General features: G+C 60.3%; 96 protein-coding genes and 4 pseudogenes (1 of these 100 running past the window's edge). 32 read left to right on the top strand and 68 right to left on the bottom strand.

Annotated features, from left to right (window positions below; all coding sequences use genetic code 11):
• From H4P12_RS13335 to uxaC, 9 genes and pseudogenes are all read right to left on the bottom strand, one after another.
• Positions 1-569: the start of a UxaA family hydrolase gene (locus tag H4P12_RS13335; protein ID WP_187794166.1), read on the bottom strand. Its footprint begins 910 nt before the window's first position; only the first 569 of its 1479 coding nucleotides appear in the window; the start codon lies at positions 567-569; its stop codon lies off the left edge, out of view.
• The gene (locus H4P12_RS13330; RefSeq protein WP_187794165.1) at positions 541-2001 is read right to left on the bottom strand and encodes a mannitol dehydrogenase family protein; all 1461 of its coding nucleotides are present in this window, start codon (positions 1999-2001) and stop codon (positions 541-543) included. Before H4P12_RS13330 ends, H4P12_RS13335 begins: the two co-directional genes overlap by 29 nt.
• A complete protein-coding gene (kduD, locus tag H4P12_RS13325; protein WP_187794164.1) occupies positions 1979-2704 on the bottom strand; it encodes a 2-dehydro-3-deoxy-D-gluconate 5-dehydrogenase KduD in 726 nt (241 codons plus the stop codon). Before kduD ends, H4P12_RS13330 begins: the two co-directional genes overlap by 23 nt.
• Positions 2701-3525: a 5-dehydro-4-deoxy-D-glucuronate isomerase gene (gene kduI / locus H4P12_RS13320; RefSeq protein WP_187794163.1), complete on the bottom strand. Its 825-nt coding sequence runs from the start codon at positions 3523-3525 to the stop codon at positions 2701-2703. The genes kduD and kduI overlap by 4 nt, the downstream gene beginning before the upstream one ends.
• 10 nt (positions 3526-3535) lie before the next feature.
• A complete protein-coding gene (locus H4P12_RS13315) occupies positions 3536-3817 on the bottom strand; it encodes a cupin domain-containing protein (protein ID WP_187794162.1) in 282 nt (93 codons plus the stop codon).
• Positions 3814-5094 carry a TRAP transporter large permease gene (locus tag H4P12_RS13310; RefSeq protein ID WP_187794161.1) on the bottom strand — a complete coding sequence of 427 codons (1281 nt, stop codon included), beginning with the start codon at positions 5092-5094 and terminating at the stop codon, positions 3814-3816. The genes H4P12_RS13315 and H4P12_RS13310 overlap by 4 nt, the downstream gene beginning before the upstream one ends.
• 4 nt (positions 5095-5098) lie before the next feature.
• Complete coding sequence (locus H4P12_RS13305) at positions 5099-5692, bottom strand: TRAP transporter small permease (protein ID WP_187794160.1); 594 nt, start codon at positions 5690-5692, stop codon at positions 5099-5101.
• Between the two features lie 64 nt (positions 5693-5756).
• Positions 5757-6742 (bottom strand): annotated as a pseudogene (locus H4P12_RS13300) (TRAP transporter substrate-binding protein).
• Positions 6743-6764: 22 nt separating this feature from the next.
• Positions 6765-8171: a glucuronate isomerase gene (uxaC, locus tag H4P12_RS13295; protein ID WP_187794159.1), complete on the bottom strand. Its 1407-nt coding sequence runs from the start codon at positions 8169-8171 to the stop codon at positions 6765-6767.
• Between the two features lie 126 nt (positions 8172-8297).
• Here uxaC and H4P12_RS13290 point away from each other — a divergent pair, with 126 nt between their 5' ends.
• The gene (locus H4P12_RS13290) at positions 8298-8954 is read left to right on the top strand and encodes a GntR family transcriptional regulator (protein ID WP_246449290.1); all 657 of its coding nucleotides are present in this window, start codon (positions 8298-8300) and stop codon (positions 8952-8954) included.
• A 10-nt stretch (positions 8955-8964) separates the two neighbouring features.
• Here the strand turns inward: H4P12_RS13290 and H4P12_RS13285 are convergent, their stop codons facing one another.
• The 5 genes from H4P12_RS13285 to H4P12_RS13265 all read right to left on the bottom strand — a co-directional run bounded on the left by H4P12_RS13285 (position 8965) and on the right by H4P12_RS13265 (position 14976).
• On the bottom strand, positions 8965-10020 hold the full coding sequence (locus tag H4P12_RS13285) for an Ldh family oxidoreductase (protein ID WP_187794157.1): 1056 nt from the start codon (positions 10018-10020) through the stop codon (positions 8965-8967).
• A gap of 55 nt (positions 10021-10075) precedes the next feature.
• Positions 10076-11596: an ABC transporter substrate-binding protein gene (locus H4P12_RS13280; RefSeq protein WP_187794156.1), complete on the bottom strand. Its 1521-nt coding sequence runs from the start codon at positions 11594-11596 to the stop codon at positions 10076-10078.
• 161 nt (positions 11597-11757) lie between these two features.
• On the bottom strand, positions 11758-12660 hold the full coding sequence (locus H4P12_RS13275) for a 5-dehydro-4-deoxyglucarate dehydratase (RefSeq protein WP_343069842.1): 903 nt from the start codon (positions 12658-12660) through the stop codon (positions 11758-11760).
• Positions 12661-12682: 22 nt separating this feature from the next.
• Positions 12683-14200, bottom strand: a complete 1518-nt coding sequence (locus tag H4P12_RS13270) for an aldehyde dehydrogenase (NADP(+)) (RefSeq protein ID WP_187794154.1) — start codon at positions 14198-14200, stop codon at positions 12683-12685.
• Positions 14201-14250: 50 nt separating this feature from the next.
• Positions 14251-14976 (bottom strand): ribonuclease activity regulator RraA, encoded by a 726-nt coding sequence (locus H4P12_RS13265; RefSeq protein ID WP_187794153.1) that lies wholly within the window; start codon positions 14974-14976, stop codon positions 14251-14253.
• A gap of 257 nt (positions 14977-15233) precedes the next feature.
• On the opposite strand from H4P12_RS13265, the gene H4P12_RS13260 reads away from it, so the two are divergent.
• Positions 15234-15947: a GntR family transcriptional regulator gene (locus H4P12_RS13260; RefSeq protein ID WP_187794152.1), complete on the top strand. Its 714-nt coding sequence runs from the start codon at positions 15234-15236 to the stop codon at positions 15945-15947.
• A 51-nt stretch (positions 15948-15998) separates the two neighbouring features.
• Here the strand turns inward: H4P12_RS13260 and H4P12_RS13255 are convergent, their stop codons facing one another.
• The 7 genes from H4P12_RS13255 to H4P12_RS13225 all read right to left on the bottom strand — a co-directional run bounded on the left by H4P12_RS13255 (position 15999) and on the right by H4P12_RS13225 (position 23943).
• The gene (locus H4P12_RS13255) at positions 15999-16946 is read right to left on the bottom strand and encodes a 2-hydroxyacid dehydrogenase (RefSeq protein ID WP_187794151.1); all 948 of its coding nucleotides are present in this window, start codon (positions 16944-16946) and stop codon (positions 15999-16001) included.
• On the bottom strand, positions 16943-18577 hold the full coding sequence (locus H4P12_RS13250; RefSeq protein WP_187794150.1) for an ABC transporter ATP-binding protein: 1635 nt from the start codon (positions 18575-18577) through the stop codon (positions 16943-16945). Before H4P12_RS13250 ends, H4P12_RS13255 begins: the two co-directional genes overlap by 4 nt.
• Positions 18570-19493 (bottom strand): ABC transporter permease, encoded by a 924-nt coding sequence (locus tag H4P12_RS13245; protein ID WP_187794149.1) that lies wholly within the window; start codon positions 19491-19493, stop codon positions 18570-18572. The genes H4P12_RS13250 and H4P12_RS13245 overlap by 8 nt, the downstream gene beginning before the upstream one ends.
• Positions 19494-19510: 17 nt before the next feature.
• Positions 19511-20425 (bottom strand): ABC transporter permease, encoded by a 915-nt coding sequence (locus tag H4P12_RS13240; protein ID WP_187794148.1) that lies wholly within the window; start codon positions 20423-20425, stop codon positions 19511-19513.
• Positions 20426-20684: 259 nt separating this feature from the next.
• Positions 20685-21686 carry a Gfo/Idh/MocA family oxidoreductase gene (locus H4P12_RS13235; protein WP_187794147.1) on the bottom strand — a complete coding sequence of 334 codons (1002 nt, stop codon included), beginning with the start codon at positions 21684-21686 and terminating at the stop codon, positions 20685-20687.
• Entirely contained in the window at positions 21683-22903 is a 1221-nt protein-coding gene (locus tag H4P12_RS13230) for an AGE family epimerase/isomerase (RefSeq protein ID WP_187794146.1), read from the bottom strand. Before H4P12_RS13230 ends, H4P12_RS13235 begins: the two co-directional genes overlap by 4 nt.
• 95 nt (positions 22904-22998) lie before the next feature.
• Entirely contained in the window at positions 22999-23943 is a 945-nt protein-coding gene (locus tag H4P12_RS13225; RefSeq protein ID WP_187794145.1) for a LysR family transcriptional regulator, read from the bottom strand.
• Between the two features lie 159 nt (positions 23944-24102).
• On the opposite strand from H4P12_RS13225, the gene H4P12_RS13220 reads away from it, so the two are divergent.
• The 5 genes from H4P12_RS13220 to H4P12_RS13200 all read left to right on the top strand — a co-directional run bounded on the left by H4P12_RS13220 (position 24103) and on the right by H4P12_RS13200 (position 29092).
• Complete coding sequence (locus H4P12_RS13220; protein WP_187794144.1) at positions 24103-25512, top strand: hypothetical protein; 1410 nt, start codon at positions 24103-24105, stop codon at positions 25510-25512.
• Between the two features lie 7 nt (positions 25513-25519).
• A complete protein-coding gene (locus tag H4P12_RS13215; RefSeq protein WP_187794143.1) occupies positions 25520-25906 on the top strand; it encodes a VOC family protein in 387 nt (128 codons plus the stop codon).
• An 89-nt stretch (positions 25907-25995) separates the two neighbouring features.
• On the top strand, positions 25996-27159 hold the full coding sequence (locus H4P12_RS13210) for an acyl-CoA dehydrogenase family protein (protein ID WP_187794142.1): 1164 nt from the start codon (positions 25996-25998) through the stop codon (positions 27157-27159).
• A complete protein-coding gene (locus H4P12_RS13205; RefSeq protein WP_187794141.1) occupies positions 27159-28262 on the top strand; it encodes a CaiB/BaiF CoA transferase family protein in 1104 nt (367 codons plus the stop codon). The genes H4P12_RS13210 and H4P12_RS13205 overlap by 1 nt, the downstream gene beginning before the upstream one ends.
• Positions 28259-29092, top strand: coding sequence for an HTD2 family dehydratase (locus tag H4P12_RS13200; RefSeq protein WP_187794140.1), 834 nt, complete (start codon positions 28259-28261; stop codon positions 29090-29092). The genes H4P12_RS13205 and H4P12_RS13200 overlap by 4 nt, the downstream gene beginning before the upstream one ends.
• Positions 29093-29099: 7 nt before the next feature.
• Here the strand turns inward: H4P12_RS13200 and H4P12_RS13195 are convergent, their stop codons facing one another.
• The 4 genes from H4P12_RS13195 to tpa all read right to left on the bottom strand — a co-directional run bounded on the left by H4P12_RS13195 (position 29100) and on the right by tpa (position 36290).
• Entirely contained in the window at positions 29100-29507 is a 408-nt protein-coding gene (locus H4P12_RS13195) for a hypothetical protein (protein WP_187794139.1), read from the bottom strand.
• A gap of 90 nt (positions 29508-29597) precedes the next feature.
• On the bottom strand, positions 29598-32939 hold the full coding sequence (locus H4P12_RS13190) for a M10 family metallopeptidase C-terminal domain-containing protein (RefSeq protein ID WP_187794138.1): 3342 nt from the start codon (positions 32937-32939) through the stop codon (positions 29598-29600).
• A gap of 395 nt (positions 32940-33334) precedes the next feature.
• On the bottom strand, positions 33335-34804 hold the full coding sequence (gene pdxR / locus H4P12_RS13185) for a MocR-like pyridoxine biosynthesis transcription factor PdxR (protein ID WP_187794136.1): 1470 nt from the start codon (positions 34802-34804) through the stop codon (positions 33335-33337).
• Positions 34805-34910: 106 nt separating this feature from the next.
• On the bottom strand, positions 34911-36290 hold the full coding sequence (gene tpa, locus H4P12_RS13180; RefSeq protein ID WP_187794134.1) for a hypotaurine--pyruvate aminotransferase Tpa: 1380 nt from the start codon (positions 36288-36290) through the stop codon (positions 34911-34913).
• Between the two features lie 200 nt (positions 36291-36490).
• Here tpa and H4P12_RS13175 point away from each other — a divergent pair, with 200 nt between their 5' ends.
• Positions 36491-37492, top strand: coding sequence for a TAXI family TRAP transporter solute-binding subunit (locus tag H4P12_RS13175; RefSeq protein ID WP_187794132.1), 1002 nt, complete (start codon positions 36491-36493; stop codon positions 37490-37492).
• Positions 37493-37575: 83 nt separating this feature from the next.
• Positions 37576-39635 (top strand): annotated as a pseudogene (locus tag H4P12_RS13170) (TRAP transporter permease).
• A gap of 55 nt (positions 39636-39690) precedes the next feature.
• Here H4P12_RS13170 and H4P12_RS13165 read toward each other — a convergent pair.
• Positions 39691-39984: a putative quinol monooxygenase gene (locus H4P12_RS13165; RefSeq protein ID WP_187794130.1), complete on the bottom strand. Its 294-nt coding sequence runs from the start codon at positions 39982-39984 to the stop codon at positions 39691-39693.
• On the bottom strand, positions 39981-40754 hold the full coding sequence (locus H4P12_RS13160; RefSeq protein WP_187794129.1) for an SDR family oxidoreductase: 774 nt from the start codon (positions 40752-40754) through the stop codon (positions 39981-39983). The genes H4P12_RS13165 and H4P12_RS13160 overlap by 4 nt, the downstream gene beginning before the upstream one ends.
• Before the next feature lie 201 nt (positions 40755-40955).
• Here H4P12_RS13160 and hchA point away from each other — a divergent pair, with 201 nt between their 5' ends.
• Complete coding sequence (gene hchA, locus H4P12_RS13155; protein WP_187794127.1) at positions 40956-41825, top strand: glyoxalase III HchA; 870 nt, start codon at positions 40956-40958, stop codon at positions 41823-41825.
• 3 nt (positions 41826-41828) lie between these two features.
• Here the strand turns inward: hchA and H4P12_RS13150 are convergent, their stop codons facing one another.
• From H4P12_RS13150 to H4P12_RS13135, 4 genes are all read right to left on the bottom strand, one after another.
• Positions 41829-43427 (bottom strand): gamma-glutamyltransferase family protein, encoded by a 1599-nt coding sequence (locus tag H4P12_RS13150; RefSeq protein WP_187794126.1) that lies wholly within the window; start codon positions 43425-43427, stop codon positions 41829-41831.
• A gap of 207 nt (positions 43428-43634) precedes the next feature.
• The gene (locus H4P12_RS13145; protein WP_187794125.1) at positions 43635-44651 is read right to left on the bottom strand and encodes a zinc-dependent alcohol dehydrogenase family protein; all 1017 of its coding nucleotides are present in this window, start codon (positions 44649-44651) and stop codon (positions 43635-43637) included.
• 36 nt (positions 44652-44687) lie between these two features.
• Positions 44688-45086 (bottom strand): (R)-mandelonitrile lyase, encoded by a 399-nt coding sequence (locus H4P12_RS13140; RefSeq protein WP_187794124.1) that lies wholly within the window; start codon positions 45084-45086, stop codon positions 44688-44690.
• Between the two features lie 145 nt (positions 45087-45231).
• Entirely contained in the window at positions 45232-45645 is a 414-nt protein-coding gene (locus tag H4P12_RS13135) for a MarR family winged helix-turn-helix transcriptional regulator (protein ID WP_187794123.1), read from the bottom strand.
• A 125-nt stretch (positions 45646-45770) separates the two neighbouring features.
• Between H4P12_RS13135 and H4P12_RS13130 the strand changes: the two genes are divergently transcribed.
• Complete coding sequence (locus H4P12_RS13130; protein ID WP_187794122.1) at positions 45771-47630, top strand: FAD-dependent monooxygenase; 1860 nt, start codon at positions 45771-45773, stop codon at positions 47628-47630.
• A 33-nt stretch (positions 47631-47663) separates the two neighbouring features.
• On the opposite strand, the gene H4P12_RS13125 is transcribed toward H4P12_RS13130, so the two are convergent.
• Positions 47664-48686 carry a histone deacetylase family protein gene (locus H4P12_RS13125; protein WP_187794121.1) on the bottom strand — a complete coding sequence of 341 codons (1023 nt, stop codon included), beginning with the start codon at positions 48684-48686 and terminating at the stop codon, positions 47664-47666.
• A 401-nt stretch (positions 48687-49087) separates the two neighbouring features.
• On the opposite strand from H4P12_RS13125, the gene H4P12_RS13120 reads away from it, so the two are divergent.
• Both H4P12_RS13120 and dld read left to right on the top strand, forming a co-directional pair.
• Positions 49088-49696 carry a DUF1269 domain-containing protein gene (locus tag H4P12_RS13120; protein WP_187794119.1) on the top strand — a complete coding sequence of 203 codons (609 nt, stop codon included), beginning with the start codon at positions 49088-49090 and terminating at the stop codon, positions 49694-49696.
• Positions 49697-49824: 128 nt separating this feature from the next.
• The gene (gene dld / locus H4P12_RS13115; RefSeq protein ID WP_187794118.1) at positions 49825-51507 is read left to right on the top strand and encodes a D-lactate dehydrogenase; all 1683 of its coding nucleotides are present in this window, start codon (positions 49825-49827) and stop codon (positions 51505-51507) included.
• Positions 51508-51510: 3 nt separating this feature from the next.
• Here the strand turns inward: dld and H4P12_RS13110 are convergent, their stop codons facing one another.
• The 7 genes from H4P12_RS13110 to H4P12_RS13080 all read right to left on the bottom strand — a co-directional run bounded on the left by H4P12_RS13110 (position 51511) and on the right by H4P12_RS13080 (position 59124).
• Positions 51511-52275, bottom strand: a complete 765-nt coding sequence (locus H4P12_RS13110) for an SDR family oxidoreductase (protein WP_223115811.1) — start codon at positions 52273-52275, stop codon at positions 51511-51513.
• A 12-nt stretch (positions 52276-52287) separates the two neighbouring features.
• The gene (locus H4P12_RS13105; RefSeq protein ID WP_187794115.1) at positions 52288-54069 is read right to left on the bottom strand and encodes a dihydroxy-acid dehydratase; all 1782 of its coding nucleotides are present in this window, start codon (positions 54067-54069) and stop codon (positions 52288-52290) included.
• Positions 54066-54968 (bottom strand): DMT family transporter, encoded by a 903-nt coding sequence (locus H4P12_RS13100; protein WP_187794114.1) that lies wholly within the window; start codon positions 54966-54968, stop codon positions 54066-54068. The genes H4P12_RS13105 and H4P12_RS13100 overlap by 4 nt, the downstream gene beginning before the upstream one ends.
• Positions 54968-56179, bottom strand: a complete 1212-nt coding sequence (locus tag H4P12_RS13095; RefSeq protein ID WP_187794113.1) for a mandelate racemase/muconate lactonizing enzyme family protein — start codon at positions 56177-56179, stop codon at positions 54968-54970. Before H4P12_RS13095 ends, H4P12_RS13100 begins: the two co-directional genes overlap by 1 nt.
• Before the next feature lie 64 nt (positions 56180-56243).
• The gene (locus tag H4P12_RS13090; protein ID WP_223115810.1) at positions 56244-57257 is read right to left on the bottom strand and encodes a TRAP transporter substrate-binding protein; all 1014 of its coding nucleotides are present in this window, start codon (positions 57255-57257) and stop codon (positions 56244-56246) included.
• A gap of 53 nt (positions 57258-57310) precedes the next feature.
• A complete protein-coding gene (locus H4P12_RS13085) occupies positions 57311-58591 on the bottom strand; it encodes a TRAP transporter large permease (RefSeq protein WP_187794112.1) in 1281 nt (426 codons plus the stop codon).
• A complete protein-coding gene (locus tag H4P12_RS13080; RefSeq protein ID WP_187794111.1) occupies positions 58588-59124 on the bottom strand; it encodes a TRAP transporter small permease in 537 nt (178 codons plus the stop codon). The genes H4P12_RS13085 and H4P12_RS13080 overlap by 4 nt, the downstream gene beginning before the upstream one ends.
• A gap of 232 nt (positions 59125-59356) precedes the next feature.
• Here H4P12_RS13080 and gntR point away from each other — a divergent pair, with 232 nt between their 5' ends.
• From gntR to H4P12_RS13060, 4 genes are read left to right on the top strand one after another with little or no spacing between them, the layout of a single operon-like run.
• Positions 59357-60409, top strand: a complete 1053-nt coding sequence (gntR, locus tag H4P12_RS13075; protein WP_187794109.1) for an HTH-type transcriptional regulator GntR — start codon at positions 59357-59359, stop codon at positions 60407-60409.
• Positions 60409-61398 (top strand): D-erythronate dehydrogenase, encoded by a 990-nt coding sequence (denD, locus tag H4P12_RS13070; protein WP_187794108.1) that lies wholly within the window; start codon positions 60409-60411, stop codon positions 61396-61398. The genes gntR and denD overlap by 1 nt, the downstream gene beginning before the upstream one ends.
• Positions 61395-62147 (top strand): SDR family oxidoreductase, encoded by a 753-nt coding sequence (locus H4P12_RS13065; protein WP_187794107.1) that lies wholly within the window; start codon positions 61395-61397, stop codon positions 62145-62147. Before denD ends, H4P12_RS13065 begins: the two co-directional genes overlap by 4 nt.
• A 5-nt stretch (positions 62148-62152) precedes the next feature.
• A complete protein-coding gene (locus H4P12_RS13060; protein WP_187794106.1) occupies positions 62153-63280 on the top strand; it encodes a fumarylacetoacetate hydrolase family protein in 1128 nt (375 codons plus the stop codon).
• Between the two features lie 15 nt (positions 63281-63295).
• Here H4P12_RS13060 and H4P12_RS13055 read toward each other — a convergent pair whose 3' ends face one another.
• The 12 genes and pseudogenes from H4P12_RS13055 to H4P12_RS13000 all read right to left on the bottom strand — a co-directional run bounded on the left by H4P12_RS13055 (position 63296) and on the right by H4P12_RS13000 (position 79039).
• Entirely contained in the window at positions 63296-63853 is a 558-nt protein-coding gene (locus tag H4P12_RS13055) for a nucleotidyltransferase family protein (protein WP_187794105.1), read from the bottom strand.
• The gene (locus tag H4P12_RS13050; RefSeq protein ID WP_187794104.1) at positions 63850-64749 is read right to left on the bottom strand and encodes an XdhC family protein; all 900 of its coding nucleotides are present in this window, start codon (positions 64747-64749) and stop codon (positions 63850-63852) included. The genes H4P12_RS13055 and H4P12_RS13050 overlap by 4 nt, the downstream gene beginning before the upstream one ends.
• A 3-nt stretch (positions 64750-64752) precedes the next feature.
• Positions 64753-65349 carry an Isoquinoline 1-oxidoreductase subunit gene (locus tag H4P12_RS13045; RefSeq protein WP_187794103.1) on the bottom strand — a complete coding sequence of 199 codons (597 nt, stop codon included), beginning with the start codon at positions 65347-65349 and terminating at the stop codon, positions 64753-64755.
• Positions 65346-67508, bottom strand: coding sequence for a xanthine dehydrogenase family protein molybdopterin-binding subunit (locus H4P12_RS13040; protein ID WP_187794102.1), 2163 nt, complete (start codon positions 67506-67508; stop codon positions 65346-65348). The genes H4P12_RS13045 and H4P12_RS13040 overlap by 4 nt, the downstream gene beginning before the upstream one ends.
• A 3-nt stretch (positions 67509-67511) precedes the next feature.
• Entirely contained in the window at positions 67512-67970 is a 459-nt protein-coding gene (locus H4P12_RS13035; protein ID WP_187794101.1) for a (2Fe-2S)-binding protein, read from the bottom strand.
• A 205-nt stretch (positions 67971-68175) separates the two neighbouring features.
• A complete protein-coding gene (locus H4P12_RS13030) occupies positions 68176-69807 on the bottom strand; it encodes an alpha-D-glucose phosphate-specific phosphoglucomutase (RefSeq protein ID WP_187794100.1) in 1632 nt (543 codons plus the stop codon).
• A complete protein-coding gene (gene glgX / locus H4P12_RS13025; protein WP_187794099.1) occupies positions 69804-71942 on the bottom strand; it encodes a glycogen debranching protein GlgX in 2139 nt (712 codons plus the stop codon). Before glgX ends, H4P12_RS13030 begins: the two co-directional genes overlap by 4 nt.
• Positions 71942-73362: pseudogene (gene glgA / locus H4P12_RS13020) on the bottom strand (glycogen synthase GlgA). The gene glgX and the pseudogene glgA overlap by 1 nt, the downstream one beginning before the upstream one ends.
• A complete protein-coding gene (gene glgC, locus H4P12_RS13015; RefSeq protein WP_187794098.1) occupies positions 73362-74621 on the bottom strand; it encodes a glucose-1-phosphate adenylyltransferase in 1260 nt (419 codons plus the stop codon). Before glgC ends, glgA begins: the two are co-directional and overlap by 1 nt.
• 39 nt (positions 74622-74660) lie before the next feature.
• Positions 74661-76844 carry a 1,4-alpha-glucan branching protein GlgB gene (gene glgB, locus H4P12_RS13010; protein WP_187794097.1) on the bottom strand — a complete coding sequence of 728 codons (2184 nt, stop codon included), beginning with the start codon at positions 76842-76844 and terminating at the stop codon, positions 74661-74663.
• Between the two features lie 86 nt (positions 76845-76930).
• Positions 76931-78526 (bottom strand): alpha-glucosidase, encoded by a 1596-nt coding sequence (locus H4P12_RS13005; RefSeq protein WP_223115822.1) that lies wholly within the window; start codon positions 78524-78526, stop codon positions 76931-76933.
• A gap of 123 nt (positions 78527-78649) precedes the next feature.
• Positions 78650-79039, bottom strand: coding sequence for a hypothetical protein (locus tag H4P12_RS13000; RefSeq protein ID WP_187794095.1), 390 nt, complete (start codon positions 79037-79039; stop codon positions 78650-78652).
• A gap of 110 nt (positions 79040-79149) precedes the next feature.
• Here H4P12_RS13000 and H4P12_RS12995 point away from each other — a divergent pair, with 110 nt between their 5' ends.
• The 7 genes from H4P12_RS12995 (at position 79150) to H4P12_RS12965 (ending at position 85830) form a co-directional block, all read left to right on the top strand.
• A complete protein-coding gene (locus tag H4P12_RS12995) occupies positions 79150-80247 on the top strand; it encodes an ABC transporter ATP-binding protein (protein WP_187794094.1) in 1098 nt (365 codons plus the stop codon).
• Complete coding sequence (locus H4P12_RS12990; RefSeq protein WP_187794093.1) at positions 80244-81335, top strand: ABC transporter ATP-binding protein; 1092 nt, start codon at positions 80244-80246, stop codon at positions 81333-81335. The genes H4P12_RS12995 and H4P12_RS12990 overlap by 4 nt, the downstream gene beginning before the upstream one ends.
• The gene (locus H4P12_RS12985; protein WP_187794092.1) at positions 81335-82201 is read left to right on the top strand and encodes a carbohydrate ABC transporter permease; all 867 of its coding nucleotides are present in this window, start codon (positions 81335-81337) and stop codon (positions 82199-82201) included. Before H4P12_RS12990 ends, H4P12_RS12985 begins: the two co-directional genes overlap by 1 nt.
• Complete coding sequence (locus tag H4P12_RS12980; protein ID WP_187794091.1) at positions 82201-83022, top strand: carbohydrate ABC transporter permease; 822 nt, start codon at positions 82201-82203, stop codon at positions 83020-83022. The genes H4P12_RS12985 and H4P12_RS12980 overlap by 1 nt, the downstream gene beginning before the upstream one ends.
• A gap of 178 nt (positions 83023-83200) precedes the next feature.
• A complete protein-coding gene (locus tag H4P12_RS12975; protein ID WP_343069841.1) occupies positions 83201-83515 on the top strand; it encodes a DUF2160 domain-containing protein in 315 nt (104 codons plus the stop codon).
• A 37-nt stretch (positions 83516-83552) separates the two neighbouring features.
• Positions 83553-85268: an ABC transporter substrate-binding protein gene (locus H4P12_RS12970; protein ID WP_187794089.1), complete on the top strand. Its 1716-nt coding sequence runs from the start codon at positions 83553-83555 to the stop codon at positions 85266-85268.
• Positions 85269-85374: 106 nt separating this feature from the next.
• Positions 85375-85830 (top strand): HAD family hydrolase, encoded by a 456-nt coding sequence (locus H4P12_RS12965; protein WP_187794088.1) that lies wholly within the window; start codon positions 85375-85377, stop codon positions 85828-85830.
• Between the two features lie 110 nt (positions 85831-85940).
• On the opposite strand, the gene eutC is transcribed toward H4P12_RS12965, so the two are convergent.
• From eutC to H4P12_RS12940, 6 genes are all read right to left on the bottom strand, one after another.
• Positions 85941-86702, bottom strand: coding sequence for an ethanolamine ammonia-lyase subunit EutC (eutC, locus tag H4P12_RS12960; RefSeq protein WP_246449312.1), 762 nt, complete (start codon positions 86700-86702; stop codon positions 85941-85943).
• Positions 86599-86829 carry an ethanolamine ammonia-lyase subunit EutB gene (gene eutB, locus H4P12_RS18840; protein ID WP_246449311.1) on the bottom strand — a complete coding sequence of 77 codons (231 nt, stop codon included), beginning with the start codon at positions 86827-86829 and terminating at the stop codon, positions 86599-86601. The genes eutC and eutB overlap by 104 nt, the downstream gene beginning before the upstream one ends.
• A 221-nt stretch (positions 86830-87050) precedes the next feature.
• A complete protein-coding gene (locus H4P12_RS12955; protein ID WP_187794086.1) occupies positions 87051-88007 on the bottom strand; it encodes an ABC transporter substrate-binding protein in 957 nt (318 codons plus the stop codon).
• Positions 88004-88774 (bottom strand): ABC transporter ATP-binding protein, encoded by a 771-nt coding sequence (locus H4P12_RS12950; protein WP_343069827.1) that lies wholly within the window; start codon positions 88772-88774, stop codon positions 88004-88006. The genes H4P12_RS12955 and H4P12_RS12950 overlap by 4 nt, the downstream gene beginning before the upstream one ends.
• Positions 88771-89739, bottom strand: a complete 969-nt coding sequence (locus tag H4P12_RS12945) for a FecCD family ABC transporter permease (protein ID WP_187794085.1) — start codon at positions 89737-89739, stop codon at positions 88771-88773. Before H4P12_RS12945 ends, H4P12_RS12950 begins: the two co-directional genes overlap by 4 nt.
• Entirely contained in the window at positions 89739-90704 is a 966-nt protein-coding gene (locus H4P12_RS12940) for a FecCD family ABC transporter permease (RefSeq protein WP_187794084.1), read from the bottom strand. Before H4P12_RS12940 ends, H4P12_RS12945 begins: the two co-directional genes overlap by 1 nt.
• A 350-nt stretch (positions 90705-91054) precedes the next feature.
• Here H4P12_RS12940 and H4P12_RS12935 point away from each other — a divergent pair, with 350 nt between their 5' ends.
• Entirely contained in the window at positions 91055-93205 is a 2151-nt protein-coding gene (locus H4P12_RS12935) for a TonB-dependent siderophore receptor (protein ID WP_187794083.1), read from the top strand.
• 66 nt (positions 93206-93271) lie between these two features.
• Here the strand turns inward: H4P12_RS12935 and H4P12_RS12930 are convergent, their stop codons facing one another.
• Together H4P12_RS12930 and H4P12_RS12925 are read right to left on the bottom strand one after the other, a co-directional pair.
• Positions 93272-97153 (bottom strand): non-ribosomal peptide synthetase, encoded by a 3882-nt coding sequence (locus H4P12_RS12930; RefSeq protein ID WP_187794082.1) that lies wholly within the window; start codon positions 97151-97153, stop codon positions 93272-93274.
• Positions 97150-97353 carry an MbtH family protein gene (locus H4P12_RS12925; protein ID WP_187794081.1) on the bottom strand — a complete coding sequence of 68 codons (204 nt, stop codon included), beginning with the start codon at positions 97351-97353 and terminating at the stop codon, positions 97150-97152. The genes H4P12_RS12930 and H4P12_RS12925 overlap by 4 nt, the downstream gene beginning before the upstream one ends.
• A gap of 167 nt (positions 97354-97520) precedes the next feature.
• On the opposite strand from H4P12_RS12925, the gene H4P12_RS12920 reads away from it, so the two are divergent.
• The 5 genes from H4P12_RS12920 (at position 97521) to H4P12_RS12900 (ending at position 102653) form a co-directional block, all read left to right on the top strand.
• Positions 97521-98687 carry a PLP-dependent transferase gene (locus tag H4P12_RS12920; RefSeq protein ID WP_187794080.1) on the top strand — a complete coding sequence of 389 codons (1167 nt, stop codon included), beginning with the start codon at positions 97521-97523 and terminating at the stop codon, positions 98685-98687.
• Positions 98684-99592 carry an alpha/beta hydrolase gene (locus H4P12_RS12915; protein WP_187794079.1) on the top strand — a complete coding sequence of 303 codons (909 nt, stop codon included), beginning with the start codon at positions 98684-98686 and terminating at the stop codon, positions 99590-99592. Before H4P12_RS12920 ends, H4P12_RS12915 begins: the two co-directional genes overlap by 4 nt.
• On the top strand, positions 99582-100643 hold the full coding sequence (locus tag H4P12_RS12910) for a GNAT family N-acetyltransferase (protein ID WP_187794078.1): 1062 nt from the start codon (positions 99582-99584) through the stop codon (positions 100641-100643). The genes H4P12_RS12915 and H4P12_RS12910 overlap by 11 nt, the downstream gene beginning before the upstream one ends.
• Positions 100640-101917 (top strand): lysine N(6)-hydroxylase/L-ornithine N(5)-oxygenase family protein, encoded by a 1278-nt coding sequence (locus H4P12_RS12905; RefSeq protein WP_187794077.1) that lies wholly within the window; start codon positions 100640-100642, stop codon positions 101915-101917. The genes H4P12_RS12910 and H4P12_RS12905 overlap by 4 nt, the downstream gene beginning before the upstream one ends.
• Before the next feature lie 172 nt (positions 101918-102089).
• Positions 102090-102653, top strand: a complete 564-nt coding sequence (locus H4P12_RS12900) for an RNA polymerase sigma factor (protein ID WP_187794076.1) — start codon at positions 102090-102092, stop codon at positions 102651-102653.
• Between the two features lie 18 nt (positions 102654-102671).
• Here H4P12_RS12900 and H4P12_RS12895 read toward each other — a convergent pair whose 3' ends face one another.
• The 8 genes and pseudogenes from H4P12_RS12895 to H4P12_RS12860 form a co-directional block, all read right to left on the bottom strand.
• Positions 102672-103349, bottom strand: coding sequence for a 4'-phosphopantetheinyl transferase family protein (locus H4P12_RS12895; RefSeq protein WP_187794075.1), 678 nt, complete (start codon positions 103347-103349; stop codon positions 102672-102674).
• A gap of 139 nt (positions 103350-103488) precedes the next feature.
• Positions 103489-104709 carry a phenylacetate--CoA ligase family protein gene (locus H4P12_RS12890; RefSeq protein ID WP_187794074.1) on the bottom strand — a complete coding sequence of 407 codons (1221 nt, stop codon included), beginning with the start codon at positions 104707-104709 and terminating at the stop codon, positions 103489-103491.
• 44 nt (positions 104710-104753) lie between these two features.
• Positions 104754-105577: pseudogene (locus H4P12_RS12885) on the bottom strand (ABC transporter ATP-binding protein).
• A 60-nt stretch (positions 105578-105637) separates the two neighbouring features.
• A complete protein-coding gene (locus H4P12_RS12880; RefSeq protein WP_187794073.1) occupies positions 105638-106921 on the bottom strand; it encodes an ABC transporter substrate-binding protein in 1284 nt (427 codons plus the stop codon).
• A 50-nt stretch (positions 106922-106971) separates the two neighbouring features.
• Complete coding sequence (locus H4P12_RS12875; protein ID WP_187794072.1) at positions 106972-108048, bottom strand: branched-chain amino acid ABC transporter permease; 1077 nt, start codon at positions 108046-108048, stop codon at positions 106972-106974.
• An 84-nt stretch (positions 108049-108132) separates the two neighbouring features.
• On the bottom strand, positions 108133-109119 hold the full coding sequence (locus tag H4P12_RS12870) for a branched-chain amino acid ABC transporter permease (RefSeq protein WP_187794529.1): 987 nt from the start codon (positions 109117-109119) through the stop codon (positions 108133-108135).
• A gap of 21 nt (positions 109120-109140) precedes the next feature.
• The gene (locus tag H4P12_RS12865; protein WP_187794071.1) at positions 109141-109965 is read right to left on the bottom strand and encodes an ABC transporter ATP-binding protein; all 825 of its coding nucleotides are present in this window, start codon (positions 109963-109965) and stop codon (positions 109141-109143) included.
• Positions 109962-111941: an AMP-binding protein gene (locus H4P12_RS12860; RefSeq protein ID WP_187794070.1), complete on the bottom strand. Its 1980-nt coding sequence runs from the start codon at positions 111939-111941 to the stop codon at positions 109962-109964. The genes H4P12_RS12865 and H4P12_RS12860 overlap by 4 nt, the downstream gene beginning before the upstream one ends.
• 184 nt (positions 111942-112125) lie before the next feature.
• Here H4P12_RS12860 and H4P12_RS12855 point away from each other — a divergent pair, with 184 nt between their 5' ends.
• A complete protein-coding gene (locus H4P12_RS12855; RefSeq protein ID WP_187794069.1) occupies positions 112126-114003 on the top strand; it encodes a hybrid sensor histidine kinase/response regulator in 1878 nt (625 codons plus the stop codon).
• Entirely contained in the window at positions 113996-114706 is a 711-nt protein-coding gene (locus H4P12_RS12850; protein ID WP_187794068.1) for a response regulator transcription factor, read from the top strand. The genes H4P12_RS12855 and H4P12_RS12850 overlap by 8 nt, the downstream gene beginning before the upstream one ends.
• A gap of 21 nt (positions 114707-114727) precedes the next feature.
• On the opposite strand, the gene H4P12_RS12845 is transcribed toward H4P12_RS12850, so the two are convergent.
• Positions 114728-115093 carry a DUF983 domain-containing protein gene (locus H4P12_RS12845; protein WP_187794067.1) on the bottom strand — a complete coding sequence of 122 codons (366 nt, stop codon included), beginning with the start codon at positions 115091-115093 and terminating at the stop codon, positions 114728-114730.
• Between the last annotated feature and the right edge of the window lie 250 nt (positions 115094-115343).

The raw sequence follows: 115343 nt of genomic DNA, 5'->3' as shown, positions 1-115343 counted from the left end.
CCAAGGCCCACGAACAGCGCGGCGCCGACATTGGGATGCCCCGCATGTCCGGTCAGCACCCGCTGCAACGCCTGCCAGCCCGGCCCGCTATCGGCCATGCCGCAGCCGGAACCATGGGCAAAGGCCACGACGCCATCGACATTGGGATAGGGGTCCAGCGCCCCTTCGATGCGAATTTCCTCGGCCGCGCGACGAATAACCGTGGCCGAGCAGTTCACCGTCGCAACCAGCGCCAGATAGTTGCGCGTCCCGACCGAACCATCGCTGCGCCGATAGCCCTGAAAGGTCAGCAGCGGGCCTTGCCGCGCCCGCAACGCTTTGTGGGCGGCATCCAAGGCAGCACCCGGATGATAGTCGCGGCCATGTTCGCCAAAGACGCAGTTATGGCTGTGGACATGGGCACCTGCTGCGATGTCATCGGTCGCGTAGCCGATGGTTTGGCCGTATTTGACAACCTCTGCCCCCTTGGGAATCGCGCGTCGGGCGATCTTGTGACCGGCGGGGGCGATACCCTTTTCGGTCAGGATCGCCACGTTGTCATCAGGATGCAGGATCAGGGGATCGGGCATCGACCACTCCTTCCACGCTGGCCTGCGCACCGCTTTGGACCAGCTTTTGCAGCGCTGCGATCAGATCGTCGGCGAATTGTGCATCATCGCGCAAGGTGGGGGGGAACACCTCGGTCAAAGCCAGAAAGCCAGCGACGGTTTGCGCGGGATCGTCCTGCCATAGCGCCGCCAGTCGAGGGGCTAACGGATCTTTGACCTCGATCAAGCCTCCCCTCTCGTCGCGCCCCGAAGCGTAGCGCATCCATGCCGCGGCGGCCAATGTCAGCCCCGGCACATCGCGCCCTGCCGCGCGATGTTCGGCGATGGTGCCAAGGATACGCTGCGGCAGCTTCTGGCTGCCATCCATGGCAATCTGCCAGGTCCGGTGACGGATCGCGGGATTGGAATACCGGGCGTGCAGGGCATCGGCATAGGCAGCCAGATCGACATCGGGCGGCGGGATCAGGGCGGGGATGATTTCACCCCGCCACAGCACCTTCACGAAGGCCGAAAAGGCGGGATCTGCCACCGTATCGGCGATGGTTTCATACCCTGCCAGATACCCCAGATAGGCCAGCGCGCTATGCGTCCCGTTCAACATTCGCAGCTTCATATGTTCAAAGGGGGTGACATCACCCACCAACTGCGCACCGACCGAGGCCAGATCGGGACGGGCGGCTCCGACGAAATCATCCTCGATCACCCATTGCCGAAACGGCTCGTGCATCACGGGGGCTTCGTCACGATCGCCGGTCAGCGCCTGAAGCCGGTCCAGATCAGCGGCGGTCGTGGCAGGCACGATGCGGTCCACCATGGTCGATGGGAAGGCACCCTGCGTCGCAATCCAATCCGCCAGATCGGCGTCGATCAGTCCGGCCAGTTCCAGAACGACACCCCGCACAACGCGCCCGTTTTCGGGCAGGTTGTCACAGCACAGCACGGTAAACGGAGGCAGTCCCGCAGCCTTGCGCGCAGCCAGGGCGCGGACCAGAAAGCCCGGCGCGGACTTCGGAAGGGGGCTTGCCAGATCGTGAATGATATCAGGATGCCCCCGGTTCAGCCGACCGGTGGATGGTTCGTGGCAATACCCCTTTTCCGTCACCGTCAGGCTGACGATTTTCACATCCGGCAAGGCCATGGCATCCAGCACGGCTTGCGGATTTTCCGGGGCGACCAGCACATCGCGCAGCACCGTCACCACCTGCGGCTTTTCGCCATCGGGGGCCAGTTCCAGCGCGGTGTAGGCCCAGCCCTGCGGGCGCAACTTGTCCCGCGTGCCCGAGGATTGCAGCGAGACGCCGACCACGCCCCAATTGCCGCCTGACACCTTCATCGCCTCGGCAATGTAGATCGCACCATGGGCGCGGAAAAACGCACCAAGACCCAGATGGACGATGCCTGCGGGCGCGGTTGACGGTTCGCGATACAGCCTATCTTGCAAGCCAGCCTCCATCGACGTTCAGCACCGCACCGTTGATGTAATCCGACGCGGGCGCAGCAAGGAAGACGGCGGTCTGGCCGATATCTTCCGCCCTGCCCCAACGGCCGGCCGGGATGCGCTCAAGGATCGCCTGCGAGCGGTCGGGATCGGCGCGCAGCGCCTTGGTATTGTTGGTTTCGATATAGCCCGGCGCAATGGCGTTGACGTTCAGCCCACGCGACGCCCATTCATTCGCCATTAGCTTGGTCAGGCCCGCCACGCCATGCTTGCTGGCGGTATAGGAGGGCACACGGATACCGCCCTGAAAGGATAGAAGCGAGGCGATGTTGACGATCTTGCCCCGGCCACGCGGCAACGCGGCACGGGCAAATGCCTGACAGGTAAAGAACAGCGCCTTGGCGTTCACGTCCATCACGTCGTCCCAATCGGCTTCGGTGAAATCGACAGCGTCGTTGCGGCGGATGATCCCCGCGTTATTCACCAGAATGTCGATCTGTTGATCCGCAAACACGTCACGCGCAGCCATCGGATCGGAGAAATCCAGACGCATCCCCTGCCCCGATCCCATAAGCGCCAGCGTTTCATCGCAATCGCGACGGCCTGCGGCGATGACATCGGCCCCCGCCTGCGCCATGGCGACGGCAATCGCCTGCCCGATGCCGGTATTCGCGCCGGTGACCAAGGCCGTCTGGCCGTCCAGCGAAAACGGGTTCACCGCAAATCCTCCGGCTGAACAAAGTCCATATCGGTGTAATCGACATTGTCACCGGCCATCGCCCAGATGAACGTATAGCCGCCGATACCCGCCCCCGCATGGATGGACCATGTGGGCGAGATGACGGCCTGTTCATTGGCGACAAAGATATGCCGGGTTTCCTGCGGCTCGCCCATCAGATGCAGCACCCGCGATTCAGGGGCCATGCCGTGATACAGATACGCCTCCATCCGGCGGTCGTGGACATGGGCGGGCATCGTGTTCCAGACCGAGCCGTCCTCCAACGTGGTATAGCCCAGCACCAGTTGGCAACTTTCCATGACCAGCGGGTGAATGAACTGGCGGATGGTCCGCTTGTTCGATGTCTCGACCGCGCCGGTCTTCATTTCCTTGGCGTCCGCAACGGTGATCAGACGGCTGGGATAGGCGTGATGGGCGGGGCAGGACGTGATGTAAAACCGCCCCTGTCCGGAAAACGTCACCGCCCCGGACCTCATGCCCAGATACAGCACATCGCCGTAATTCATGTCCCAGCTTTGACCACCGGCCTGAACTGTGCCCGGACCGCCGATATTCACAACGCCCATTTCGCGCCGCTCAAGAAAGCTGTCGGTCTTGGTCTCCTCGACCTTGTCCAACGTCAGCGAACCACCCGCAGGCACGGCCGCACCAACGGTAAAGCGGTCGTAATGGGTATAGACCAGACGGATTTCCCCATCGGCAAACATGCCCTCGGTCAGGAAATGCCGCCGCAGGGCATCGGTATCCATCCCCTTGGCATGTTCGGGATGAATGGCGTGGCGGGTGTCAACGGTCAGCATAACGGTCCTTTCACAGAAAATCGTCGCGGCGGGGGGTAAAGCTGTCGATCAACTCGCCCGCTTCAAGGCACAGGCAGCCATGTTCGGCCCCCGAGGAAATGACAAAGGCATCGCCCGGTCCAATCTCGAACTCCTTGTCCGCCATCGTGAATTGGTAGCGCCCGGACTGGACATAGGTTGATTGGACATGCGGGTGGCTGTGCAGCGCGCCCCGGTCGCCCGCCGCAAAGGCAAAGCGGACGACCATCAATTCGGGGGAATGGGCCAGAACGGTTCTGACAGGGTCGCTCATTTGAACACCGATGGCAGCCACAGGGACAGGGCGGGGATATAAGTGACCAGCATCAGCGCCGCGAAGGCCGCGCCGTAGAAGGGCCAGATCGTGCGCATGGCCTGCCAGATGCTGATGCGACCCACGGCACAACCGACAAACAGCACCGCGCCAACCGGCGGCGTGCACAGCCCGATGCCAAGGTTCAGGATCAGGATCACCCCGAAATGGATCGGGTCCACCCCGAACGCCATCGCCACCGGCAGGAAGATCGGCGTCGTAATGACGATCAGCGGCGACATGTCCATGAAGGTGCCAAGGATCAGCAGGATCACGTTCATCAGCAACAGAATCACCAGCGGATTGTCCGACACGTTCTGCAACATCTGAACCAGTTGCGCGGGCACTTTCAGATAGGCCAGAAGCCATCCGAAACAGGCTGCACAGCCGATGACCAGCAGCACCATTGCGGTGGTGCGGACAGCGCCTATGGTTGCCTCGACAAACTCGCTCCAGGGCAGGCTGCGATAGACCAACGCGGTCACCAGCAGAGCATAGACGACCGCGATGTTCGAGGATTCCGACGCCGTAAACACCCCCGAACGCACGCCGCCAAAGATGATCGCGATCAAGATCAGCCCCGGCAGGGCCGACACGAAAAGCTGCCCCATCACGGCGAAACCGGGGAACGGATCGGTCGGATAACCCTTTTTCTTGGCGACCCACCAGGCCGCCATCATCAGCAGCACGGCCAAAAGCAGGCCAGGGATGATGCCCGCGGTAAACAGATCGGCAATCGACAATCTTCCGCCCGCGGCGATCGAGTAGATGATCATGTTATGGCTGGGCGGGATCATCAGCGCGATGATCGAGCTGACGACGGTGATATTGACCGCATAGTCGACATCATAGCCACGTTTTTTCATCTGCGGCACCATCAGCCCACCAACCGCCGACGCATCCGCAGCAGCAGAGCCGGACACACCGCCGAACATCAACGAGGCCATGATATTGACCTGGCCCAGCCCGCCTTTCAGGTGCCCGACCAGCGCCCCCGCAAGCGCGACCAGCCTGCGGGCGATGTCGCCGCGCACCATCAGATCGCCGGAATAGATGAAAAAGGGAATGGCCATCAGCGCCATGACCGAGATGCCGGAATTCAACCGCTGAAACACCACGACTGGCGGCAGGCCCAAATACATCACGGTAAAGAAACTGGCCGCGCCAAGACAGAAAGCCACCGGCGTGCCGATCAGCAGCAGACCTGCGAAACTGCCGAATAATATCCAATATTCCATGTACTTACCTTCTGCCTTGATGATCGCGCAGGGCTTGTTCGGCAACTGGTCCACGGACATGGCCGTCAAGCTCCCCATCGGCGGCGTCGTCCATATCGCCGAAGCGCAGCGTGCGCAGGCCCACTGCCCGGCGCAGGATGCGTTCGGCCGAAAACAGAATCAGCAGCAGACCACCCGCGATCAGCGGCGCAAAATCCCAGATCCGGGAAATTCCAAGCCCCGGAATGGCACCACCGGCCGCCTTGGCCGCCAATTGCTGGCCATACCACGCCATGCCAAAGCCAAAGGCCGTCACCACCAGATCGGACAGCGTATGAAACCAGGGCCGCCAGCTCTCGGGCACGACCATCAGGCCGACATCGAAAGACAGGTGATAGCCCTCCTTCACACCGACCGCCGCGCCCAGAAAGATGAACCAGCCCATCAGCATGACGGCTGCCGGTTCCGACCAGAACAAGCTGTGGCCGACGACATATCGATAGAACACCTGGGCAAAGACAAAGACCGTCATCAGGACCAGCCCGATGCCCGCAAGCCACAATGCGCCACGGGCGATCAGCCCGGTCACATCGGCCAGTTTTATCAATCCGTTCCGCATCGGTCCCTTCCTCTTGGCTGAAACGCAGCCGCCCGCGCGTGTGGGATGCGCGGGCGGCAAGCGGTTACTGCGTATCCTGAATCCGCTTGACCAGATCCTGGGCTTCGGGCGTGGTCACGTATTTTTCGTAAACCGGGCCCATCGCGTCGATGAAGGGTTGCTTGTCGATGTCGCGAACAATCTCGGCCCCGGCCGCGACGACCTTGTCTTCGGATGCCTTTTCCTGATCTGCCCAAAGCTGGCGCTGAACGGTTGCCGAATTGCGCGCGGCGTCACGCAGGATCGTCTGGTCCTCGGGCGACAGCTTGTCCCAGCTGGATTTGGACATGGCCACCAGCTCCGGCACCATCAGATGCTGGTCCAGCGTGAAATATTTGGCGACCTCGGCGTGACCAGAGCTGTCATAGCTGGGGAAATTGTTTTCCGCACCGTCGATCACGCCGGTCTGGATGGATGAATAAACCTCGCCATAGGGCATTGGCGTGGCATTCGCGCCAAGCGCCGACATCATGTCCACGAAGACATCGTTCTGCATCACGCGGAACTTCATATCCTTCAGATCCTCAATCGACTGAATCGGCTTTTGCGAGTTATAGAAACTGCGGGCACCGCCGTCGTAATAGGCCAGTGCGACCAGATCCTTGTCCTCGAACGCCCGCCCCAATTCCTCGCCGATCGGGCCGTCCATGACATTGTGCATGTGGTCTTCCGAGCGGAACAGATAGGGCAGCGAGAAAAGCTGCGTTTCCGGCACGATGTCGTTGAACGTGCCAAAGGATGCGCGAACCATGTCGATCACACCGAACTGGGTCTGTTCGATGGTATCCTTTTCTTCGCCCAACTGAGAGGAAGGGAACACTTCGATGCGATGCGGCCCTGGGATTTTTCCTTGACCTCGACCGCCATCGCCTTGACGCCCTCGACCGTGGGATAGCCGTCGGGATGCGTGTCGGACGACCGCAGTGTGATTTCGCAATCCGCCGCGGCGGCCGCACTGGTCAGCGCGGCAGATGCAAGCAGCGCGGCAAGTGTCACTTTCAGATGTTTCATGTTTTCCTCCCGTTACATTTTTTCAAAGTTTATAGGCGCGTTTCGCCAGCCCGTAGCTCAGCTGATGCGCAAGTCCGGGCGCCTCGTCCTCGGCAAGGCGCCCGGTGGCGACAAGCGTCGCCAGATAGGTGCAGTCCACCCGCCGGGCGACGTCATGCCGGGCCGGGATCGAGCAGAATGCACGCGTGTCGTCGTTGAAACCGACGGTGTTATAGAAGCCCGCCGTTTCGGTCGTCATTTCGCGAAACCGCCGCATGCCTTCGGCGCTGTCGTGAAACCACCACGCAGGACCAAGCCGCAGGCAGGGATAGACACCCGCCAGCGGGGCCAGTTCGCGGGCATAAGACGTCTCGTCCAGCGTGAACAGAACGACCGTCAGATCGCGGTTCATGCCGACCGCGTTCAGCAACGGGCGCAACGCAGTGACATAGTCGGTGCGACCCGGTATATCGAACCCCTTGTCACGCCCAAAGGTTCGCAGGATCTCATCAGAATGGTTGCGCCGAGATCCGGGGTGGATCTGCAGGACCAGACCATCCTCGATGCTCATCCGCGCCATTTCCGTCAGCATATGCCCACGGAAGATGTCGGCCTCCTCGGGGCTGCATTGCCCTGCCAGCGCCTTCTGAAACAGGGCGGCGGCGTCGTTCTGCGGCAAATCCTCGGTCCGGGCGCTGGCGTGGCCGTGATCCGAAGAGGTCGCACCAAATTCCTTGAAATAGGCGCGCCGCGCGCGATGCGCGTCCAGATAGCCTGCCCATGTCGCGGTATCAAAGCCGGTCTGCTGACCCATAAGCGCGACATTATCGGCAAAGCCCGCCATGTCGGGGTCGATCACACCATCCGGGCGATAAGCGGTGATCACCCGCCCATTCCAACCGGAATCGCGGATCATCCGATGCCAGCGCAGATCGTCGGTGGCGGGTTCGGTCGTGGCGATCGCTTCGATGTTGAACCGCTTGAACAGCGCGCGCGGACGAAATTCCGGTTGCGCCAGACAATCCGCAATATGGTCGTAATACCAATCGGCGGTTTCCGCATTTAGGCGGCGGTCGATCCCAAACACATGCTGAAAGCTGTGATCCAGCCACATCCGCGATGGCGTCCCGGCCAGCAGATAGTAATTTTCCGCAAATAACCCCCAGATCTTGCGCCCATCGGTTTCCGTCGGACCGCCATCCACGCGCGGCACGCCCAGATCGGCCAGGGCCACGCCCTGGGAACACAGCATCCGAAAGACGTAGTGATCGGGCGTCACGAAAAGCTGGGCGGGATCGGCGAATGGCTGATCTTCGGCAAACCAGCGCGGATCGGTATGACCATGCGGGCTGATCAGCGGCAGATCCTTGATGTCGGCATAAAGCGCACGGGCCAGATCGCGGGTTTTCCCATCCACCGGAAACAGGCGATCTTCGTCCAGCAATGCCATTCACCGCCTCCTCAAACGACTCAAAGCTTGTGTTCCTGTCGTGAACTAATATGCTAGTTTTCTAGTTGGGTCAATTCTGGAGATGTAACGATGTCAGAACAGCGAACCGCACCCCCACTTGACGTGATGCGCGCGCGAACCGTTACCGATCAGATCTTCGATTTGCTGTATGAGCGCGTGGTGAATCTGACGCTGGCTCCGGGTGCCAAACTGTCGGAAATCGAAGTTGCCCAGCAAATGGGCGTGTCCCGCCAGCCGGTGCGCGATGCGTTCTATCGGCTGTCGCAACTGGGTTTCATCCAGATCCGGCCGCAGCGTGCAACAACCGTCACCCCGATTTCCGAAGATGCGGTGCTACAAGCCTATTTCATCCGATCAGCTTTGGAAGAAGCCTGCATGCGAACTGCGGCGCAGGTGCTGACAGAAAAGCAACTGGATGCGCTGGATACGCTGGTTCAGCGGCAGGCGGCAGCGGTCGAGGCGGGGGAAAGATCCCGGTTTCACGCTTTGGACGACCAGTTCCACCACGACATCTGCAATTATGCAGGGTTGGAATTCGTCTGGGCGCTGATCAAGGAAAACAAGGGGCATATGGACCGTGCGCGTTACCTTAGCCTGTCCTATGGCGCGGATGTCGCGCTGCAGGAACATCGCCAGATACTAACGGCGCTACGTGACCGTGACGGGCAGGCCGCCGCGGGGGCGGTGAAACAACACCTGAGCCGGATTGAAACGATCATCGCACGACTGCACATCGACCGCCCGGATGTGTTCGACGGCTGACCCGGTCGCGTCAGGCCGCGGCGGGCATCGCAACCCCCAGACGTTCCGCATGTTTCGCGATCCGCGCCCAGTCGCCATCAGCCACCGGCACACCATCGGTCAGCGCCCTGCGGCGTTTTCGGGATGCGCTGTCGCCCGGCACACGAACCGGGCCGTTGTTCCACGGCGCGGGCGAGTTGGTGCGGGCGGCGTTGGCGGTCCAGTCGGATTGTTCGGTGAACGCGTCCAGCCCGGCAAAGAAATTCGGGTCGATCACCTGAATATAGGCGCTTTGGGCCAGCGGACCGGGGGCGGTGGTATTCGCCCGCCCCTTGCCAGACAACCCTTGCCCCAGCAGATCGACCATCAGCGCCAGCCCATAGCCCTTGTGCCCCTTCAACGCACCGCCTAGCGGCATCATCGTGCCACCGTTTTCGGTGATCTCACGCGGGTCGTCGGTGGGTTGGCCGCCGGCGGTCAGGCCCCATGGTTCGGGATAACGCTCGCCCTTTTTCGCCAAAAGCTGCGTCATCGTGGTGGTGGTGATCGAGGCGGAGACGTCGACAAGGATCGGATCGCCCGTGGTGGGAAAGCCCATGGCAATCGGATTCGGGGTCAATAGCGGCTTGGTTCCACCATAGGGCGCCACCCGCGCCGCTGCTGGATTGGAGACGGAAATCTGCACGATCAGCCCCTGATCCGTGACCTTGCGCATATAGGCCGACAGCGCACAGGTATGGTGCGAATTGCGGATCGCGGCGCCGACGATGCCATATTCACGGGCGCGTAGGACCGCCTGATCCAGCGCCGTGGTCAGCAGCCATGCGCCGGGCAGCAACCTGCCATCCCAGACAAAGCCCGCCCCCTTATCGGCCACCACCTGATAACTGCCTTTGCCGTTCAGCGACCCCTCCTGCAGCGATTCCAGATACCAATGCATCAATTGCAGACCGTGGGTGTCATGGCCGATCATGTCACCTTCGACCAGCACTTCTGCGGTGACGATGGCCTTGTCAGCTTCCATCCCTTGCCGCGCCAGCAGGGTGCAGGCGAAGTCGATCAGGTCGGCACGGTCGATGCGGGGCATGGCATGTCCAATCAGTCTTGAAAGACGGGCCGGGATCATCCGGCCCGCAGGGCGATCACTTGAAGCCGATCTGTTGCAGTTGCAGTTCGGAATTGGCGGCGATCGTCGGCTTGAAATCCAGACGTGGCGACACGCGGGTAAAGCCGACCATGTGGAACATCGGAATGTCGGCGATGACATCCGCGTTCACCTTGGCGAACAGATCCTGCCACAGCTTCGTGCGTTCATCGCCCGTCGCGGCAGTGGCCTTGGCGATCATCTCATCGACCTGCGGGTCATCCACCATCGAATGCGCCCCGGTCGAGGCGTATTTGACAAAGGCCGTAAAGACCGGATCGCCGGTGGCATTGTCATGCTGCGACTGCGTCAGCGTCGGACCACTATCCGCCACAAAGGGCGAGACGAAGTAATTATTCCAGACCGACACGTCATACATGTTCAGCGAGACGTTCAGCCCGACGTCCTGAAGCATCCCCATCACCGCTTCCATCGTTTCGGTGCCATTCGCATAGATCCCGTTGCGACCGATGATGCGGATTTCCGTATCGACAGGGACGCCGTCCGCCCGGGCTTCCTCGATCAATTCGCGCGCGCGGCCGGGATCATAGGGCCAGATCGGAACATCCGGATTATAGCCAATGGTCGTGGGCACAACCAGATGCGTGGCGATCTGTGCATCTTCGGGGAACAAGGTTCCGATGAATGCCTCGCGGTCGATGGCAAGGTTCATCGCCTCGCGGATGCGGCGGTCATTGGTGGGCGGAACCCGCGTGTCAATCCGCAGCGACGTGGTTTCCGAGTTTGGGTAGGAAAAGTCGGTCTCTGGGTTGGTCGCATCCTGCAATGCGATCGAGGGCACGATATCAGCCTCGCCCGCGTCGACCATGGCGGCGGCCACGGCGCTGTCAGAGCGGAACAGATAGGTCGCCTTTTCCACCTGCGGCTGTTCCCCCCAATAATCGGGATTGCGCGTCACCGTGATCGACTGACCCATCTGCCAATCGTCAAAGACATAGGGGCCGGTGCCATTTGGCTTGCGGTCAAATTCATCCGCCGGGGTCGTCCTGGACGACTGCACCGGCATAACCGACATCAGCAGCGGCAGGATCGGCTGCGGCGGGTTGGTGGTGATGCGGATGGTATGCGGATCGGGGCTTTCAAAGGTGAAGTCCATACCGCCGAAATATTTGCCCCCGGTTTCGCAGCTGAATTCCGGGTTCTTGTTCCGCTGGATGGTGAACTGCACATCATCGGCAACGAAATCGCTGCCATCATGCCACTTCACGTCCGGGCGCAGTTTGAATTCCCAGGTATCCTCGTCCAGCTGTGACCATTCGGTTGCCAGACGGGGCTTCAGCCCGCCATTGACATAGTCAAACTCGATCAGCATTTCGTTGACGTTTTCCGACATGACGCGGCCCACGTCCTGACGGGCGGCCATGCAGGGTTCGACGACATCGACAATTTCCGCCAAAACGATGGTGACATCGCGGTTGGCATCCTGAGCGAATGCGGGGGCAAGACCCGCCGCAAGGATCGTCCCGGACAGGTAGAGTGCTGCATTGCGCAGTGTCATTCCGATATTCCTCCCTTTTGCGACCGGGTCGGTCGCTGTTGCTGCCCTGGGCGGCCCCTCATTTCCGCAGCAGGCGGCGTCACGACCGCCCGCATCCACAGCAGATTCGTTACCTTATCTTATACTCATGTGTGCTAATATTTCAATTTTGTTAAAAAGCATCACCGGGCACTGTCGATCAGGGTCTGCATCATCGCCATTTCCTCTTCGGTCAGGTCGGTCAGCGGCGCACGCACGGGACCGGCATCAAAGCCGAGCAGACGCACACCTGCCTTGACGGCGGACACGGCATAGCCAGTTTTGCGATCGCGGATCCTGGCAAAGGGATAATAGAAATCGCGCAGCATCGCCTCGCAGGTCGCATTGTCGCCGGCCATGAAAGCCGCGTGGAATTTCAGCGCGGTTTCCGGCACGAAATTGAACACCGCCGACGAATAGGTCGGCATCCCTGCCCCTTTATAGGCTTGGGCGAACAGCTCATGCGTGGGCATCCCCCCGATATAGGACAGCCGGTCGCCAAGGGTTACGGTTACCCGACGCACGGTGTCGATATCGCCGGTGCCGTCCTTGAAGCCGATCAGGTTCGGGCATTCATCGGTCAGGCTGGCCAGTTGATCGGCCGAGACCCGCGCCTGCCCCCGGTTATAGACGATCACACCCATATTGGTGGCGTTGCAGACCGCGCGGATACGGTCGGCCACGCCATCTGCCGGGGCTTCGGTCAGGTAATGGGGCAGCAGCAGGATACCGTCACCGCCCGCAGCCTCGATGTCGCGCGCCATGTCGCAGGCGATCCGCGTGCCATAGCCGCAGCCCGCGATCACCGGCGCATCGCCAGAGACGGCGCGGGCGGCACGAACGACATCGACCACCTCACCGGGGGTCAGGGAAAACATCTCTCCGGTCCCTCCGGCGACGATCAGGCCAGCGACAGGATAGGATGCCAGCCATTCCAGATGGTCCTGAAACGGCTTGGCGTTGAAGCGGTCCTGATCGTCAAAGGGGGTGACGGGAAAGGACAGCAATCCGTGGCGAATAATCTCGCGCAACTCGTTCGGGGCGATCATCTGGGGCTCCTCCCTCGGATCAGTTCTGAAGGTCTGCTGGCAGCAGCTCTGTGGGGAAATTCTGATAGCTGACGGGGCGCAGGAAACGGCGGATCGACATGGTGCCCACGCTGGTCGCACCAAAATTCGTGCTGGCCGGAAAGGGGCCGCCATGGACCATGGAATCGACCACCTCGACCCCAGTCGGGAAACCGTTGACCAGCACCCGGCCCGCCTTGCGTTCAAGGATCGGGCGCAGCTTCCGCGCGTCCTCCAGATCCGCAGCGTCCATGTGGATGGTGGCGGTCAACTGCCCCTCGAACCCTTTGGCAAGCTGCGCCATTTCATCGACTGATGAGACGCGGACGATCAGGCCCAGCGGGCCAAAGACTTCCTCGCCCAGGGCATGATCCTGCAAATAGGCCTGGGCGGTGGTCTCATACAGGTTGGGGCTGGCTTCGCGTCCCGCGGATTCGGTCGTATAGACCGGCGTGACCGAATTGCGGCTTTCAAAGCGGTCCTTGCCGTCGCGATAGGCCCTGGCGATGCCTTCGGTCAGCATGATCTGCCCGCCGATCTTTTCCAGCGCGGCTTTCGTTGCCGCGATAAAGCGGTCCGTGTCGGGGCCGTCGATGGCCACCGCAATCCCCGGATTGGTGCAGAACTGCCCCGCGCCCAGAACCAAAGATCCGGCCCAGCCCGCGCCCAGTTCATCGGCCCTCGCCCTGACCGCTTTGGGCAGCATGAACATCGGATTGACCGAGCCCAATTCGCCAAAAAACGGGATCGGTTCATCCCGCCGTGCGCACAGGTCGAACAGGGCGCGGCCACCGGCCAAACTGCCGGTAAAGCCAACGGCCTTGATGCGCGGATGTTGCACCAGCGCCGTGCCCACGTCACGTTTGCCGCCCTGCACCAGACTGAAAACACCCATGGGCATGCCGGTCTTTTCAATCGCCGCCTTGATCGCCTCGGCCACGATTTCGCCGGTGCCGGGATGGGCGGAATGGCCCTTGACCACGACCGGACAACCAGCGGCCAGCGCGGCGGCGGTGTCGCCACCCGCGGTTGAAAACGCCAGCGGGAAATTCGACGCGCCAAAGACGGCGACCGGCCCAATCGGGCGCTCCATCAATCGGATATCGGGGCGTGGTGCGGGTTGCCGGTCGGGCAAGGCCGCATCATGGCGACGGTCCAGATAATCGCCCTTGCGGATATGATCAGCGAACAGGCGCAACTGGCCGGTTGTCCGGCCACGTTCACCGTTCAGCCGCGCGGCGGGCAGGCCGGTTTCCTGTGTGCCGATTTCGGTGATCGCTTCCGCCCGTGCCTCGATCTCGTCCGCGATGGCATCCAGAAAGGCCGCGCGTTCGGCCCGCGTGGTATAACCATAGGTCCAGAAGGCATCTTCGGCCGCTTCACAGGCGTGATCCACCAGATCGACCGTGCCGATGCTGAACTGATGCGCCGGGCCCTGCGCGGGCTCAGAGGTGAACGTCGCATCACCCGCAACCCATTCACCAGCGATCAAATGCTTCCCATGCGGCGTAAAGCCCATCTTGTCGTCCTTTCATGTCATTCGTGCGGGTGCGGCCACCGCAGGCGGGATCAGCGGCCCGTTTTGGCGCGCCACTCCTGATATTTTGTCAGGTTTTCTTCTTTGGTCGCGGGATACAGTCCGATGATCTGCGCCCCGGCCTGAACCTGTTCCAGCACGAAATCCTCGAAACTCTCCATACCGGTGCATTCGTCCGCAATCTCATCGGCCAGATGGGCAGGTATGACCATCACGCCATCCTTGTCGCCAACCAGCACATCGCCCGGAAACACCGCCGCATCGCCGCAATTGATCGGCAGGTTGATGTCCAACGCCTCATGCAGTGTCAGGTTCGTGGGAGCCGAGGGCTTGGCGTAATAGGCAGGCATGTCCAGCTTGCCGATCCCTTCGGCGTCACGAAACCCGCCATCGGACACCACACCCGCCGCGCCACGCAGCGCCAGCCGGGTGATCAGGATAGACCCGGCAGTCGCCGCCCGCGCATCCTTGCGCGCATCCATGACCAGCACATGGCCTTCAGGGCAGGTTTCCACCGCGACGCGCTGCGGATGATCCATGTTGCGGAATACGGTGATCGGGTTCCGATCTTCGCGGGCCACGATATAGCGCAGCGTAAAGGCGGGGCCGACCATGTTTTCATCCTTGGGTGTGACGGGAACGACACCCTGAATGAACTGATTGCGCAGCCCGCGTTTATACAGCGCCGTCGCAATCGAGGCGGTGGAAACTTTTTTCAGTTTGGCGCGCGCGTCATCGGAAAGCGGGTGGTCAGTCATATGTTTCCCTCAGAAAGTATCAGGTTCTTTTGGCTTTTCGCCTCCGGTTCTGCTTCAGGCGGTTGCGACTGTTGCCTCGTCAGCTGGGCGACAAACGGAAGAGCAAGGTCGTTGGAAGACCTCCGCAGGGGAAAAGAGATCGAATCCCTTAACAGCAATACTAATATTTTAGTTGGTTAAGTATATCAACTGCTATATTTGTATGATTGTGCGCAATCCCACTGAACGATAGGGTTTTAGCAGCCAAGGAAATCACCATGAACACATCGCTTGCATCGACATTCGGACTGACCGATCCGCTGACGCCCGCCATGACGGGCGCAACTGTGCAACGTGTGTATGACGACCTGCGCAGGCGGATCATCACCCTGCAACTGCCGCCCGACACCACCCTGTCGCGCACCGAGTTGACCGAGACCTATGAGGTCAGCCAGACGCCCATTCGCGAAGCGATGCAATTGCTGAAGCAGGAAGGGCTGGTCCGCATCTATCCACAGTCTAAAACCGTGGTGACACGCATCGATGTGCCACAGATTTACGAGGCGCATTTCCTGCGGGTCGCGCTGGAAACCGAAGTGGCGCGCCGTCTGGCAGCCGAAGGCAATCCGCAAACCGTGACCCGCGCCCGGTCCATCATCCGCATGCAGGAAGCCGTGGCGGATGACCCTGAACAACTGGCCATCTTTCAAGAGCTGGATGAGGTTTTCCACCAGACGCTGTTCGCCGGGCTTGAACGCGGTGGCCTGCATCAATTGGTCCGTGAACGATCCGGCCATCTGGAGCGCATCCGCCGCCTGCACTTGCCCGAACAGGGCAAGATCAAAAGCATCCTGGACGGGCACTATGCCATTGTCGAAGCGATTGCCCAGAAATCAGAGGAACGCGCCGTTGCCGCCATGCGCGACCATCTCAGCAAGACCGTGTCAAAAGTCGAAGAAATGCGGCTGGAATTTCCCAATTACTTCGCCTGACGGCGCAGAGTCGCAGCAGCGTTGCAAGCAATCGCTGCCAATGATCCAGCCCTAATTCACCGGCGTCAGCAGCGGCCTGCCCGCAAAGAATGCCGCCAGATTGTCCAGCGTCAGTTGCGCCATATGATCGCGCGTCTCGACCGTGCCGCTGGCGTGGTGCGGGTAAAGCGTGACGTTTGGCAGGGCGGTCAGCGCAGGATCGGGTGTGGGCTCATTCAGGAACACATCCAGACCCGCCGAACCAAGCTGCCCGCTTTGCAGCGCGGCTGTCAGCGCGGCCTCATCGACGACCGTCCCGCGAGAGATGTTGATGAACGTTCCCGTCGGACCAAGCGCGTGCAAAACCTCGCCCGAGATCAGCCCTTCGGTATCCGGCCCACCCGGAGTCGCGACGAACAGAATGTCGGCCCAATCCGCCAGCGCCACCAGATCGTCAAAGAACGCATACTCAATGCCCGGTTTTTGGCTGCGGCCAAAATATCCGATCGTCAGCCCCATCGGTTCGCACCTGCGTGCGATCGCCTTGCCGATATTGCCCAGCCCGACGATGGCCGCCTTTTTGCCTGCCGTCGCTGTGGTCAAGGGGAACATCCCCTTTTCGCCCCATGCCCCGGACCGCACATAGGCGTCGCATTCGATCAACCGCCTGCGTGCGGCCAGCATCAGCATCAGCCCGGTATCGGCGACATCGTCCAGAAGCGCATCTGACGTATTGGTCAAGGTGATCCCGCGCCGCGTCATTTCGGCCAGATCCATCTGGTCAAACCCGGCCGAGGAACAGGCGGCCAGTTTCAAAGCAGGCAGCTTGTCCAACAGCGTCTTGTCCACGGTGACATGGCCGTTCACGACCATTGCCGTGCAGACCGGACCGGCCTTGGCCAGAACCTCATCGCGGTCGTCAGGCTGGGCCAGATCAAGGCGGTGCAGGGTATAGTTATCTTCCAGCATCTGCATTTGCGCGGGTTGAAGGGGATAAGCGACCAGAACGTCAGGTTTCATGCGGGTATCCGTTGCTCAAGTTCTTCACGCGCGTGGCGTCGGGCGGCCTGAACCTGTGGATCGGGGTCAAGGCTGGCGGCCAGCAAAGCACGCGTATAGGGCTGAACCGGATCTTCGAATATCTGGCGAACGGTGCCTTCTTCGACGATCCGGCCCGATTTCATCACGATAACCCGATCCGCGAAATCGCGCACCACCGGCAGGTCATGCGCGATGAACAGGTAGGACAATCCAAACTCGCGACGCAACCCATCCAGCAGCTGAATCACCTGCGCCTGAATGGACACGTCCAGCGCCGAAACAGCTTCGTCACAGACGATCAGCTTCGGTTCCATCGCCAATGCGCGGGCAATCGCGATCCGCTGCCGCTGCCCGCCCGAGAATTGATGCGGATAGCGTTTCGCCATTTCAGGCGTCAATCCGACCTTGACCAGCAATTCCGCGACCCGGTCTTTCCACTGTGCTTTGGGCAGGATGTCAGGATGAATTTCCCACGCTTCCGAGATCAGCTTGAACACCGTCATGCGCGGGTTCAGGCTTTGCGTCGGGTCCTGAAACACCATTTGCAGATCGCGGCGCAGGCGGAACAGATCGCGCGGCGGCATCGCCATCAAGTCGCTGCCCTTATACAGAATCCGCCCGCCATCGGGATCATCCAGCCGCAGGATCGCCCGTGCCAGCGTGGATTTTCCCGATCCGCTTTCACCGACGACCGCCACCGTTTCGCCCGGCATGATGGTCAGGTCGACGCCTTTCAGGGCATGAAACGCGCCGTAATGCTTTTGCAGCTTCTGCGCCTGCAACAAGGGTTGGCCGCTGCGGTCACGTTCCTTTGGCATCTGGCCCTTGCCCGGCGCGGCGTCGATCAATTTGCGCGTATAGGGATGCTGCGGATTGTGATAAACTTCGGCCGCGTTTCCTGTCTCGACAATTTCGCCCGCGTTCATCACCACGACGCGGTCGGCAATTTCGGCCACCACGCCCAGGTCATGGGTGATCAGCAACAGGCCCATGCCGGTTTCCTGCTGCAACTCCTCTAACAGCGCCAGCACCTGTGCCTGAACGGTGACATCCAGCGCGGTCGTGGGTTCGTCCGCGATCAGAATGTCGGGCTTGCAGGCAAGCGCCATCGCGATCATCAGGCGCTGCCGCTGCCCGCCCGAAAATTCGTGCGGATATTTCTTCATCGCGGCGTCGGGGTCCGGGATGCCGACACGGCCCAGCAATTCCAACGCCCGCGCCCGCGCCCTGTCGCCGGGCTGGCCATGGGTCGTCATCATCTCGGCAATCTGCCAACCGACGGTATAGACGGGGTTCAAATGGGCCAGCGGATCTTGAAAGATCATCGCGATTGTGGCGCCGTTGATCTGGCGGCGTTCCTCGGGCGTCATGGTCAGCATGTCGCGACCATTCAGCAGAATGGTGCCGCTGGTAATCCTGCCCGGCGGCATGTCGATGAGGTTCATCACCGCCAAGGCCGATACCGACTTTCCCGACCCGCTTTCCCCAAGGATCGCCAGCGTTTCGCCCCGGTCCAGATGCCAGCTGACATTCTGCACCGCCCTGACCGTGCCCGCCGCCGTATGAAATTCAACCGACAGATCACGGACTTCCAGCAGATGATCAGTCATTCTTGCGTCCCTTCATTTCCAGGCGCCAGCGTTGGGCCGGGTCCAGCGCGATCCGCATCCAGTTGGACAGCAGGTTCAGCGACAGCGTGGTCAGAATGATGGCCAACCCCGGCCAGAAGGACAGCCACCACGCGGTTGTCAGATACTGCCGGCCCTGCGCGACCATCAGGCCCCATGAAATCTCGGGCGGTTGTATCCCGATCCCAAGGAATGACAGCGACGATTCCGCCAGCATGACAAAGGCGAAATCCAGCGTCGCGATGGTGACAAGCGTGGGCAGCACCACGGGCAGGATATGGCGGAAGATGATCCGGCTGTCAGATGCACCCATGACCTTGGCGGCGGAAACAAACATCCGCTCGCGCACCTCCAGCACCTCGGCGCGGGTCGTGCGCAGATAGACGGGAATGCGCGTGATCGCCAGGACCAGCACGATATTCGCGACCGATGGCTCCAGCATATACAGCACGATCACCGCCAGCAGCAGCGATGGAAAGGACATGATCACATCACCCAACCGCATGATCCATTGCGCAGCGCGTTTGCGGCTGTAGCCCGCGATCAGGCCCAATACGCAGCCGACAATGGCCGAAGCCGCAACGGCTGATGCCGCAACCAGAAGCGTCACCCGCGCCGCGACCACGATCCGCGCCAGAAGCGGACGGCCAAGCGCATCTGCGCCCAGCACATAGGCCCAGCCCCGCGACAGATCAAAAGGCGGCGCGTTGCGCCCGCGCAGGTTCTGCTTCGTCGCGATATCGCCCATTAGCCACGGCCCCAATATTGCGCATAGCAAAGCGATCAGCAGGAACAGCGCCGCAAGGAACGCCAGCTTGTCGGCCCACAGCATCGACAGCCATGTGCCAATGCGCCCCTTTTCAGCAACAACCGGCACCTGGATCCGCGTGTCTGACATCGCCGCCCCTCCCCCCTTTAATACCGAATGCGCGGATCAAGCATCGCATAAGCAAGGTCGATCAGCAGATTCATAAGAAAGATGGCCAGCGCCGATACCATGATTGCCGCCAAAACCACGGGAAAGTCACGCAGCAGGATGGAGTCAATCATCAGTTTGCCGATGCCGGGAAAGCCGAAGATCGTTTCCACCACGACCGCGCCATTTAGAATGGCGGCGGCCTGATCGCCGATCACGGTGATGACCGGCAGCATCGCATTGCGCAGGGCGTGGACAAAGATGATCGGGCGCGTCCGCACGCCCTTGGCCCGCGCGGTCTTGATATAGGCTGATGACAGCACGGTGATCATCGACCCGCGCACCACCTGGAGGATCAGACCGAAGGGCCGGATGAACAGCACTGCCACCGGCAAGACCCAGTGCCAGACCGTTCCGGTCCCCGATGTCGGCAGAACGTGCCAATGCACCGCAAACAGCACGATCCCCACAATCGCGATCCAGAAATCGGGCGCGGATGCCCCGACCAGCGAAAAGAAGGTCGCGATCCGGTCAAAGACACCCCCTACATTGAACGCCGCCAGCGATCCGACGATGATCGCCGCCACCGTGACCAGCGACATGGTGATGACGGCCAGTTGCAGCGTCCAGCCAAAGGCTTGCAGGACAACCTCCATCGCGGGGCGGGCCTGCCGGATCGATTCACCAAAATTGCCCTGTGCCAGATCACTGACATAGCGGCCAAACTGGACGATCAGCGGATCATTGAAGCCATGCATTTCGCGAAACTGCTCTCGCGCCTCGACCGAGGCATCCAGCGGCAGATATAGGTCCGTCGGATCGCCCGTCAGGCGCGACAGAAAGAAGACAAGGATCACAAGCCCGACCAAGGATATCCCGCTGGCCAGTGCTCGTTTCCCGATGAATTTGCCCATGGGCGCAGCCCCCTCCGCGTGGATGTCGGCGGTCAGCGGCCCTTTTGACGACTGACACAGGGCCGAATCGAGGCCCTTTGAATTGATATATTAGTGCATCTAAGATTTTTGTGAACCGGATTTTTTACACATCCGGCACGGGGCGTTTGTTTTATGTAAGCGACGACGCCATAAGAAAACTTTATCAGGCAGATCACCCGCATCAGATCACGGCCGGTTCTCGCTCATCGAATGCATGGCAAGAAATCCTGCGCAGCGGTCAGATGCCGCCGTAATCAACCGTCATGCGCTGACCGGTTTGTCCTGCCGCAAGAATGGCATTTGCAACTGCCAGCGATCGGATGCCATCTTCGCCATCCGCCGCCGGGCGTCCCCGCCCCGCAACCGCTTCGCGGAACATGCCCACGCCATGCGCATAGAGATTGCGCGGATCAAATTCGACCACCTCGACCCCATCCTTGGTGCGCAATTCAACCTGGCCCGTTGGGCGTTGCGTCATCACATTCCGCGCAATGATCGACCCATCAGAGCCGTGGATCTCTAGCCCCGATCCGGCATGGGGATGGGTAAAGCTGACATGGCAAAAGACCTGCACACCAGACGGCATTCGCCAGATCGACATCGCATTATCCTCGACCCCTTTGCCCAAACCGGTGGCGGCGGTCATGGCGACGACATCGACCGGGCTTTCATCCAGATGGAACCGCACAGTGTCCGCGTCGTGGACCGCGATATCCGCGACAACGCCACCACCCGCCATCGGATTGTCGATCCGCCAGCCCTGCAACTGCGGGCGTAGATAGATGGCGTGAAACACCCGCAGGCTTTGCACCTGCCCGATGCGGCCCGCCCGGACCAGATCACGGATCACCTGATGGCTGCCCGCGTTGCGCAGATGGTGATTGGTGGCAAAGACCAGCCCGGCCTCTCGCGCCGCATGCACCATTGCCACGGCATCCGCGACATTCATCGCCAGCGGCTTTTCGCACAGCACATGCTTGCCCGCCCGGATCGCGGCCATCGCCTGCGGAAAGTGCTTCTCATTCGTGGTCGAGATATAGACCGCGTCCAGCGCCGGATCGGCCAGCATCCGATCCAGATCGGCATAGGCGTCCGCGATACCATGTTCCGTTGCATAGGCGCGACCCCGTTCGGCATTGCTGCTGAGGACGGAAACCACCTGATCGCTGCCAAAGCTGCGGAATGCGCCGATCATGCTGGACGCGGCGATATTGCTGGCGCCGATCAATCCCCATTTCACTGCGCATTCCCTCGTGCGACATCCCGCGCCAACGCATCCGACAGACGCGATATGGCGGGCGTCAGCGGATACAACACCGCCTGGATCGAATGATAGATGTCAGGCTTGCCCGTGAATTGCTGGCCAACCCGGTCAGCGTCGGGATACCAGCCGCCGACGCGCTGATCCATGAAATGCGCCTCGGCACATGTCAGATAACGCGCATAATCGGATGCACGATCATCGCCCAGTTTCAGCAGGGTCGCGGCGGTGGCAATCGCCTCGGCCACGGGCCACCAATAGCGGTTTTCACGCAAGGGTTGACCGGTCTCATCGACGGTATAGATGATGCCGCCGCCATCAGCCTGCCGCCAGCCATCGCGATCCGCTTGAACGTAAAGATTGCGCGCCCAATCCAGCAGGGAAACATCGCGCCGGCCATCCAGATCCCAGGCGTGCAAGCACAGTCGCGCCCATTCAAAGGAATGCCCCGGCGTGGTCCCGGCAGGCCGGAACATCGGATCGCCTTCATAGGCCGGATCAGTGTCCCATTCGGCATCGAAATGTTCGGGCAGACGCCAATCATGTGCCGCGCCCTGCTGACCGACAAAAAAGCGGATGATACCAAGTGCGCGATCCAGAAACTGCCGATCCTGGGTCGCCTCATGGGCGGCCAGAAACGCCTCGACGCCGTGCATATTGGCGTTCATCCCGCGATAGTCCGAGATTTCCGACCAGTCGCGGGCAAATTCCTCTTTCAGCCGGGCATTGGCCGCATCCCAATAGCGGCGCTCGATCACGTCGCGAATATCGTCCAGAAGAAGATCAGCATCGGGATGACCGATCAGCTTGGCGCTGGAGGCTGCCAGCAGCACAAAGACGTGGCCATAGGCCAGCTTATTGCCTTGAGCAACCCGGCCTTCCTCGTCAAAGGACCAGACATAGCCGCCATGATCGTTGTCACGGTGCTGCTGCCACAGCGTTTTCATGCCGTGATCGACGATCTTGCCATCCGTCACCAGCCCCGCAGCATGACCAAGGGCAAAGGAATGGACCATACGCGCCGTGGCATGCAATTCACGCGGCTGGCCCGGGATCGGCTGACCCGCATCGTCCAGATAGTCGAACCCACCCGAGGGATTCAGCGAAGGGGCGAAAAATGCGAACTGCCGACGGGCGTCGTCAAGCAGCCAATCGCGATTTGCGGCCGTATTCCATTGAAAACGATCCTCTGACATCTCTGCCTCCCATGCTTGATGGAGAAGTTATTCAGGCTGCATGTGTAGCGGTCAAGCAATGTCCGGCATATCCGCGGGCCTTTGCCGATCGCGCCTCAGCCATGCGAAACCAGCTGTGCGCCGATCCAGCGCCCGTCCTTGACCAGATCAACCAGCGTTTCCTGTGTCAGCGTCAGCACGGCCTTGGCCGCATTTGACAATGGCCGCTGCGTCGGTTGGGCCAGATAGGCGATCCGCTGCATTGATGGGCCGCTGATTGGCCAGGTCTTCAGGCTGCCCGACGACACTTCGGCCCAGATCGCATTCAACGGCAGAATCGAGCAACCGAAACCATCGCGAACCAAGGTTTTGATATTGCCATAGGAATCCACATCGATGGCGGTATTCAGGGAAACCTCATGCGCTTGTGCCGTGCGCTCCAACAGATCGCGCAAGCCGTGGCCAAGGCCGGGAAGGATCAGGGGAAGCTGTGCCAATTGCGCGAACGGAATGGCACCATGCGCGGGTGCCGCTATCGGTTTCGTCGCTGAGGCCACGAAGTGCAGATCCTCTTGCAGGACCGCCCGGGTTGAAATGTCGCCATCTGCTGCCTTGCCATAAAGGACGGCCAAATCAATCCGATCATCGCGCAGCCAGTCATGAATGAAACCGCTCATCGCCTCTGCGATGCGCAGCTTGATCCGGGGGAAACGCGCATGAACCGCGGTGATTAATGGCACGGCCATAATCTGGCCAATCGTGCCGGGCAGGCCAAGCCTGACCTCACCCTCAGGATCGGCCTGCTGCCCGCGAATTTCCTCGCCCGCCACGGCAATCTGGTCAAGGATCGCGCGGGCGTGACGTAACAGGATAGCGCCCGCATCTGTCGGCACGACACCGCGCGCACTGCGAAACAGCAACTCTGCGCCAAGCGAGTCTTCCATATTGCGGACATGCAGCGACAAGGCGGGCTGGGCCACATGCAGCACCTTGGCCGCGCGAGAGAATGAACCCTGTTCGACAATCGCCACGAAATAGCGAAGCTGCCTGATATCCATCATCTGCGCTGCACCCGTTGATATTTATAGCGTTCGATCGCTCCATATCGGAAAATTATGGCCGGCCTGTCAAAGCCATATTGGACATTCCCCGTCTTGACGGGGCATGCTGCACGGATCTGTGGCCGCCCAAGGCCACAGCCAAGACCCCGGGGGACAGCGATGATCAAAGGACATGAGCGTCTGAACGCCATGGCCGGGCTGCTGCTTGCAGTGGTCATGCTGGGCATGATCATCTTTGAATACAGCGGCAGCCATGCCATCGCCGCCATCGCGGGCGGCGTTGCGGTTCTGGTCGTGCTGGCCTTTTGCTTCAGCGTGTCGCTCAAGGAACTCATCTTTGTGATCATCGGTGGCGTGCTGATCATCTGGGCGATGCTGACGCATGCCGACTGGCCCTTAGGTCTGTTGAAGGCGACCGAAACGGCCACCTTCGTCATCGCCTTGTATAGTGCGCTGTCCGCATTGCGCAGCGCGGCCATCGGATCCCCCGCGATCATCGAGTGCGGGCGTTTTCTGGCCCGACAACCACCCGGCCGGCGCTATCTGGCATTGACGCTGGGCGGTCATCTGTTCGGCCTGATCCTGATGTATGGATCCATCGCCCTGCTTGGATCGCTGGCCGTCGAAAGCACTGCCAACGAAACCAACCCCGAAATCAAACGCCACCGCCTGCGGCGCATGCTGGTCGCGATCCAGCGCGGATTTGCGGCCACGTTGTGCTGGTCGCCGCTGACCTTTTCGATGGTCATAACGCTGGCACTGGTGCCCGGTGCAAGCTGGGGCGGTGTTGTTCTGCCCTGTCTGGTCACGACGTTTCTGATGATCGGCGTCGGCTGGGCGACGGACACGATCTTCAAGCCGAAACTGTCCGGTCCACGGCCTTCGCGTATCCCTGAAACGGGCAGTTGGTTCAGATACCTGCGCCCGCTGATCCTGCTGCTGGCCGTGGTGGTGTCCGGCACGCTGATTTTGCGTGTTGCCACGGGGGTCGAGGTGATCGGTGCGGTCATGACGCTTGTCCCGGCGATCGCATTGATCTGGACCTATGTTCAAAGCAACCCCACACTTGGCCCCCGCAGTCAGCAAACCGTCCGAAGGGCGGCTGAGTTTCTGACCGAGGAATTGCCGAAATACCGGGGGCAGATCGTTTTGCTGTTCATGGCTGGCTTCATCGGCAGCCTGGGCGCTTTCGTGCTGGTGCCCGCTGTGCAAGGCACTGGCCTTGATCTGACGGTCCTGCCCCCGCAACTGATCGTCGTCGCGATGGTCTGGCTGGTGCCATTTACGGGTCAGATCGGGATGAACCCCATTCTGGCCGTATCGCTGCTGGTGCCGCTGCTTCCCTCGCCCGAGGTGCTTGGCATTTCGCCCGCCGCGATGGTGATGGCCATTACCGGCGGCTGGGCACTCAGCGGAACGACATCACCCTTTACCGCTTCGGTTCTTCTGGTGGCGTCGTTTGGCAAAATACCGGCGCGCGATGTGGGGATGAAATGGAACCTTGCCTATGTCTTGGTCATGGGCGTGCTGATGTCGCTTTGGGCACTGTTGCTGACCATTATTCTATGAGGGTATGATGATCGACCATCTTGACCATCTGGTGCTGACAACCACCGATGAAGATGCCTGCGTCGCCTTTTACGTCGGGCAGTTGGGCATGGCGCTGGACCGTTTTGGCGACGGGCGCAAGGCGCTGCGGTTTGGCCGGCAAAAGATCAACATCCACGTCAAGGGCCGTGAGTTCGAACCGAAAGCACACCTGCCCGTGCCGGGCGCACTGGATTTGTGCTTTATCGCGGATCGGCCATTGGATCAGGTCATCGCCGCCCTGACAGACGCGGGCATCACCATCACCGAAGGTCCGGTGGAACGCAGCGGCGCGACGGGGCCGATCCGGTCCATCTACCTGCGCGACCCCGACCTGAACCTGATCGAGATTTCGGAATATCTGCCTCGATCATAACGTAAAACTATAGTCGATAGCATTATCATATATTTGATCTATCCCCCTTCGTGCGACAGACTGGGCGCGACGAATAAGAGGGGCACAGGATGAAGCTGCATCAATCCGCAGAATATCAGGATATCCGCGATGCGGTGCGTGCGCTTTGCGCCGAATTTCCCGACGAATATCACCGCAAGATTGATGAAGCACGCGCCTATCCCGAAGCATTCGTCGATGCCCTGACCAAGGCTGGCTGGATGGCCGCCCTGATCCCGGAAGAATATGGCGGGTCCGGCCTTGGGCTGACCGAAGCCAGTGTCATCATGGAAGAAATCAACCGCGCCGGTGGCAATTCCGGAGCCTGCCACGGTCAGATGTATAATATGAACACCCTGATCCGTCACGGGTCCGAGGAGCAGCGCCAGAAATACCTGCCCCGGATCGCCAGCGGTGAATTGCGGTTGCAAAGTATGGGCGTGACCGAACCCACGACCGGCACTGACACGACCAGGATCAAGACCACAGCAGTCAGGCAAGGCGATAAATACGTCATCAACGGCCAAAAGGTCTGGATCAGCCGGGTGCAACATTCCGACCTGATGATCCTGCTGGCCCGCACCACGCCGCTGTCGGACGTTGCAAAAAAGACCGAGGGGCTGTCCATTTTCCTGGTCGATGTGAAAGGGGCCATGGCATCGGGAATGCAGGTTCGCCCGATCCTGAACATGGTCAATCACGAAACCAACGAACTTTTCTTCGACAATCTTGAAATTCCCGCGGAAAATCTGATCGGCGAAGAGGGTCAGGGTTTCAGATACATTCTGACCGGGCTGAATGCCGAACGCACGCTGATCGCGGCGGAATGTATCGGGGACGGTTATTGGTTCATCGACCGGGTGACGAAATACACCAATGAACGCGTCGTGTTCGGGCGTCCCATTGGACAAAATCAGGGCGTGCAATTCCCCATTGCCGAAGCCTTTATCGAGGTCGAAGCGGCCAATCTGATGCGTCACGAGGCCTGTCGTCTTTATGACGCGCATCAGCCATGTGGCGCGCAGGCCAATATGGCGAAATATCTGGCGGCCAAGGCCAGCTGGGAGGCCGCGAATACCTGCCTGCAATTCCACGGCGGGTTCGGTTTTGCCTGCGAATACGATATCGAACGCAAATTCCGCGAAACCCGACTGTATCAGGTTGCCCCGATATCGACCAATCTGATCCTGTCCTATGTGGCCGAACATGTCCTTGGTCTGCCGAGGTCGTTTTGATGACCCCGCTGGAAGGTCTGACCGTCATTGCCATCGAACAGGCCGTTGCAGCCCCCTTTGCCACCAGCCGTCTGGCCGACGCCGGTGCGCGCGTCATCAAGATCGAGCGGCCCGAGGGTGACTTTGCCCGCGGCTATGACGATGTGGCGAATGGCCAATCCAGCTATTTCGTCTGGCTGAACCGGGGCAAGGAAAGCGTCACGCTGGACCTTGCCACCGACGAAGGCAAAGCCGCATTGGCCGATCTGATGGCCGGCGCAGATGTGCTGGTCCAAAACCTGAAGCGTGGCGCACTGGCACGTCTGGGCTTTGATTTTGACCGGCTGATGCGCGACTACCCGCGCCTGATCACCTGTTCAATCTCGGGCTATGGCGAGGATGGGCCGATGGCTGATCGCAAAGCCTACGATCTGTTGATTCAGGCGGAATCAGGCCTGTGTTCGATCACCGGCGGCCCGGATGAACCGGCGCGTGTGGGCATTTCCATCGTCGACATCGCCACCGGCGCCACCGCCCATGCCGCGATTCTGGAAGCGCTGATTCAGCGCGGCATGACCGGCAAGGGCACAAATATCTTCATCTCGATGTTTGATGTGATGGCAGATTGGCTGACGGTGCCGCTGCTGAACCACGAGGGCGGGAAAAGCCCGAAACGGTTGGGTATGCGGCACCCTTCCATTGCGCCCTACGGCGTCTTTGACACCAAGGACGGGCAACAGATCCTGATCTCGGTCCAAAGTGATCGTGAATGGCGCAAGCTGGCCCGGATATTTCTGGCGCGGTCCGAACTGGGCGAAGACCCGATATTCGCCACCAATGTGGCACGCGTCGCGAACCGGGCGCAGACGGACGCGGTGCTGGCCGATGCCTTTGCGTCGCTCAATGCCGATGATGCCATCGCGACACTGTCCCGCGCAGATATCGCATTTGCCAATGTCAATGATATGGCGGGCCTGGCACAGCATCCGCATTTGCGTCGCATCACGGTGGAAACGCCGCATGGTCCTGTCACCTATCCGGCCCCTGCCCCACGTTTTCAGGATCAGCCGCGCGTTTATGGCCCCGTCCCGGCATTGTCAGCACGCGCAAGAGAAACGACATGATCGACATTGACCATCTGCGTGGCTGGATCGGGCGCACCGAAACCAAATCGGAACTGCTGACCCCGGCCATCGTGGACCGGTTCAAGGCGACCTTCGATCAGGCTGATCAGGCGCAGAATGGTGACCTCGCGCCCGTGATGATCCATCTGTGCCTTGCACCGGCTGCCGCACCGACATCGGGCCTTGGGCCGGACGGGCATCCGGCGCGGGGCGGCTTTTTGCCCCCAGTGCCGCTGCCCCGTCGCATGTGGGCTGGTGGTGCATTCACCTTTCATGACGATATTCGCGTTGGCGAAACCGTCACCCGTCGGTCAACGATTCAGGATGTCGTGGTCAAGGAAGGTCGCACGGGAACGCTGTGCTTTGTCACAGTCGAACATCAGATCACCAGCGATGACCGAAACGTCCTGACCGAGCGGCAGGATATCGTCTATCGGGGTGAAGATGCCGCCGGTCCAAAAACGGCACCAGCGCCCGCCCCGCACGGTCAGCACCGCATCCAGATCACGCCATCGGCCGCGCTGTTGTTTCGCTATTCCGCGCTGACCTTTAACGGCCACCGCATTCATTATGACGCCCCCTATGTCCGCGATCACGAGGGCTATCCCGGCCTGATCGTTCATGGCCCGATGCAGGCAACCCTGCTGGTGCAATTCGCGGAAAAGCTGCATGGGATGCGGCCAAGCCAGTTCGATTTCCGCAGCCTGTCGCCCCTGTTCGACAACGCAGATTTCACACTGAATGCGGTCGAAGCAGACGACGGGTTGACGCTGTGGACCGCTTACGTCGACGGACCAATCGCGATGGAAGCCAAGGCCGTCTGGTTGTAGGATCGCCTTAATACATCACGGTATAAAGCGTGATCTTGGCAGGCGCACCCGCCTTTACCTCGGCGCTTCCTCTGGCCAGAAGCCAGCCATCCTCACGCAGAAGCTGGGCGACGATCTGTTGTGACGATTGACCTGCCGGATCCACTGGCAGCGAAAATTCCACCGCCTTCATGCCGCCATCGCTGGCAAGCTGGGCTTTCGATGCCTGACCGCGCGCCGTGTCACCTGTGGCCGGCCCTGTGGCGGGATCGTCAAGATAAACTTCGATCTTGCCTTCGGGGATTGCCGTGCCGCCCTCGAACTCGACAACGCCTCGAATATCGGCGGCTTGCGCGGCAACGGTTCCCGTCGTGGCGACCAATGCGGCTGTGCCGGCAGCAAGCAGGATAGCACGGCGATCTGTCAAGCGGCTCATCATTTCCGTCCTTCTTTTATTGCGCTGCTGCTGGCACGGACGGCCAGCGTGGCAATAGCAGGGGGCCGGAAAGCCCCCTGCAAGATCATCTTAGATGATAAAGATGTCATTGGCCGACAAATTCAGGCTGCTGCCCAAACGTGCGAACACAATTGCGTCACCATCGCCCGTGCCATCGGCGTCATAGGACAAAGTGCCGTCGTCGGTATCATAGACGATGCGGTCTTTTGCATCGCGGGCGACACCGGCCTTGTTTTTGGTGAATGCATCAAAGGCCAGAACCCCAAGATCGCCGATCTCTTCGAACACGTCCTGCGCCAGCAGGATCAGGTCGTCGGCAACATTGAAGTCCTGAATACGGTCGATATTGCGGCCACCAAGTTCGGTCGAGAAGCGGAACGAATCTTCTCCGGCACCGCCGATCAGCGTATCGGCACCAAGCCCGCCATCCAACAGATCGCTGCCCTTGCCACCATTTAGCCTGTCGGCAGCGGCGACACCCGGTTCAACCGGCTCTGGCGGGAAATCGACCGAGACGTTCAACTTGTAGGTCGATCCTACCGGCACGGCTTCTGACCAGCCATCGCCCGGAACATCAGGCGACCACGCCCCCTCGACGATGTAATAGGTGCCGGTTTCTTCGACCACAAAGACGGTGCTTGAATCGCGGTTCGTTGCCGAGCCGGGATCGCCGCCGCCATCATCGTTCTCGGCAACGATATTGCCGTCGCTGTCCAGCAACCGCACCCAGCTGTCATGCACATCAGGATCGGCAATTCCATCAATATCGATGGAAATCGTCGTGCCTGCCGCCAGATCGACCTTGTAGAAGCCGCCCTGACCATTGCCCGTCGCGTTGACCGTGGTATGCAGAACCGTCGTTGAATCGAAGATATCGGGATCCTCGGTCAGCGAGAAGTTGTTCGAGATATCGAACGCCGTTTCAACAGAGTTGTTGGTCGCATCCGCGCCCAGTGTGGCATAGCCGCTGCCCAGACCGGGACGTGGCACAGGATCACCCGCAGGTGCATAATCGCCCAGCAATGTGTCGTCACCGGCGGCGCCAAGCAGCGTGTCCCTGCCCCCCTGACCGATCAGCACATTCGCGGCATTATCCCCCTTCAGGCGGTCGGCAAAACCGGACCCCGCAAGGTTTTCGATCGAGATATAGGTATCGCCAGCATTCGTGCCGCGCGACATATCAAGCCGAACCCCGCTGGTTGCGGTCGAATAATCGGCCGTGTCCCTGCCAGCGCCACCGCGCAGCGTATCGGCACCTTCGCCACCGGTCAGGGTATCGGCACCCGATCCGCCCGAAAGCTCGTTGGCCTGATCGTTGCCGATCAACTGGTCGTCATAGAATGAACCGACGACGTTTTCGACATTGGCAATGATGTCATGCCGCACAACCGTGCCGCGTCCGACGATCTGCACCGGACCATCGGCATCGCCACCGCGTGCCGTGCCATTTGCCAGATCGACCATGACGGCATCCGAACTGCCGGAGTAATCCACCATGTCGATGCCGGCGCCGCCGTCCAGATAGTCCTGACCAGCACCACCGATGAGCGTATCGTTGCCGCCTTCGCCATACAGGATGTCGCCGTCATTGCCGCCATCCAGAATGTCGTCCCCGCCACGACCGTTGAAATAGTCACCGCCGCCTTGACCAATGAAGTGGTTTGCCGCCGCAGTGCCGACAAAGCGGTCGATCCGGTCGTCCGAGCCGATCAGATTCTCGATGCTGTAAAACGTATCGCCCGACGCCGTGCCGCCGCTGGCAATGTTTTTTTCCAGATTGACCAACAACTGGAAGGGGCTTTCCTGACTGAAATCAACCGTGTCGACACCTGCGCCACCCCGGAAGACGTCGACGCCATCCTGACCACGCAGCACGTCATCGCCCGCGCCGCCATCCAGCGTATCGTCACCGGCGCCGCCGTTGATCGTGTCGTCACCGGCACCGCCATACAGCGCATCATTGCCATCATCACTTTCGGTCTGATCTTCCAGATCGGCAATCGCGATGGTGTTGTTGATGTCGCGGCTTGCCAGCGAATCACGGCCACCGATGATCAGATCGTCACCACCCAGACCGAAGATGGTATTTCCGCCTGCACCGCCGTCCAGCGTCTCGTCCGCAGCGGTGCCGACAAGGATGCTGCCAAGCGCGCCACCGGCACTGGGGGTCGTATCTTCACCGTCATTGTCGCCGGGCTGGACCACCGATCCGTCCGCATAGATGATATTTTCGACATTCTCGACATCGCCAAGGTCCAGACCGCTGGTCAGAACGATGATGGTGTCATTGCCGCCATCCGCTTCCTCGCGCACGATATCATCTGCGGAATCGACGAAATAGGTATCGTCGCCGCCATTGCCGGCCATGCTGTCATTGCCCGCGCGGCCGTCCAGAACGTTGTTGCCATCATTGCCGATCAGCACGTCGTCATAGCGGCTGCCGATACCGTTTTCGACATAATATTCGGTCTGATCCGCATTATGCCCCGCAAAGATCGACACGTTATTGTTGTGCCCGTTCACGCTGGAAAACTGACCGGCGCGCAGGTCAAGGATGGTGCCCGCAGTCGAACCTGAAAAGTCGACCGTATCCGTGCCGCCGGTATCGTGAATCACGAAACCGATATCGTGCTGCATCCCGGATGAGGTCAGCTCGAATCCATAGACGTTGCTGTTGAAGCCGTAGGTGTTGTCACCCGTATTCAGGTTGATCGTCTGATAGGTGCGGACACCGTTTTCATCGACGGTCGAGAAGAAGCGGCGGATCACCGCCTCGATATCTGCCATCAACGGGGTCGAGGCCGACCAGCGTGTATCTTCGCCCACATCAATGCCGTCGAAATACGACATGACGCTGTATTGCTGGCGGTCATAGATCCAGGTGGCGTTGTTCAGATAGTTGATCTGCACGCCACCGGGACCGCTGTAATTGTAAAGGCCGGGGTGGTTCAGGCCGAATTCATGGCCGAATTCGTGGATGAAACTGTCAAAAACATAGCCACCAATATCGGTCTTGTTGGGCTCTGTATCGTGGAAGCGTTGGCCGATACTGACATATCGGTTGCTGGAAAAGGCGCTGCCGTCGCTGGCTTCGCCGATTTCGGGGCTGACGACTTCCATCCAGTCGGTTTCGCGGTTGAATGGCGCGTCATCAACGATTTCAAATTGCAGCGGCGTGACTGTCGCCCAGATGTTCAGCGCGCCAATGGCTGCGGCCTTGTAATCGGGGTGGTCGTTCAACTCGGTCACGTTGATGCGCAGCGGCTCTTGCGCGATTTCTGGCGTCAGGCTGCGGTTCAGCGCGCCAAGATAATCAAGGAAGGCTTCATAGTCTTCGCTTTTGCCATAGGGGTTATCCGGTGTCTGATCATTGACCCACCATTCTTCGGTCGTCTGGTTCGGGGACGGCATGTTCTGGAACTCCCTGTTTAGCAACCATAGGCGGCCAAGATTGCACAATTTTTCGGTCGGTGATCACGCACCGACTGCACTTTCTCTGGTTTGGAAAATTGCCACCTAGGTTGATAATGGTGCGATGATTTTTATGTGTCCATGGGTTTGATAGTCATAATTTTTCAATTTTAATCTAACAAAATCATACCACTATAAAGTATTCAAAATTCATAAGCGAAAACTGGCCGATAAGTGCGATCAAATAAACCGCTCTGTTTTCCTGCCTGCATATCCATGTCTGACGCTAACAGTCCGTCGCACGATCAAGCCCGCCATCCCGATTCTCAATTCAACCAAAAGCTGCATTCCCATCGGGAAAAGCACTGCGGCAGCCCAATGCACGCGACCGGGCTCTAGGACCGCACGATCTCATCAATCGCCCGCGCAATTCGGCCGATCCCTTCCACAATCCGATCCGCCGGGATCGAGGAATAGGCCAGCCGATAGAACCCGCCCCCCTTCGCACGATCCGAAAAAAAGGGCGGGCCCGGTTCGATCAGCACCTGCCGGTCACGCAGCACCTGCCCCAAACGCGCACTGTCCACGCCATAAGGTGTTGCAAGCCAGAAGCAGGATCCCCCGGCCTGCCCGCCTTCGGTCCGGCACAATCCATGGCTGTCAATGGCGGCTGACATGATCGTCCGCCTGTCGGCATAGGCCCCTCGCATCCGGTTCAACTGTGCGTCGTAATGGCCCAGCGACATGAAATTCGCCAAGGTCCGCTGCAACACACCCGGCGGATGCCGCAGGACCAGACCGCGCAAAGCCCGCGCCTCTTGAACGACACGTGCGTCGGCGACGACATAGCCCAGCCGCAGCCCCGGAAACACCGATTTCGAGAATGAGCCGATATAGATGACCGCCCCCGCACGATCCATCGCCTTTAACGCGGGCGAGGCAGAACCCGAGAACGACATCTCGAATTCATAATCATCCTCGATCACGGCAAAGCCCCGTTCCTGCGCAATTCGCAGCAGCTGCCGACGGCGCTGGACCGGCATGGTCGAATTGGTCGGGCATTGATGGCTGGCGGTGGTAAAGACCGCTTTCAGTCCCGCGGGCAGATGCTGTGGCGGCAAGCCATAGGGATCGACCGAAACCGGGCGCACGGTGGCACGCGTATGCGACAGAATTTCGCGCAGGCCCGGATAGCAGGGGTCTTCGATGGCGCATTCACCACCCTGCCCCAACAGGATTTCCGCGATCAGCCAAAGCGCATTCTGTGCACCAAGGGTCAGCAGGATTTCGTCCGGGCGGGCGCGGATACCTCGGCGCGGCAGGATATGGCGGGCGATGTAATCAATCAGTTCGGGATCATCCTCGCCATACAGATCGCCGGTCATGGGCGCGAACTCTCGGCGTCCAAGGGCGCGCACGGCGCAATCCCGCCACGCCGCCAGATCGACAAGCTGCGGATCGGCCTGACCATAGACGAAGGGGAAATCATAGCGCCGCCAATCGGCCACCCTGTCACTGCGCTGCGCCCGAGCATAGCGGCCGTCAAGATGTTCGCCCCAACTGAACGCCGCGGCCTTTGGCGCGGGATCGCCCACATCCAGCGCAAGGTCGATGGAATCCGAGATGAAATACCCCGCCCGATCCTTCGCGCACACATAATCCGTCGCCACCAGTTCGGCGAAGGCCTGCGTGACCGTGACCCTTGCCACGCCCAGTTGCTGCGCCAGACTGCGCGTCGAGGGCAGCTTTTCTCCTGGCCGGAAACGCCCCTCCAGCACGCCGCCGATGATCTGCCGACGCAGTTGCAGTTGCAGTGGCAACGGTGAGCTGCGGTCAAGAAGGAAGGATTCGGGGGGGATGGGCATGGCGGGCTTTCGGCTGATGCCCTTGATCAAGACAAAATGGGCGCGACGAATTCAAGCCCGTCGCGCCAGTTGATCAGGCGGCAATGTCAAAACCACCCGACAGGGATCAGGCAAAAACCTTGCTCAGCGCATTGTCGATGGCTGTGGTCAGCGCGTCGATATCGTCCGGCCCCGCGATCAGCGCGGGCGACAGGCACAGCGTGTTGTTGAAGCCGGGAATGGACCGGTTGGTCGCACCGATGATGACGCCCTGCGCCAGACAGTCGGCCACGACGGCCTGCACGCGTTTTTCGTCCATAGGCTCTTTGGTGGCACGATCCTGCACCAGTTCGGCGCCGCAGAACAGGCCCTTGCCGCGCACGTCGCCAATAACGGCATGCTTGTCCATCAGCGTGGTCAGGTTGTCCATCAGCCGGTTGCCCATGGCGATGGTGTTTTCCAGCAGGCCCTCATCCTCGATGATCCGCATGTTTTCCAGCGCCGCAACCGGTCCCGCCGTGCAGCCGCCAAAGGTCGAGATGTCGCGGAAATAGCTCAGCGTGTCGTCGGGGCTGTCCTTGAACATGTCGAACACGCGTTCCGTCGTGACCGTGCAGGAAATCGCCGCATAGCCCGAAGCGACCCCCTTGGCCATGGTCACGAAATCCGGCTCGATCCCGTATTGCTGATAGCCGAACCACGTGCCGGTGCGGCCCAGCCCGCAGACCACTTCGTCGATATGCAGCAGAATGTCGTATCTGCGGCAGATTTCCTGAACACGCTGCCAATAGCCTTCGGGGGGCGTGATCACGCCGCCACCAGCCGTCACCGGCTCAAGCACGATGGCGCCAACGGTGTCGGGGCCTTCGCGCAGGATCACCTCTTCGATCGCGTCGGCCGCGCGTTCACCGTAGTTTTCGACATCCCACTGTTTGTGATATTCCAGACAGTGCGGCACCCGCACGAAACCATCGGGATAGGGGCCGTATTGCATCGCCCGCTGATCCTGCCCACTGGTGGCCAGCGTGCCCAGCGTTGTGCCGTGGTAATCACGGTCGCGATACAGGATCTTCCACTTCTTGCCGCCATATTTGTGGTGCGAAATCTGACGCACCATCTTGTAGGCCTTCTCGTTCGCCTCGGACCCCGAGTTTGAATAGTAGACGCGGCTTAGCCCCGGCATCTTTTCGATCAGACGCTGGGCGAACAGCGCCCCCGGCACCGTGCCCGCCGCACCGGCATAATAGTTCAGCTTGATCAACTGATCACGCACTGCATTGGCAATGCTTTCGCGGCCATAACCCACATTGACCGTCCAGACGCCGCCCGACACGCCGTCCAGGAATTCTTTGCCCGTGGCGTCCCACAGGCGCATCCCCTTGCCTTCCACAAAAACGCGCGGATCGATGCTTTCATAGGCCTTGTGCTGGCTCAGGTGGTGCCAGACATGGGCGCGGTCAGCCTCGATCACCTGGGAGAGGTCGTTGGTTTGCAGATCCAGAGTCATGATGATGGGTCCATCGGATATGAGTTTTCCCTAGGTTGCGCCGGTTGGTTTCGATTGTATAGGGCCAAACGCGACCGACCCATGAGTCCAGACCGTACAACCCGTGACAGGTCAAAGATACAGGCCAAAGATTCGGCACTGACTTCCCGCGAGTGATATTTCCGTGATAACCAAAGGGAAGAACCAACAGGAGAGTTACAATGAACAAACGCTTCATCCTTGGAATAGCGGCAGCTATCGGCATTTTCGCCCAAGGCGCGGCCGCACAAGAAATGGCGTTCTTTCGCATCGGAACCGGCGGCACGGCCGGCACCTATTACCCGATCGGCGGCCTGATCGCGAACGCGATCTCGAACCCGCCGGGATCGCGCGCCTGTGATGATGGCGGTTCGTGCGGCGTTCCGGGTCTGGTGGCGACGGCTGTCGCCTCGAACGGGTCGGTCGGCAATATCAATGCGATCAATGGCGGCCAGATGGAAGCGGGCTTTACCCAGTCCGACGTGGCCTACTGGGCGCAAACCGGCACCGGCCTATGGGAAGAACAACCCGCTGTTGAAAAGCTGCGCCTGATCTCGAACCTTTATCCCGAAAGCATCCATCTGGTTGCCCGCGCGGATGCGGGCATCGAGTCGGTTGCCGATCTGAAGGGCAAAAGGGTTTCTCTGGACGAACCGGGTTCGGGCACCTTGGTCGACGCCAAGCTGATCCTGGACGCGTATGGCCTGTCGGAAGGCGATATCTCGGCCGAATATCTGAAACCCGATCAGGCAGCTGACCGGATGCGCGACGGCGCCATGGACGCCTTTTTCTTCGTGGGTGGCTATCCGGCCGGCGCGATTGCAGAACTGGCCAGCCAGCATGACGTCAAGCTGATCCCGATTACGGGGGATGAAGCCAACAAACTGCTGGAGGAATACAGCTTCTTTGCCGCCGACAGCTTCCCGGCCGCCACGTATGAAGGTCAGGAAGGGGAAGTTCCGACGATCTCGGTGGGCGCGCAGTTCGTCACCAGCAGCGACCAGCCGGAAGAACTGGTCTATGAGATCACCAAGGCGCTGTATAACGAAAACACTCAGAAACTGTTCGCCGCAGGCCACGCCAAGGGCAAGCTGATCACGCTGGACAGCGCGACCCAGGGTGCGGGCATCCCCTTCCATCCGGGTGCCGAGAAATATTACCGCGAAGTCGGCGCCATCAAGTAACGACAGCACCCAATGAATGCGGCCCCACACCGGGGCCGCGTTTCAATAACAACGAATAAAAACTACTCAGCAAGGGACCCGGCATGACCGAAGACTCCACGCGCCAACTTTCCGAGGCCGAACTGCGTGCGATTGAAGAAGAATATGATCCCGAAGCACGATATCGCACGCTGACGCGCCCCGTGACCATTCTGACAGCGGTCATTCTGTTCCTGCTGTCGGCCTATCATTTCTATACGGCCGGCTTCGGCATCCCGCGCGCCACGACGCATCGCGGGATTCACCTTGGCGTGTCGCTGTTCGTGCTGTTCCTCACCTTCTCGGCCTTTTCCAATCGCGGCGTGGTCAGGGGGCCGCTGACATTTCTGGGCGTGCCCATCGCAGATTGGATCATGGCTTTCGCCGCCGCCATCGCATCCATGTATGTGCCGTGGATCTATGACCAGCTGGCGTTCCGCGTCGGCAATCCGACCGTTACCGATGTCACGATGGGAACGATCCTGCTGGTCGTGCTTCTGGAAGCCGTTCGCCGCTCAATGGGGTGGCCGCTGCCGCTTATCGCAATCCTGTTCATGGCCTATGCCTATTTCGGGCAGCAGATGCCGGGGATTTTCGTCCATCCGGGCGCGGATTGGTCAAACATCGTCAACCATCTGTATCTGACCTCGCAGGGTATCTATGGCGTCGCATTGGGCGTTATCGCGACCTATGTGTTCCACTTCGTGCTGTTTGGTGTAATGGCACAGCGCATCGGCCTTGGGCCGCTGTTCATCGACCTGGCGACCGCGTTGACCGGGCGCTATTCTGGCGGTCCTGCCAAGGTGTCAGTGCTGTCTTCGGCGTTGATGGGGTCAATCTCTGGTTCGTCCATCGCCAATACGGTGACGACGGGCGCGCTGACCATTCCCGCGATGATCAAGATCGGCTTCCGCCGACACTTCGCCGCCGCGGTCGAGGCTGCGGCATCGACTGGGGGGCAGATCACCCCACCCGTCATGGGCGCCGTTGCATTCCTGATGGTGGAATCGCTGGGCATCCCGCTGCGCACCATTCTGATCGCCGCCATCGTCCCGGCCTTCATGCACTTCTTCGGCGTGTTGGTTCAGGTTCACCTCGAGGCGAAACGCCTTGGCATCCGTGGCCTGCGGAAAGAGGAACTGCCAAACGCCATTGCCGTTCTGAAAAAGGGCTGGCTGTCGGTTCTGCCGCTGCTGCTGCTGGTCTATATGCTGATGTCGGGCCGCACCCCGTTTCTGTCGGCCTTCTGCGGCATCCTTGCCTGCATGGTCGTCTACCTGATCCAATGCGTTACCGCCAAAGGCGTGGTCGACGGGATCAAGGAAACCGCCGCTGGCATCTTTGAAAGCTTTGTCGCGGGTGCGCGCCAATCCCTGTCGATCACCGCAGCCGCGGCGCTGGTGGGTGTCATCATCGGGGTGGTGACCCTGACCGGCGTTGGCTTCAAGATCGCCTTCATGGTGACGTCACTGGCGCAGAACATGGCCGAAGGCACCTTTGCCTTCCTGTCGTTCCTGCCGTTCGAGGTGATGACCACCGCAACTCTGACCTTGCTGTTCACGCTGATCATTACCGCCGTCGTCTGCATCCTGATGGGGTGCGGCATCCCGACCACGGCGAACTACCTGATCATGGCCGCAGTTGCCGCGCCGGTTCTGGCGATGATGAATGTGGAGCCGCTGGTCGCGCATTTCTTCGTCTTCTATTACGGCGTGATTGCGGATGTGACACCACCCGTGGCGATGGCCGCCTATGCGGCGGCGGGGATCGCGGGGGCCAACGGCTTCAAGGCGGGCAATACCGCGTTCGGTTGTCGATGGGCAAGGCGCTGGTGCCCTTTGTCTTCGTCTTCTCGCCCTCGCTTCTGCTGGTGACCGAGGGCTTTACCTGGACATCCTTCGCGCTTGCCTTCTCAGGCGCGATCCTGGGCATCCTGTCGCTGTCGGCGGCGCTGACCAACTGGCTGCTGGCCCCGTTGAACGTGTTCGAGCGGATCATCCTGGCCATCGCGGCCTTCCTGCTGATCGCGCCGGAACCCATCTCGACCGCCATCGGTCTGATAATCCTTGTGGGGGTCGCGGCAAAGCAGCATTTCCTGGATAGAAAGTCAGTGCCTGCGAATTGATACCAACGGGCGCGGCTGGTTTCCCGGCCGCGCCCTGAATTGACCCTGCTTTCAGTCACGCAATCTGATGATAGCGTGTCACCTGCGGCCTGCCGTCCAGAAATGGCATTAACCGCCGCACCGCATCCGACAGAAATGGCGTATTGTTATGGGTCGTTTCATCCTTCGCACTTGCCCAAACCTCGATCGAGGTGAAGGCATGCGGATCATCGGCCTGACGGAAATAGCCATAGTCGATACAACCGGCCTCTTTCTGCGAATGGGCGACCAGTTCGGCAAGGATCGGCATCGCCTGATCCGTCATGCCCGATCTGATCCGAAAGCGTGACGTGACATGCAGCCGGGTCATACCTTGCGCTCCCATTCTTCCTGCTGTTCGCGCCGGGCCATGTCTTCGGCCACGGCGGGGCGGATCGTGCGATAAGGGTGTTCGTCCGCTTCGATCACGTCAATCATGGCGTCGATCATCTCTTGCGGATCATGTTGACGGTTCAGTTCACGCACCGGCCAATGTTCCATGACCCGTTCGCCCTGCCCCCACCACTGATCCTGCGCTTCCATGCCGGTGTCGTTGAACCCGGTGCGGAAGGCCCCCGGATTGACGGTAGCAACCTTGACGCCATAGGGCGCCAGCTCTTCGCGCAGGGCCGAACAAAACGCCTCGACCGCGTGCTTGGACGCGGCATAGGCGGAATCCCATGGCACCTTGACCAGCCCCGCGACGGATGAGGTCCAGACGATCTTGCCACTGCCGCGCCGCACCATCTGTTTGCCGAACCCTTGTGCCATCGCCAGCGCGGCAAAGACGTTCGTTTCAAAAACATCCCGCACGATCTGCATGGGCAGTTCCAGCGCCGGGCCGCTTTCCATGATGCCCGCATTGTTGAACAGCACGTCGATTTCGTTTTCGAAAGCATGGTTTCGGTCAATCTCATTGCGCACGTCCAGCTTGATCACGCGCAGATCGACGCCTGCATCCTTTGCCACCTGTCGCAACTCTGTCACCTGTGGCCAAATTTCGCAGGCCGCGATGACATGATGGCCCTTTTGCGCCAGCCCAAGTGCGACGCCCCTGCCAAAGCCGGAACCTGCGCCGGTAATCAGAATACGTTTTGCCATCATCAACTCCTCCACGCTTATATCCAAATCGACCAGCGACGAACCGCATGTGCAATCATGGAACCATTTGCAGTCGTCGCGCGTCTGTAATTTGCGCACACATTTTCGTGGCATTCCACGAATGCATTCGATCCACAAGCTTCCGTTGATGCCGGCCCTGGGTCAACGGTCGCCACATAAAAGGGATGAAAGCTGGACAATATGACACAAGATCTTAGCCGCGAACCCACAACAGACCCCGCAGAAGAGAACGCCTTCTTCCCGTCCCCCTATTCGCTTGGTCAATATACCTCATCCAAGACGGATTTCGCAGGTCTGGATTTCGACAAGCCCTATACCGGCGGCAAGTGGAAGATTCTGGTGATCGCCTCGGACGAACGCTATGTGCTGATGACCAATGGAAAGTTCTTCTCATCGGGGAACCACCCGGTCGAAATGCTGCTGCCGATGCATCATATCGACGCGGCAGGCTTCGAAATCGAGGTTGCCACCCGTTCCGGCAATCCGGTCAAATTCGAAAACTGGGCATTGCCAAAAGAAGATCAGGCGGTGATGGGCACTTACGAAAAATATCTGGATCAGATCAAGCAGCCCAACAAGCTGTCGGATGTCCTGCCCGAACTGCTGGCCGAGGATTCGCCCTATCTTGGCGTGTTCATTCCCGGCGGGCATGGCGCGCTGGTGGGCATTCCTGAAAGTGACGGCGTCAAGACGGCCCTGAACTGGGCCTTGGACAATGATCGTTTCATCATCACGCTTTGCCACGGCCCCGCTTGCCTGCTGGCGGCGGCCAAGGATGTCGATCCCGCGGATTATCCGTTCAAGGGGTATGAGGTTTGCGTCTTTCCAGATGCGTTGGATAAGGGGGCGAATATCGACATCGGCTATATGCCCGGTGCCTTGCCCTGGCTGGTCGGTGAACGGCTGCGCGCTCTGGGCGTCAATGTCCTGAACAAGGACATGACCGGCGCGGTTCATCGCGACCGCAAGCTGTTGACCGGGGACAGCCCGCTGGCGTCGAACAACCTTGGCAAACTTGCCGCGAAAACCCTGTTAGAGGCGGTCGCCTGACAGTCAGCCTTGGGCCACCGCGTCGGCCCAAGGCATCATCACCTCGCACGCGCCTGTATTCATCCCTGCCCGGCGGCTGACTGCAATCGGGCAGGCATAGGCCAGCGGGGAGAAAGATCGTGGCACGACGACCGTGTCGAACCGTTCGCCAAGCGCCTGCAACACCTCATAGGGCAGCAGCGCATCTGCCATGATCGACGGGCCACCGGACACGTCGATGCGGGGTGTATGGATGGCCTGGTTCAGTGACAGCGCGTGGTCTGTCACCATCAGCGCGATCTGCGCCACGGCGGGCAGGATCTTGCGCCCACCGGATGCCCCGATCGCCGCCCGCGTGCCGTCCTTGTCCGCGATAATCGGACAGATATTCATCAGACAGCGCTTTCCCGGCCCGATGGAATTGGGCCGCCCCGGTTCCGGGTCAAACCACATGATGCCGTTATTCATCATCAGCCCGGTCGAGGGCGACACAACTGCGGCGCCAAAGGCCGACAGCAGGGTCTGCGTCATCGACAGCATATTGCCCGCCCGATCCACAATGGCGAAATGCGTGGTGCATGACGGGGCTTGCGGATGCTCATTTCCCGGTTCGGGATCGCCGTCGTTCGCCAGACGATCCAGATAGGCCGACTGCAACGCCTGCGCCCAGCCGATATAGTCCGATCCGCGCGGCGCACCCGCTTCTGGCGGCATGTCATGCGCCGACAAATGCGCCAGCATCCTTGCCAGCGTCGGACCGGCCGTCAGAAAAGGCGTGGCAAAGATCGTGGCCCCGCGATGGCCAATCGCAAGCGGATCTTGCCACTGAGCCTGATAGCTTTCCAGATCGTCCAGCGCGATCCGGCTGCCCTTGGCTTGCAAGTCACTGACCAGCATCCGCGCCAGATCACCGCGATAGAAATCATCGCCGCCCGCCACCGCCAGATGCCCAAGCGTATCGGCCATCCGCTGCATGTTCAGCCGGGTTTCGGCCAGCGCCGTCCAGCCCGCCATCGGTGCCCATTTCCCGTCCAGCAGAAACATGGTCGAGGCATCGGGATCACGCGACAGAACCTCGGCCCGCGACGCGATCATCAGGCCCGCATACCAATCGACCAACAGCCCTTCCCGCGCAGCCGCAATGGCCGGTTGCAGCAATTCGGCCCATGGCATCGTGCCATGCCGCGCGTGCAGCGCCGTGATGCCCGCCGCGGTTCCGGGCACGGCAACCGCCAGCGCACCATGGACATTGCGGTCCCCTTCAACCGCTTTCCAGGGAAACAGGTCCGAGGCATGACCATCCGCCGCCAGGGGGTAATCCGTGATCTGCAATCGCTTGGGCGCGCGCATCCCGTAATACAGCGCCTGCACCGGCCCCCCGGCGGGCGCGACCATCATCGCGCCGCCGCCGAACGGCCCCGACATCCACGGCTCTAACACGCCAAGCGCAAAGGAAACGGCAACAGCCGCGTCATAGGCATTGCCGCCCGCGTTCAGGACCTCGACCCCGATTTCCGAGGCACGGCGATGCTGGCTGGCGACGATGCCGCCCTGACTTTCAACCGCCGGCTTTTGCAGCACGGCCTGACGAGAAACATTCGATTGCGTGTAAGTCAAAGCCATTCGAATGATCCCCCGCTGGTGTCTGCGGGGTCAGCATAACTATCAGAACCCGAATGCCCACCCCGCGTCGCCAAAAGAGTGGCAGCCCGGCTGATTCACAGATGTCGACAGGAGTGGGAGAATGCACCCCGCCCACATTCCGACGGTGAGGAGCCGATGATCTGCAAGCGAATGCCGCTTGCAGATTTCACGTTGCAAAGCGACGGCCTAAACCGTCAGCATCGTCTTGATCGCGCGGCGTTCGTCCATCGCCCTGTAACCCTCGGCGACCTGATCAAGCGGCAGGACAAGATCAAAGACCTTGCCGGGTTGGATCCTGCCTTGCAGCACGCGGTCCATCAGATCGGGCAGGAAGCGCCGCACCGGCGCGGGGCCGCCCAGCATCCGCTGTTGTTTGAAGAAAAGTTGCTGCCCGTCAAAACTGACACCATGCGGCACGCCGACATAGCCGATGGTGCCGCCGGGGCGGCAGGCGCCCATGGCCTGTTGCATGGATTGTTCCATCCCGACCGCTTCGACAACGGATTCGACGCCAATACCATCGGTCAGATCCATGATCCGGGCGATCCCGTCTTCGCCGCGTTCCTGAACAATGTCGGTTGCGCCGAATTCACGGGCCAGCTTTTGACGGCTTTCGTGGCGGCTCATCGCGATGATCCGCTCTGCGCCCAATTGCTGCGCGGCCATCACGGCCATCAGCCCCACGGCCCCATCCCCGACGACAACAACCGTTCCGCCTTCGCGGACACCGGCGGCCACCGCGCCATACCAGCCGGTCCCCAGCACATCCGACACCGCCAACATATGCTGAACCATTATGGTATCGGGCATTTCAGTGGTGGCAACCAGCGTGCCATCGGCCAGCGGAACACGGGCATAGGGGGCCTGGGCGCCAGTCATGAACTCGCGCTGCATGCACGAGGATTGAAAGCCAAACTGGCAATGCGGACAGGTATTGTCGGACAGACAGAAGCTGCCGACGACAAACTGACCCGGTTTGATATTGCGAACTTCACGGCCCACCTCGATCACGACACCGCAATATTCGTGCCCCATATGCATGGGTTGATCATTGGTCGCGATACCGCGATAGGGCCACAGGTCCGATCCGCAGATGCAGGTCGCAGACAACTGGATGATGGCATCGGTCGGCGCCAGGATTGTCGGGTCGGCGACCTGTTCATAGCGAATATCTTCGGGGCCGTGCAAAACGGTTGCATACATGGATGAATTCCTTTTTCGGCTTTCTTTTTGACCGCTTCAGGCGCGGTAATCTGCGTCGCTGACCTGCTCCAACCACTGCACGACCTTGCCGTGCTCATCGGCCTCGGCGATGGCGATATGGGTCATTGCGGTATCCGGCGCGGCACCGTGCCAGTGCTTTTCACCCGGTGGAAACCAGACGATATCGCCGGGGCCGATGCTTTCGACAGGGCCACCGTCACGCTGGACCCGCCCCTTGCCAGCCGTCACCAACAGCGTCTGGCCCAGCGGATGCGTGTGCCATGCGGTCCGCGCACCCGGTTCAAAAGTCACGGTCGCACCGCTTGCACGGGCGGGAGCCTCGGTCGCGAAAGGCGCGTCGATGCGGACAACACCAGTGAAATAATCAGCCGATCCCTTCGCGGATGCCGTGCTGCCGTTGCGGGTAATTTTCATGACATCTCTCCTGAGGCCGGAGAGCGCTATCCTTGAGAGGGCCTCTACCGGTCTGGGTGAAGATACAGCAGCACCGCTGCAAGATTAGTGTAAGAATTTCGATTGAGCTTATCGCAAATCCTCATAAATCAGAATGAATGAGGCTTTAATCATCATCAAGCGCAACGGCCTTGCGTGCAAGGGTCGTGAATTGCGCACGTTCCTCGTCTGTCAGATTACCCAGGATATCGGCTTGCAGATGATGCACAACGGGGCGCAACCGGCCAATGACGTCCTGCCCGTTCATCGTCAGGTGCAACGCGCGGGCACGACGATCCTGTTCGTTGACCGTCCGTTCAACCAACCCCTTTTGTTCCAGCCGCTTGACGACCTCGCCAATCGTGGCGCGGTCATAGGCGATGGCGCTGGCCAGGCCGGCCTGATCGATGCCGGGATTGCGTCTTAACAGATCAAGCGCGGCAAACTGAACCGACGTCAGGTCGTAACCTGTTGATTTCATACGATCCTGAAACACTGCGGTAGACCGCTGGTTCAGCCGCCGGATCAAATGACCCGGCATCTCTGAAAGATCATCTTCGTTTGCCACGTCGCCCCCGAATAGTAAGTAAACATATTATATTGACAGACGCCCCGCACATCCACCATATAAAGATATGTATACATATCATCTGGGAGGGAAGTGTCATGCAATATCATCTGGACGGATTCCGCAGCGGCGATCCCGCCATTGCCCAGCCTGCCACACTGCCCGATCACAAGCCGGAAAAGGTCGATGTTCTGATTGTCGGATGTGGCCCTGCCGGTCTGACGCTGGCGGCGCAACTGTCGGCGTTCCCTGACATCACCACCCGGATCACCGAACGCAAGCCCGGCCCGCTGCTGGTGGGTCAGGCCGATGGAATCGCCTGCCGCTCGGTCGAGATGTTCGCGGCGTTCGGTTTCGCCGATCAGGTGATGAAAGAAGGCTATTGGGTCAATGAGGTCGCGTTCTGGCGGCCCGGCACCGATGCCTCCCTCATACGCGCGGATCGCATTCAGGATGTCGAAGATGATCTGTCCGAAATGCCGCATATCATCCTGAATCAGGCGCGTATCCATGATTTCTATCTGGATATCATGCGCAACTCTGCCCGCCGCCTGACGCCCGATTATAACCGAGAGCTGGTTTCGTTGCAGACGACCGACGATACGGATCATCCGGTCATTGCGACATTCAGATGCCTTGATGATGGCGGGACCGAAACCATTCGCGCCCGACATGTCGTCGGGTGTGATGGTGCCCGCAGCACCGTGCGCAAGTCGATGGGCCATGACCTGAAAGGCGAAGCCGCGCGTCAGTTATGGGGCGTCATGGACGTGCTGGCGGTAACGGACTTTCCCGATATTCGCCTGAAAGCGGCGATCCAGTCTGCGGATCAAGGCAGCATCCTGATCATTCCGCGCGAAGGCGGCTATATGGTTCGCATGTATATCGAACTGGCGGAACTGCAGGGCGATGAACGCGCCGCCGACCGCAATGTGACCGCCGATATGCTGATCGAGAAGGCGCGGGCAATTCTTGATCCTTACAGCCTTGACGTGAAAGAGGTTGCCTGGTGGTCGGCCTACGAAATCGGCCAGCGTGTCTGCGACGGGTTCGACGACGTCCCTGAAAACGAACGTGGGTTGCGAATACCCCGTATCTTCATCGCGGGCGATGCCTGCCATACGCATAGCCCGAAGGCGGGTCAGGGCATGAATGTGTCGATGGCCGATACCTTCAATCTTGGCTGGAAACTGGCAGCCGTGTTGCGGGGGCAGGCTGTGCCCAGTTTGCTGGACACCTATTCCGCCGAACGCCGCGCCAAGGCCAAGGAACTGATCGACTTTGACCGCGACATGGCGCGACTGTTCAGCGCCAAACCAAAGAACCATGCGCAAGCTGCACAGTTTCAAAGCTATTTCAAAAAGCATGGCCGTTATACGGCGGGGGTTGAAACGCGCTATGACCCTTCGTTGATTACCGGGGATGATAGATTTCAGCATCTGGCGACGGGGCTGATCGTTGGCAAGCGCTTCCACTCTGCCCCGGTCATACGGCTGGGCGACGCGCGGCCCATGGAGTTGGCCCATAACTTCAAAGCCGATGGCCGCTGGCGGGCGATCGCCTTTGCGCCAGCAGGCGATACAGGGCAACCCAACGGTCCTATCGCGACGTTATGTCAGCATTTGGAGGCAGCGATTCACCGATATACGCCCGCAAAGGCAGACCCTGACAGTGTGATAGACCTGCGCGCCGTATTTCAGCCCAGCCATCGCGCAATGAATGTCAACGATCTGCCCAAGGCATTGTTGCCACGAAAAGGCCGCTATGGGCTGATTGACTACGAAAAGGCATTCTGCCCCGCGCTCAACGGTCCCGATATCTTTGATCTGCGTGGGATTGACCGCAACCAAGGCGCATTGCTGATCCTGCGTCCCGATCAATATATCGCGCAGGTTCTGCCATTGGACGCCGCTGCCGAACTGGAAAGTTTTCTTGCCGGTTTCATGCAGCCAGCCTGACCGGCTGTCAAATGTGCGGACAGACGGATCGGGTCACCCCTGGGGCATGGCTGACAGATAGCTGGCCAGATTATCGCCCAAAGAGGGTTGCATATAGCCGCCCTCTTGCACGTTCAGCACGGGCAATCCCATTGCGGCGATTGCCCCCGCGATCCGCGCAAAGCCGGGCGTCGTCACCTGCAAGCCCTTGAACGGGTCGTTTTCATGCGCATCCAGCCCAAGCGCCACGACGATCACGGATGCGCCAAATGCGGTAATATGCTGCAACGCATCGTCCAGCCCCGACAGATAAACGTCATCCGCCGATCCGCGCGGCAATGGCAGGTTCAGGTTATAGCCCAGACCGCGCCCTTCGCCGCATTCCTGCGCACCGCCAGCGTAAAAAGGGTAAAAATGCGCCGGATCGACATGTATTGAAACGGTCAGGACATCGTCACGGTCGTAAAAGATCGCCTGCGTGCCGTTGCCGTGATGCACATCTATATCAATGATTGCGGGGCGATGCCCCTTGCTGCGCAGATATTCGGCGGCAATGCCCGAGTTGTTCAGAAAACAAAAGCCGCCCGACATTTCGCGATAGGCATGGTGCCCCGATGGCCGCGACAGGGCATAGGCGCTGTGCTGCCCTGACAAGATCAGATCAGCCGCCGTCAGCGCGGTCTGCGCCGACCAATAGATCGAGGCCCAGCTATTCTCTCCGATAGGGGCAGATGTGTCCGTATTGTGATAGCCGATCTGCGCCTCGCTTTCATAAGAATAGTGAACGTCGCGCACGGGCGCGATCCGCCCCGGCACGACCTCGGCCAGATCAGGAACCACGGCTTTGCGGCGGGCATGAATCGTGCGCAGATAGGTCAGATAGCGCGGCGTGTGCAGCGCGGCCAAAGGCGCCATGCCGTGATCGGTCGCCGCAACGACTGGTAGCCCCGCTTGCCCGACGCCGCGCAGCAATTCATCCACGCGGGCGGGGCGATCAGGGTTTTGCACGACCTTGCCATCGGCCAGACGAAACTGGGGATCGTGCAACCGCTGTCGTTCATCGAAAACCGCCTTCATCCGGGATCCTTTCCTGGGATTGCCGATCACAATCAGCATATCGGGGAGACAAGTCGCCATTCCTGTCAAGGGAACAGGCGCCGATGATCACATCCCGCCTGCGAATGGGATATCTCCCCGAACGATTAAAAAGCAGGCAGTCAGCGACGCGCATTCAGGCGAAGATTTGCCTGATATACCGACGAAGGCTGCCGGAAGTTATCCACAGCCTCGCCTAACAGATAGGCTTATCAAGCAAAAAGTGGCGCAGGCGGGGTGAAGGACGGCAAGATCGCTCTGCCAAATGATGCGATTGACCTAAGGTTAACGGGTCAGAATCAGCCAGCAGATTAGCGACGCTTTGCCTGACATCCGAATGACACAACTGCACCCGAAGATTTTTTTATTCAGGAGGTTCTATAATGTCTAGGAATATCATCGTTGTAACCTGGCCCGAGGAGAGCAAAGCCTATCAGGTGCTTTCCGAACTTCGTTCGCAATATCCCGATAGCATCTATCAGGCTGGCGTGGCCGAGCGTGCGCCGGACGGTTCCGTTTCACTCAAGGACGGCGATAGCAATACCGTCGATGCAGGCACATTGACCGGCAGCGCGCTTGGCGGTCTGATCGGCATTCTCGGTGGCCCGCTGGGCGTGCTTCTGGGCTTTTCGGCAGGCGCATTGATGGGATCGCTGGTCGATCTGAACAGTGCCGTCGATGATGATGCGGTTCTGTCTAAGATCAGCGCACAATTGCTGCCCGGCTCTACCGCACTGTTCGTTGACCTGGACGAGAACGATCCTTCGATCATCGACACTCTGGTCGCGGCATCGGGCGGTGTGCTGGCCCGCTATGACTACAACGACGTCCTGACCGAGATTATCAGCGCCGAAGATGCCGCCCGTGCCGCGGCGGATGAAGCTGCCCGCGTCCTGCGCGAGGAAAAGCATGCAGAGCGCAAGGCCGATCTGGAAAAGAAATGGGAAGAGACAAAATCCCGCTTCACATCCTTCTTCAAATCTGACGCCTGATTATCGTCGTCACTTTCTGCCGCGCTTCAAGCTGCGGCAGAAAGCCGACGCTGGCCCGCTGACAAGCCCGGCCTTCACCCCCAGGACTGCATGCTATATCAATCCTGGGGTGATCAGGGGGCATGGCCATGCAAAAACTTCTGCAGACATTTTCGGATATCGTCGGATCGAAACATGTCTATCACGGCGAACGCGCGACGCGACGGTTCCGCAAAGGTTACCGTTATGGCGATGGCGAAATTCTGGCAGCGGTCCGCCCGGGCACGCTGCTGGAGCAATGGAAGGTTCTGCAAGCCTGTGTCGCCGCAGATGTCATCGTCATCTTTCAGGCGGCGAACACCGGATTGACCGGCGGATCGACCCCTTTTGGCGACGGCTATGACCGGCCCATCGTCATCATCAACACCATGCGTATCGACCGGATCGACCTGATCGACGGCGGCAAACAGGTGATTGCCCTGCCCGGCGCGACGCTGGACAAGCTGGAAAAGGCACTGCGGCCGGTGGGCCGCGAACCGCACTCGGTCATCGGGTCAAGTTGTATCGGCGCATCGGTCGCGGGCGGTGTCTGCAACAATTCCGGCGGCTCGTTGATCCGGCGGGGGCCGGCCTATACGCAATTCGCCATCTTTGCCCAGATTGATGCCCATGGGCATCTTCATCTGGTCAATCATCTGGGTGTGTCGTTGGGCGAGACCCCTGAAACCATCCTGTCGCGGCTGGACGGCAAGGATTACACGCCGGAAGATATTTCCCACAGCACGAACCAATGGGCTTCGGACAAGGAATATTGCGACCATGTCCGCGACGTGACAGCAAATTCTCCGGCGCGTTTCAACGCCGATCCCCGGCGGCATTACGAGGCATCAGGCTCGGCCGGTCGTCTGGGCGTCTTTGCCGTGCGGCTGGACACGTTCGAAGCCGACAAGGACGTGACCGTCTTTTACATCGGCGCGAACGACCCCGATGAGCTGGGCCAGATCCGGCGCGACATTCTGACCAACTTCAGGAACCTGCCCATCGCTGGCGAATATATTCACCGCGAGGCGTATAGGACCGCGCAGATTTACGGCAAGGATCTGTTCCTGTTCATCCGCAAATTCGGCACCGACAACGTGCCCCGCGCCTATGCGGCGAAAAGCTGGTTCGACGGAATTACCGAAAAACTGGGACTGGGCGCAGGTGTCAGCGACCATCTGCTGACTGCTTTGTCCCGGTTGCTGCCCGAACATCTGCCCAAGCGGATGAACGACTATCGCGACCGCTATGCCCACCACCTGCTGCTTAAAATGGGCGGTGATGGCGCAGCCGAAGCCCGGGATTATCTGAAAGCCCGTTTTCCCCGCCCAGATGCCGATTTCTTCGAATGCACCAAGGACGAGGGAGAGGCTGCGTTCCTGCAACGCTTTGCCGTGGGCGGCGCCGTGGTGCGTTATCGTGCCACGCATCGCAAGACGGTCGAGGATATCGTGGCGCTGGACGTCGCCCTGCCCCGCAACATGGTAGATTGGTTTGAAACCCTGCCAAAATCAATCACCGACCGGATCGAAAAGACCGTCTATTGCGGGCATTTCTTCTGCCACGTCATGCATCAGGAATATCTGGCCAGGAAGGGCGAGGATTGTCACGCTTTGGAACAAGAAATGCTGGCCATCCTTGACCAGCGCGGGGCACAGTATCCGGCCGAACACAATGTCGGCCATCTGTATCACGCCCAACCCGCACTAGAGGAATTTTACCGAGAGCTTGACCCGACCAACAGCTTCAACCCCGGCATCGGCAAGACATCCCGCAAGAAGATGTGGGCGTGACCGTTACAGCGACACCGTCAGCCCGCCATCGACGTAAAGCGTATGACCATTGACGAAACTGGCCGCATCTGATGCCAGAAAGATCGCCGCGCCCTTCAATTCGTCCAGATCCCCCCAACGACCCGCCGGGGTGCGGGCTTCCAGCCAGGCGGTAAACTCTTTGCTTTCGGTCAGCGCGGTATTCAGCGGCGTGCGAAAATAACCCGGCGCGATGGCGTTGACCTGTAGCCCGCGCCCTGCCCAATCCGTCGCCATGCCGCGCGTCAGGTTTTTCACCGCCCCCTTGCTGGCGGTATAGGGCGCGACGCTGATCCGCGCCAATTCCGACGTGGCCGAGGCGATGTTGATGATCCGGCCCCGCCCCCGCCGCAACATGTGCCGTGCCACCGCCTGTGCGACATAGAAGACCGAGGAGACGTTGGTCCGCATCATGTCTTCCCACTTGTCCAGCGGAAATTCCTCTAACGAGGCGCGATATTGCATCCCGGCATTGTTGATCAGGATGTCGATGGGGCCGATACCCGCCTCGATCTTGTCGATGGCGGTTGCCACAGCCCTGGGGTTGGTCACGTCGAACGGGGCGGTGTGCACATCATAGCCCTGCATCCGCAACTGTTCTGCCGCTGCCTCCAGCTTGTCGGCATTGCGGCCGTTCAGAACGATGCGCGCACCGTGGCTTGCCAGCCCTTCGGCCAGCGCAAAGCCGATCCCCTGGGATGAGCCGGTGACAAGTGCGGTTTTGCCGGTCAGGTCGAAAAGATTGCTCATCACGATATCCGTTCAATGGTTGTCGCGCGGCAGACCTTTGGTCTGGGCGATGCGCTGGTATTTCACGGCGGGCTTCAGCACCGCGCCATCGCCAAGCTGATCGACCAACCCGCGTTGAATTTCCTGCCAAGGCGTCTGATGATCGGGATAGGGATAGCCGCCCTTTGCATCCAGTTCCGCGCGGCGACGGGCGATTTCCTGATCCGAAATCATCGCATTCACTGTCCCCGCCCGCAGGTCCATCCGCACGCGATCACCGGTTTGCAGGATCGCCAGATTGCCACCCGCCGCCGCCTCGGGCGAGGCATTCAGGATCGAGGGCGATCCAGAAGTTCCCGACTGCCGCCCATCTCCGATACAGGGCAGCGCATGGATGCCGCGTTTGATCAGATAGGCGGGCGGGCGCATGTTCACGACCTCTGCCGCGCCCGGATAGCCGATGGGGCCGGTGCCGCGCATGAACAGCATCGTATATTCGTCAATCTCCAGCGCGGGATCGTCGATGCGGTGGTGGTAATCCTCGGGGCCGTCAAACACGACCGCCTTGCCCTCGAACGCATCGGGATCGTCAGGGTTGCTAAGATAGCGGTCCTTGAACTCGGCCGAAATGACCGAGGTTTTCATCACCGCATTGTCGAACAGATTGCCCCGCAGCACCAGAAAACCGGCATCCGATTTCAACGGCGTGCCAAAAGGGCGGATCACGTCATCATCAAGGATCGGCGTATCGCGATAGTTTTCGCCGATGGTCTTGCCGTTGACGGTGGGCGCGTCCTCGTGGATCAGGCCCTTCTTCATCAGCTCATTCACGACCGCCGGAACGCCGCCCGCGCGATGATAATCCTCGCCCAGATATTCGCCTGCGGGCTGCAGGTTCACCAGCAGCGGGATATGATGGCCCAGTTTCTGCCAGTCTGTGATGTCCAGATCGACCCCGATATGGCGGGCCAGCGCGTTGATATGGATGGGCGCGTTGGTGGACCCGCCGATGGCCGAATTGACGACGATGGCATTGTGAAACGCCTGTTTCGTCAGAATGTCCGAAGGTTTCAGATCCTCATGCACCATGTCGACGATCCGCTTGCCGGTCCGCCATGCCATTGCGCCGCGGTCCTTGTGCGGGGCGGGAATGGCGGCAGATCCGGGCAATTGCATCCCGATCGCTTCGGTCAGCGAATTCATCGTCGAGGCCGTGCCCATCGTGTTGCAATATCCGACCGAGGGCGCGGATGAGGCCACCAGTTCGATGAATTCTTCATAGCCGATTTCGCCCGCCGCCATCATTTCGCGGGCTTTCCAGATGATCGTGCCCGATCCGGTGCGCTTGCCCTTGAACCAGCCATTCAGCATCGGTCCCACGGAAAAGGCGATGGCGGGAATGTTCACGGTCGCGGCCGCCATCAGCATGGCGGGCGTGGTCTTGTCGCAACCGATGGTCAGCACGACACCGTCCAGGGGATAGCCATATAGCACCTCGACAAGCGACAGATAGGCAAGGTTGCGATCCAGACCCGCCGTCGGGCGTTTCGAGTTTTCGTGGATCGGATGGACCGGAAATTCGAACGCGATGCCGCCCGCTTCGCGGATACCTTCGCGGATACGCTGGGCCAGAATGATGTGGTGGCGGTTGCAGGGGTTCAGGTCGGACCCTGATTGCGCGATGCCGATGATCGGCTTGCCAGACTGCAACTCCTCGCGCGTCAGGCCGTGATTCAGGTGCCGCTCCAGATACAGCGCCGTCATGTCGATATTCTCGGGATTGTCGAACCAGGCGCGGGACCGCAGTTTTTTCACGATAATTCTCCTCCGCGCCGTGTCCTGGCGCGGTTCTCTCGCAGATAGATGACAAAGCTGGATGTGATGATGATCGCCGCGCCGATCAGCGTGACGGGGCGCGGCAGGTCGCCAAAAAACAGATAGCCAAGGATGATCGCCCAAGGCAGCAGCGTATATTGCATTGGCGCGACCGTGGCGGCATCCGCCAGCTTCACGGCGCGGTTGACAAAAATATGGGCCAGCATGGCAATGATGCCCAAAGCGGCCAACAGTTGCAGATCCAGGCCCGTCGGAGCGACCCAGCCAGATGGCGCCAGCACGACCCCGGCGGTCAGCGCGCCCATGATCTGGAAAAAGACCAGCGTGGTATCAGGGGTGCCGCGCAGCGCCCGGCCCGTCATCACCATCAGCGCGAAGGCCAGCGTTCCGACAATTGCAACAAGGATCGCCAGCGGGTTCACCTGCCCCGATGGCACCAGCGCGATCACGACACCGACAAAGCCCAATCCGATGGCAGCCCAACGGACCGGCCCGACCTTTTCCTTCAGCAACAGCGGCGACAGCGCTGCGACATAGATCGGCGCGGCCAGCCAATAGGTCATCACATCGGCCAGCGGCAGGTAAGAGACGGCCACGTAAAAACTGAATACCTCGACCGTGGAAAAGACCACGCGAGCGAATTGCAGTGCCGGGCGTTCGGCCGACAGGATCGGCGTCAGGCCGGATTTCCACAGGAATGGCAGCAGGATGATCAACGCGGCGGCGGATCGCAGCAACAGCACCTGTCCCACCGAATAGGTCGCGACCAGCCATTTGCCCATCGCATCGTTCAGCGAAAACATGAACATCGCCAGCAGCATGAACAATATGCCCAGACGCGCGGGCGACATGCCGTTGCTGACAGAGGCCATGCTCATCAGATTTCACCGTCAGCGGTCTGACGGCGATGAATCGCATCGGGGCGATGGAACAGGTCTGGCAGCAGGTCGATCCCCAGACCGGGCGCGTCGGATACCGTGATTTCGCCCTGCGAAACCGTCGGCAATTCGGTCACAAGTTCCGTATACCAGCCGGTATAGAAGGCGCGGACGGATTCCTGAATCAATGTATTCCGCGCATGCATTGAAAAATGACACGATGCCATGAACACGACCGGCCCGGTGCAATCATGCGGCGCAACGGGGATCTGCGCGGCTTCGGCCAGTGCTGCGATCTTGCGCGCCTCGGACAGGCCACCGCACCATGACAGATCCAGCATCGCCACCCCGGCCACACCCGTTGCCAGATAGTCGCGGAAGGCGTGCGGGTAAGCCAGCGTTTCCGATGCGCAGACCATCGCCCTGCTATGCGGAGCATAGGCGCGCAGCGTTTCCAGACTGTCCATCCGCACCGCATCTTCGTGCCAGAACGTGTCATAGGGCTGCAACGCACGGGCGATCCGCTGCGCAGCGGGCAGACGCCACAGCGAATGGAATTCGACCATGATGTCCATCCTGTCGCCGACCGCCTTGCGGATCTTCTCGAACGGTTCCAGCGCGCGGTTCAACTCGGCTGCGGAAATATCCAGGCCATGCGTGCGTTCGGCCGCGATGTCGAAGGGCCAGATCTTCATGCCCGTGATGCCCTGTTCCAGCAGCGACAGGGCCAGATCATCGGCATTGTTCAGAAACGCGTCCAGATCCTCGTAAGGGCCATCGCTTTTGCGATCCAGACCCCAGTTTGCCACCGCCTGCGCACGGGCGTCGCGAACATATTGATAGCCTGCACAGGTGTTATAGGTGCGCACCTTTTCGCGCGATTTGCCGCCCAATGCCACGGATACCGGAACGCCCAGGGCTTTGCCGAAAATATCCCACAGGGCGATATCGACGGCGGAATTGCCGCGGGTTTCAACCCCGGCTCCGCGCCAGCCCAGATAGCCGATCAGATCGCGATTGATCGCCTCGATCTGCAGGGGATCGCGGCCGATCAGTTTTGGCGCAACGGTTTCGTGGAGATAGGCTTCGACAGCACCGGCCCCCATGAAGGTTTCCCCCAATCCGGTGATGCCGTCATCGGTGCGGATCAGCACCCAGATGATATTGGAAAACTCGCCCAGTCGAAGCGTTTCGACGGCTGTAATTTTCATGGCGATCCCCTGTCACCGGTGGCGGAACGGGCCCGGCGAACCGGTCCCGTAAACAGCATCGCGATTACTGGCCGCGCACTTCGGCCAAGGCGGCCTGCATGCGGTCCACGACCTCGGCACCGATTTCGTCCTTGTGACGCTCGTAGACACCCTGAACGGCGTCACGGATCTGCGTCATCGAGGCTTCGTCGATGTCATTCACCTCCAACCCGGCTTCCTTGATGCGGGCCAGCGATTCTTCGGACAGTTTGCGGCTTGCCGCACGCTGAACATCGCGGCCAACAACGGCGCAATCGCGCAGGATCTGCTGCTCATCCTCGGCATAGGTGTCCCAGATCGGTTTCGAGAACAGCACCATGAACGGCGTATAGGCGTGGCGGGTGTTGGACAGGTATTCCTGCACCTCGTAGAATTTCGAGGTGTCGATCGTCACATAGGGATTTTCCTGCGCATCGATCGTGCCGGTTTCCAGTGCCGAGAACACCTCGCCAAAGGCCATCGGCGTGGCATTGGTGCCAAGCGTCTGGAATGTATCCAGAAAGATGTTGTTCTGCATCACGCGGACGCGCATCCCGTCAAAATCGTCCAGTTTGGTCACGGGACGTTTCGAGTTGGTCAGGTTGCGGAACCCGTTTTCCCAATAGGCCAGATTGACCAGACCCACCTGGGGCATCATGTCCGAAACATATTGGCCAAATTCGCCATCCAGAACCGCGTCAGCCTCTTGTTCATTCGCGAACAGGAAGGGCAGATCAAAGACGCCAAGCGCGGGCAGAACCCCCACGATGGGCGAGGATGAGGTGATGACCATTTCCTGCGTGCCCGACCGCAGCGCCTGCGTGGCTTGCAGATCGTCACCCAGGGCCGAACTCCAGAACGCGTTCAGCGTCCATTTGCCGCCGGTCTTTTCGTCAAAGCAGGCTTTCATCGCGCGGACGCCTTCACCCACCGGGTGATCTTCGGCGACGCCATTCGACACGCGGATGGTGCGTTCGCTGATTTCGGCGCTGGCCGGGGCGATCACCCCTGCGATCACCGCAAGTGCCAGACCAGCAGTCATTGTTTTCTTGATTGTCATTATCGTCCTCCTCCTCGATTGGACTTTAACCTTGGTTCGATTGTCGCCGGGCGTCAGCCGCCCAGCCAATGCAGTGGAACCAGCACGATGCTGGGGAACAGCACCAGCAGCAGCAGCACCGCCAGATGCGCGATCAGGAACGGCGTGACGCCGACGATGACCTTGCCCATCGGCACCCGCGCAACTCCGCTGACGACGTTCAGCACGACCCCGACAGGCGGCGTGATCAGGCCGATGCAGTTGTTCATCACGAAGACGACCCCGAAATAGACCGGGTCGATGCCCGCCTGTTTCACAATCGGCATCAGGACCGGCGTCAGGATCAGGATCGTGGGCGTCAGATCCAGCGCGGTTCCGACGACAAACACCAGCAGCATGATCAGCAGCATCAGCAGGATCGGGCGATCCATGACAGGCTCCAGCAGGCCGGTAATTTCACCGGGGATGTTGGCACTGGTGATCAGCCATGCCGTGACCAGCGCGCCCGACACCAGAAACAGAATGACCGATGTCGTCTTGGCCGCCTGCAACAGCACGCCATACAGGTCTTTCAGCTTCAGTTCGCGATAGACGAACAGACCAACGAACAGGGCATAGGTCGCGGCGATCACGCCCGCCTCGGTCGGGGTGAAAATCCCGAACCGGATTCCGCCCAGAATGATCACCGGCATCATCAGTGCCCAACCCGCACGGCGTGTCGCCTGCCAGCGGACGGACCACGGCTGCTTGGGCAGCACCTCGACCTTGTCGCGGCGTGCAACGATCTGCCATGCGATGACCAGTCCAATGGCCATCAGCAGGCCCGGCACGACCCCGGCCAGAAACAGCTTGGTGATCGACACGTTCGCGGCCACACCAAAGACGATGAACGCGATCGAGGGCGGCAAAACCGGCGCGATGATCCCGCCCGCCGCGATCAGACCGGCCGAACGCGGCACGTCATATCCGGCCTTGGCCATCATCGGCACCAGAATGGCGGCCAACGCGGCGGTATCGGCGGCGGCCGAGCCGGACAGCGATGCCATGATCAGCGCCGCGATGATCGCGACGACGCCAAGCCCGCCCCGCAGATGGCCGACAAAGGCGATGGCAAAGTCGATGATACGCTTCGAAAGACCGCCCGCATTCATCAATTCACCCGCAAGAATGAAGAACGGAATCGCCAGCAGGATGAAGCTGTTGGCGCCGTCGATCATGTTCTGGGCGACAATCTGCGGGTTGAAGATGCCCATATAGGTCATCAGCGCGATGCCGCAGAACATCAGGGCAAAGGCCACCGGCACGCCAATCGCCATCGCGCCCAGCATCGAGGCAAGGAAAACTACAATGGTCATTCGCCGCGCCCCACCAATTCCTCGACCGATTCATATTCGCCCACGAAATGCGCGATTTCGGCGTCTGTCACCCGACCGGTCAGGATCACGATCAACCGATAGAATGCGATGATCCCCATGCCGGCGGCGGTAAAGAATGCGACGCCGTAGACAAGGATCATCGGCATGCCTGCGACGGGCGATTTCATGCTGGCATTGATCGGTGCCTGCAACCAGGTGCCCCAGAACAGCACGCCGACACAGAGCAGGATCAGCAGGTTGGTCAGCGCCATGCAGATCACCCTGCCACGTCTGCCAAACAGACGCACCAGACTTTCGACCCCCATATGGGCGTTTTCCTTCAGCGCCAGAACCGCACCGATGAAGGTCAGCCAGATAAAGAAAAAGCGGCTCATCTCCTCGGACATCATCAGCCCGGAATTGAAGCCATAGCGCAGGATCACGTTCAGCAGCACCATCAGCGCCATTCCGGCCATCAGAAAGACCAGAACGACTTCAACGAATTTGACGAAAGCGTTTACAAGCGTGTTCATGCCCGGCAGCTCCTCGGCCGGGCCAATCGCGTCGTGCTGGGCACGTTATGTCCTCCCCCTACGGCGCGCCTCCGGCTTTCACCCGCGCCATTTCAGTTCTGGCCCATGACTCTGGCCCATGACGGCGACAGATTCGTTCTCGTTTCGGACCAGACTGGACATTAAGTTAAATGATAGCGTATATCATTGTCAATGACATGATCTATCATGACGCATAGCTCCGGGGGGAGGAGTGAGGAAAAATTCGAATATTTACAAGACAGTAACCCTGAAGGACGTTGCCGAGGCAGCAAATGTAAGCGCAATCACAGTATCCCGTGCCTTGCGCACACCGGATGTTGTGTCGCCCAAGGTCCGCGCACGTGTGTCCGAGGCCGTTGAAAGGCTTGGTTATTCGCCGAATCAGGCGGCGCGGGCACTGGCATCGGCCAGCACCTCGATTATCGGCGTGATTATTCCATCTGTCACGAACCAGGTTTTCGCCGATGTCCTGCGCGGCATTTATGAGGCGATCGAGGATACAGGCTTTCAGGTTCAGCTTGGCAATTCGCGCTATACCGCCCGCAAGGAAGAGGAGCTGATCAAGGTCTTTGCGGCGCAGCGCCCGGTAGGGCTGATTGTCGCGGGCATGGATCAGTCGGAAAACAGCCGCGCCATCCTGTCCAGCCTTGGCTGCCCGGTGGTGCAGGTCATGGATGTCGGCCCCAATCCCATCGACATGATGATCGGCTTTGACAATCGCGCGGGCGGGCGCACCGCGACCCAGCATCTGTTGGACAAGGGTTACCACCGCATCGGCTTTATCGGCGCACGCATGGACCCACGGGCGCAACGCCGCTTGCAGGGCTATGCCGACGCCTTGCAGGCCGCCGGGCTTTATGAGGGCAATCTGATCTATACCTCGCCGCAGCCATCATCCGTCACGCGCGGGGCCGAGATGTTTTCGGACTTTCTGGCCATGGCGCCGGATATCGACGCGGTGTTCTGCAACAATGACGACATGGCGCTTGGCGCGCTGTTCGAATGCCAGCGCCGCCATATCCGCGTTCCCGATCAGATCGGCATCATCGGCTATAACGACCTTGGCTATTCGGCGGAAAGCAATCCCAGCCTCTCATCCATTCGCACCAAGCGTTACGAAATGGGGCTGCGCGCGGTGGAGATGATCATTTCCGCCAATCGGGGGGAACACCCAAACCCGACGGTTATCGACGTCGGCTACGAACTGATGGCCCGTCAAAGCACGGACCGAAATTCAACCGGCGGCAGAGGAGGCCACCACTGATGAAAATTCTGATTATCGGAGCTGCGGGGATGGTGGGGCGCAAGCTGACCAGCGCCCTGATTGCGAGCGGCTCATTGGCAGGGAAGGATATTGAGCGCATCGAACTGGTCGACGCGTTCGAACCGGAAGCCGTCACCGCAGATGGGATCGAAATTGCCCGAAAAGTCGTGGATATCGCCGATCCTTCTGTCGCGCCCGATCTGATTTCGCGCCGCCCGGATGTCATCTTCCATCTGGCCGCCATCGTCTCGGGCGAGGCAGAGCTGGATTTCGACAAAGGCTATGCCATCAACCTTGACGGCACCCGCTATCTGTATGACGCCATCCGGGCCGAAGGTCAGAAGGCTGACTATTGCCCGCGATTTGTCTTTACCTCATCCATCGCGGTCTTTGGCGCCCCCTTCCCCGACAAGATCGGCGATGAATTCTTCCAGACGCCGCGCACCAGCTATGGCACGCAGAAAGCGATCGGAGAGTTGTTGCTGTCCGACTATTCGCGGCGCGGTATTCTGGACGGCGTGGGCATTCGCCTGCCAACCATCTGCATCCGTCCGGGCAAGCCGAACAAGGCTGCGTCGGGCTTTTTTTCCAATATCCTGCGCGAACCGCTGATCGGTCAGGAAGCCGTTCTGCCGGTCGATGAAACTGCCCGCCACTGGCATGCCAGCCCACGTGCCGCCGTGGGTTTTCTGCTGCACGCCGCCGAAATGGACACCGCGTCGCTGGGCACACGCCGCAACCTGAACATGCCCGGCCTGTCTGCCACCGTCGGCGAACAGATCGAGGCATTGCGCCGCGTTGCAGGCGACAAGGCTGTCGCCCTGATCCGCAAGGAACCCGATGCGATGATTACCGAAATGGTCGAAGGCTGGGCCAAGGATTTCGACGCCTCTCGCGCGATGTCGTTGGGCTTCAAGGCGGAATCCTCATTTGACGAAATCATCCGCATCCATATCGACGACGAACTGGGCGGAGAGCTTCCCAAATGAGCAAGCGCATCGCAATCGTCACCGGCGGCGGCACCGGTATCGGCAAGGCTATCGCCAAACGTCTGCACGCCGACGGCTTTGCCGTGGCCCTGTTCGGCCGCCGCAGGGACGTTCTGGACGCAGCCGGGGCAGAGATTGATCCATCCGGCGAAGGCATCCAATCCGTCGCCGTCAATATCAGTGACCGCGCGGCGGTCGAGGCGGCCTTTGCCGAGGTGATCGGCAAATGGGGGCGGCTTGACCTGTTGGTGAACAATGCGGGCATGAACAACCAAAGCGTTCCGCTGGAAGATATCACCGCCGAGGACTGGGACCGCGTCATTGGCGTGAACCTGTCGGGCGCGTTCTTCTGCACGCAATTCGCCTTTCGGCAGTTCAAGGCACAAGATCCGCAAGGGGGCCGGATCATCAATAACGGCTCGATCTCGGTCACGATGCCGCGCCCGCAAGCATCCCCCTATGCTGCGACCAAGGCGGGCATCGCCGGGCTGACCCGCGCATCCGCGCTGGACGGTCGCCGTTACAACATCGCGGTCGGGCAAATCGACATTGGCAATGCAGGCACTGACATGACCGAACGCATGGCCTCGGGCGTATTGCAACCCGACGGGTCCATGGCAGTCGAACCGACGATCAACGTCACCCATATCTCGGACGCGGTCAGCTATATGGCGGGGCTGCCGCTGGATGCCAACACGCTGACCATGACCGTCATGGCCACGCAGATGCCCTTTGTGGGCCGGGGGTAAAGGCAATGAGTATCTACGACGAAGGCATCTTTCTGGGCCGCGTGCGACTGTCCGAAGGCGGCCATCCCCGGATCGTCACCCTGCGGGGCGGCAAGGCCATCGACATCACGTCGAAAACCGCACCAACCGTCCGCGACATTTGCGAAATGGACGACCCGACGGGCTATGTCAGGTCGGCCACAGGCACGCCGATCGCCGATCTGGACGCCTTGCTCAGCGGCACAGCGAAGGGCGCAACCTTGCTGTCTCCGATTGATCTGCAAGCCGTCAAAGCCTCTGGCGTGACCTTTGTGGTCAGCCTGCTTGAGCGTGTGATCGAGGAGCAGGCCAAGGGCGACGCGTCGCGGGCCGATGCGCTGCGGCAGGATATCCTTGGCCTGATCGGGGACGATCTGTCCGATCTGGAACCCGGTTCCGACGCGGCGATGGCCGTGAAGGCCAAGCTGATCGAACGCGGCGTCTGGAGCCAGTATCTGGAGGTCGGCATCGGGCCTGACGCCGAGATATTCACCAAATGTCAGCCCATGGCCAGCGTTGGGCATGGCGCGGATATAGGTCTGCATCCGGTGTCGTCATGGAACAACCCCGAACCAGAGGTCGCGATGGTCGTCACCTCGCACGGTCGCATTATCGGTGCGACGCTGGGCAATGACGTGAACCTGCGCGATGTCGAGGGACGCTCGGCCCTGCTGCTGGGCAAGGCCAAGGACAACAACGCCTCGGCCGCGCTTGGCCCGTTCATCCGGCTGTTCGATGATGGCTTCACGCTGGATATGGTCAAGGCAATGGATATTGCGTTAGAGGTGAAGGGGCAGGACGGCTTTGTCCTGAACGGCGCATCCTCCATGAGCCAGATTTCCCGCAGCCCTGAATCGCTGGTCGCAGCCGCCATCGGCGACCACCACCAATATCCCGACGGGTTGGTGCTGTATCTGGGCACGATGTTCGCCCCGGTTCAGGATCGTGGCGGTGAAGGCAAGGGCTTTACCCACAAGCTGGGCGATACCGTGACCATTTCCACCCCCTCCCTGGGGGCGCTGGTCAACACGGTCAGGCTTTCGACCGAATGCCCGGCATGGACCTATGGCACCCGATCATTGATGGCGGACCTGGCAAAGGCGGGGTTGCTGTAAACCCCTTTGACGCAGTCAGCCCGTGGGTAAATCCTCGGGCCGATCAATATCGCGCAATCGTTCGGCGGGCAGCGTCAGGCGCGCGTCCGCCGGCAAATCCTTCAACAGCGCGCCCGCCCCGCGATCCCCGGTCAACGCGGCAAGTCGGGGGAACCAGCTTTTGGGAAAGATCGCAGGTGGCATCGGGGCATTGGCGGCCCAAGCACTGGCAGGCTGATCGGCGGGGAAAACCAGCAGGCGGGCAATGTCCTCGGTCTGGATGAACGGCATGTCTCCCAGCATGACAATTGCGCGCGCCACGCCAAGCCGTTCCATTTCGGCGATTCCAGCCGACAGGCTGGTCGATTGCGGCCGGCCCTGCGGCTGCATCACGATCGCAAAGCCCAACGGTCGCAATATCGCGGCAACATCGCCCGAGGCGACGACCGCGACGCGATGCGGAATCATTGGCAATGACAGCGCCCGCGCCGCATGGCTGACCAAAGGCGCGCCGTTCAGCTCGGCCAGCAATTTGTCCGACGCGCCAAAGCGGCGGGATTGTCCTGCCGCCAGCAGCAGCGCGCCGGTGATCATTGCAGCCGCGCCCGTTCCAGAACCTGCGCCAGAACGGATGCGGCCAGCGTGCGCGGGTCGCGGGCGGAGGGGATCAGGCCGAAAGGCGACGCCAGCCGCCCGATATCCGGCGGCGCGACGCCAAGGGTCGCCAATGCGTCGCACCGCGCATTATGCGCCCGCAAACTGCCTTGTGCGCCGATAAAGAACGCCGGGGATTCCAACGCAGCCTTTAGCAACGGCGGTTCCCAATCATGGTCGTGGAAAAACAGTGCGACCGCCGTGCGTGGGTCAACCTGCACATCGCCCGGCCATTTCGGCCCCATTAGACCGGTCGCGTTTTCAAACCCTTGCAGGGTTTTCGGGTCAGGCGAAAACATGTGAACCGGATAACCAGCAGCCGCGGTCAGCGCGGCAAAGCAACGCGCCTCGGGGCCTTTGCCGAAGACCAGAAAGCGTGGCTGCGGCTGGATGTTCAGCGTCAGCGGACCAAGTTTCAGCACAGCTGCATGCCGCTGGTCCAATCGCTGACGGGTCAGGGTCAGTGCGTCCATATCGGGATTGGTGACGATCTGAATATCCAGCCCACCGCCACATGGCAGCGCCAAATCGCGAAACGGTGACCCGCTGCCATAGCGCAGGTTGCGGTTCTGCCCATCGGCCAGTGCCTGCCCTGCATGCCGGATAACGTCCCGCTCGATACAACCCGACGACAGGCTGCCCCAGCTTTGGCCCTGTTCATCAACCACCATCACAGCGCCGACCGGACGATAGGATGCCCCTTCGACGCCGGTGATCACGGCCAATGCAACGCGTCCGCCCGCCAAGGCACAGGCCAAGGGCACCTCGCTTTCGCAGATGCTGACCACGCGCGAATTTCCGCCCGCGCGTGCAATATCAGGTTCCAGGCGTGCCATGGATCAGCTTGGGCAGGCAGCGCCGGTATCGATCCATGCGCGGGTCAACTGACCAAGCGTTTCCTGCGTGCCGGGGGCCGGCGTGCGCCCTTTGCCCGGATCCCAGGCCCAGCCAACCAGCCCGTCTTCGGCCAGGTGTTCATGAATCGCTTCCAGATCACGACCGCCATTGCGTTCGGGGTCTTTGATCTGGGTGCAGATATCGGCCAAAGGCACATCGACCCAACCCATCTCGACCGGGGCCAGCATCCACGGATCATGGCCGGGAATGCTGCCTTGGTCAGATGTAAACTCGACATTCTGGCCACTGTGACAGGTCGAGCAATTCATGCCGGCAGCGCCGAAATCAGCGTCGCCGCGCACCACGGGCGGCGAATGCGGGCGCATATCATCGCCTTGAGTCGGGCCGCCTGTCACCGGATGACAGTTCAGACAGCGCGGATGTGTCAGCACCTTGCCCATTTCTTCGAATATCGCGGCCGAGCGTTCCGTTTCATCCGCAATATCCGCAAATGCCTCGGGGCCAGACAGGGAATCCTGCGCGAAGACCGGCGACGCGCAAAGCAGCGCGGCGGTAAAGATAGCTGATAGATGCTTCATGAAATGGCCCCGCTGAAGGGTAGCTGATACTGCTTGGTTCCGGTCAGCGCGCGCCAGGCATTCGCCATGGCGGGGGCCAACGGCGGCACGCCCGGTTCGCCAACGCCGGTCGGGTCGGCATCGCTTTGGATGATGGCCACCTCGACCTCTGGCATCTCGGAAATGCGGAGCATCGGATAGTCGTGGAAGTTCGACTGCTCGACCTCACCGCCGGGGGCAAGGGTGATGCGGTCGTGCAGCGCGGTGCCAAGGGCAAAGCCGACGCCGCCTTCCATCTGGGCGCGGATCACGTTGGGGTTGACGGGAATGCCGCAATCGACGGCACACCAAACCTTGGTGATATGAGGGACGCCATCGCGGTTCTCGATCTCTACCACTTCGGCGACATAGGTGCCGAAGCTTTTGACATAGGCGATGCCATAGCCCTTGCCATCGCGGGTCGACCCGGTCCAGCCAGAGATTTCGGCGACCTTTTCGATCACACCGCGTTCGCGCACCGCATCCGCAGGCAGCAGGTCCAGACGCCCCTGCACTGGGTCTTTACCCGCCGCGACCAGAACCTCATCCAGGAAGGTTTCGACGGCATAACCGGTATGGGTATGCCCGACCGAGCGCCACCACAGCACGCTGACCGGGCTTTCCATTTTCGCCCAGCCAATGCGCTTTGCACCCAGATTGTAAGGCAGGCCCGACGAGCCTTCGAACGATGTCGCATCGGGACCGCCTTGCAGCATCGCCTCCATCGGCGTTCCCGTCATGATGGACTGGTTCGCGACGACATTTTCCCAGCCGATGATATTGCCATCGACATCTAGACCGGCGCGCAGCTTGTGCACAGTCATCGGGCGATAATAGCCGCCTTTCAGATCATCTTCACGCGTCCAGACCAGTTTGAAGGCACCGTCACGACCGGACGCCTTGGCGATTTCAGCGGCTTCGGCGGCCAGATGGGCAGACCCTTGCGCGCGACGCCCGAACGATCCACCCGCCAGAATGACATTGATGGTCACGTCTTCCAGCGGCAAGCCCAGAACCTGAGCCACCGTTCCGCGATCAACGGTCGGGAACTGGCAGCCATACCACATGTCGGCCTTGCCTTCCTTGACCTCGATCACCGCATCCAGTGGCTCCAGGGGGGCATGGGCAAGGTAGGGGAATTGGTATTCGGCTTCCAGAATTTGCGCAGCATCTTCCAGCACAGCGATGTCGTCGTTTTCCTCGACGGTCACGCCGCCCGCTGCCACGGCCTTGGAATATTCCTCAAACAGTTCGGCGGTGCCACGGGTTTCGGCGTTTACGTCGTCCCATTCAACGGTCAGCGCATCACGGCCCTTCATTGCGGCATAGGTATTGGTCGCATAGACCGCGATGCCCGATGGGATCTGACGCACCATTTCGACGCCAGAAACCTCTAACGCGGCCTTGTCGTCAAAGCTGGCAACGGTCGCGCCGAATTTCGGCGGATGGGCGACCACGACGGTTAGCATCCCGTCACGAAACACATCCAGCGTGAACACCGCCTTGCCGGTGGTTTTGGCGACCGTGTCCAGTTTTGGCACATCCGTGCCGATCAGCACGAAATCCTTGGCATCCTTGACGGGGGGATCTTCGGGAACCGGCTGCCCGGCTGCGGCCTGGCTTAGCGCACCAAAACCGGACGACTTGCCCGAAGCCTCATGGGCGACCACACCCGCCTTGACGGTGATTTCTTCGGCCGGAACGCCCCATTCCTCGGCCGCTGCTGCAACCAGCATCGCGCGCGCCGCCGCACCAGCCTTGCGCATCTGCATATAGCTGTTGGCAATCGCGGTGGAACCGCCAGTGCCTTGTATCAACAGCGCCGTTCCGAAGGCGCTGTTGTAATATTCCGCCGCATTTGCTGGTGCACCTTCGGCCCGCATCTGCGCCCAATCGGCATCCAGTTCTTCGGCGACCAGTGTCGACAGCCCGGTATAGGGCCCCTGCCCCATCTCAAGATGCTTGATCATCACGGTGACAGTGTCATCCGGCGCAATGCGGATGAACGCATTCGGGGCAAAAGGCTCCGCTGCGGCCGCGGCTGCTTGTGCGCGGGCCTTGCCCAATGGCAGCGTCATGGCCAGCATCAGCCCCGCCCCGCCTGCAAGGAACCCACGGCGAGTCGTCTGCATGGCAGTCATGGCTTAACCCTCCAGCGTTTTGGCGGCGTCGTGGATCGCCTGACGGATGCGCACATAGGTGGCGCAGCGGCAGACATTCCCGGCCATCGCATTGTTGATATCTTCATCCGTCGGGCTTGGGATTTGCTGCAACAGTGCGGTCGCCGACATGACCTGCCCGGACTGACACCACCCGCATTGCGGCACGTCAATCGCTTCCCACGCGGTTTGCACCGCCGTGATTTCCGGGCCTTCCATGCCTTCGATGGTGGTCACTTCGCTACCTTCGACCATCGAGATCGGTGTCACACAGGATCGTCGCGGCATGCCGTCCAGCATCACGGTGCAAGCGCCGCATTGGGCAACGCCGCAGCCGAACTTGGTGCCCGTCAGGCGCAATTCATCGCGCAGAACCCAAAGAAGTGGAGTGTCGGGATCAATGTCGAGATCGACGTCTCGACCGTTCACAGTAAAACTGGTCATACCTGGCCTCGTTAGCTGGGCGTATTCTTATGATGGCGCAGGAACCACTCGCGTCAAGATGGATTTGATAAGCCGGCCTGAACGAGTCCAGTAAGTTATTGATATGAAATACATTTGAAAGGAATAGTCGAACATCCGATACAATTCGGATGTTGACGGGCCAACCTGCTGGCCCGCCCTTCATGGTGCCGCGTCACCGGCAAAATCAGGTGATGACATCGGGCGCGTCACGGCCCGTCTTTTGGCGGATGCCTGCAATCTGATCAGCGGCGGAAATCACCTCGGCCAGTGCCATTTGTGCATCCTTTTCAACCGCTTGAGGGTCAGTTTCCAGCTGTTCCAGATACACCCGCAGCGTCGCCCCTTCGGTTCCGGTGCCCGACAGGCGATACATCACCCGCCCGCCCGAGGTGAAGCCGACCATGATCCCCTGCCCGGTCGACCGCGATCCGTCAACCGGATCGTCATAGGCAAATTCCTCGGCCGACTCGACCGTCAGCGGGCCAAAGCTTTGCCCCGGCAAGGTGGCAAAGGCCGCGCGCATGTCATCCATCACCTGATTGGCGGCTGCGGTATCCACCGCCTCGTAGTCATGCCGCGAATAATAGTTGCGGCCATAACGCGCCCAGTGATCGCGCATCAGTTCCGCAACCGATTTGCCTGTCGCCGCCAGAATGTTCAGCCACAGCAGCACCGCCCAAAGGCCGTCTTTTTCGCGCACGTGGTCGGACCCGGTTCCCGCGCTTTCTTCGCCGCAAATCGTCGCGCGGCCATCATCCAGCAGGTTGCCAAAGAATTTCCAGCCGGTCGGCGTGGCATAGCACTGGATGCCCTTGGCCTTGGCCACCCGGTCCGCCGCGGCCGAGGTCGGCATGGAGCGCGCGATTCCCGCCAAACCCTTGGCGTAACCCGGTGCCAGATGCGCCAGATCGGCCAGCACGGCAAGGCTGTCGGACGGGCTGACATAGCTGCCCTTGCCGACGATCATGTTCCGGTCGCCATCGCCATCTGACGCGGCCCCGAAATCGGGCGCGTCGGCGCCATACATGGCATCCATCAGATCCTTGGCCCAGATCGGATTCGGGTCCGGGTGGCCGCCACCGAAATCAGGGCTGGGCACGCCATTGACGACCGTTCCTTTGGGCGCATCCAGGCGGTTTTCCAGGATTTCGGTTGCATAGGGGCCGGTGACCGCGTGCATCGCATCAAAGCGCATGCGAAAGCCGTTCGCGAACAGTGCGCGGATTGCGGCAAAATCGAACAGGCTTTCCATCAGCGCGGCGTAATCCGTCACCGGGTCCACGATCTCGACCCGCATATCGCCAAGGCTGGTGTCGCCAATGCTGTTCAGATCAACATCGGTTGCATCCAGAATGCGATATTCGTCGATTTCGGTGGTGCGGGCGAAAATGCGATCGGTCACGCCCTCGGTCGCGGGGCCGCCATTGGGCCCGTTGTATTTCAGGCCGAAATCTTCGTCGGGACCGCCGGGGTTATGGCTGGCCGACAGGATCAACCCGCCATCCGTGCCCCGCAGACGGATCAGATGCGATGCGGCGGGCGTCGACAGGATTCCTCCCTGCCCCACGATGCAAGCCGCAGCACCATTCGCCGCCGCCATGCGCAGGATCACCTGAATGGCACGGTCGTTGAAATAGCGCCCGTCGCCGCCGACCACCAAGGTCTTGCCCCGCATGCCGCCAATGCCATCGAAAATCGACTGGACATAATTTTCCAGATAATGCGGCTGCATGAAAACGCGGGTCTTTTTGCGCAACCCGCTGGTGCCGGGCTTTTGCCCGTCAATCGGACTGGTCTTGACGATATGCTGGGTCATGCTGGTTGTCCCTTCGTCTGCTTGATGGTTACTGATTTGGATTTCGGTGTCGACACCTGCCGGACAAGTTCGAACACGGCAACGGAATCGGCCTGCATCTGCGTGCTGATGGCTGCGGGTACCAGAATGTCATCCTCGGCCGTGTCGAAACAGCGGCGCCAAAACTCGCCTGCGGGTGCGGCGGGAAGGGTCACTTCCTGCGCCCCGCCCGCGTTGAAGGTGATATAGGCCGCGCCCAGCCGTGGCTCATAGGGCGGAGAGTTGCGGGCCATCCGCACCTCCATCCCCAGAAATTTCAGCGTCGGATCGGCCCAATCATCTGCCGTCATCGGCTCACCATCGGCGCGACGCCAGAACAGATCGGGCAGCCCGTCAATCAGACGCGTCTGCGAATGCAGGAAACGACGTTGGCGCAGAATCGGGGTGTTTTTCCGATACGCGATGATCTTGCGACAAAATTCCAGAAACTCGGGATCGGCGGTTTTCCAGTTCACCCAGCCAATCGGATTGTCCTGACAATAGGCGTTGTTATTGCCGCCCTGCGAATTGCCCAGCTCATCCCCCGCCAGAATCATCGGCGTCCCCTGACTGAGGATCAGGGTCGCCATCATGTTCCGCCGCCGCCGGGCACGCCGCGCGATCACCTCGGGATCATCGCTTGGCCCCTCGACCCCGCAATTGTCCGAGAAGTTGTGATCGTGGCCATCACGGTTATCTTCGCCGTTCGCCTCGTTATGCTTGGTGTTGTAGCTGACCGTATCCATCAGCGTGAAGCCATCATGCGCCGTCAGGAAATTGACCGAAGATGTCGCCGGACGGCCATCGTGGTCGAACCTGATCGCGGACCCTGCGACACGGCTGGACAGCTTGGGAACCATGCCTTCGTCACCGCGCCAGAAGGCCCGGACGCGGTCGCGGTAACGGTCGTTCCATTCCTTGAACGGCGCGGGATAGGCGCCCAGCTGATACCCCCCCGGCCCGACATCCCACGGCTCGGCGATCAGCTTGACCCGGTTCAGCACCGGATCCTGACGCACGGCCTTCAGAAAGGGCGCATCACGGTTGAACTGCCCACCGGTTCGCGCCAGGGTCGAGGCAAGGTCGAAGCGGAACCCGTCAACCCGCATCACCTGCACCCAATAGCGCAGCGAATCCATGACCAGTCGCAGCGTCGCCGGGTGGTCCATGTTCAGCGAATTGCCGGTGCCGGTGTCATCCGCGTGATAGCGGCGATCTTCGTTCAGGCGGTAATAGCTGGCATTGTCAAAGCCGCGCAGACACAGCGTCGGCCCCATCTGATCGCCCTCGGCGGTGTGGTTATAGACCACATCCAGGATCACCTCGATCCCGGCGGCGTGGAACCGGGCGACCATCTGCTGAAACTCGGCGATGTCGCCACCCGACAGATAGCGCGGATCGGGTGCAAAGAAGCCATAGCTCATATAGCCCCAGTAATTCGTCAGCCCGCGATCGACCAGAAAGCGGTCGTTGACAAAGGCCTGAACCGGCAGCAATTCAACCGCCGTCACCCCCAGCTTGGTCAGGTGATCCAGGATCGGGTCCGAGGACATGCCCAGAAACTTGCCCGGATGGTCGACATCGCGACGCTCGGCCGTCAGCCCTTTGACATGGGCCTCGTAGATGACCGTGTCCGACCATGTATGATCGGGATGCCCGCTGCTTTCCCCCCAGCTGAAGGCCGGATCAACCACGACACTGCGCGGCATGAAGGGCGCACTGTCGCGCTTGTCGAAGCTAAGATCCTTGTCCGCATGGCCAATCTGATAACCATAAAGCGCGTCATTCCATATCGGATGCCCGGTCAGCCGCTTGGCATAAGGGTCGATCAGCAGCTTGTGCGGATTGAAGCGGTGGCCATTCTGCGGCTCATACGGGCCGTGCACGCGGAAACCGTATTGCTGCCCCTGCTGCAACCCCGAGATATAGCCGTGCCAGATATGCCCGTCCCGTTCGGTCAGGTTCAGCAGCACGGTTTCCTCGCCCTGGTCGTTGAACAGGCACAGGATCACGCGCGTCGCGTGCTGAGAGAATACGGCAAAGTTGACGCCTTCGCCGTCGAAGGTGGCGCCCAATGGATAAGGGCGTCCGGCAGTCAGATTAAATCTTTCACTCATCAGTCGTTCATCAGCGATTTATACAAGGCCGCATAAAGGGCGGCGGATTTGTCCCATCCAACCGACTGGCTCATAGCATTGCGCTGCATCGTTGCCCAGTGATCCGCCTGTTCATACAGATCACACAGCTTGTTCGTGCGTTGGACAAGGCTTCCACACTGACAGGATAGAACTGGATTCCCGTCGCCACACCCGCACTGATGCTGGCGGGCGTCGCCGGGATGACCGTATCGGCCAACCCCCCCGTCAGCGCCACCAAAGGCAGCGTGCCATAGCGCAGACCATACATCTGGGTCAGGCCGCAGGGTTCGAACCGCGACGGCACAAGGATCGCATCGCCGCCGGCCATCATTCGGTGCGACAGCGCCTCGTCATAGCCGATGCGGATGCCGACATTCGGACCGGCGGCCTGTTTGAACGCGGCTTCCAGCCACGGATCGCCCGTTCCAAGCAACGCCAGTTGGCCACCCCGCTCCAACAACGTCGGCAGGGCTTGCAGCAGCAGGTCCAGCCCCTTCTGTTCCGTGAGGCGCGAAACGACCACGCATAGCGGGCCATCCGCCGCGGCCAGATCGAATTCTTCGCGCAGCAGGGCCTTGTTCGCGGCTTTGCCCTTGGGCAGCTTGTAAGTCCTGACCTCGGGGTCAGCGGCAGGCGACCAGACGTCTTCGTCGATCCCGTTCAGGATGCCGACGAAATCCGCACGCCGGTCGCGCAAAACCCCTTCCAGCCCCATCCCGAATTGCGGGGTCATCAGCTCTTCGGCGTAGGTTGGCGATACGGTGGTCAACCGGTCGGCAAAGACCAGCCCCGCCTTCAGCGTGCTGATCTGCCCCCAATATTCCAGCGCATCGGAATGGAAATCCGTCGGGCTGATCCGCAGCGCAGCCTGCTTCCACGCCGGGGCCAGCCCCTGAAAGGCGATGTTGTGAATGGTCATCACCGTGCGCACTTGCCCCGCAGCAGGCGAACGGGCGATGTAATAAGGCGCAAGCCCGCCCTGCCAGTCATGCCCGTGCACCAGATCGGGCTGCCAATCCGCAATCGCGCCATTGGCAATTTCGGACGCGGCCCAGCTGAGCGCCGCGAAGCGTTCGGGATTGTCAGCCCAATCCCCGCCCGACTGGTTCAGATATGGTCCACCCGGTCGGTCGAACAGATGCGGCGCATCAAGGATCAGCAGGTCCAGACCTGCCACCTCAACCGCCAGAACATCCGCCGGGCCGCCAAAGCAGTCACCGAAATGCGCCACCGAAACGGCATCCTTCAGCGCGCGCATGACGACCGGATAGCCGGGCAAAAGCGTCCGCATCCGAACGCCCAGCGGTGCAAGCGCGCCCGGAAGGGCACCGGCCACATCGGCCAAGCCGCCCGTCTTGATCAAGGGGGCGCATTCGGATGTGACCGACAGAACCTGCATTACTGCGCTGCCTTCCATTTATCGACCATGTCCTGCGTGATCAATGTGATCCCCTTGGGCGAGACGCGGAAGAATTTGGCATCATCGGCATGATCTTCGCCGACGACCAGACCGGTCGGAATCTCGACCCCGCTGTCAATCACGCAACGGCGCAACCGGGCCGAGCGGTGAACCACCACACGGGGAAGAACCACGGCGTGATCCAGCACCGCATAGGAATTGGTGTGAACATTGGTGAACAGCAGCGAATTGCGCACCTCGGTCCCTGAAATGATGCAGCCACCCGACACCATGGACGAGATTGCGACACCGCGACGATCCGCCTCGTCATGGATGAATTTGGCCGGGGGCACGCTTTCGGAACAGGTCCAGATCGGCCAGTTGCGGTCCCACAGATCCAGCGTCGGGGTGAAGTTGGTCAGATCGATATTCGCCTGCCAGAAGGCATCGACCGTTCCGACATCGCGCCAGTAAACCGGCGCCCCTTCAGCGCGCACACAGGAATCGTCAAAGCGGTGGGCAATGGCCTTGCCGTTTTTGACGATGTCGGGGATCAGGTCGTTGCCGAAATCATGCGACGAGTTCGGATCGGCGGCATCTTTCAGCAGCAGTTCCCGCAGGAATGGCCAGTTAAAGACATAAATTCCCATTGATGCCAACGCCCTATCAGGATCCCCCGGAATACCGGGCGGATCGGCGGGCTTTTCAAGGAAGGACGTGATCCGCCCGTCCGCGTCCGTCCCCATGACGCCAAAGGCCGTCGCCTCCATCCGCGGCACCGTCAGACAGCCGATGGTTACATCGGCCTGTTCCTGAACATGCTGATGGATCATCAACTCGTAATCCATCTTGTAGATGTGGTCGCCCGCCAGAATGACGATGTAATCCACGCCATAGCTGTCAACGATATCAATGTTCTGCGTGACGGCGTCCGCCGTGCCGCGATACCAGTTTTCTTCGCCCATGCGCTGCGATGCGGGCAGGATGTCCAGAAACTCGTTCCGCTCGGCCCGGAAAAAGTTCCAGCCGCGTTGGCAATGTCGGATCAGGCTGTGCGCCTTGTATTGCGTGGCCACAGCCATCTTGCGAATGCCTGAATTCAGCGCGTTCGACAGGGCAAAGTCGATAATCCGTGTCTTGCCCCCGAACGGGACGGCGGGCTTTACCCGCCTGTCGGTCAATTCCATCAGGCGCGATCCACGCCCCCCCGCCAGCACAAACGCCATCGACCGCTGGCCCAGCCTTCTGTCACCCACCATTTGCACTCTCCCCCAAAAGTTGACGCCGCGCGGCGATTACTATTCCAAACGAAAAATCAAGGTCGCCAAAGGCGGCAATGTGATGCTGATGGAATCGAGAAGACCATCCCATTCCACCGCTTCGCTTGCGACACCACCGGCATTGCCGCGATTCCCGCCCCCGTAGGTCGCGGCATCACTGTTCATCACCTCGCGCCAGTGCCCGGCAGCGGGAACACCCAGCCGAAAGCCTTGGTGCTCGACCGGGGTAAAATTGCAAACCACGACGACCGGCGCATCGTTTTCGTCGCCAAAACGGGCGAAGCAGATGGTCGATTTCTGCGGATCATTGGCAATCCAATGGAAGCCGGACGGATCGCAATCGTGTCGATACAGCGCGGGCGTGTCGCGATAGATCAGGTTCAGATCCCGCACCAAGGCCTGCAAACCGCGTTGCTTTTCACCATGCAATGCATCCCAATCCAGCGAGACATTGTGGTTCCATTCCTGCCACTGACCAAATTCGCAGCCCATGAACAACAGCTTCTTCCCCGGATGCCCCCACATGAAGCCGTAATAGGCGCGCAGATTGGCGAATTTCTCCCACTCATTCCCGGGCATCTTGTCGATCATGCTGCCCTTGCCATGAACAACCTCATCATGGCTGATCGGCAGGATGAAATTCTCGGAAAAGGAATAGTCGATCGGGAAGGTCATCAGGTGATGATCATAGGAACGATAGATCGGATCTTTTTCGATGTAACGCAGGGTGTCGTTCATCCACCCCATGTTCCACTTGAAACCAAAACCCAAGCCACCCGCATCGACCGGCGTCGTCACGCCCGGAAAGGCGGTCGATTCCTCGGCCACGGTCATGATGCCATCGACGCGGCCATAGGTCTGGACATTCATGTCCTTCATGAAGTCGATGGCTTCATAGTTTTCGCGCCCGCCGTCGCGGTTCGGAATCCATTCGCCATCCTTGCGGGAATAGTCGCGATACAGCATCGAGGCGACGGCATCCACGCGCAGCCCGTCGATGTGGTATTCCTCTAGCCAATACAGTGCGTTGGCGACCAGATAATTGCGAACCTCGGTCCGGCCGTAGTTATAGATCAGGGTGTTCCAGTCCTGATGAAACCCTTCGCGCGGATCGGAATGTTCATACAGATGCGTCCCATCGAACTGCGCCAGACCATGCGCGTCTGACGGGAAATGCCCCGGCACCCAGTCAATCAGCACGCCCAGACCGGCATCATGGGCCGTCTGAACCAGATCGCGAAATTCATGCGGAGGGCCAAAGCGAATGGTCGGGGCATACATGCCAACCGGCTGATAACCCCATGATCCATCAAACGGAAATTCGCTGATCGGCAGGAATTCAAGATGGGTGAAGCCCATCCATTTGGCATAGTCCACCAGCTCGGTCGCCAGCTCCTTGTAGCTGAGCGGCCGGTTTTCCGCCGTGCGGCGCCATGATCCCAAATGAACTTCGTAGATCGAGATCGGCTGATCGCGGCGATTGCGTTCGCCCCGCACGGCCATCCATTCATCATCTGTCCAGCCATAGCCGGAAATGTCGCGCACGACAGAGGCAGTTTCCGGCGGATGCTGCGATCCGAAACCCACAGGATCGGCCTTTTCAAGGATCGCGCCATTCTGACCGGCAATCTCGTATTTATACGATGTGCCATCGCCCAGACCGGGCATGAAAATTTCCCACACGCCGGTATTGCCGACCCGACGCATCGGGTTGCGGCGACCGTCCCATTGGTTGAAGTCCCCCAGGACCGAAACACGCGCCGCATTCGGTGCCCAAACCGCGAAATGCGTGCCAGCCACACCTTCATGCGTCACAGGATGCGCGCCAAGCGCCTTCCACAGCTCTCGATGCGTGCCTTCGCCTATAAGATACTGGTCCACCTCGCCCATGACGGGGCCAAAGCGATAGGGGTCGTCAAACTCCCAGCTGTCGCCATTGTCAAAGCTGGCGCGCAATCGATAGGGCGTTTTCGAGGTCGGGATCGGGCCGCCGAACAGCGCGCCTTCGATCCGGGGCAGTTCGACAACCATCTTGCCGATGATCGCTTCCAGCTTGTCGGCATCGGGAACCAGCGCGGTCAACCAGACCTGCCTGTCCTTTTTGTGCAGACCAAGCGCGTCGAAAGGTGATCCGTGGTGCGCATCCAGCAGGCTGCGGATGGCCTCATCGGATAAATGGGGCGGACGCTGCGATCGGATCATAGGTCACCCTCTCCCAAAGACTGCAAAACTCCAACGTCATTCATGGTGCGATATGGCGGCGAAAAAACAATCATCCGCACATTGCCCTAGCCGCCCGCTTTTCGCGCAATGACAAATCCATTCGGCCCAAGGCCGATCTCATCATCGGCAATCTTGGCGGCCTGCGTCAACAAGGGCGTGAACTTGCCGCTGATTGGCGCGGCCACGGAACCAGCCGACAGGTTGAACAGGCAGATGAAATCGTCACCGCGTTCATATCCCAGGACAGGCTCTGGCAGGTCCAGAAAGCGGATGTCGCCGTCGCGCAGATCGCCCTCGGACTTTCGCAGGGCCAGCATCTGGCGATAGAAATTCAGCACGCTGTCGGGATCGTCATCCTGGACCGAAACCGCCCGCCGTTGTTGCGGCGCCTTGACCGGCAGCCATGTCTTGTTGGCCCTGGAAAAGCCCGCATTTGCGGCGTTGGCATTCCAGGCCATCGGCGTGCGGCACCCGTCGCGGCCCTTGTATTCGGGCCAGAAGGTAATGCCATCGGGGTCCGTCAGTTCATCAAATTCCAGAACCGTATCGACTTGGCCCAATTCTTCGCCCTGATACAGGCAGACCGATCCTTCAAAGGTCAGCAGCATCGCCGCCGCTTGCCTGGCCAGTGCATCCTGATCGGCCGCATGCGGCAGCCAACGCCCAACATGGCGCGGCACATCATGGTTGGAAAACGCCCAGCAGGGCCAGCCATCGGGCGCGCCTTTGAAAAACGCCTCGATCCGGCTGCGGAAATGGGCGGCGGTGAAATCGGGCCCAAGCATTTCGAACGAATAGGCCATATGCAGGCGCTTGCCGCTGGTATATTCACCCATCAGCTTGATCGCCATGTGGCTGTCGCCGACCTCGCCCACGGTGGCGCGGGCATCGTATTCATCCATCAGCGCACGGATGCGTTCCAGAAAGCCCAGATTTTCAGGCTGATTCTTGGAGAACAGGCAGAACTGCATATCCACCGGCTTCACCGCACTCTGCGCCCAGGGCAGGTAATTGCAGGCATTGTCGCGCAACAGCCTGTCGTGGAAATAATAGTTCACCGTATCCAGCCGGAACCCATCCACGCCCCGCTCCAGCCAGAACCGCATGGTCGACAGCAGGTAGTCCTGCACCTCGGGGTTGTGGAAATTCCAGTCCGGCTGCGAGGCCAGGAAGTTGTGGAAATAATACTGCCGACGGCGCGAATCCCACTCCCAGGATGAGCCGCCAAAGATCGCCAGCCAGTTGTTCGGCGGCGTGCCATCGGGGTTCGGCTCGGCCCAGACATACCAATCGGCTTTCGGATCATCCCGAGAGCTGCGGGATTGGGCAAAGAACGGATGCTGGTCGGATGAGTGAGAGATGACCTGATCGATAATGACCTTCAGGCCCAGCTGATGCGCCTTGGCCACCAGCGCATCGAAACCGGCCAGATCGCCGAAGGACGGATCGACATCGGTATAATCCGAAACGTCATAGCCCATGTCCTTCATCGGTGAGGTAAAGATCGGCGACAGCCAGATTGCATCGACGCCAAGCGCCGCCACATATTCCAGCCGCTCGGTAATTCCTGTCAGGTCGCCAATGCCATCTCCGTTGGAATCCATGAAGGATCGCGGATAGATCTGATAGGTCACCGATCCCCGCCACCAGTCCTGATCCATCACCGCCATGCTGCCCCTCAAAGTCGAATCGTTACTGTTTGCCCTAACAAGATATCTATTGCGCAGACATGAAGCCTCAACAAGGTGAAAGCCTTATCACCGAACAGGGAATAACAAGGCCCGTCATTTCGTCCCGATGCGGCCTGTCGAAAGGCTGCACGAAAAATCTGAAAACAATGCTATCATAGGCGCAGATTCAGACATGCACCGAGAGCTGAAATCTTCGCAAAAGTAACTTTGCGTAAATTGAATGCGCGTTTTTATAAATTTCGAATATTTACGCGCATCAGCGAAAATTCCCGTTGACACATCGCCCACCAGCGTGATCGGATAGCCCAGCTTTGAGGAGGGCTTATGTCGGATATCGTCGGCCATTTCATGACCGAACGTGGCGTCAGCGTCAGCGCATATGCCATGAGGATCGTCGCCCACCGGCCATCGATCCGGCATGCCGACAGCAATCCCGCCCGCATTTTCCGCACAATCGCCAAGGCTTTTGGCAAAATCCGCCACAGCCAATCCTGCGCTACCCTGACACACCTTTGGCACGCCCCTGACAGCGTGCAGCGCAACGCATCGCCCAAGATTTTGGAGAACCGGATGACCAAGATGAGGACCGTCGCATGACGCTGGAATTGCGCGGTGTATCGAAGTCCGTTGACGGTCGGGTGCATATCCATCCGACCGACCTGACCTTGCAGCCGGGCAGCATGAACGTTCTGCTTGGCCCCACACTTGCCGGCAAAACATCCCTGATGCGGCTGATGGCCGGGCTTGATCGCCCAACCGAGGGACGCGTGTTCTGGAACGGCGCAGACGTGACTGACCAGCGCGTGCAGGACCGCAAGGTCGCGATGGTCTATCAGCAATTCATCAACTATCCCACGATGAGTGTTTACGACAACATCGCCTCGCCCTTGCGGTTGATGGGGGTGGACAAAGCCGAAATTGATCGCCGCGTTCGTGCAACCGCCGACATGATGCGCCTGACGCCCATGCTGTCGCGCAAACCGTTGGAGCTTTCGGGCGGTCAGCAACAACGCTGCGCTTTGGCCCGCGCGTTGGTCAAAGGCGCCGGATTGGTCTTGCTGGATGAACCGCTGGCAAACCTCGATTACAAACTGCGTGAAGAACTGCGTGCAGAAATTCCGCGCATTTTCGAAGAATCGGGCGCGATTTTTGTTTATGCCACCACCGAACCCGAGGAAGCTTTACTGCTGGGTGGCAATACCGCGACCCTGTGGGAAGGCCGCGTCACGCAATTCGGCCCGACACCCCAGGGGTATCGTGCCCCTCAGGACGCCATCACCGCACGGGTTTTCAGCGATCCGCCGATGAATTTCAAAACGGTGCGCGTGGCAAACGGCCGTGCGATGATCGACGATGCCGGCTGGGACATTGGCGGCCTGCCGGACGGCGAATACCTTGCCGGGTTCCGCCCTGCGCATCTGTCGCCGGAAAGCAGGGGCGACGCCATCGCCCTGCGGACAGTTCTGGACACGACCGAAATCACCGGCGCACGCACGTTCCTGCATCTGTATCATGGCACCGACCGGTGGGTCGGTCTGGTCGACGGCGTGCATCAGCTTGAACCCGGACAACAGCTGACCGCCTGGGTCGATCCTGCGCATATCTACCTGTTCACACCCGATGGTGCGCTGGCCAGACCTGCGCCCTACGCGGCTGCGGCCTGGATCATGCCAGAGGGAAGCAACACATGACAAAAATCATTCTGGAAAATCTGGCGCATTCCTATCTGCCCAATCCGACAAAGGATTCGGACTGGGCCCTGAAACCGATGAACATGACATGGCAGGACGGCGGAGCCTATGCGCTGCTGGGCAGTTCCGGCTGTGGAAAATCGACGCTGCTGAACATCATCTCGGGCCTTTTGGTGCCGTCGCGGGGGCGTATCCTGTTTGGCGATCAGGACGTGACCAACCTGCCGACGGCAGCACGCAACATCGCGCAGGTTTTTCAGTTTCCGGTTGTCTATGACACCATGTCGGTGCGCGACAATCTTGCCTTTCCGCTGCGCAATCGCGGCATGGCCGAAGCCGATGTCGCCAAGCGTGTGGCCGAGGTGGCGGCGATGATCGGCATGACCGACACTCTGGATCGCCGCGCCAAGGGACTGACCGCCGATGCCAAGCAAAAGATCAGCCTCGGCCGTGGCATGGTGCGCCAGGACGTGAACGCGATCCTGTTCGACGAACCGCTGACCGTCATCGACCCGCATATGAAATGGGAATTGCGGACCCAGTTGAAGGATCTGCACCGCCAGTTCGGCCACACGATGATCTATGTCACCCATGACCAGACCGAGGCCCTGACCTTCGCCGATCAGGTCGTGGTCATGTATGACGGCCGCGTGGTGCAGGCTGGCACACCGCAGGCGCTGTTCGACACGCCGGAACACACCTTCGTCGGCTATTTCATCGGCTCACCGGGCATGAATGTCATCGACGCGCAGGTGAACGGCAATATCGCCACGGTGGAAGGCGCGCAGATCGCGCTGATGCACGGCTTTGGTGCCCTCTCGGGCAAGACGCAGTTGGGCATCCGTCCCGAATTCCTTCGTCTGTCCACCGGCGACGACGGCCTGCCCTATCAGATCAGTCGGATCGAGGATGTCGGCCATCACCGCATCCTGCGCGGCAAGGTCGGCACGGCGGACGTGAACGTGATCGTCCCCGAAGGCCAGCCCATCCCCGCAGACGCCAACCGGATCATTCCCGATCCGGCGCATACCCATGTTTATGTCGATGACTGGCGCGTTGATCCCGCCAAAGCTGAAAGGGCCGCATGATGGATAAACCCGTCAACAACCGCGCCTGGTTTCTGGTGCTGCCGGTGCTGCTGCTGGTCGCCTTTTCGGCGGTGCTGCCGCTGATGACGGTCGTCAACTATTCGGTGCAGGACACCTTTGGCGGCAATGAGTTCTTCTGGGCCGGGCTTGAGTGGTTCGATGAGGTCATCCACTCGGACCGTATCCGCGCCGCCCTTGGGCGGCAGATCCTGTTCTCGGCCATCATTCTGGCGATCGAGATTCCGCTGGGCATCTTTGTCGCGCTGAACATGCCGAAAAAGGGCTTCTGGGCCAGCTTCTGCCTTGTCCTGATGGCGCTGCCGCTGCTGATCCCGTGGAACGTGGTCGGGACGATCTGGCAGGTCTTTGGCCGCGTCGATATCGGCCTTCTGGGCCACACGCTGAAGGCGCTTGGCATCGACTACAACTACGTCAACGATGCGATTGATGCGTGGATCACCATCATCGTCATGGATGTCTGGCACTGGACCAGCCTTGTCGCGCTGCTGTGCTATGCCGGGTTGCAATCCATCCCCGACGCCTATTACCAGGCGGCCAAGATCGACCAGGCATCGCGGTGGAAAGTCTTCCGCTATATCGAGCTGCCCAGGATGCAGGGCGTGCTGTTGATCGCCGTGCTGCTGCGCTTCATGGACAGCTTCATGATCTACACCGAACCCTTCGTCGTCACCGGCGGTGGTCCGGGCAATGCCACCACCTTCCTGTCGATTGATCTTGTAAAAACAGCAATCGGTCAGTTCGATCTTGGCCCCGCCGCCGCGTTCAGCCTGATCTACTTCCTTGTGATCCTGTTGATTTCCTTCGTCTTCTATACTGTGATGACCAAAGATCAGGGGGGTCAATAATGGCTGCTGTCGCTGAATCCAAAGGGCGCGGCTCTGCCGTCGTGATGGCGCTGTATCTGCTGTTCCTGATGCTGCCGATCTATTGGCTGCTGAACATGTCGCTGAAAACCAATCGCGAAATTCTTGGCGTTTTCAGCCTGTGGCCGCAGAATCCGACGCTGGCCAATTACAAGACCATCCTGACCGATCCGTCATGGTATATGGGTTACGTCAACAGCATGATCTATGTGGTGATGAACACCGTCATCTCGATCACCGTGGCGCTGCCTGCGGCCTATGCCTTCTCGCGCTATCGGTTTCTGGGCGACAAGCACCTGTTCTTCTGGCTTCTGACCAACCGCATGGCCCCGGCGGCGGTTTTTGCCCTGCCCTTCTTCCAGCTTTATTCGTCCATCGGGTTGTTCGACACCCATATCGCCGTCGCCTTGGCACACTGCCTCTTCAACGTCCCCCTCGCCGTCTGGATTCTGGAAGGCTTCATGTCCGGCGTCCCGCGCGAGATCGACGAGACCGCCTATATCGACGGCTATTCCTTCCCGCGCTTCTTCGTGAAGATCTTCATGCCCCTGATCGCCAGCGGCATCGGCGTCGCCGCCTTCTTCTGCTTCATGTTCTCATGGGTGGAACTGCTGCTGTCGCGCACCCTGACCTCGGTCAACGCCAAGCCCATCGCGGCCACGATGACCCGCACGGTCAGCGCATCAGGCATGGATTGGGGCGTGCTGGCGGCGGCGGGTATCCTGACGATCATTCCGGGCGCGTTGGTCATCTGGTTCGTCCGCAACTACATCGCCAAGGGCTTTGCATTGGGGAGGGTGTGATGATCAACCTGCGCTCTTTCATCTTGGCGCAAATATCCCGGGGGTCCGGGGGCAGCGCCCCCGGGAGTTTCATGACCGAAAGACGAGGCCACCAATGACCAGATCCGTCAATACCGGCTTTGCCATCGCGGGCCTGATCTGGCTCGGCTTCCTCTGCTGGCTGATCACGCTTGTCCCCATGCGCGATGACGCACGGGACTGGTTCGGCGGCATCAATCCCGGCGGCTGGATGGCGTGGACCTTTCCGACCGCGCTGTTCTTCACCATCATCGCGGGCCTGTTGATCCTGTTCACGTGGCTCGCCATCCGCTTTCCCGAAACGCCGCGCAAGGGCGTTCTGGGCATCATGACGACGCGCGGCGACCGGCTGTTCATCAGCTTGCTCGGCTCGGCCTTTATCTGCCTGATCTGGTTGGGCGTGATGGGGATGCCGGTCTGGGGCGGGCTGGCCGTCGCGCTGATCTACGCCGCAGCGGTGTTCCGTTGGGTGTAATAACCGCTGGCAAATGCCAGTATTTTGGGAGGTAGACATGAAACTTCACCTGACGACCGCCATGGCGCTTGCGCTGATGGCGACCGCCGCGCAGGCCGATATGGACGCGGCAAAGAAATTCCTGGATGAGGAAATCGGCGAACTGTCCTCGCTGGACCGCGCCGCGCAAGAGGCAGAGATGCAGTGGTTCATCGACGCCGCTGCACCGATGTCGGGCATGGAAATCAACGTGGTGTCCGAAACCATCACCACGCATGAGTATGAATCCAAAGTGCTGGCCCCGGCCTTTACCGCGATCACCGGCATCAAGGTGACCCATGACCTGATCGGTGAAGGCGATGTGGTTGAAAAGCTGCAAACGCAGATGCAGTCGGGCGAAAACGTCTATGACGCCTATGTCAACGACTCTGACCTGATCGGCACCCATTGGCGCTATCAGCAGGCGCGCAACCTGACCGACTGGATGGCGAATGCGGGCAAGGATGTCACCAACCCCAACCTCGACATCGACGACTTCATCGGCAAATCCTTCACCACCGCGCCGGATGGCAATCTGTATCAGCTGCCCGACCAGCAGTTCGCGAACGTGTACTGGTTCCGCTACGACTGGTTCAACGACCCGGAAATTCAGGCCGCGTTCAAAGAAGAATACGGCTATGATCTGGGCGTTCCGGTCAACTGGTCCGCATATGAAGATATCGCCAAATTCTTTACCGGCCGTGAAATCGACGGTAAGGAAGTTTATGGCCATATGGATTACGGCAAGAAAGACCCCTCGCTTGGCTGGCGCTTCACCGATGCGTGGCTGTCAATGGCCGGGAACGGTGACAAGGGCATCCCGAACGGCCTGCCGGTCGATGAATGGGGCATCCGCGTCGATGAAAACAGCCGTCCGGTTGGTTCCTGTGTGGCCCGTGGCGGCGACACCAACGGCCCGGCCTCGGTCTATGCGATTCAGAAATATCTGGACTGGATCACCGCTTATGCGCCACCCGCCGCGCAGGGCATGACCTTCAGCGAAAGCGGCCCGGTTCCGGCGCAGGGCGAAGTGGCCCAGCAGATGTTCTGGTATACAGCCTTCACCGCCGATATGGTCAAAGAGGGCACCCCCGTCGTGAACGACGACGGCACGCCCAAATGGCGCATGGCCCCCTCGCCGCACGGCGCCTATTGGCAGGACGGGATGAAGCTGGGCTATCAGGATGCCGGTTCCTGGACGTTGCTGAAATCGACGCCCGACGATCGCGCCAAGGCCGCATGGCTTTACGCGCAATTCGTGACCTCGAAGACCGTCGATGTGAAGAAATCGCATGTCGGCCTGACCTTCATCCGTGAATCGACCATTCAGGATGAAAGCTTCACCGAACGCGCCCCGAAACTGGGCGGCCTGATCGAGTTCTACCGCAGCCCCGCCCGCCTGAACTGGTCGCCGACCGGCACCAACGTCCCGGACTATCCGAAGCTGGCGCAGCTGTGGTGGCAAGCCATCGGCGATGCCGCTTCGGGCGCCAAGACCGCGCAAGAGGCGATGGACAGCCTGTGTGCCGAACAGGAAAAGGTGATGGAGCGTCTGGAACGCGCGGGCGTTCAGGGTGATATCGGCCCGAAAATGGCCGAAGAACATGATCTGGAATGGTGGAATAACTTCGCCAAGGAACACGGCAGCATCGCGCCGCAGTTGAAGCTGGAGAACGAAAAGCCGCAGCCGGAAACCATCAGCTATGATGAGCTGGTGAAAAGCTGGCAGCAGTAATCTGCCGGAAATAGAGATCAGGAAAGGGCGGCATCAGGGCCGCCCTTTTTTTGGGCTTTCCCTATTGCGCCTACAAACATCAATCATGGCTGCATTATGCCAAACCTTGCGACGGACCTTCAGACCAGCGGCACAAAGGCGCAAAATAAATGAAAGTAGACGTTCTTTTTTCGACGTCCTGGGCACCGTTGTCGACTGGCGCGGCAGTATCGCGTCAGAGGTGAAATCTTTCCTTCAGCGTCATCAAGTCCATTCAATCTGCCCGGAAGAATTTGCGGATGCATGGGTCGGGCGATACGATGCCGCCGTCGAGATGGTTCGGACGGGCGCGCGACCTTTTGTTTCCCTCGACACCATCAACATGGAAAATCTGGCAATCTGTCTTGCTGGGTTTGGACCACAGAAGACCAGCTTCCCACCTGCTGATTTGCAAGACTTGAACCTGGCATGGCACCGCTGGAAACCATGGCCGAATGCTTTGGCTGGCCGCAATGACGAACCCGCCCCAGCCGGCCTGCCCGATACCAAAATCCATCCGGCAAAATCACCCGAGATGACGTAGGATACGCCAAGTCCCGCCAGCAGAATCCACCCCGCCGATCCCCGGCGAAGCTGTCGTTTTTCCAGATAACCGTGATCGATATGGGATTCGCTCATCAGGTTATCCTTCGCTCACGGGGGGGTGGCAAGAAAACTGCGGCTGCCGGTCGCCGCGCCCAGGACCGCATCATCGGCCGAGCGATCCTTCAGTGCGACGCCGTATCTGCCGATCTTGGCGGCCTTAAAATACAGATAAGCCGCGCGCCGCGCCGCACGGCCATAGTCCAAACCAGCCTGCCGCACGTTTGAAATACAGTTGCGTCGGGCATTGATCAGGCCCGTTTCCGGCGCCCATGTGAAATAATGCCCCAAGGAATCCGGCGAAGACAATCCCGGTCTTTCCCCGATCATGACCAGCGTGGCGCGGGCCCTCAGCAATTGCCCGACATGGTCGCCAATCGCCACGCGTGCCTGTTCCACGATGATCGGCGGTGAGACGGTCACGCCTTTCAGCACGGGCAGAAATTTCTGCAAAAAGGCCACGATATTGTTTTGCAAGGCGAAAGAGGACAAACCGTCCGCGATGACCAACGCGATGTCCGGTGATTCCTGCGCCGCTGTTTCCAGCCGCTGGACCGACGCCTCGTCCAGCACCTCGCCCTGCGGGGGATAGCGCAGATAGGCTGTCCGATCCGCAGCCCTGGAATGCAGGATGATTGCGTGACCCAATTCCTGAAATGCCGCCAGTTCCTCGGTCAGCTTTCCAGTCTCCAACGGCAGATGCACGGCATCACGCGCCTGCGCATGGGCGATCTGAAAGTTCAGCAATTCGCGGGTCGGCAGGCTGATCCCCACACGACCCAATCCGATCCGGGCGTCGGTGAACCGGCGCAGGTTTGCTGATCCAACCCGTGATGCGCATTTGCCGACAGCGACGACCCTGCCCGGTTTCAAAATACATCACATTGTCGCCCACTGTCCCGCGCCGCAGGGACAGGGCGGCATCACGCGCCTCGGCCAAAGGCGAAACTATAGGTGCGGTCTCCAAGGCTGTGACGATAGGATGCAGACATGGTCTTCTCCGTCGCTTCTGATCGCATATGCGGCCTTCACGCTGTCCGGTTGACCCCGGATGCTTGCCTTCGGGAAATCAGAAGATTGCATTTTGTGCATGCAAGATTTGCCGACAGCGACGACATCGCTGTCATCTTCGGCAATAACCAGCCGCTGGGCGATAAATGCCTAGCGCGACGGATCAACGGCGGTTCGCAGCAGTGGCGCAAGTCGGTCAAGCGCATAGCCGATGGACAGCGGCGACATGAAACTGAGGGCGCCGTTCAGATCGTCGTCCAGCCAGACCGAACGCCCCTCACGCGACAGATCGGTGTTCTGATAGACCGGCATGCCCTGAATGCGTTCGGCCGTCACCGGATCAACCAGCCAGACGACCGCATCCATATCGAACAGGTCAACACGTTCCGGGCTGACCGAGAACTGTCCGTTGGCCTGAACCAGATCATCGAAGATCGGCGGTGCCTGAAAGCCAAGCTGTGACAGCAGACGATTGGCACCCTCGGTGCTGCCATAACCGACGAAATGATCCGCCGCGAAAAAGCCGATGGTTGCTGTTTTGTCGCGAAACTGCGGATTGGCCGCCGCCAAGCCCGCGATGCGTGCTTGCAGATCGGTGATGATGGTTTCTGCCCGCGCCTCGGTTCCCGTGGCCTGACCGATGAGTCTGAGTTCTTCCTGCCAGGGGGCGCCCCATGCGGGATAGCCCTTGGGCTGGGCCACCACCGGTGCAATTCGCGACAGCAGATAATAAGTCGAGGGATCAAGGTTATAAAAGGTCGAGACGATCAGGTCCGGCTTCTGGGCATAGACCCATTCGATATCAACCTCGAACCCCTGCTGGACCCGGGGCGTCGCGTTCAGCGCCTGACGTGCAGGCTCGGCCCAGACCCATGTGGCATAGGGCTTGCCCCCGAACCACTCATGCACGCCGACCGGCGCGATGCCAAGCGCATAGACGAAATCCTGATCGTGATAACCGACGGTGACGATACGTTCCGGCCGTTTGGGGATGACCGTTTCACCCAAGGCATGTTCGACGGTGCGCGGAAAATCCTGCGCCGTGACGGATCGCGGCAGCAGGGTCAGGGCGACAAGGACAAGCAGCAATCGGGCAAGATATCTCATCGCGGCAAAACCAGCGGTGTGCCATGCAGCGGATCGGGGATGACCTGGGCCTTCAGGCCAAAACTGCGCTTCAGAACCTCTGGCGTGATCACCTGATGCGCCGGTCCTTGTGCGACCAGATCGCCATCACGCAACGCGATCACATGATCCGCAAACCGCGCGGCCAGCGAAATATCGTGCAAGGTCATTACCATACTGCGCGAGGCCTCGCTGCTTTGACGCCGGATCAGATGCAACACCTCCAGCTGATGCGGCAGGTCCAGCCATGTCGTTGGTTCATCCAGCAGCAGCCATTCGGTTTCCTGTGCAAAAGCCATGGCGATCCAGACCCGCTGCCGCTGGCCGCCGGACAGGTCGCTGACCCGGCGGTGGCGCATCTCGGCGACCCCCGCCGCGTGCATGGCACGTTCCACCGCATCCCGGTCTGCTGCGGCTGGCGGTCTGAACGGGCGCAGCCAGGGCGTTCTGCCGCGTGTGACCAATTCCTGAACCCGGATGCCTTCCGGGGCCAGAGGCGCTTGGGGCAGCAAGGCCAGACGGCGCGCCAGGGCGCTTGGCCGCATCTGAGCCACCGGGTTTTCATCCAACACGATCCGACCGCGCTGCAAGGGCAGCAGGCCTGCAATTCCCCGCAACAGCGTGGATTTGCCGCAGCCGTTCGGGCCGATGATCGCTGTCACCGCGCCTTTGGGAATGGTCAGGCTTAACCCCTTGATCACAAGGTGGGTGCCATAGGCGATGGAAATACTGTCGATGTTCAGGCTCACATCACCCTCCGCTCGGACGTGTCGCGCCATAGCAGCCAGATCAGCCACGGCGCCCCCAGAAGCCCGGTGAATATGCCCACCGGCAGCAAAACCCGGAACGCGGTCAGCGTGACCATCAGATCGGCCAGCACCATGATCAGCGCCCCGACCAACGCCGCGCCGATCAGGTCCGGGCCACTGTGCCGCGACAGGCTGCGGGCAATCGGCCCCGCCATCAGGCCGACAAAGCCCACCGGACCAGTGACGGATACCGCCGCCGCAATCAGGGCCGCCGCCAGCAGGATCAGCACCATGCGCGCCATCCGCACCGGCACGCCCAGACTTTGTGCCAGATCGTCGCCCAACTCCAACCGGTCCAGCCAGCGGGCACCTGCGACACTTAATAGCAGCAGCGGGAGCAACGCCCCCCAGATCAGTCGGGCTTGCGGCCAGTGTCGCCCGTTCAGCGACCCCGTCAACCACAGCATCGCATCACCCGCCAGCGCATCATCAGCCCGGCTTAACAACAACCCGGTCAGCGCACTTGCCGTCAGGGAAATGCCCACCCCGGTCAGGATCAGCCGCGTCACCGCCGGGGCACCTCCCGCCAGGATCAGCAGCAGGACGACGGCCAGAATGGCACCGCACCCCGCGCCCAACCCAACCACCGCGCCCTGAAAACCGGCCAGAACCAACCCGACCGCGCCCAACGACGCACCCGCCGTGACGCCCAGCATCTCGGGCGCGGCCAAAGGGTTGCGAAACAGCGACTGGCAAATCCCCCCCGCCAGACCAAAGGCCGCACCGGCCCCGACCGCCGTCGCGATCCGGGGCAAACGCAGCTCATAGACCAGAATCCAATGCTCGGCCCCCGGCCCGTGCCGCGCGACCTGCCACATATCGTCCAACGACAGCCAGATACGCCCCACAGCAAGATCCAGCAGGAAAACCGCCGCAACGGCTGCCACGATCAACAGGCGCCCCATCAGCGAACCACCTTGGCCATCAGCGCCAGAAAGACCGGACCGCCGATCAGGGCAAGGATGATGCCTGTCTGAATCTCGGCCGGGCGGGCAAGGATACGGCCCACGACATCGCATAACAGCAAAACGGCCCCGCCCATTGGCACGGCGACCAGCAGGCCCGGCAGGATTGACGGGCCGACCAGCCTGCGCGTCACATGCGGCACGATCAGGCCGACGAAACCAATCGGACCGGCCAACGCCACCGCCCCGCCCGCCAAAAGCGCCACCGACAAAAGCGCCGCGCCAACCGTGACCGGAACAGAGATGCCAAAGCTGCGGGCACTGTCAGCCCCAAGGGCCAATGCATCCATCTTGCGCGACATCAGCGCCGCAATCGCCAATCCGGCGGCAATCAGCGGCAACAGCCACCACAGCCGACCCTGGCTATCTTCCGCCAGCGAGCCGATGGTCCAGAAGCGATAAAGATTGCGCGTGCCCTGATCAATCAGCACAACGGCCGACACGACCGCCAGACACAGCGCCGACACGGCAATCCCCGCCAATGTCAGCCGCAGGATCGCGGCGCTGTCTGCCGCACGGCCTCCGCGTCCCAGAAGATAGACGAACAGTGCAGCCAGCCCCGCCCCTGCCACGGCGACACCCGACTGAGACAAAGGATCGCGCCACCCCAAAAACCAGATCGACAGGACAACGCCAAGCGCCGCGCCGCCATTGATCCCCAGGATCCCCGGATCGGCCAAGGGGTTACGGCTGATCTGCTGCATCACCAGTCCCGCTGCGGCCAGCGCGGCACCGACAGCAAGTCCGGTAATGGTGCGCGTCACCCGCATTTCCCAGATAATGACATCAGCCGCCCGCGACGGATCAAACCGGAACAATGCCACCAGCACGTCACCCCAAGGCAAATCCCGCGCGCCCACCGCCAATGACGCCAGCGCGGCACCAATGGTCAGTCCCGAAATCATGGAAATGGTCAGCCAAAACCGAATGATGGCACCTGTTGGTTCGGATTGTCAGGGCGCTGGCTTCCGGCTGGCCGGGATTGTCTAGGCCAGTATAAAGGCGTGGTCAATTCCGGCTGATCCTGTCTGATTGGTCACGTTCATTCACCGCCGATCAAAAAAACTTCCCAAACCAGTGAATTTTTCGTGTCGGTCATCGTCATGGCTGTGAGGGGAAAGCCAAACGCAAGACAGGGGCCGGCCTTAGGCAACGGGACGCCCCCTATCTTGCGCTTATTTCCATTCGTCCGCTCTCTCGCGCATCCGCTTGCGCAAAAAATTCTGGTGAGGAAATGACTGCTGAGATTTCAACCATGCGACGCCGCAGCCACCTGTCGCTGATCCTGTTCCGCACGACTGCGCTGGTCGCACTTGGCCTGCCGATGCAGGCAACCGCGCAAGAGGGCACGGCTGAAGAGCCTTATGTGCTGGCACCGATTACATTGCGTGCAGGCCAGCAATACACTGGCGCCATCGATGGCTATCTGGCGACGAGCACAGCGACCGGTCTTAAGTCAGGTGCGCCGTTGACGGAAATCCCGCAATCCGTGTCTGTCGTCACATCAGAAGAGTTGCAGGATCGGGCGCCGACAAACGTGGATGAAGCGGTCGCCTATGTGCCCGGCGTCACCTCTGGCATCTGGGGCGTCGATGACCGTTACGATCAATTCCTGATCCGTGGCTTCGATTTGGGAACCAGTGGCATCTATCGCGACGGGCTGTCGTCAAAGGCACAGAACTTCACCGGTTTCGTAATTGACCCCTACATGATCGAACGGATCGATGTGCTGCGGGGTCCAGCTTCTGTCGTGTATGGCTCAAACGACGCGGCCGGAATGATCAACATCATAACCAAGCGTCCCGTATTCGATCAATTCGCCGAAGCGCAGCTTTCCTATGGTTCGCATGACACCGCATCGATCGGGTTGGATGCCGGCGGTGCATTGGACAAGGACAAGACATTGGCATGGCGTCTGACGGCGCTGAAGCGCGACGGTGCCAGCGAGATCGAGGGATCCGAGGATGATCGAGATATGGTTGCCCTGGGCCTGACATGGGAACCGACGGACCGGACTTCTGTCACCCTGCTTGGGCACTGGCAGAAGGATGACCGAACGCCGAACGTTTTCCTTCCAGTGGCGGGCGAAGACTATCCGGCAAGCTATGGCGATCTGCCCTATGACTTCACCGATAGTCAGCATGACTTCAACCGGTTCGCCACCGAGCAAACAAGCATTGGATGGCAGGCACGGCACGATCTGACTGAACAACTCACCCTGCGTCAGAACTTCCGCTATGCACGTCAACGCACCGACTATCGTCATCTTTACTTCAACGGAATGCATGACCCGGATTGGAATCCCACTGAGGATTCCATGAACTACGCAGCCTTCGCAGTCGATGAGGTTGCTCGTCATACGGCGCTGGACAATCAGATCGAATATCGTTCGAAACTTGCTGGCGGTGACAATACGCTGCTGTTCGGCGCCGATTATGTCCGACAGGAAGTGGACGGAACGTCTGCATATGACGCCAGCTACCAGATCGACATTCGCAACCCAAGCTATGATTTCGACGTCACCTATCCGGCGATCTATCAGAACTCACGCACTGTGGTGACCGAAAAGGGCGTGTATTTGCAGGATCATCTGAAGTTGCAAAACGGTGTGTCCGTTACAGCCGGCCTACGCCGCGCTTGGGTCGAAAATAAGGCCTACAATCGGCTGACGGATTCAACTGCTCGTCAAAAAGATACGGCTACTACCGGCTTACTGGGTCTGACCTATGATATGGGTAACGGCTTTGTTCCCTACGCCAGCTATACGGAAAGCTTCACCACCAATATCGGTCAAAAATTCGATGGCTCGCAGTTCGAACCTACCGAAGGCAAGCAGTATGAAGTTGGCCTGCGTTATGTTCCCACGGATGGCAACATGATGCTGTCGGCAGCCCTGTTCGAAATTACCAAGACCAACGTGCTGACCAGTGACCCGGACCATCCCCAATTCTCTATCCAGACGGGCGAGGTTCGACATCGCGGGTTAGAACTTGAAGCACGCGGAGCGCTGAGCGATCGGTTTTCCCTGATCGCGGGCTATACCTATCTTGATCCGAAAATTACTCGGTCCCAGGACGGCGATGAAGGCAATTTGACCGCACGTGCACCACGTCATCAGGCCTCGCTCTGGATGGACTATGATTTTCAGAATACGATGGACGGGCTAAGTCTTGGTGGTGGCCTGCGCTATATCGGCTCCAGCTATGGCGACAATGGAAATACACGGCAGGTCGCGTCATATACACTGGTCGACATGGCCGTGCATTATGAATGGGACGATTATACCGTGGCCCTGAATGTCAACAATGTTCTGGACAAGGAATATTATGCAACCTGTGATACGTCGGTTGGCTGCATCAGCGGGGCTGGTCGCAATGCGACGCTGACACTGTCCCGCAGCTTCTAAGTTTCCTGATGAACTGAAACAGGCGGGCCGTAAATTCGGCCCGCCTGTTTCATATCAGCGATTGCCCTAGCCCACACCCGCAAAGGCCGCATCCAGTCGCGTCTTGAAACGCTCGTGGAAGGCGCGTTCGCCGATGATGTGCAGGTGGTTGGTGCCGCTGACGATGTCTGCCGGGGTTGCGCCCACAGACAGCCTGCGCCAGTCGATCAGGTTCAGCCCGCGGCTAAGGCTGTCACCCGCGCTGAAGGATGCAACGGGAACGTCCAGCGCCTCGACCCGGTGCCTGCGAAAGACCAGTGCATTGTCGATCAGCACCCAGAAAGTATGCTCTCGGCTAGAGATTTCGGGGCCGTCAAAGGGCAACGGCTCAGCCTCATTCCCGATGAAGCGCAGGAACTGGGCATAGCACTCGGCGTCCATCGCCTGAATCAGCCGGTCCCATTGCGGGCGCATCCTGGTTTTTCCCAGCCACTCCTGCAATTCCCGCTCCAACTGATCCCGTTCGCCGGGCGCAAATTCGGGATCGGCACCGGGCGTGAAATCGCGGCCCAGATCGCAGACATCGACCATGCCGATCAGACGCAGATCAACCTGCCCCTGCAACTGCCGCGCCGCTTCCCATGCCAGCAGGCCCCCCCATGACCAGCCAAGGAAAGCGCAGGGCTGTCCCGCGCTTTCGCGCCGGATATGATCGACATACTCCGCCACCACATCCGCGACCGAGACATTCAGTCGCTTTTCCTCATTCAGGGAGTGACACAGGAAACCGGTCACTGGCTGGTCGGCACCAAGATAATCGGTCAGGCGCAGATATTCGCGCGTTGACACAAGCAGACCCGGAAAACAGTAAAGCCGTGGCTGCGTGCCTGTGCGCCGCAGGGCGATGGCGGAACGGCCGGTTTGACCCGTGTCGCTGATCCGCTGGGCGATGCCGCGCACGGTCGGGGCATCAAACAGATCGGCAATGGTCAGGGCGCGGTCGGGCCACAACTGACGCATCCGCGCCAGAGCCTTCAACGCCGTCAGCGACCGTCCCCCCATGGCAAAGAAATCATCGGTGACCCCCATGGCGGGCGCATCAATCAGATCACGCCAGATTGCCAATATCTGCTGCTCGGCCTCGCCCTCGGCGGGCACGCCCTTGGCGGCACGGCTGCGGTTTTCTGGCAAAGGCAGCGCCGCGCGATCAAGTTTGGCATTGGGATTGGTGGGCATGCGGTCCAGGACCATCACAGCCTCGGGCAGCATGTGCCGGGGCAGCTTGGCGGACAATGCGGCCAACAGCGCATCTCCGCTGGCGGGGTCGTCTGCCTCCGGGCCGGTGACATAGGCGATCAGCCGTTTGGTCCCGCCATCCTCGCGCAGCAACACCAACGCCTCGGACACAAGCGGTTGGGCCAGCAGCGCGGCTTCGATTTCGCCGGGTTCGATCCGATAGCCGTTGATCTTGACCTGCAGATCGACGCGTCCGACAAATTCGATTGTGCCATCCTCGCGCCAGCGGCCCAGATCGCCGGTGCGATACAGCCGCGCGCCGGATGTGCCGTCCAGTTCGGGACCGAACGGGTCGGGGACAAAACGATCCGCAGTCACGTCGGGCTTGCCGACATAGCCCCGCGCAACCCCCGTGCCGCCCAGATAAACCTCGCCCACGGCGCCTTGCGGACAGGGCATCATCTCGGCGTCCAGCACATAGGCGCGGCGATCCCCGACAGCGCGACCGATCGGGGCATAGACGCCTTCGAATTTCGTGCCTGCCTGCACCTTCCAGACCATCGGCGTCATGATGGTTTCGGTCGGGCCATAGCCGTTGATCAGAAGTTTCGCATTCAGCGATCGGCTGAGCAGATCAAAGGTCGATTGCGCCAACCCTTCGCCACCAAAGGAATACAGCCGCATCGGTGGGGCGGAATCCGTCTGCTCGGCCCATTCGGCAAGCTGCTGCAGATAGGTCGTCGGGATCGAGGCATTGTTGCAGCCATGTTCGCGCATCGCATTCAACGTCTGCTCGGGCGTCCACAGCGGCCCATCGGGCACCACGACCGATCCGCCCATCATCAGCGGAACCATCCAGCGTTCATGCCCTCCATCCGACGAAAACGGCAGAAAGGGCAGCTCGCGGCTTTCTTCACTCATTTCATAGACGCGGGCTGTGGTCTGGTTGTGATGGGACAGCGGGCCATGTTCGACGGCAACGCCCTTGGGCTTCCCGGTCGAGCCAGAGGTATACATGATGTAGGCCAACTGATCCGGGTGGATCGTGACATCCGGCGCATCGCTGCGGGGCGGATCGGTGACGTCCTCAAGACACAGGATTTCGGCGCTTAGCCCGTCGGGCAGCTTGTCGCGATACTGGCGGCGGGTCAGCACGACGCGCACCCCCGCATCGGTCAGGATGTGGTGATTGCGGCTGGCAGGGTGGTCAGGCTCGACCGGGATATAGGCCCCGCCGGCTTTCAGCGCCGCCAGAATCGCAATGATCGCCTCGGCCCCACGTTCAACCATGATGGCGACCGGAACCTCGGCACCGACACCCATCGAGATCAGCCGGTGCGCCAGGGCGTTTGCGCGGGCGTCCATGTCGCCATGGGTGATCTGCGTATCGCCACAGATGATGGCCACCTTGTCGGCCACCCTTGCCGCATGGGCCGCAATGATTTCATGCGTCGCCCGCGGGTCGGCAGGGGTGTCGTCAGGATAAGGGGCGGAAAGATCGGCCAGTTCCTGCTGTGACAGCAGCGGCATACGGCCAACGGGTGCGTCCGGCTGGGCCAGCCCCTGTTGCAGTATCCGCTGCAGATGCGTCAGCATCCGTTGCACCAATGCCGGTTCCAGCAACCCTTGCCGGGCATTCGCTGTCATGCGGATCACGTGGCCACGGTCTTCGGCGGTCAGCACCATTTCCTCGGCCGAGGGTGGCCGCGGGCGCTGCAACCGCGTCACGCCGGATGGCAACGGGCGAAAGGCTTGGCAATGCAGCGAAATCGCGCCCAAGGGCAGCGGGTCGGCGTTTTCGCGGGTCAGCCGCTCTTGCACCAAAAGCTCGGACGGCAGGGCGTTCGCCTGTGCCCGATGCCAATAGGTTCGCATCGCCGTCAGCGCGGCCTGAAACCCGGTCGTCAAATCCGGGCCAAGACAAAGCGGCAGCAGATTTCCACTGCGCACGGTCGTGTCAGCAGCATTGATCCCAATTGCAAATCGCAGCGCGGATTGCCCGCCATAGCGCGACAATAACAGCGACATCGCCGCGGATATCGTAGTTTCGGCACCCGCCTGACGGATCGCTTGCGACAGGTCGGCATCCAGATCAAGCTGGACCTGAAAACGGGCGGTGCTGCCGGTCGGTTCGGCACGATGAGGCAGGCGCGCAATGGCATGATTGTCCATCTGATCGGCCCACCATGCCAGCCGCGCGGCACGTTCGGTTCGCGACAGGTCGTCAGCGTTGGGCACGGGCAAGGCGACCAGATCATCGCCTGCCAAAAACTGCGACAACATTCCCTCGACCGAGGCGAAACAGCCATCGTCGCCAAGAATGGGATGGATCACCAATGTCAACACATGCCCGCCCTGCCCATCGGTCCAAAGATCGGCATAGGCAGGCTTGGCTGCGATGGCCGGGCGCAAATCACGGGCAAAGGCCAGCGCCTGATCGGCGGTTCCGGCCTTGTGCCCGGCCTTGTGATAGACCAGAACCGTTTGCCCGTCCTGATGGCGCAGTGCATCACCGCCCGGCAAAGTGGCAAACCGCGCGGTAAAGGCCGGATGCTGCGACAGCACGTTTTCGATCGCGCTGATCAGCTGTGCAGGGTCATGGCTGTCATCAAATTGCAGCGCCAGAATTTCGGGCGCGAAAGGGGCCAATTCGCCCACCTGTTCATGCGCAAAGATGCGGCGTTCGACCGAATTCAACTTGCGACCCGGCGGCAAAAGAAAATCCTTGCTCATGCCATGATCTCCTTCAGGTTGTTTGGCCGCATATCCGTCCAGTCCTGCGCGATGCGCTGCAAACAGTCGGTTTTGGACGCGGGCATACCGATTTGTTGCCAGCCTGCGGGGATGTCATGATGGAACAGGGCCAGCGAATACCGCCCTTCATGGTTGCGCAGCACACGCCATAGTGGCTGGGCGGGAATCGGTTGGGTCATGTCGAACCTCGTTCGGATGCTTCGTTCTTGGGACGCGTCCCAAGGCCGAAAATTCACCGGGATTCGAAAAAATCTCGCCTTATGGGTGAATTTCCATCCACGACGCGCGTCCTGTCAGGGAAACCAGGGTGAACACCCGGTCCTTGTCCGATATCAGGAATGATCGAATGACATCTTCCCCGCATCAACCCGATCTGATCACACCCGCGACGACAATTCCGCATGACGCCAGCGCGCCGCCGATCTTTCAAAGCTCGTCCTTCCTGTTCGACAGCTATTCCCAGATTGCGGATGTCTTTGCCGGACGCTCGGACCGGTTCATCTATTCGCGTGGGGACAATCCGACCGTCAGCGAATTAGAGGGGCTGATCGCCCGCATGGAAGGAACCAAGGCCGCGCGTGGCTTTTCATCCGGCATGGCCGCAATCTGCGGGGCGGTGATGCCTTTTGTGAAATCCGGCGATCGGATCGTAGCGGTCGAACATCTGTATTCAGACGCGTTTCGCCTGTTTGAAAACGTGCTGTCCCGCTTTGGCGTTGAAACGGTCTATGTCGATGGCAGCGACACGCAGGCCATGATCGAGGCGCTGCCGGGGGCGCGGCTGGTTTATCTGGAAAGCCCGACCTCGTGGACGTTTCGGTTGCAGGACCTGCGCGCCATCGGCGCGGCAGCGCGGCAGCATGGCGTCATGTCGGTCATCGACAACAGCTGGGCCACGCCTATTTTTCAGAAACCGGCCGATCTGGGCATTGATCTGATGGTGCATGCGGCCTCGAAATACCTGTCGGGCCACAGCGATACTCTGGGCGGTCTGGTTGCCGGTTCGCGCGATCTGATCCGCAAGATCGACCACGAAGCGACGCATCTGTTTGGCGGTCGCATGTCGCCAATGGATGCTTTCCTGATCTTGCGGGGGATGCGCACCTTGGATCTGCGGATGCAGCGCCACATGGAAACCGGCCTGGCCCTGGCCCGGATGCTGGAAGCCCACTCATCGGTCACACGGATCCATCATCCCGCCCTGCTGGCCAATCGCCCCGAGGGATTGCGCGGTTTCGGCGGCCTGTTCGCCTTTGATCTGGCCGACGGCGTCGATCCCGAACGCTTCTGCAATGCCCTGCGCCGGATTCGCATCGGCGTCAGCTGGGGCGGGCCAGAAAGCCTGATCGTGCCGGGTGCCGCCGCCTGTGGGCTGGCCGGGGCTGCCAATTCCTTCCGCCGCTTTGGTGTCAGCCCGCGCTGCATCAGGCTGGCTGCGGGATTGGAGCCGGCAGAGGAGCTGATGGCAGACCTGACCCATGCATTGGATAGTGCCACGGCGGTGGCTGCATGAGTGTAACCGTCGTCGCCAAGGGACAGGCGGATTCCGGCGGAACGCGCTGGTTCGACCTGGCCGACAGCGTGACCGGCGATATTCGCCGTGTCTTTCTGTGGGTGCCGCCCGTGCCCGCCCCCGAAAACGGCTGGCCCGCCCTGTGGTTGCTGGATGGCAACGCTGTCATCGGCACGGCGGTCGATGCGATGCGTGCGCAGGCCTTCTGGCCAATGGGCACCAATATCGGCTGGGGTGCACTGATCGCGGTCGGCTATCCCACGGATGAGGCTTATGATTCCTTCCGCCGCAGTTGGGATCTGGGTCCACCTCCCGGTCAGGCCTATCCCGCCTTCCACGAGGGCGGACCACCCGTCAAAACCGGCGGCGGGGCCGAAATGGCCCGGTTTCTGCAACAGGATGTCCGCGCCTTTCTGGCCGAGGAATTGCCGCTGGACCTGTCCCGGCAGTCGCTGTTTGGCCATTCCTTTGGTGGGCTGTTCACGCTGTGGCTGCTGTTCACGCAGCCCGATACCTTTGCCAACTGGATCGCTGCCAGCCCCGCGATCACCTGGGAAAACGGTTTTCTGCAGGCCCATCTTGATCGTTTTCATCCGACATCAGGCGCGGCACGCGTCCACCTGTCCGCAGGGGAATGGGAGGGGGCTGAGCTGGCCCCGTTTCAGCGTGGGGCGCCCGATGCAGCAGCGCGAATGGTTGAAAAGACACAGACCCGTACGGTTCAGGCAGCCGAAAACATGGCCCGTGCGCTGGCCGGTCGCGGGCTGCACGTGTTCTACGAAACCTATTCTGATGAAACCCATATGTCGGTTCTGCCCATGGCCGTGAACCGGGCGATCCGCTGGGCCTTTGCCTTGACGCCCGAAGCACTGCCGCGCCTGAAAGGAGTTTCCGATGCCGCTTGACATGACGCCCAACCTGCTGGCACGCCGCCAGGGCAATCAGGTCGTGATCGGCCACCACGCCCCGCTTGATCTGACCGATTCCGGGGATGGCTGGTTAACCCTGTCCGCCCCGCAAGTCGCCGACACCGAGGCCGACCCCGATCTTGCCATGGCCATCGCATTGGCCGCATTCGAGGCCTTGACCAACCACGGCGGCGAAACGGCCATTCGCCTGACGGCCCCGGAATGGCGACCGTTTCTTCCCGCCCTTCTGGCCAAGGGGACCGCCATCTTGATCGACGGCCTGCCCACCGTTCTGCCCGCCGCCCTGTGGCAGGTGCCGGATCGCTGGCTTCCGTCCATGCCAATGCCCTACCCGACCATCTGGCGCAGCGGCCCGCATGGGCGTCACCCATTGCGCCCGCCACAGCCCGAAGGGGTGCTGTATCGCCGCTATATTCCTTGGCTTGATGGCTGGTTCAGCCTGCGGGCCATGACCATGAACGATCTGCCGACGTTTCATCGCTGGCAGAACGATCCGCGCGTCGCTGAATTTTTTGAGGAATCCGGCAGTCTCGACGCGCATCGCGCCTATCTGTCCCGTCTGATCGCCGATCCGCATATCCTGCCGGTGATCGGCAGCCTGAACGACCGCGACTTCGCCTATTTCGAACTGTATTGGGCGCGTGAGAACCGCCTTGGCGCCCAATATGATGCGGGTCCGTGGGATCGTGGCTGGCATGTGCTGATCGGAGAAGAGGATATTCGCGGGGCCGATTACGTCACCGCATGGATGCCATCGCTGATGCATTACATGTTTCTGGCCGAGCCGCGCACCCAGTCGATCATGGGAGAGCCCAAGGCAAGCCACGTCAAGCAGTTGAAAAACCTCAGCCAATGCGGCTTTGCCCATCTGCGGGAGTTTGATTTTGCCCACAAGCGTGCCTCGCTGGTGCGGCTGGAACGGCAACATTTCTTTGAAACCCGCATCTGGGCGCGTCCGGAAACCGGCAGCGGAAAGCCACTGAACCTGTCCCTCAACCGTCTTCTGACGAAAGGAGAATCCGAATGACAGAGGCAACATCCGATGTTTTCGACCTGATCGGCATTGGCTTCGGCCCATCCAATCTGGCCTTGGCCATCGCGTTGCAAGAGCGTGGCCACAACATGCGAGCGGCGTTTCTTGAGGCGCGGCCGCAATTCGCCTGGCACCCCGACATGATGATCGCGGGCAGCGATATGCAGGTGTCCTTCATGAAGGATCTGGTGTCGCTGCGAAACCCGCGCAGCGCATATTCCTTTGTCAGCTATCTGCACGACAAGGGACGCCTGTCCCGGTTCATCAATCGCAAGACGTTTTTCCCAAGCAGGGAAGAATTCAACGATTATCTGGGTTGGGTCGCGGCGCAATTGCCTGTCTGCCACTATGATAGCCGTGTGACCGCCATTGATCCGGTTGGCCGGGGCGATCATATCACTGAACTGGCTGTCACATCGGAAAGCAGCAATGGGCAATCGCGCATCTATCGCACGCGCAGTCTCGTCCTGGCGCCGGGCGGACAGCCGCATTGGCCAGAGATCTTCCGCCCGGTTCAGGGCACGTCACAGGTCATCCACGCACAGGACTATCTGTCCGCAACGACAGCACGGATCAAGCCGGGCATGCGTGTGGCCGTCATCGGCGGCGGGCAATCGGCGGCCGAGATATTCACAGACCTTGCGCAGCGTCCCCAGATTGCGGGCGTGCAACTGATTTTGCGTGGCCGCGCGCTGATGCCATCGGACGATACGCCCTTCGTCAATGAAGTCTTCGATCCGGGCCAGACCGAAATCTTTCATGCAAAGCCCGAAGCTGACCGTCAGCGCATGTTGCAAAATCTGGCGGCGACCAATTATGCCGTGGTCGACGGCGACCTGATCGAGCAAATTTACGAAATGTTGTATGAACAGGACGTGCGCGGTGAGGATCGCCTTCTGCTGACGGCAGAAACTCAGATACAGGCGGTCGCCGCCACGGATCAATCGGTCACGCTGAACATGACCGGCCCGCAAGGGGCGGTGGCGGCTGACTTTGATCTGGTCATTCTGGCGACCGGATACCGCCGTGATCTTGATGACGCGATGTTGAAATCGCTGACGCCATGGCGCAAGGGGCCCCCGGATCGCAATTACCGCCTGCCAATGGCCGATCATTTCGAACCGGCAATCTTTGTGCAGGGCTTCAGCGAGGCGACGCATGGGCTAAGCGATACCTTGCTGTCCGTCCTGCCCTTCCGGTCAGAGGAAATCGCCCTGGCGCTAGAGGCATTTCACAATCGCCACATGAACGCGGTGGCGGCAGAATAGCCACGTTTCCCTGCAATGCCCCTTCAGACGGGCAACATCTTCGCAAATGGCGGGAAATTGCCCCGCCATGACGCGATGCTTGTTTACGCCGCGTGATACGATTAAGGCTTTCGTGATCGACCCAGCCTTTCGCCAGGAAGACAGAAAAAATGTCTGAAATCTGGGTTGAATCATGCCCCATGACGAATCCAAACAGGCAGATGCCTGTGCAGCTGCACGCTTGAAGTTGCTGTCATATCTGGTGAATGAACGAGAGGTTCTTTTATGTGACGCCATGCGCATTCTCGGCAGCCGGGACCGCGCGGAAGATGTGGTGCAGGACGCCGCGATCCGCTGCATGGAAAGCCGGGCGATTGCGGACCAGATCAACAGCCCGCGTGGCTTTGTGCGTCGTATGGTTCAAAATCTGGCGCTGGATCAATGCCGCAGATCGGCGCGGGAAAAAATTGTCGTGCTGGAACCCGGCGAGGAACTGCCCTGTTCGCGTCCCAACACCGAAAGGCAAATGGAAGCAAAGGAAGACCTTGCGCGGGTGGTGTCGCAGATGGACAATTTGCCCCCGCAACATCGCCGGATATTCCTAAGCCATCGGATCGACGACTGTCTGCAAAAGGACGTGGCACGCCGCTTTGGCCTGTCGCCAGCGCGGATCAACGGGATCATCGCGCAGACGCAAACCCAGCTTCTTGCGGCGTTACAGGATGATCCGGCGCCACTGGCAATCGCTGCGGAATAATACACCGCAAAGGCCCGGTTAACGCCGGATGACTGTCAGAATATGATCGGCGATGATGGTCTGCTGAACATCAAAGCAGGTGCCGGCGGACCATCCGTTTCCCCATTCCTCGGTCAGGACCAACTGTAGCGTCGCATTCGCTTCACCCCGCCACACCGCCCGCGCGGCATCAAATTCCCGAAACTGACGGGTGGTCGGGAACAAGGCTTTGTAAAGCGCCTCTTTTGCCGAAAATATCCGCGTGATGTCGGTGGCATATCCGGGCGCGTCGCGGGGGGAAACATGTTCCGGCGCGGCGTCGTGGGCGATCTCCAAGGCGGTTGCGGCATCCATCAGCCGTTCCAGATCAACCCCCAGAACCGTCGCCAAGGCATGGTCGGTGGCCATCACAGCCGCCGCCGCCAATGTATCGGTATGGCTGATGCTGCCCAGCCAGCCCTTGGGCCATTGCGGCAATCCATCGGGGTCTTGTTCCAGTGATGCACAGCCACGATACCCCGCAAGCAGCAGCGCCTGTTGGGCGGCCCGACGCCCGGCCGCAAACCGATTGCGGCGCTTGGGGGAACTGTCCCTGATATCCGCCGGCACCTGATGATCCGAAACGACTGTGACAGGGACAACGGCCAACGTCACGCCGGGCGACAGCGAGGCCGCGGCAGCCGTCAGCAGGTCAGGTATCTGATCATTTCGACACATGTCCTGCACTTCTGTTCTGATAGGCGGCGCCCGGGCGGTTCAAGCCCACTATAGCCTCTCAGACGCCATAGACAATTCAGGCTATCCTGACAGGGTTGCTGGGGCCCATCCCGCCCCCCGGTTTATCGCCCCGGGCCGCCTAGTCGTATTTCCGCCGGTCCTCGATCACCACGCCGTCATTCGCCAGACTGTCTGGTGCCACGATCTGCACGCGCCCCCTCATCTTCAGCGTTGCGATGATCGAGGCGGAATATTCCGCCTCGGCATCGCGTGGGCTTTCGATCTGGACGATCATGGTGTCCATCTCTCCCTCACGGTCCGCGATGACGCGGGCACGGATGATTTCGGGATGGCGGGCAACAAAAGAGGCGACTTGTTCGGGGCGGACGAACATGCCCTTGATCTTGGTCGTTTGATCCGCTCGGCCCATCCAGCCCTTGATCCGCATATTGGTGCGGCCACAGGGCGAAGTGCCGGGCAGCACCGCCGACAGATCGCCGGTGGCGAAACGGACCAACGGGTAATCGGGGTTCAGTGTGGTGACGACAACCTCGCCCACCTCGCCATCAGGGACAGGATCGCCTGTGCCCGGCCGGACGATTTCGACCAGCACCCCCTCATCCACGATCATCCCGTCCATTGCGTCGGATTCGTAGGCGATATTGCCAAGATCGGCGGTGGCATAGCATTGAAGCGTGCGGATACCGCGATCCGTGTAATATTGGCGCAGCGACGGGAACAGCGCACCCCCGGCAACACAGGCGCGGGTAAAGGACAGCGCCTCACCCAACTCATCGGCGCGTTCCAGGATCAGCTTCAGAAAATCGGGGGTGCCGGCATAAACGGTGGTGCCGATATCAGCGGCAGCCCGCACCTGCAGGTCCGTCTGACCAGTGCCGGCAGGAAGCACTGTTGCATCCACCGCCCGAGCGCCGGATTCGAACATCATCCCGGCAGGCGTCAGGTGGTAAGCAAAGCAGTTCTGCACGATATCACCACGACCGACGCCGCAAGCATGCAGAAAACGGCCAAGCCGCCACCAGTCGGCGTCGCGACGACCGGGTTCATAAATCGGGCCGGGGGACTGAAAGATATCGTCGAACTCGGTGGCCAGACGTGTCGCGAAGCCGCCGAACGGAGGGTTCTTCTTCTGCGCGTCGGTCAGGTCGGATTTACGAATGATCGGCAATTCTGCCAAAGCTGTGCGGTCGCGAATGTCATCTGGTTCGACATTTCGCAAAAGCCGGGCCAGGGCAGGCGCGGTTTTGGCCCGGCCGATTGCGGTTGGCAGCGCGATTGTCAGCCATTCAGCGCGTTCCTCGGCATCGCGTGTCTCAAGCTCGTCAAAATATCCGCCCATCGCACTTCTTTCTTATGACTTCTCTTGGAAATTTCGCGGCACGTTCAGGCCAGCCAGCGTTTGCGGCGACGATAGCTGCGCACATCGCGAAAGCTTTTGCGGCCCTCATCCGACATGCCCAGATAGATTCCTTCACATCCGGGTTTTCGCGCAATGCGCTGGCCTCTCCATCCATGACGACGCGGCCGTTTTCCAGAATGTAGCCGTAATGGGCGAAACGCAGCGCGACATTGGTATTCTGTTCGGCCAGCAGAAAGGTCACGCCCTCGCCTTCGTTCACAGCCTTGACGATGTCGAAAATCTGTTCGACCAGTTGCGGGGCCAGGCCCATTGACGGCTCGTCCAGAAGGACGGTTTCGGGGCGCGACATCAGCGCACGTCCCATGGCGACCATCTGCTGTTCCCCCCCCGAGGTATAGCCAGCTTGGCTTTTCCGCCGCTCGCGCAAGCGGGGGAAATAGTCATAGACCATCTCAAGATCCTGCCGGATCGCGGCGGCGCCATCGCTGCGGGTATAGGCCCCGGTCAGCAGGTTTTCCTCGACCGTCAGGTGTTCAAAGCAATGGCGCCCCTCCATCACCTGAATGACGCCCTTCTTGACCAGCGCCGCCGGATTCAGATCGGTCACCCGTTCCCCGCGATAGATGATGCTGCCCTTGGTCACCTCGCCCCGTTCTGATGCCAGCAGGTTCGAGATCGCCTTCAGTGTCGTTGTCTTGCCAGCGCCGTTTCCGCCCAGCAGCGCCGTGATACGGCCCTTGGGCACCGACAGGCTGACGCCCTTCAGCACCAGAATGACGTGATTATAGATCACCTCGATATTGTTGACTTCCAGCAGGTTTTCCGGAGCGGGATTGGCGTCAAGCATGGTGCGTCCTCTGGCGTGGCGGTAGTCCCCGGCGACACCAGCCGCCGGGGTTTCGGGTGATCAATCGCAGGTGCGCGGCTCGATACCGGCCTCTGCGGCATAGGCCTCGGAATCTTCTGCAATCAACGGGTCCAGAACCTCGGCATCCGGCTCGGTGAACTCGGTGATCAGGTTCCATTTCTTCTCGGCTGCATCCCATTGCTGAACACGCGCCATGCCGTTTCCGCCATGGTTGGCGCAATCCAGCGTGAAGGCCGGGCCAAAGTCGGGCAGACCAATCTCGGTGAGACGCGCATCGGTCATGTCCAGATTTTCAAAGCCTTCGCGCAACTGTTCGGGCGTGATGGCCGAAGTGCCTGCCAGCTCTTGCGCCTTGCGGATCGCCTCGGCGATGACGACAGCCGCATACATGCCGCGCGAATACACGGCCGAACCGACATGCTGGCCCCCCTGCGACGCCTTGCCGGGATCGATCACGTGGGTCTTCAGCTCTTCATACAGCGGATAGTCGGTGCCGACGCCGTTGAAGGTCAGCGATTTGTAACCATTCGCACCATTACCCGCAGGCATCACGTCCAGTTCCGAGCCAGCCCACCAGATGCCGATGAAGTTTTCCATCGGGAAACGGATATTCGCGGCTTCCTGAATGGCGACCTGGTTCATCACGCCCCAACCCCACATCAGAACGTAATCCGGCTTGTCACGGCGGATCTGCAACCATTGCGATTTCTGCTCCTGACCCGGTGCCTCGACAGGCACTTCGATCAGGGTAAAGCCATGCTTCTCGCTCAGTTCCTGCAGGGTGCGGATCGGTTCCTTGCCATAGGCAGAGTTGTGGTAAACCAGTGCGATCTTCTTGCCTTCCAGACTGCCGCCGTTTTCATCCAGCAGATATTTCACCGCGATCGAGGCACCGTCCCAATAGTTCGCCGGCGCATTGAACACCCATTCGAACACCTGACCGTTCTTGGCCGATGTCCGGCCATAGCCCGGCGTATACAGAACCTTGCGATCGATCGAGACTTTCGGGATCAGCTGATAGGTGATCCCGGTCGACAGCGGGTTGAAAACCAGCGCGCCTGCCTTGGTCGCCTCATAGCATTCGACGCCCTTTTCGGTGTTATAGGCCGTCTCGCATTCCGGCACCTGAATGATCTCGCCGCCGATGCCACCGTCGCGTTCATTCAGCAGGGTGAAATAGTCGTTGAACCCGTCCGCATATTGCGTGCCGTTCGCGCCATATGGACCGGTGCGATAGGACAGGTTCGGCACGATCAGATCGGCCATTGCAGGTGCGGCGGCCATGATGGCGCCCGCGACCAATCCTGCAAGTTTCAGTTTCATCTCTCTCTCCTCCCAGAGGTTTGTTATGCCGGTTTGCCGGTTCTGCTTGGTTAATGCGGGAACGGCCAAAGCCGCAGTTTTTCCTTCACAAGCCGCCACAGCCGGGCAAGGCCATGTGGTTCGACGATCAGGAAAAAGATGATCAGCGCGCCGACGATCATCAGTTCGATATGCGCGGCAAGATCGGTGGGCCAGCCAAAGCCCCCCACCAGAAGGTTCTTCAGAAACACCGGCAGAATGACCAGAAACGCCGCCCCGGCAAAGCTGCCAAAGATGGACCCAAGCCCGCCGATGATGACCATGAACAGGACAAGGAAGCTTTTGTTGATGCCAAAGGCCTCGGTCACTTCAGCCGCGCCCAGATAGACGGCAAACAGCAACGCCCCGGCAATGCCGACAAAAAACGAACTGACGCCAAAAGCCGACAGCTTTGCGCTCAGGGGGTTCACACCGATGATTTCCGCAGCGATATCCATGTCGCGGATCGCCATCCATTTCCGCCCGATCATCCCCCGCGTCAGATTGCGGGCAACCCATGCGGCAAAGATCACAAAGGCCAAACAGATCAGATATTTCGCCGCCGGGCTTGCCGCGGATCCGGTAACGGCCCAGCCCAGCACGGTCCGCTGCGGCGACGTGATCTGACCCGAGGCCGAATAGTTGTAAAACCACGGCACCTTGTTGAACAGCCAGACCAGAAAGAACTGCGCGGCCAGCGTCGCCACCGCCAGATAGAACCCCTTGATCCGCAAGCTGGGCAGGCCAAAGGCAATTCCCACCAGTGCCGTGATCACACCGGCCAGCAGGATATGGATGATCACGCTCACCTCAGGGAAGCTCGTCATCAGCTTATAGACCGAATACGCCCCCACAGCCATGAAACCACCGGTCCCCAGACTGACCTGTCCGGCATAGCCCACCAGAATATTCAACCCGATCGAGGCGATGGCATAGATCAGAAACGGCAACAGAATGGCGCTGGCCCAATAGTCGTTGATGACAAAGGGCACGACAAAAATCGCCACCGCAAGGATCGCATAATAACCCCAGCGATCCAGCTTGATCGGAAAAGTCTGGCCGTCATCGCGATAGCTTGTCTTGAAATCGCCCGCCTCACGATAAAACATTGCCGCGCTCCCCTTTGATCTTCAATCCCAGGCCCATCTTCTGTGCCCAAATATCCCCGCCGGAGGCATGAAGGTTTTCCACTGTCATACCCTCTCGATGATCCGCTCGCCGAACAGGCCCTGCGGACGGAAGACAAGAAAGATCAGTGCCAGCACATAGGCGAACCAGTTTTCGGTCGCCCCGCCGACCAGCGGGCCGATAAAGAACTCGAACATCTTTTCGCCCACGCCGATGATCAATCCGCCGACAATCGCACCGGGGATCGAGGTGAAGCCCCCCAGCATCAGCACCGGCAGCGCCTTCAACGCGATCAGCGACAAGCTGAACTGCACACCCGATTTGGTGCCCCACATAATGCCCGCGACCAGCGCCACGAAACCGGCGATGGACCAGACCATGATCCAGATGAATTGCAGGCTGATCCCCACCGACAATGCCGCCTGATGATCGTCTGCCACCGCGCGCATCGCACGCCCTTGTTTGGTGTATTGCGAAAACGCCACCAGGGCCGCGACCAGCAGCGCTGCGATGATCGTGGCCCAGATGTCCAGACGGTCGATGAAAAAGCCGTAGCCCAGCCAGTTCGCCGTCACCTGCTCGACCGTATCCGAAATCCCCTGCGGCAACCCGACATCCAGCGTCTTGATATTGGCGCCCCACATCACATCGCCCAAGCCCTCAAGGAAGTAGGCAAGGCCGATGGTTGCCATGAACAGGATGATCGGCTCTTGCCCGACCAGATGTTTCAACACCAGCTTTTCGATCAGGATCGCCAGCAGCACCATGGCAGCGGCGGTCAGCAGGATCGCAAGGATGGGTGTGACGGTCCAACTGAAATGGCTCAGATGGGTGCCAAATGCCGCATTGATCAGATGCGCGAACGGCACCTGCCCGTCCATGATCCCCACCAGCGTCAGCGCCGCGAACAGCGCCATGACGCCCTGCGCATAGTTGAATACGCCCGAGGCCTTGTAGATCAGCACGAAACCCAGTGCGACCAGCGAATACATCACCCCCGTCATCAGACCGTTGATGAAAACTTCGGATGCGAAAAGAAGCTGGTCCATCAGACGCCCCCCTCGTGATTGGCATTAGTCATGGGCCACCCCCAGATATGCGTCGATCACTTCCTGATTGTTGCGCACCTCATCGGGGGTGCCATCGCCGATCTTGCGACCGTAATCCATCACCACAACCCTGTCGGACAGGTCCATGACCACGCCCATATCGTGTTCGATCAGGGCGATCGTGGTGCCGAATTCGTCATTCACGTCCAGAATAAAGCGCGACATGTCCTCTTTTTCTTCGACATTCATGCCCGCCATCGGCTCATCCAGCAGCAGGATCTGCGGCTCGGCGGCCAGCGCACGGGCCAGTTCAACCCGCTTTTTCAGGCCATAGGGCAGCCGCCCGACAGGGGTTTTGCGGATGTTCTGGATTTCCAGAAAGTCGATGATCTTCTCGACCTGCTCGCGGTTGGCGATCTCCTCACGCTCGGCCCTGCCCCACCAGATCGCCTGACTGAAAAAGCCTGACGTCATCTTGTTCAGGCGGCCGGTCATGATGTTGTCCAGCACGGTCATGCCGTCGAACAACGCAATGTTCTGAAAGGTGCGCGCGATGCCCAGACGCGCAACCTCGTAGGGTTTCATTGGCCCGCGCTTTTCGCCCTTGAACCAGACCTCGCCCTCTTGCGGGACGTAAAAGCCTGAAATGACGTTCAGCATGCTGGATTTTCCAGCGCCGTTCGGACCAATGATGGCGCGGATTTCGCCCTGGCGAATGTCGAAGCTGATCTTCTTGATCGCCTCGACCCCACCAAAGCGCAGCGTGATGTCGCGCAGATCCATCACCACGCCGCCAATCTGGCGGCCATCGGCGGTGATGTAACCTTCGTTTGCCTGAACCTGTGTCATTCCGCCGCCACCTTCTGCTGCGAAGCCGCGCCAAAGACCGGCACATCCTCGATCTTCAGGGTCGCCTTGATCTTGCCTTTGCGACCATCCTCGTAAGTGACTTCGGTTTCGGTATAGACGCTGTCCGACCCGTCATAGAGCGCGGCAACCAGATCAGCGAATTTGTCATTGATGACCGCACGACGAACCTTGCGGGTGCGGGTCATTTCGCCGTCATCAGGGTCCAGCTCCTTGTGCAGGACAAGAAAGCGGTGGATCTGGCAGCCCGACAGCATGGGATCTTCGGCGACGGATTTATTGACCGCATCGACATGCTGGCGGATCGTCGCATAAACCTGCGGATGTCCGGCCAGTTCCTGATAGCTGGCATAGGCGATGTTGTTGCGCTCGGCCCAGTTGCCGACAGCGTTGAGGTCGATATTGATCATCGCCGTGCAATAGTCGCGCCCATTGCCCAGCACGACCGCCTCGAGGATGTTGGGATAGAATTTCAGCTTGTTCTCGACATATTTGGGCGCGAACATGCTGCCATCGGCCATCCGGCCGACATCCTTGGCCCGGTCGATGATGCGCAGATGCCCTGTATCCGGTTCAAAGAAACCTGCGTCACCCGTTGCCACCCAGCCCTCTGCATCCTTGGTTGAGGCTGTGCTTTCGGGGTTGTTGAAATATTCGACAAAAGTGCCGGGGCTGCGGTAAAATACTTCGCCATTCTCGGCGATGCGCAGCTCGACCCCCGGTGAGGGCACGCCCACCGTATCGGAACGCACCTGACCGTCAGGTTGCTGGGTGATGAACACCGACGCCTCGGTCTGGCCATAGAGCTGCTTCAGGTTGATGCCCAAGCTGCGATAGAAATCAAAGATTTCCGGACCAATCGCCTCGCCCGCCGTATAGCCAACGCGAATGCGCGAGTAGCCCAACGTGTTTTTCAGCGGCCCATAGATCAGCAGCTTGCCCAGATTATAGGACAGCCGGTCCATCATCCCGACAGGCTTGTTATCCAGCAACGCCGGACCAACCCGGTTTGCCACCGCCATGAAGTGCCGGAACAACCATTGCTTGAACCGGCCCGCATCCTCCATGCGGATCATCACATTGGTCAGCTGGCCTTCAAAAACGCGCGGCGGGGCAAAGAAATAAGTCGGACCGATTTCGCGCAGATCGGTCATCATCGTGGCCGCGCTTTCAGGACAGTTCACGGTAAAGCCCGTCCAGGTCGCCTGACCGACCGAAAAGATGAAATCGCCAACCCATGCCATCGGCAGATAGGCCAGAACCTCATCCCGATCCGTCAGCTTGTCGAACTGTGAGGTATTCCTGGAAGTCTCGATGATATTGCGGTTGGACAGAACCACGCCCTTGGGCTTGCCCGTGGTTCCCGACGTATACAGCATCACGCAGGTGCTGTCGTAATCCAGCGCCTTGATGCGGCTGTCCAACTCGGCCGCAAGCCGGGTTTCGGCGGCCCGTCCTTCGGCCTGCACGTCCGACAGCGCGTTCATGTGAGTATGGTCATATTTCCGCATACCGCGCTTGTCGGTATAGATGATCTGCTGGACCGTTTTGACATCGCCCTGAATTTCCAGAACCTTGTCGACCTGTTCCTGATCGCCGCAGATGACGAAGCGCGCGCCGCAATTGCCCAGCACATAGGCCATCTCTTCCGCGACGGCGTCCTGATACAGCGGCACCGGCACCGCGCCGCACATCTGCGCGGCGATCATCGACCAGTAATGCATGGGCCGGTTCCGCCCGATGATGGCGACGTGATCGCCCGGCGCCAACCCAAGGTTCAGCATCCCAAGGGCCAGGGCGCGAACTTCATCCGCGGCTTGTGCCCAGGTCCAGCTTTGCCAGATTCCGAATTCCTTCTCGCGATAGGCCGGACGATTGCCCAGCCGATCCGCGTTCCGCGCCAGAAGCGCAGGTATGGAATGCAGGCCCGCTTGCGCAGGCACAGCAACGTTCGCCATGTCTCCTCCCAATCCCGGCCAATTGGCGGCAAGGCCGTTCGTGCCAGTCCCGGGCTCTCCTGCCCCGTTCCCTGACCTGTGCAGATTTGCCCGCGACTCTTACCCAAGTTTGTCGCGAATCTTACAAATTGTTACACGCTTCCCGAAACGCATTCCGGCTGCTAATCACCTGTTAGGGGGAGCCATGATTGCTGGTAATTCACGGGCCGAACTGATGCAGTCGGGGTTGAACCTGATTGGTCAGGCGCTGTCGATTTTTGATGCCGATCTGCGTCTTGCGGTCGCGAATCGCCAATATCAGGCGATGTTCGACCTGCCCGACAACCTGATCCGCCCCGGCAGCTTTTTCGAGGACACGATTCGCTTTTTGGTCCTGCGCGGCGAATATGGCCCGCAGGATGACCCCGACGAAGCCGTGCGTCTGCGCGTTGAACAGGCCCGCACCTTTCAGCCCCATTACATGGAACGCGAGCGTCAGGACGGCAGCTGGATCGCGGTCGAGGGTGCGCCCCTGTCGCAGGGGGGCTGGGTCACGGTCTATACCGACATTACCGAGATCAAGCGGCAAGAGGCGCTGTTGCGCGGCCGGTCCGAGGAATTGTCAGGGCAGGTTCTGGACCATGCCGAACAGCTTGCCGCCGCCAATCGCGAACTGGCTGCGACCATCACAGCGCTTCAGGAAACCAAACGGATCGTCACCGAAACCCAAGCCCGCACACGGCAGGTGACCGAAATGGTTCCCGCCCATATTGCCCATGTGGACCGGGATTATCGCTATCTGTTTTCCAACCGCCAGCTTCCGCAGGTCTATCCGGGCACCCGTCCGGATATCGTCGGGTTGACGGTTGAACAGGCCCTTGGCACCGTCAACTTTGCCGCCATTCGCGGACGCTTTGATCTGGCCCTTGCCGGCCGCCATCAGGTGTTTGAAATCACCCATCACGAAACCGGCCGCCGTATCCGCATCGCGCTGACGCCGGATCGGGCCGGGAACGGCGTCTATGTCCTGTCCACCGATGTCACCGCCGAGGTCGAGGTGCGCGAGGCGCTGACCCATGCGTCCCGCCGTGAACTTGCGGCCAAGATCACATCCGGTCTGGCCCATGATTTCGGCAACCTGCTGACCGTCATTCTGGGCCTGCAGGACCGCCTGTCCCGCGCGGATCTGCCCCCGGATGCGCTAGGCGATGTTCAGGCCACCCTCGCCGCCACCCGCCGCGGCGTCCAGCTGCTGGAACGTATAGGCCAGATCGCCGCGCCGCGCGGCACGACCAAAGAGCCGGTCTCGGTTCAGCCGCTGTTGCAGGATCTGTGCAACATGGCGCGACCCACGCTGGGCGACAAGCTGCGGCTGGAATTGCAGACCGACCTGCCGGATGATCCCCTGATGCTGGACCCTGGCCAATTGCAGGATGCGTTGCTGAACCTGATCCTGAACGCCCGCGACGCCATGGGAACGGCGGGCGGCACCGTCACCCTGACCGCCCGCGCCGCCGCCCCTTGGCTGGAAATCGACGTGACCGATAACGGTCCCGGTTTCACCCCCGAAGCCCTGTCCCGCGCGACCGAGCCGTTCTTTTCGACCAAGCAGGGTCAGGGTTCTGGCCTTGGTCTGGCGATGGTCTTTGATCAGGCCAAACTGGCGGGCGGCACCTTGCGGATCACCAATCGCCCCGATGGCCAAGGCGCGCGGGTTCGCCTGCGCCTGCCATTGCATCCCGTTCATCCGCAAATGGTGCTGCTGGTCGAAGATGACGACGACCTGCGTGAAATGCTGCGCCAGATGCTGACCGCCATGGGCCATTCCGTGATCGAGGCCGGTTCTTTTTCCGAAGCGACGCTGCTGGCCGATCTGCCCGACCTGTCGCTGATCCTGTCCGACATGCAACTGGGCGATGGCCTTGGCTCTGATCTGGCAACCCCATCCGGGCCGCCCCTTCTTTTGATGACTGCGTTGCCCATCGGCGATCCTTTGCGTGCTGCAGCGCCCTGCCCCGTGCTTGGCAAACCTTTCGACGCCGCCTCATTGGCGGAAATGATGAACCGAGTGATCCATGACTGACGCGCCACTGATTGCCATCCTCGAGGATGAGCCCGACATCCGCCGCATCATGATCGACGTGCTGGAAGGCGCGGGCTTTCGCACCATGGGTTTTTCCCGCGCCACCGAATTCGAGGCCGCCCTGCGCCACATCACCCCCGACGCCTGCCTTGTCGATCTGGGCCTGCCTGACCGCGACGGGCTGGCGCTGGTTCACCGGCTGGCAACCGAATCCGGCGCGGCCATCATCATCGTGTCAGGGCGTGCGCAGGTGCAGGATCGTGTGACCGGGCTGGAGCTGGGCGCCGATGATTACATCATCAAACCGTTCGAGCCTGCGGAGCTGCTGGCCCGTTTGCGTGCCCGTCTGCGTCGCCCGGCATCGCCGACGCGTCCCGGCCAGCGCAGTCAGGCCCGCTTTGCAGGGTGGAGCGCGGATTTCGACCGCTACCTGCTGACCAGTCCGACCGGCACCGATACCCCTATCAGCCATGCCGAAGCCGAAGTCCTGCGGATGTTTCTGGACAATCCGCGCCGGCTGATCTCTCGTGGGCAGATGCTGGAAACGCTGGGCGGTGCAGGCGGCGAAAGCTTTGACCGTGCGATGGATGTCCGCATTTCGCGGCTGCGCAGCAAGCTGGGCGAGGATCCGAAAAACCCGCAACTGATCAAGACGATCTATGGTGCGGGGTATATTTTTCTTGCCGAGGTAGGGTGGACCTGACCCGCCGAAGCGTCCGACCGATCACGAGCCGCGGTCGATTTCATCCTTGGCCCACAGATAGCCGACGAATGCCCCTTTTACGAAGCGCAACAATACAAGGGTGATGATCGTTATCAGGATCGACAGGACGATGAGAAATGTCACCGGCTCGGGCTTGAACAAGACCCATCCGAAGCCGATCAACGGAATCAAGAGCAGCATCACGATCGTCATCGTGAAAAAGGCCGGGCCATCAGCGGCGGGATAGTTGCCCAGCGGCGCGCCGCAATTGTCACAGCGATCCACGATCTTCAGATAGCCATCGAAAAGACGGCCTTCGCCACAATTCGGGCAGCGATTAAATGTTCCGCGACGAATGGATGTCTTGCTATCGCGTATGTCTGACATGGTGTGGCCTTTGATACTCTATAATTTCCTGCGTTCTTCACGCATCCAAACAATCCCGTTCAACAGTAATCACAAATCGGATTCCTGCGCCGCACCGAAATCAACCGACGCGCAATAAATTGGGTCAATGTGACGAAATCGGGGCATCCCATTTGCTTGGCGATACACTTTTTTGGGTGCGCTATAAACGGCCTTTGCAAGAATACTGAACCGCCTGCCAGAGGCAATCAGACGACGCATGGGGGAAGGC

Origin of the sequence: Paracoccus amoyensis, from assembly GCF_014490725.1 — a bacterium.
GTDB classification, from domain to species: Bacteria; Pseudomonadota; Alphaproteobacteria; order Rhodobacterales; family Rhodobacteraceae; genus Paracoccus; species Paracoccus amoyensis.
Note: the sequence above shows the minus strand (reverse complement) of the source record. Positions and strands in the feature narration are given on the sequence as shown.

Bases quoted from the DNA above. Each gene is read 5' to 3' on its own strand.
- H4P12_RS12970 (WP_187794089.1), top strand. From the start codon at position 83,553: ATGAAACTTCACCTGACGACCGCCATGGCGCTTGCGCTGATGGCGACC.
- H4P12_RS13060 (WP_187794106.1), top strand. From the start codon at position 62,153: ATGAGTATCTACGACGAAGGCATCTTTCTGGGCCGCGTGCGACTGTCC.
- H4P12_RS13150 (WP_187794126.1), bottom strand. From the start codon at position 43,427: ATGGCTTTGACTTACACGCAATCGAATGTTTCTCGTCAGGCCGTGCTG.
- H4P12_RS12975 (WP_343069841.1), top strand. From the start codon at position 83,201: ATGCGCGATGACGCACGGGACTGGTTCGGCGGCATCAATCCCGGCGGC.
- H4P12_RS13230 (WP_187794146.1), bottom strand. From the start codon at position 22,903: ATGTCAGAGGATCGTTTTCAATGGAATACGGCCGCAAATCGCGATTGG.
- H4P12_RS13270 (WP_187794154.1), bottom strand. From the start codon at position 14,200: ATGGGCTTTACGCCGCATGGGAAGCATTTGATCGCTGGTGAATGGGTT.
- H4P12_RS12990 (WP_187794093.1), top strand. From the start codon at position 80,244: ATGACAAAAATCATTCTGGAAAATCTGGCGCATTCCTATCTGCCCAAT.
- H4P12_RS12940 (WP_187794084.1), bottom strand. From the start codon at position 90,704: ATGATTTCGGGACTGACCATTGGTGCCGCGCTGGCGTCATTGGCGGTG.
- H4P12_RS13175 (WP_187794132.1), top strand. From the start codon at position 36,491: ATGAACAAACGCTTCATCCTTGGAATAGCGGCAGCTATCGGCATTTTC.
- H4P12_RS13190 (WP_187794138.1), bottom strand. From the start codon at position 32,939: ATGCCGTCCCCGAACCAGACGACCGAAGAATGGTGGGTCAATGATCAG.
- tpa (WP_187794134.1), bottom strand. From the start codon at position 36,290: ATGACTCTGGATCTGCAAACCAACGACCTCTCCCAGGTGATCGAGGCT.
- H4P12_RS13045 (WP_187794103.1), bottom strand. From the start codon at position 65,349: ATGAAGCATCTATCAGCTATCTTTACCGCCGCGCTGCTTTGCGCGTCG.
- H4P12_RS13290 (WP_246449290.1), top strand. From the start codon at position 8,298: ATGCGCGCGCGAACCGTTACCGATCAGATCTTCGATTTGCTGTATGAG.
- H4P12_RS12920 (WP_187794080.1), top strand. From the start codon at position 97,521: ATGACATCTTCCCCGCATCAACCCGATCTGATCACACCCGCGACGACA.
- H4P12_RS12850 (WP_187794068.1), top strand. From the start codon at position 113,996: ATGACTGACGCGCCACTGATTGCCATCCTCGAGGATGAGCCCGACATC.
- H4P12_RS12930 (WP_187794082.1), bottom strand. From the start codon at position 97,153: ATGAGCAAGGATTTTCTTTTGCCGCCGGGTCGCAAGTTGAATTCGGTC.
- H4P12_RS12875 (WP_187794072.1), bottom strand. From the start codon at position 108,048: ATGTTTTATCGTGAGGCGGGCGATTTCAAGACAAGCTATCGCGATGAC.
- H4P12_RS12925 (WP_187794081.1), bottom strand. From the start codon at position 97,353: ATGACCCAACCGATTCCCGCCCAGCCACTATGGCGTGTGCTGCGCAAC.
- H4P12_RS13250 (WP_187794150.1), bottom strand. From the start codon at position 18,577: ATGACTGATCATCTGCTGGAAGTCCGTGATCTGTCGGTTGAATTTCAT.
- H4P12_RS13305 (WP_187794160.1), bottom strand. From the start codon at position 5,692: ATGCGGAACGGATTGATAAAACTGGCCGATGTGACCGGGCTGATCGCC.
- H4P12_RS13055 (WP_187794105.1), bottom strand. From the start codon at position 63,853: ATGATCACCGGCGCGCTGCTGCTGGCGGCAGGACAATCCCGCCGCTTT.
- H4P12_RS13140 (WP_187794124.1), bottom strand. From the start codon at position 45,086: ATGAAAATTACCCGCAACGGCAGCACGGCATCCGCGAAGGGATCGGCT.
- H4P12_RS13095 (WP_187794113.1), bottom strand. From the start codon at position 56,179: ATGAAAATTACAGCCGTCGAAACGCTTCGACTGGGCGAGTTTTCCAAT.
- H4P12_RS13085 (WP_187794112.1), bottom strand. From the start codon at position 58,591: ATGACCATTGTAGTTTTCCTTGCCTCGATGCTGGGCGCGATGGCGATT.
- hchA (WP_187794127.1), top strand. From the start codon at position 40,956: ATGACACAAGATCTTAGCCGCGAACCCACAACAGACCCCGCAGAAGAG.
- H4P12_RS13135 (WP_187794123.1), bottom strand. From the start codon at position 45,645: ATGCCGGGTCATTTGATCCGGCGGCTGAACCAGCGGTCTACCGCAGTG.
- H4P12_RS13160 (WP_187794129.1), bottom strand. From the start codon at position 40,754: ATGGCAAAACGTATTCTGATTACCGGCGCAGGTTCCGGCTTTGGCAGG.
- H4P12_RS13040 (WP_187794102.1), bottom strand. From the start codon at position 67,508: ATGACTGCCATGCAGACGACTCGCCGTGGGTTCCTTGCAGGCGGGGCG.
- H4P12_RS13030 (WP_187794100.1), bottom strand. From the start codon at position 69,807: ATGACCCAGCATATCGTCAAGACCAGTCCGATTGACGGGCAAAAGCCC.
- H4P12_RS13255 (WP_187794151.1), bottom strand. From the start codon at position 16,946: ATGAAACCTGACGTTCTGGTCGCTTATCCCCTTCAACCCGCGCAAATG.
- H4P12_RS13265 (WP_187794153.1), bottom strand. From the start codon at position 14,976: ATGACTGACCACCCGCTTTCCGATGACGCGCGCGCCAAACTGAAAAAA.
- H4P12_RS12880 (WP_187794073.1), bottom strand. From the start codon at position 106,921: ATGAAACTGAAACTTGCAGGATTGGTCGCGGGCGCCATCATGGCCGCC.
- H4P12_RS13210 (WP_187794142.1), top strand. From the start codon at position 25,996: ATGAAGCTGCATCAATCCGCAGAATATCAGGATATCCGCGATGCGGTG.
- H4P12_RS12860 (WP_187794070.1), bottom strand. From the start codon at position 111,941: ATGGCGAACGTTGCTGTGCCTGCGCAAGCGGGCCTGCATTCCATACCT.
- H4P12_RS12995 (WP_187794094.1), top strand. From the start codon at position 79,150: ATGACGCTGGAATTGCGCGGTGTATCGAAGTCCGTTGACGGTCGGGTG.
- H4P12_RS13035 (WP_187794101.1), bottom strand. From the start codon at position 67,970: ATGACCAGTTTTACTGTGAACGGTCGAGACGTCGATCTCGACATTGAT.
- H4P12_RS13220 (WP_187794144.1), top strand. From the start codon at position 24,103: ATGATCAAAGGACATGAGCGTCTGAACGCCATGGCCGGGCTGCTGCTT.
- H4P12_RS13315 (WP_187794162.1), bottom strand. From the start codon at position 3,817: ATGAGCGACCCTGTCAGAACCGTTCTGGCCCATTCCCCCGAATTGATG.
- kduI (WP_187794163.1), bottom strand. From the start codon at position 3,525: ATGCTGACCGTTGACACCCGCCACGCCATTCATCCCGAACATGCCAAG.
- glgC (WP_187794098.1), bottom strand. From the start codon at position 74,621: ATGGTGGGTGACAGAAGGCTGGGCCAGCGGTCGATGGCGTTTGTGCTG.
- H4P12_RS12910 (WP_187794078.1), top strand. From the start codon at position 99,582: ATGCCGCTTGACATGACGCCCAACCTGCTGGCACGCCGCCAGGGCAAT.
- H4P12_RS13225 (WP_187794145.1), bottom strand. From the start codon at position 23,943: ATGATGGATATCAGGCAGCTTCGCTATTTCGTGGCGATTGTCGAACAG.
- H4P12_RS12905 (WP_187794077.1), top strand. From the start codon at position 100,640: ATGACAGAGGCAACATCCGATGTTTTCGACCTGATCGGCATTGGCTTC.
- H4P12_RS12895 (WP_187794075.1), bottom strand. From the start codon at position 103,349: ATGTGTCGAAATGATCAGATACCTGACCTGCTGACGGCTGCCGCGGCC.
- H4P12_RS12985 (WP_187794092.1), top strand. From the start codon at position 81,335: ATGGATAAACCCGTCAACAACCGCGCCTGGTTTCTGGTGCTGCCGGTG.
- H4P12_RS13120 (WP_187794119.1), top strand. From the start codon at position 49,088: ATGTCTAGGAATATCATCGTTGTAACCTGGCCCGAGGAGAGCAAAGCC.
- H4P12_RS13130 (WP_187794122.1), top strand. From the start codon at position 45,771: ATGCAATATCATCTGGACGGATTCCGCAGCGGCGATCCCGCCATTGCC.
- glgX (WP_187794099.1), bottom strand. From the start codon at position 71,942: ATGAGTGAAAGATTTAATCTGACTGCCGGACGCCCTTATCCATTGGGC.
- H4P12_RS12955 (WP_187794086.1), bottom strand. From the start codon at position 88,007: ATGAGATATCTTGCCCGATTGCTGCTTGTCCTTGTCGCCCTGACCCTG.
- H4P12_RS12865 (WP_187794071.1), bottom strand. From the start codon at position 109,965: ATGACACAGGTTCAGGCAAACGAAGGTTACATCACCGCCGATGGCCGC.
- H4P12_RS13195 (WP_187794139.1), bottom strand. From the start codon at position 29,507: ATGAGCCGCTTGACAGATCGCCGTGCTATCCTGCTTGCTGCCGGCACA.
- H4P12_RS13005 (WP_223115822.1), bottom strand. From the start codon at position 78,526: ATGGATCAGGACTGGTGGCGGGGATCGGTGACCTATCAGATCTATCCG.
- dld (WP_187794118.1), top strand. From the start codon at position 49,825: ATGCAAAAACTTCTGCAGACATTTTCGGATATCGTCGGATCGAAACAT.
- H4P12_RS12915 (WP_187794079.1), top strand. From the start codon at position 98,684: ATGAGTGTAACCGTCGTCGCCAAGGGACAGGCGGATTCCGGCGGAACG.
- H4P12_RS13245 (WP_187794149.1), bottom strand. From the start codon at position 19,493: ATGTCAGACACGCGGATCCAGGTGCCGGTTGTTGCTGAAAAGGGGCGC.
- H4P12_RS13080 (WP_187794111.1), bottom strand. From the start codon at position 59,124: ATGAACACGCTTGTAAACGCTTTCGTCAAATTCGTTGAAGTCGTTCTG.
- H4P12_RS13100 (WP_187794114.1), bottom strand. From the start codon at position 54,968: ATGAGCATGGCCTCTGTCAGCAACGGCATGTCGCCCGCGCGTCTGGGC.
- H4P12_RS13260 (WP_187794152.1), top strand. From the start codon at position 15,234: ATGAACACATCGCTTGCATCGACATTCGGACTGACCGATCCGCTGACG.
- H4P12_RS12935 (WP_187794083.1), top strand. From the start codon at position 91,055: ATGCGACGCCGCAGCCACCTGTCGCTGATCCTGTTCCGCACGACTGCG.
- H4P12_RS13065 (WP_187794107.1), top strand. From the start codon at position 61,395: ATGAGCAAGCGCATCGCAATCGTCACCGGCGGCGGCACCGGTATCGGC.
- H4P12_RS13125 (WP_187794121.1), bottom strand. From the start codon at position 48,686: ATGAAGGCGGTTTTCGATGAACGACAGCGGTTGCACGATCCCCAGTTT.
- H4P12_RS13165 (WP_187794130.1), bottom strand. From the start codon at position 39,984: ATGACCCGGCTGCATGTCACGTCACGCTTTCGGATCAGATCGGGCATG.
- H4P12_RS12945 (WP_187794085.1), bottom strand. From the start codon at position 89,739: ATGGGGCGCCTGTTGATCGTGGCAGCCGTTGCGGCGGTTTTCCTGCTG.
- H4P12_RS13330 (WP_187794165.1), bottom strand. From the start codon at position 2,001: ATGGAGGCTGGCTTGCAAGATAGGCTGTATCGCGAACCGTCAACCGCG.
- uxaC (WP_187794159.1), bottom strand. From the start codon at position 8,171: ATGGCATTGCTGGACGAAGATCGCCTGTTTCCGGTGGATGGGAAAACC.
- H4P12_RS12855 (WP_187794069.1), top strand. From the start codon at position 112,126: ATGATTGCTGGTAATTCACGGGCCGAACTGATGCAGTCGGGGTTGAAC.
- glgB (WP_187794097.1), bottom strand. From the start codon at position 76,844: ATGATCCGATCGCAGCGTCCGCCCCATTTATCCGATGAGGCCATCCGC.
- H4P12_RS13110 (WP_223115811.1), bottom strand. From the start codon at position 52,275: ATGAGCAATCTTTTCGACCTGACCGGCAAAACCGCACTTGTCACCGGC.
- H4P12_RS12900 (WP_187794076.1), top strand. From the start codon at position 102,090: ATGCCCCATGACGAATCCAAACAGGCAGATGCCTGTGCAGCTGCACGC.
- H4P12_RS13285 (WP_187794157.1), bottom strand. From the start codon at position 10,020: ATGCCCCGCATCGACCGTGCCGACCTGATCGACTTCGCCTGCACCCTG.
- H4P12_RS13310 (WP_187794161.1), bottom strand. From the start codon at position 5,094: ATGGAATATTGGATATTATTCGGCAGTTTCGCAGGTCTGCTGCTGATC.
- H4P12_RS13050 (WP_187794104.1), bottom strand. From the start codon at position 64,749: ATGGCACGCCTGGAACCTGATATTGCACGCGCGGGCGGAAATTCGCGC.
- H4P12_RS12890 (WP_187794074.1), bottom strand. From the start codon at position 104,709: ATGGGCGGATATTTTGACGAGCTTGAGACACGCGATGCCGAGGAACGC.
- H4P12_RS12980 (WP_187794091.1), top strand. From the start codon at position 82,201: ATGGCTGCTGTCGCTGAATCCAAAGGGCGCGGCTCTGCCGTCGTGATG.
- H4P12_RS13090 (WP_223115810.1), bottom strand. From the start codon at position 57,257: ATGACAATCAAGAAAACAATGACTGCTGGTCTGGCACTTGCGGTGATC.
- H4P12_RS13145 (WP_187794125.1), bottom strand. From the start codon at position 44,651: ATGTATGCAACCGTTTTGCACGGCCCCGAAGATATTCGCTATGAACAG.
- H4P12_RS13280 (WP_187794156.1), bottom strand. From the start codon at position 11,596: ATGACACTGCGCAATGCAGCACTCTACCTGTCCGGGACGATCCTTGCG.
- H4P12_RS13240 (WP_187794148.1), bottom strand. From the start codon at position 20,425: ATGGGCAAATTCATCGGGAAACGAGCACTGGCCAGCGGGATATCCTTG.
- H4P12_RS13215 (WP_187794143.1), top strand. From the start codon at position 25,520: ATGATCGACCATCTTGACCATCTGGTGCTGACAACCACCGATGAAGAT.
- pdxR (WP_187794136.1), bottom strand. From the start codon at position 34,804: ATGCCCATCCCCCCCGAATCCTTCCTTCTTGACCGCAGCTCACCGTTG.
- H4P12_RS13205 (WP_187794141.1), top strand. From the start codon at position 27,159: ATGACCCCGCTGGAAGGTCTGACCGTCATTGCCATCGAACAGGCCGTT.
- H4P12_RS13200 (WP_187794140.1), top strand. From the start codon at position 28,259: ATGATCGACATTGACCATCTGCGTGGCTGGATCGGGCGCACCGAAACC.
- H4P12_RS12845 (WP_187794067.1), bottom strand. From the start codon at position 115,093: ATGTCAGACATACGCGATAGCAAGACATCCATTCGTCGCGGAACATTT.
- denD (WP_187794108.1), top strand. From the start codon at position 60,409: ATGAAAATTCTGATTATCGGAGCTGCGGGGATGGTGGGGCGCAAGCTG.